The organism is Rahnella sp. PD12R, from assembly GCF_019200965.1.
Taxonomy (GTDB): Bacteria; Pseudomonadota; Gammaproteobacteria; order Enterobacterales; family Enterobacteriaceae; genus Rahnella; species Rahnella laticis.
Window position 1 is genome coordinate 113,188 of record NZ_JAHTMS010000003.1, and the last position, 115,343, is coordinate 228,530.

93 protein-coding genes and 1 pseudogene (2 of these 94 only partly in view) are annotated in these 115,343 nt (G+C 52.8%); 57 read left to right on the top strand and 37 right to left on the bottom strand.

The genetic code is table 11. The annotated features are described in order from the left end of the window. From metK to KWG64_RS07725, 3 genes are all read right to left on the bottom strand, one after another. Positions 1-1,092 carry the 5' portion of a methionine adenosyltransferase gene (gene metK / locus KWG64_RS07715; RefSeq protein WP_218521491.1) on the bottom strand. It extends 54 nt beyond the left edge of the window, so only the first 1,092 of its 1,146 coding nucleotides appear in the window; its start codon is at positions 1,090-1,092; its stop codon lies off the left edge, out of view. A gap of 141 nt (positions 1,093-1,233) precedes the next feature. Further along, positions 1,234-2,286: an AraC family transcriptional regulator gene (locus KWG64_RS07720; protein ID WP_218521492.1), complete on the bottom strand. Its 1,053-nt coding sequence runs from the start codon at positions 2,284-2,286 to the stop codon at positions 1,234-1,236. Between the two features lie 18 nt (positions 2,287-2,304). Beyond that, positions 2,305-3,534, bottom strand: coding sequence for a PocR ligand-binding domain-containing protein (locus KWG64_RS07725; RefSeq protein WP_218521493.1), 1,230 nt, complete (start codon positions 3,532-3,534; stop codon positions 2,305-2,307). 555 nt (positions 3,535-4,089) lie between these two features. Between KWG64_RS07725 and bamA the strand changes: the two genes are divergently transcribed. Next, positions 4,090-6,510, top strand: a complete 2,421-nt coding sequence (gene bamA, locus KWG64_RS07730; RefSeq protein WP_218521494.1) for an outer membrane protein assembly factor BamA — start codon at positions 4,090-4,092, stop codon at positions 6,508-6,510. A 284-nt stretch (positions 6,511-6,794) separates the two neighbouring features. On the opposite strand, the gene KWG64_RS07735 is transcribed toward bamA, so the two are convergent. The 12 genes from KWG64_RS07735 to KWG64_RS07790 form a co-directional block, all read right to left on the bottom strand. Beyond that, on the bottom strand, positions 6,795-8,165 hold the full coding sequence (locus tag KWG64_RS07735; protein ID WP_218521723.1) for an efflux transporter outer membrane subunit: 1,371 nt from the start codon (positions 8,163-8,165) through the stop codon (positions 6,795-6,797). 5 nt (positions 8,166-8,170) lie between these two features. Continuing rightward, complete coding sequence (locus KWG64_RS07740) at positions 8,171-11,281, bottom strand: efflux RND transporter permease subunit (protein WP_218521495.1); 3,111 nt, start codon at positions 11,279-11,281, stop codon at positions 8,171-8,173. Beyond that, positions 11,281-12,423: an efflux RND transporter periplasmic adaptor subunit gene (locus KWG64_RS07745; RefSeq protein WP_218521496.1), complete on the bottom strand. Its 1,143-nt coding sequence runs from the start codon at positions 12,421-12,423 to the stop codon at positions 11,281-11,283. The genes KWG64_RS07740 and KWG64_RS07745 overlap by 1 nt, the downstream gene beginning before the upstream one ends. A gap of 113 nt (positions 12,424-12,536) precedes the next feature. Then, positions 12,537-13,028 (bottom strand): PadR family transcriptional regulator, encoded by a 492-nt coding sequence (locus tag KWG64_RS07750; protein WP_218521497.1) that lies wholly within the window; start codon positions 13,026-13,028, stop codon positions 12,537-12,539. Between the two features lie 264 nt (positions 13,029-13,292). Continuing rightward, positions 13,293-13,874 carry a membrane integrity-associated transporter subunit PqiC gene (locus KWG64_RS07755; protein WP_218521498.1) on the bottom strand — a complete coding sequence of 194 codons (582 nt, stop codon included), beginning with the start codon at positions 13,872-13,874 and terminating at the stop codon, positions 13,293-13,295. Then, on the bottom strand, positions 13,871-15,469 hold the full coding sequence (locus tag KWG64_RS07760; RefSeq protein ID WP_218521499.1) for an intermembrane transport protein PqiB: 1,599 nt from the start codon (positions 15,467-15,469) through the stop codon (positions 13,871-13,873). The genes KWG64_RS07755 and KWG64_RS07760 overlap by 4 nt, the downstream gene beginning before the upstream one ends. Beyond that, complete coding sequence (locus KWG64_RS07765; RefSeq protein ID WP_370628612.1) at positions 15,462-16,115, bottom strand: paraquat-inducible protein A; 654 nt, start codon at positions 16,113-16,115, stop codon at positions 15,462-15,464. Before KWG64_RS07765 ends, KWG64_RS07760 begins: the two co-directional genes overlap by 8 nt. Then, complete coding sequence (locus KWG64_RS07770) at positions 16,079-16,696, bottom strand: paraquat-inducible protein A (protein WP_218521500.1); 618 nt, start codon at positions 16,694-16,696, stop codon at positions 16,079-16,081. The genes KWG64_RS07765 and KWG64_RS07770 overlap by 37 nt, the downstream gene beginning before the upstream one ends. A gap of 25 nt (positions 16,697-16,721) precedes the next feature. Continuing rightward, positions 16,722-17,384, bottom strand: coding sequence for a DUF3313 domain-containing protein (locus tag KWG64_RS07775; protein WP_218521501.1), 663 nt, complete (start codon positions 17,382-17,384; stop codon positions 16,722-16,724). A gap of 228 nt (positions 17,385-17,612) precedes the next feature. Next, complete coding sequence (gene dctP, locus KWG64_RS07780) at positions 17,613-18,650, bottom strand: TRAP transporter substrate-binding protein DctP (protein WP_218521502.1); 1,038 nt, start codon at positions 18,648-18,650, stop codon at positions 17,613-17,615. Between the two features lie 155 nt (positions 18,651-18,805). Continuing rightward, positions 18,806-19,183, bottom strand: a complete 378-nt coding sequence (locus tag KWG64_RS07785; RefSeq protein ID WP_218521503.1) for a hypothetical protein — start codon at positions 19,181-19,183, stop codon at positions 18,806-18,808. A gap of 178 nt (positions 19,184-19,361) precedes the next feature. Further along, positions 19,362-21,782 carry a TonB-dependent receptor domain-containing protein gene (locus tag KWG64_RS07790; RefSeq protein ID WP_218521504.1) on the bottom strand — a complete coding sequence of 807 codons (2,421 nt, stop codon included), beginning with the start codon at positions 21,780-21,782 and terminating at the stop codon, positions 19,362-19,364. A 377-nt stretch (positions 21,783-22,159) separates the two neighbouring features. Between KWG64_RS07790 and KWG64_RS07795 the strand changes: the two genes are divergently transcribed. The 5 genes from KWG64_RS07795 (at position 22,160) to KWG64_RS07815 (ending at position 27,132) form a co-directional block, all read left to right on the top strand. Beyond that, on the top strand, positions 22,160-22,771 hold the full coding sequence (locus KWG64_RS07795) for a TetR/AcrR family transcriptional regulator (protein ID WP_195824226.1): 612 nt from the start codon (positions 22,160-22,162) through the stop codon (positions 22,769-22,771). A gap of 143 nt (positions 22,772-22,914) precedes the next feature. Continuing rightward, positions 22,915-23,640 (top strand): SDR family oxidoreductase, encoded by a 726-nt coding sequence (locus tag KWG64_RS07800; RefSeq protein WP_218521505.1) that lies wholly within the window; start codon positions 22,915-22,917, stop codon positions 23,638-23,640. A gap of 57 nt (positions 23,641-23,697) precedes the next feature. Then, on the top strand, positions 23,698-24,510 hold the full coding sequence (locus tag KWG64_RS07805; protein ID WP_218521506.1) for a siderophore-interacting protein: 813 nt from the start codon (positions 23,698-23,700) through the stop codon (positions 24,508-24,510). Positions 24,511-24,748: 238 nt separating this feature from the next. Further along, positions 24,749-26,479 carry a tannase/feruloyl esterase family alpha/beta hydrolase gene (locus KWG64_RS07810; RefSeq protein ID WP_218521507.1) on the top strand — a complete coding sequence of 577 codons (1,731 nt, stop codon included), beginning with the start codon at positions 24,749-24,751 and terminating at the stop codon, positions 26,477-26,479. 107 nt (positions 26,480-26,586) lie between these two features. Then, the gene (locus KWG64_RS07815) at positions 26,587-27,132 is read left to right on the top strand and encodes a PadR family transcriptional regulator (RefSeq protein WP_218521508.1); all 546 of its coding nucleotides are present in this window, start codon (positions 26,587-26,589) and stop codon (positions 27,130-27,132) included. A 64-nt stretch (positions 27,133-27,196) separates the two neighbouring features. Here KWG64_RS07815 and KWG64_RS07820 read toward each other — a convergent pair whose 3' ends face one another. The 3 genes from KWG64_RS07820 to KWG64_RS07830 all read right to left on the bottom strand — a co-directional run bounded on the left by KWG64_RS07820 (position 27,197) and on the right by KWG64_RS07830 (position 29,701). Then, positions 27,197-28,549 carry a glycoside hydrolase family 10 protein gene (locus KWG64_RS07820; RefSeq protein ID WP_218521509.1) on the bottom strand — a complete coding sequence of 451 codons (1,353 nt, stop codon included), beginning with the start codon at positions 28,547-28,549 and terminating at the stop codon, positions 27,197-27,199. Between the two features lie 104 nt (positions 28,550-28,653). Beyond that, positions 28,654-29,454: a type I methionyl aminopeptidase gene (gene map / locus KWG64_RS07825; protein WP_218521510.1), complete on the bottom strand. Its 801-nt coding sequence runs from the start codon at positions 29,452-29,454 to the stop codon at positions 28,654-28,656. After that, on the bottom strand, positions 29,447-29,701 hold the full coding sequence (locus KWG64_RS07830) for a ParD-like family protein (protein WP_104925134.1): 255 nt from the start codon (positions 29,699-29,701) through the stop codon (positions 29,447-29,449). Before KWG64_RS07830 ends, map begins: the two co-directional genes overlap by 8 nt. Positions 29,702-29,860: 159 nt before the next feature. On the opposite strand from KWG64_RS07830, the gene KWG64_RS07835 reads away from it, so the two are divergent. From KWG64_RS07835 to KWG64_RS07925, 19 genes are all read left to right on the top strand, one after another. Then, positions 29,861-30,250, top strand: a complete 390-nt coding sequence (locus KWG64_RS07835; RefSeq protein WP_152326614.1) for a hypothetical protein — start codon at positions 29,861-29,863, stop codon at positions 30,248-30,250. Positions 30,251-30,751: 501 nt separating this feature from the next. Beyond that, the gene (locus tag KWG64_RS07840; protein WP_218521511.1) at positions 30,752-31,303 is read left to right on the top strand and encodes a tyrosine-type DNA invertase; all 552 of its coding nucleotides are present in this window, start codon (positions 30,752-30,754) and stop codon (positions 31,301-31,303) included. Positions 31,304-32,079: 776 nt separating this feature from the next. Next, complete coding sequence (locus KWG64_RS07845; RefSeq protein WP_255562119.1) at positions 32,080-34,536, top strand: filamentous hemagglutinin N-terminal domain-containing protein; 2,457 nt, start codon at positions 32,080-32,082, stop codon at positions 34,534-34,536. A gap of 55 nt (positions 34,537-34,591) precedes the next feature. Then, on the top strand, positions 34,592-36,250 hold the full coding sequence (locus KWG64_RS07850) for a ShlB/FhaC/HecB family hemolysin secretion/activation protein (protein ID WP_218521512.1): 1,659 nt from the start codon (positions 34,592-34,594) through the stop codon (positions 36,248-36,250). Between the two features lie 14 nt (positions 36,251-36,264). Beyond that, positions 36,265-36,645 (top strand): holo-ACP synthase, encoded by a 381-nt coding sequence (gene acpS, locus KWG64_RS07855; RefSeq protein WP_218521513.1) that lies wholly within the window; start codon positions 36,265-36,267, stop codon positions 36,643-36,645. Positions 36,646-36,654: 9 nt separating this feature from the next. After that, the gene (locus KWG64_RS07860) at positions 36,655-37,410 is read left to right on the top strand and encodes an SDR family NAD(P)-dependent oxidoreductase (protein ID WP_218521514.1); all 756 of its coding nucleotides are present in this window, start codon (positions 36,655-36,657) and stop codon (positions 37,408-37,410) included. Between the two features lie 3 nt (positions 37,411-37,413). Beyond that, on the top strand, positions 37,414-37,968 hold the full coding sequence (locus KWG64_RS07865) for a 3-hydroxyacyl-ACP dehydratase FabZ family protein (protein WP_195813515.1): 555 nt from the start codon (positions 37,414-37,416) through the stop codon (positions 37,966-37,968). Positions 37,969-37,983: 15 nt separating this feature from the next. After that, on the top strand, positions 37,984-38,268 hold the full coding sequence (locus KWG64_RS07870) for a phosphopantetheine-binding protein (protein WP_195813223.1): 285 nt from the start codon (positions 37,984-37,986) through the stop codon (positions 38,266-38,268). Between the two features lie 27 nt (positions 38,269-38,295). After that, on the top strand, positions 38,296-39,456 hold the full coding sequence (locus KWG64_RS07875) for an aminomethyltransferase family protein (RefSeq protein WP_218521515.1): 1,161 nt from the start codon (positions 38,296-38,298) through the stop codon (positions 39,454-39,456). A 71-nt stretch (positions 39,457-39,527) separates the two neighbouring features. Beyond that, on the top strand, positions 39,528-42,077 hold the full coding sequence (locus tag KWG64_RS07880) for a beta-ketoacyl-[acyl-carrier-protein] synthase family protein (RefSeq protein ID WP_218521516.1): 2,550 nt from the start codon (positions 39,528-39,530) through the stop codon (positions 42,075-42,077). Between the two features lie 4 nt (positions 42,078-42,081). Beyond that, the gene (locus KWG64_RS07885) at positions 42,082-43,299 is read left to right on the top strand and encodes a beta-ketoacyl synthase N-terminal-like domain-containing protein (RefSeq protein ID WP_218521726.1); all 1,218 of its coding nucleotides are present in this window, start codon (positions 42,082-42,084) and stop codon (positions 43,297-43,299) included. 18 nt (positions 43,300-43,317) lie between these two features. Further along, positions 43,318-44,304: an ATP-binding protein gene (locus KWG64_RS07890; protein ID WP_218521517.1), complete on the top strand. Its 987-nt coding sequence runs from the start codon at positions 43,318-43,320 to the stop codon at positions 44,302-44,304. 12 nt (positions 44,305-44,316) lie between these two features. Next, positions 44,317-45,024, top strand: a complete 708-nt coding sequence (locus KWG64_RS07895; protein WP_218521727.1) for an ABC transporter ATP-binding protein — start codon at positions 44,317-44,319, stop codon at positions 45,022-45,024. Beyond that, positions 45,008-45,661, top strand: a complete 654-nt coding sequence (locus KWG64_RS07900) for a hypothetical protein (protein WP_255562120.1) — start codon at positions 45,008-45,010, stop codon at positions 45,659-45,661. The genes KWG64_RS07895 and KWG64_RS07900 overlap by 17 nt, the downstream gene beginning before the upstream one ends. Further along, positions 45,662-46,975 carry an ABC transporter permease gene (locus tag KWG64_RS07905; protein ID WP_218521518.1) on the top strand — a complete coding sequence of 438 codons (1,314 nt, stop codon included), beginning with the start codon at positions 45,662-45,664 and terminating at the stop codon, positions 46,973-46,975. Between the two features lie 10 nt (positions 46,976-46,985). Further along, positions 46,986-47,765 (top strand): outer membrane lipoprotein-sorting protein, encoded by a 780-nt coding sequence (locus KWG64_RS07910; RefSeq protein ID WP_218521519.1) that lies wholly within the window; start codon positions 46,986-46,988, stop codon positions 47,763-47,765. Continuing rightward, positions 47,762-49,123, top strand: a complete 1,362-nt coding sequence (locus KWG64_RS07915) for a hypothetical protein (RefSeq protein WP_255562121.1) — start codon at positions 47,762-47,764, stop codon at positions 49,121-49,123. The genes KWG64_RS07910 and KWG64_RS07915 overlap by 4 nt, the downstream gene beginning before the upstream one ends. A 21-nt stretch (positions 49,124-49,144) precedes the next feature. Then, positions 49,145-50,086 carry an ACP S-malonyltransferase gene (locus KWG64_RS07920; RefSeq protein WP_218521520.1) on the top strand — a complete coding sequence of 314 codons (942 nt, stop codon included), beginning with the start codon at positions 49,145-49,147 and terminating at the stop codon, positions 50,084-50,086. After that, positions 50,083-51,087 carry a hypothetical protein gene (locus KWG64_RS07925; protein ID WP_218521521.1) on the top strand — a complete coding sequence of 335 codons (1,005 nt, stop codon included), beginning with the start codon at positions 50,083-50,085 and terminating at the stop codon, positions 51,085-51,087. The genes KWG64_RS07920 and KWG64_RS07925 overlap by 4 nt, the downstream gene beginning before the upstream one ends. 102 nt (positions 51,088-51,189) lie before the next feature. On the opposite strand, the gene ampC is transcribed toward KWG64_RS07925, so the two are convergent. Continuing rightward, entirely contained in the window at positions 51,190-52,275 is a 1,086-nt protein-coding gene (ampC, locus tag KWG64_RS07930; protein ID WP_218521522.1) for a class C beta-lactamase, read from the bottom strand. 164 nt (positions 52,276-52,439) lie between these two features. Here ampC and ampR point away from each other — a divergent pair, with 164 nt between their 5' ends. Then, a complete protein-coding gene (gene ampR, locus KWG64_RS07935) occupies positions 52,440-53,333 on the top strand; it encodes a LysR family transcriptional regulator AmpR (protein ID WP_218521523.1) in 894 nt (297 codons plus the stop codon). A 38-nt stretch (positions 53,334-53,371) separates the two neighbouring features. Beyond that, positions 53,372-53,749 (top strand): hypothetical protein, encoded by a 378-nt coding sequence (locus KWG64_RS07940; RefSeq protein ID WP_195813234.1) that lies wholly within the window; start codon positions 53,372-53,374, stop codon positions 53,747-53,749. A gap of 140 nt (positions 53,750-53,889) precedes the next feature. On the opposite strand, the gene KWG64_RS07945 is transcribed toward KWG64_RS07940, so the two are convergent. Then, positions 53,890-54,372: a glutathione peroxidase gene (locus KWG64_RS07945; protein WP_218521524.1), complete on the bottom strand. Its 483-nt coding sequence runs from the start codon at positions 54,370-54,372 to the stop codon at positions 53,890-53,892. Positions 54,373-54,567: 195 nt separating this feature from the next. Continuing rightward, a complete protein-coding gene (locus KWG64_RS07950) occupies positions 54,568-55,062 on the bottom strand; it encodes a DUF523 domain-containing protein (RefSeq protein ID WP_218521730.1) in 495 nt (164 codons plus the stop codon). 229 nt (positions 55,063-55,291) lie between these two features. Here KWG64_RS07950 and KWG64_RS07955 point away from each other — a divergent pair, with 229 nt between their 5' ends. Beyond that, positions 55,292-56,398, top strand: coding sequence for an ABC transporter substrate-binding protein (locus tag KWG64_RS07955; protein WP_218521525.1), 1,107 nt, complete (start codon positions 55,292-55,294; stop codon positions 56,396-56,398). A gap of 515 nt (positions 56,399-56,913) precedes the next feature. Then, positions 56,914-57,588 (top strand): hypothetical protein, encoded by a 675-nt coding sequence (locus tag KWG64_RS07960; protein WP_218521526.1) that lies wholly within the window; start codon positions 56,914-56,916, stop codon positions 57,586-57,588. 188 nt (positions 57,589-57,776) lie between these two features. Here the strand turns inward: KWG64_RS07960 and KWG64_RS07965 are convergent, their stop codons facing one another. After that, a complete protein-coding gene (locus KWG64_RS07965) occupies positions 57,777-58,430 on the bottom strand; it encodes a DUF421 domain-containing protein (RefSeq protein WP_195813239.1) in 654 nt (217 codons plus the stop codon). Between the two features lie 211 nt (positions 58,431-58,641). Between KWG64_RS07965 and KWG64_RS07970 the strand changes: the two genes are divergently transcribed. Then, positions 58,642-59,637, top strand: a complete 996-nt coding sequence (locus KWG64_RS07970) for a LacI family DNA-binding transcriptional regulator (protein WP_218521731.1) — start codon at positions 58,642-58,644, stop codon at positions 59,635-59,637. A 29-nt stretch (positions 59,638-59,666) separates the two neighbouring features. Here KWG64_RS07970 and KWG64_RS07975 read toward each other — a convergent pair whose 3' ends face one another. From KWG64_RS07975 to KWG64_RS07985, 3 genes are all read right to left on the bottom strand, one after another. Further along, positions 59,667-61,106 carry a glycoside hydrolase family 32 protein gene (locus KWG64_RS07975; protein WP_218521527.1) on the bottom strand — a complete coding sequence of 480 codons (1,440 nt, stop codon included), beginning with the start codon at positions 61,104-61,106 and terminating at the stop codon, positions 59,667-59,669. After that, positions 61,103-62,353, bottom strand: coding sequence for an MFS transporter (locus KWG64_RS07980; RefSeq protein ID WP_218521528.1), 1,251 nt, complete (start codon positions 62,351-62,353; stop codon positions 61,103-61,105). The genes KWG64_RS07975 and KWG64_RS07980 overlap by 4 nt, the downstream gene beginning before the upstream one ends. 229 nt (positions 62,354-62,582) lie before the next feature. Further along, positions 62,583-63,443 (bottom strand): hypothetical protein, encoded by an 861-nt coding sequence (locus tag KWG64_RS07985; protein ID WP_218521529.1) that lies wholly within the window; start codon positions 63,441-63,443, stop codon positions 62,583-62,585. Positions 63,444-63,941: 498 nt separating this feature from the next. Between KWG64_RS07985 and KWG64_RS07990 the strand changes: the two genes are divergently transcribed. The 4 genes from KWG64_RS07990 to KWG64_RS08005 all read left to right on the top strand — a co-directional run bounded on the left by KWG64_RS07990 (position 63,942) and on the right by KWG64_RS08005 (position 69,330). Then, positions 63,942-64,754 (top strand): fimbrial protein, encoded by an 813-nt coding sequence (locus KWG64_RS07990; RefSeq protein WP_218521530.1) that lies wholly within the window; start codon positions 63,942-63,944, stop codon positions 64,752-64,754. A gap of 88 nt (positions 64,755-64,842) precedes the next feature. Then, positions 64,843-65,343, top strand: coding sequence for a CS1 type fimbrial major subunit (locus KWG64_RS07995; protein ID WP_218521531.1), 501 nt, complete (start codon positions 64,843-64,845; stop codon positions 65,341-65,343). A 75-nt stretch (positions 65,344-65,418) separates the two neighbouring features. Then, positions 65,419-68,157: a TcfC E-set like domain-containing protein gene (locus KWG64_RS08000; protein ID WP_218521532.1), complete on the top strand. Its 2,739-nt coding sequence runs from the start codon at positions 65,419-65,421 to the stop codon at positions 68,155-68,157. 9 nt (positions 68,158-68,166) lie between these two features. Continuing rightward, complete coding sequence (locus tag KWG64_RS08005) at positions 68,167-69,330, top strand: CfaE/CblD family pilus tip adhesin (protein ID WP_218521533.1); 1,164 nt, start codon at positions 68,167-68,169, stop codon at positions 69,328-69,330. 44 nt (positions 69,331-69,374) lie between these two features. Here KWG64_RS08005 and KWG64_RS08010 read toward each other — a convergent pair whose 3' ends face one another. The 4 genes from KWG64_RS08010 to KWG64_RS08025 form a co-directional block, all read right to left on the bottom strand. After that, positions 69,375-69,998, bottom strand: coding sequence for a LuxR family transcriptional regulator (locus KWG64_RS08010; RefSeq protein ID WP_218521534.1), 624 nt, complete (start codon positions 69,996-69,998; stop codon positions 69,375-69,377). Positions 69,999-70,206: 208 nt separating this feature from the next. Then, on the bottom strand, positions 70,207-70,488 hold the full coding sequence (locus KWG64_RS08015) for a pentapeptide MXKDX repeat protein (protein WP_195824194.1): 282 nt from the start codon (positions 70,486-70,488) through the stop codon (positions 70,207-70,209). Positions 70,489-70,537: 49 nt separating this feature from the next. Further along, positions 70,538-71,341 (bottom strand): molybdopterin-dependent oxidoreductase, encoded by an 804-nt coding sequence (locus tag KWG64_RS08020; RefSeq protein ID WP_218521535.1) that lies wholly within the window; start codon positions 71,339-71,341, stop codon positions 70,538-70,540. Positions 71,342-71,350: 9 nt separating this feature from the next. Continuing rightward, positions 71,351-71,977 (bottom strand): cytochrome b/b6 domain-containing protein, encoded by a 627-nt coding sequence (locus KWG64_RS08025; RefSeq protein WP_218521536.1) that lies wholly within the window; start codon positions 71,975-71,977, stop codon positions 71,351-71,353. Between the two features lie 154 nt (positions 71,978-72,131). Between KWG64_RS08025 and KWG64_RS08030 the strand changes: the two genes are divergently transcribed. From KWG64_RS08030 to KWG64_RS08060, 7 genes are all read left to right on the top strand, one after another. Continuing rightward, a complete protein-coding gene (locus KWG64_RS08030) occupies positions 72,132-72,854 on the top strand; it encodes a response regulator transcription factor (RefSeq protein WP_218521537.1) in 723 nt (240 codons plus the stop codon). A gap of 3 nt (positions 72,855-72,857) precedes the next feature. Then, the gene (locus KWG64_RS08035) at positions 72,858-74,324 is read left to right on the top strand and encodes a HAMP domain-containing sensor histidine kinase (RefSeq protein ID WP_195824191.1); all 1,467 of its coding nucleotides are present in this window, start codon (positions 72,858-72,860) and stop codon (positions 74,322-74,324) included. A gap of 232 nt (positions 74,325-74,556) precedes the next feature. Next, positions 74,557-76,053 (top strand): UbiD family decarboxylase, encoded by a 1,497-nt coding sequence (locus KWG64_RS08040; protein WP_218521538.1) that lies wholly within the window; start codon positions 74,557-74,559, stop codon positions 76,051-76,053. Positions 76,054-76,085: 32 nt separating this feature from the next. Next, a complete protein-coding gene (locus KWG64_RS08045; protein WP_152326589.1) occupies positions 76,086-76,652 on the top strand; it encodes a UbiX family flavin prenyltransferase in 567 nt (188 codons plus the stop codon). Positions 76,653-76,708: 56 nt separating this feature from the next. Next, a complete protein-coding gene (locus KWG64_RS08050) occupies positions 76,709-77,422 on the top strand; it encodes a DUF554 domain-containing protein (RefSeq protein ID WP_218521539.1) in 714 nt (237 codons plus the stop codon). 80 nt (positions 77,423-77,502) lie between these two features. After that, a complete protein-coding gene (locus KWG64_RS08055) occupies positions 77,503-78,360 on the top strand; it encodes a LysR family transcriptional regulator (protein ID WP_235937403.1) in 858 nt (285 codons plus the stop codon). Positions 78,361-78,477: 117 nt separating this feature from the next. Beyond that, positions 78,478-78,798, top strand: coding sequence for a multidrug efflux SMR transporter (locus tag KWG64_RS08060; protein WP_218521540.1), 321 nt, complete (start codon positions 78,478-78,480; stop codon positions 78,796-78,798). Positions 78,799-78,849: 51 nt separating this feature from the next. Here KWG64_RS08060 and KWG64_RS08065 read toward each other — a convergent pair whose 3' ends face one another. From KWG64_RS08065 to KWG64_RS08075, 3 genes are all read right to left on the bottom strand, one after another. After that, complete coding sequence (locus KWG64_RS08065) at positions 78,850-79,314, bottom strand: helix-turn-helix transcriptional regulator (RefSeq protein ID WP_218521541.1); 465 nt, start codon at positions 79,312-79,314, stop codon at positions 78,850-78,852. Continuing rightward, on the bottom strand, positions 79,311-80,660 hold the full coding sequence (locus KWG64_RS08070; RefSeq protein WP_218521542.1) for a type II toxin-antitoxin system HipA family toxin: 1,350 nt from the start codon (positions 80,658-80,660) through the stop codon (positions 79,311-79,313). The genes KWG64_RS08065 and KWG64_RS08070 overlap by 4 nt, the downstream gene beginning before the upstream one ends. A gap of 253 nt (positions 80,661-80,913) precedes the next feature. Beyond that, positions 80,914-81,135 carry a YdgH/BhsA/McbA-like domain containing protein gene (locus KWG64_RS08075; RefSeq protein ID WP_218521543.1) on the bottom strand — a complete coding sequence of 74 codons (222 nt, stop codon included), beginning with the start codon at positions 81,133-81,135 and terminating at the stop codon, positions 80,914-80,916. A gap of 383 nt (positions 81,136-81,518) precedes the next feature. Here KWG64_RS08075 and KWG64_RS08080 point away from each other — a divergent pair, with 383 nt between their 5' ends. Beyond that, positions 81,519-82,157, top strand: a complete 639-nt coding sequence (locus KWG64_RS08080) for a hypothetical protein (RefSeq protein ID WP_218521544.1) — start codon at positions 81,519-81,521, stop codon at positions 82,155-82,157. A 399-nt stretch (positions 82,158-82,556) separates the two neighbouring features. Here the strand turns inward: KWG64_RS08080 and KWG64_RS08085 are convergent. Next, positions 82,557-82,782, bottom strand: a pseudogene (locus tag KWG64_RS08085) (RNA repair transcriptional activator RtcR family protein); the annotation flags it as partial. Between the two features lie 246 nt (positions 82,783-83,028). On the opposite strand from KWG64_RS08085, the gene KWG64_RS08090 reads away from it, so the two are divergent. Beyond that, positions 83,029-83,838, top strand: coding sequence for a nucleotidyltransferase domain-containing protein (locus KWG64_RS08090; RefSeq protein ID WP_218521545.1), 810 nt, complete (start codon positions 83,029-83,031; stop codon positions 83,836-83,838). A gap of 3 nt (positions 83,839-83,841) precedes the next feature. Further along, positions 83,842-85,053 (top strand): HEAT repeat domain-containing protein, encoded by a 1,212-nt coding sequence (locus KWG64_RS08095; protein ID WP_218521546.1) that lies wholly within the window; start codon positions 83,842-83,844, stop codon positions 85,051-85,053. Between the two features lie 31 nt (positions 85,054-85,084). Here the strand turns inward: KWG64_RS08095 and KWG64_RS08100 are convergent, their stop codons facing one another. The 3 genes from KWG64_RS08100 to hutW are packed head-to-tail and all read right to left on the bottom strand — an operon-like array spanning position 85,085 to position 87,529. Next, positions 85,085-85,708, bottom strand: a complete 624-nt coding sequence (locus tag KWG64_RS08100) for an NAD(P)-binding oxidoreductase (RefSeq protein WP_218521547.1) — start codon at positions 85,706-85,708, stop codon at positions 85,085-85,087. Beyond that, positions 85,705-86,226: a heme utilization cystosolic carrier protein HutX gene (gene hutX, locus KWG64_RS08105; RefSeq protein WP_370628614.1), complete on the bottom strand. Its 522-nt coding sequence runs from the start codon at positions 86,224-86,226 to the stop codon at positions 85,705-85,707. The genes KWG64_RS08100 and hutX overlap by 4 nt, the downstream gene beginning before the upstream one ends. Continuing rightward, the gene (hutW, locus tag KWG64_RS08110; RefSeq protein WP_218521549.1) at positions 86,204-87,529 is read right to left on the bottom strand and encodes a heme anaerobic degradation radical SAM methyltransferase ChuW/HutW; all 1,326 of its coding nucleotides are present in this window, start codon (positions 87,527-87,529) and stop codon (positions 86,204-86,206) included. The genes hutX and hutW overlap by 23 nt, the downstream gene beginning before the upstream one ends. 632 nt (positions 87,530-88,161) lie before the next feature. Between hutW and KWG64_RS08115 the strand changes: the two genes are divergently transcribed. Continuing rightward, positions 88,162-90,828 (top strand): autotransporter outer membrane beta-barrel domain-containing protein, encoded by a 2,667-nt coding sequence (locus KWG64_RS08115; protein WP_218521550.1) that lies wholly within the window; start codon positions 88,162-88,164, stop codon positions 90,826-90,828. 170 nt (positions 90,829-90,998) lie between these two features. Next, positions 90,999-91,571, top strand: a complete 573-nt coding sequence (locus tag KWG64_RS08120) for a helix-turn-helix domain-containing protein (RefSeq protein WP_218521551.1) — start codon at positions 90,999-91,001, stop codon at positions 91,569-91,571. A 131-nt stretch (positions 91,572-91,702) separates the two neighbouring features. On the opposite strand, the gene KWG64_RS08125 is transcribed toward KWG64_RS08120, so the two are convergent. Then, a complete protein-coding gene (locus tag KWG64_RS08125) occupies positions 91,703-92,407 on the bottom strand; it encodes an SDR family oxidoreductase (RefSeq protein ID WP_218521552.1) in 705 nt (234 codons plus the stop codon). 173 nt (positions 92,408-92,580) lie between these two features. Here KWG64_RS08125 and fecI point away from each other — a divergent pair, with 173 nt between their 5' ends. The 11 genes from fecI to KWG64_RS08180 all read left to right on the top strand — a co-directional run. Next, complete coding sequence (fecI, locus tag KWG64_RS08130; RefSeq protein WP_195824178.1) at positions 92,581-93,099, top strand: ferric citrate uptake sigma factor FecI; 519 nt, start codon at positions 92,581-92,583, stop codon at positions 93,097-93,099. Between the two features lie 5 nt (positions 93,100-93,104). After that, positions 93,105-94,076 (top strand): ferric citrate uptake sigma factor regulator FecR, encoded by a 972-nt coding sequence (fecR, locus tag KWG64_RS08135; protein WP_218521553.1) that lies wholly within the window; start codon positions 93,105-93,107, stop codon positions 94,074-94,076. A 146-nt stretch (positions 94,077-94,222) separates the two neighbouring features. Continuing rightward, entirely contained in the window at positions 94,223-96,583 is a 2,361-nt protein-coding gene (fecA, locus tag KWG64_RS08140) for a TonB-dependent Fe(3+) dicitrate receptor FecA (RefSeq protein ID WP_218521554.1), read from the top strand. A gap of 68 nt (positions 96,584-96,651) precedes the next feature. Further along, positions 96,652-97,557 carry a Fe(3+) dicitrate ABC transporter substrate-binding protein FecB gene (locus tag KWG64_RS08145; protein ID WP_218521555.1) on the top strand — a complete coding sequence of 302 codons (906 nt, stop codon included), beginning with the start codon at positions 96,652-96,654 and terminating at the stop codon, positions 97,555-97,557. Beyond that, positions 97,554-98,558 carry an iron-dicitrate ABC transporter permease FecC gene (fecC, locus tag KWG64_RS08150; RefSeq protein ID WP_218521556.1) on the top strand — a complete coding sequence of 335 codons (1,005 nt, stop codon included), beginning with the start codon at positions 97,554-97,556 and terminating at the stop codon, positions 98,556-98,558. The genes KWG64_RS08145 and fecC overlap by 4 nt, the downstream gene beginning before the upstream one ends. Further along, complete coding sequence (fecD, locus tag KWG64_RS08155; RefSeq protein WP_218521557.1) at positions 98,555-99,517, top strand: Fe(3+) dicitrate ABC transporter permease subunit FecD; 963 nt, start codon at positions 98,555-98,557, stop codon at positions 99,515-99,517. The genes fecC and fecD overlap by 4 nt, the downstream gene beginning before the upstream one ends. A 2-nt stretch (positions 99,518-99,519) precedes the next feature. Then, positions 99,520-100,287 (top strand): Fe(3+) dicitrate ABC transporter ATP-binding protein FecE, encoded by a 768-nt coding sequence (gene fecE, locus KWG64_RS08160; protein ID WP_218521558.1) that lies wholly within the window; start codon positions 99,520-99,522, stop codon positions 100,285-100,287. Between the two features lie 109 nt (positions 100,288-100,396). Beyond that, positions 100,397-101,545, top strand: a complete 1,149-nt coding sequence (gene lldD / locus KWG64_RS08165; RefSeq protein ID WP_218521559.1) for an FMN-dependent L-lactate dehydrogenase LldD — start codon at positions 100,397-100,399, stop codon at positions 101,543-101,545. A 223-nt stretch (positions 101,546-101,768) separates the two neighbouring features. Next, on the top strand, positions 101,769-102,608 hold the full coding sequence (locus tag KWG64_RS08170; protein WP_218521560.1) for a MetQ/NlpA family ABC transporter substrate-binding protein: 840 nt from the start codon (positions 101,769-101,771) through the stop codon (positions 102,606-102,608). A gap of 282 nt (positions 102,609-102,890) precedes the next feature. Beyond that, positions 102,891-104,591, top strand: coding sequence for a ShlB/FhaC/HecB family hemolysin secretion/activation protein (locus KWG64_RS08175; RefSeq protein ID WP_255562122.1), 1,701 nt, complete (start codon positions 102,891-102,893; stop codon positions 104,589-104,591). 20 nt (positions 104,592-104,611) lie between these two features. After that, positions 104,612-115,343: the 5' portion of a hemagglutinin repeat-containing protein gene (locus KWG64_RS08180; protein WP_218521561.1), read on the top strand. The gene runs 1,883 nt beyond the window's last position; only the first 10,732 of its 12,615 coding nucleotides appear in the window; its start codon is at positions 104,612-104,614; its stop codon lies off the right edge, out of view.

Sequence of the window (115,343 nt, forward strand, 5' to 3'; positions counted from 1 at the left end):
GTCCCGGCCAAAATGGCCATAGCAGGCGGTCTGGCGGTAGCGGGGAACGAGCAAATCCAGCATCGAAATGATCCCGGAAACGCTCAGATCGAAATGGCGTTCAACCCGCAGAGCCAGTTGATCTGCGGTCAGCGGGCTGCTGCCAAAAGTATGAATGCGGATGGCGACCGGGCGCGGCAGGCCGATTGCCCAGGCCAGCTGGACTTCGCAACGCTTTGCCAGCCCGGCGGCGACGATATTTTTCGCCACATATCGCGCGGCATAAGCGGCCGAACGATCGACTTTCGACGGATCTTTGCCGGAGAATGCGCCGCCTCCGTGGCGGGCTACGCCGCCGTATGTATCGACGATAATTTTTCTGCCGGTCAGGCCACAGTCGCCCACCGGGCCGCCGGTGACAAATTGCCCGGCGGGGTTGATCAGCAAACGGGTTTGCGGCGTGAACCAGCGCGCGGGGATCACGGGTTTTACGATTTCCTCAATCACCGCCTCGCGCAGTTCCGCCAGCGAAATCTCCGGATCGTGCTGCGTAGAAACCACGATGGTGTCGGCAGCTATGACCTGACGGCGGTGATAACGCAGCGTGACCTGGCTTTTGGCATCCGGACGCAAAAACGGCAGACGGCCAGACTGGCGTAGTGCCGCCTGACGCATCATCAGCTGGTGCGCCAACATCAGCGTGGCGGGCATGAGTTCCGGTGTTTCGTCGCAGGCATAACCGAAGGTAATCCCCTGATCGCCTGCGCCCGGGAATTCGGGCGCAGAACCGGTAATCCCCTGTGCAATATCCGCAGACTGTTTCCCCAGGATATTCAGCACGCCGCAGGTTTTGGCATCAAAACCCAGACGGGAGTGGTTGTACCCGATTTCGCTGATGGTGTGGCGGATAACGGATTCGATATCGACACTGGCCGTTGAGCTGATTTCGCCCGCGACAATGACAATACCGGTTTTGAGCATGCATTCGCAGGCCACGCGGGCCCGCGGATCTTGTAAGAGGAAGGCGTCCAGAATTGCATCAGCAATCTGGTCGGCCATTTTGTCCGGGTGCCCGGGGGCAACCGATTCAGAGGTGAAAAGGAAGTCGTCCAAAGTCGCGCCACGTTTTTCAGAAGGGACTCTATCGTAGGCGGCAAGCGGTAAAACGGCGTGAACTATCTTGCTGGCAGGGTGGACTTTTTTGCCCACGTGTCGGACACGCGCACAAAATCAGGCGTGCCCGACACGGGCAGGTTAAACAGGTTCCGGTGCGACAATTTTACGGAAATCGGACGGTGCCATTCCGGTCTCTTTTTTGAAAATCCGGCAGAAATAATTCGCATCCTGATACGACAGCTCCAGCGCAATGGTGTTGATTTTGAGATCACTGAACTGCAATAACGATTTGGCGACGCTGATTTTCCGGCTGGCGATGTAATTGGAAAAACCGGCACCGGTAATCTTCTTAAACGCGCGGCTGAGGTAGCAGGAGCTGACAAAAGAGCGGGCGGCGATCTCGTCAAGCGTCAGGTTATTCAGGATGTTTTTTTCGATGTGGAATTTTGCACGATCAATAAAATCCATCGCGCCGCTGGCGTGCTTAAGCGAATAATCAAATACCTCTTCGCTGGCGTTGAGCAGGGCAGACATCGCCCGGTAATATGCGCTGGCAGGTATACCATTCTGGTGAATTTCCTGAATCAGCGCTGCCACTTTTTTGGCGGCAGGCAGGCTTTTATCACCCTGCGTGGTGATTTGCTGATGCAGTATTTCGAGAACATCCGTCAGCAGTTTGCGCTGACTGACGCCGGATGGGGTACTCACACAGGCTTCATCGAGAGTCTCGAACAAAAAACCATGCCACCGGGCGTAATCACAGCTTTCTATCATCGCCACGACTTTCTGTTTCAGCGCCCGTGATGCAGCAATATCAACGTCATTCACTTCCAGCGTTTTTTTGATGGCATCGGTCAGCGTGCTTTTTTTAACCGGTTTTAACAGGTAATCGTCTACTTTTAAATTCAGCATGCTGCGTACAATTTCAAAATCATCATTGGCGGTGGTGACAATCACTTTTGTGTCGCTGTTCTTGGTGCGCAGATATTCGATTACCTGATTTCCGTTGGGCAGCGGAATATTAATATCGACAAACATCATGTCAATTTGCTCGAGATCGTCAATCAGCTGGATGGCTTTTTTTCCGGTCGAGGCTTCGTGAACTACGGCATTGTCGACATATTGCGAGACAATGCGTCGCATGGATTCAGATTCAATTAATTCGTCTTCAACAATCACAATATTGTACATGCTTATTTCTCCGGTCTGTCAGGCTTCCAGCATGGGAAACTTCAGTGTAATAGTGGTGCCCATTCTGGGCTTATGGGCGCTGGAAATTTCCAGCCCATAGCTTTCCCCGAATAACAACTGAAGCCGGTTTTTAATATTATTGATACCGATGCCGCCTTTCTGGCGGTTTTCATCGCCGGATAAAATATTGGCGATATCGGCCTGTGAAATGCCATCCCCGTTATCACTGACTTCCAGAATGACATCGTGCCCGTCGTCGCGGGCGCTGATCCGCAGCTGACTGCTGGTGTCGCGCGGTTCGACCACGTAGTTGAAAAAGTTTTCAACCAGGGGCTGTAAGATCAGGAACGGACAAACCACATCAGAATACTTTTCAGGGATGTCGCAGTGATAATCGAAGCGGTCATGCATTCTGACTTTCTGAATTGACATATAGCTGGTGACATAATTGATTTCGTGACTCAGCGTAATCAGCCCGTGATTATTTTTGCGCAGTAAATAGCGCATCATATCGGAAAAATCATGCACCATCGTTTCGGTTCTCTGGGCATCTTCCAGATAGGCCAGACGGCCAATGGTATTTAAGACATTAAATAAAAAGTGCGGGTTAATCTGATAAGACAACGCTTTAAATTCGGCCTCATGTAATGAACGTTCAATTTCAACGCGTTTGCGCAGTTCGTCAGTGAGTTCGAGATCTTTGCGGTGCAGCTCACGCTGAATATTATTGGTGTGCGCCTGCTCGACCAGATAAGAAGAAACGTGCAGCAATGTCGATGCGGTCGATTCAAAACGGTCGTACGGCATGCGTTTGGCGTCCTGATGCAGGTCGATCAACCAGGCGTTTTCTTTCCAGATTTCATGATTATCGAGAATGTAGGGAATGGTATTTTCTTTCTCTTCTTCGACCTTTACCTGACCGGAGATAAACGCGCCAAGGTAATGGTCGTTGATCATGATCGGCACAGCAAATTCAACGAATCCGCAGTAGCAGCGATAGACCACCGGTTTCCCTGCCTGCATGGCTGCGCGGCCTCCGGCGTTATCGCTTTCGTAGCAGTGTGTTGCAAGCGCTTCGTTGAGCCGTGAGCGGGCACAAAACTCTGAGAACCCGCTGGCCTGCGTCACCGGCACGCCGTCCTGATCGACCACCACAAGCGCGATCATCATGGATTTACTGAAATTGTCCTGGAGAGTCTGAAGTCTTTTTACATCAAGAAATTCATGCAGTTTATATTTGTTATTCATTAAGTTTACCTGCAGTACTAATAGTGAAATATTCACGACATAAATATACAGGAGAGGGCATTTCTGTATTTTGAAACGCGTCACAGGCAGGTCGATTCAGTGAGGAGAATAATGTTAATTTTCATGCAGGGATGTTAATTCTCTTGATAAATAAAAACGGGAGTAAAAACCCTGCGGGCATTGTTATTATTCCTGGTAAAAGGTTCCACTATTATTTTAAACAAAAACCATTAGCGGGGCTTAATAATGTTCCGGCGAGAATATAATTCAGAAGTATATTGTTTTCGGGAGAAATACCCGCCTTCATTCTCTGTATGCCCGCCCGTCATTCATGGCGACGAAACTCCAGAATTTTTACCGATAGCCACAACTGTACGTCTCGCGAAAATAACGTAAGTAATACGTAACAGAATCCCATGTTTTCCGAAAATCAAAACGTCCCCGATGAACCTCGGATATTTCCCACAGTCTGTTAGCGAGGTTATTTCTTCTGAAAGCAAAACTTTTTTGTTTTCAGGAAATTCGGTGAGTTGAAAAACGGCGTGCACGGATCACATGACAATGAAAAAATTACTCTTAGCGTCGCTGCTGTTGAGCAGCACGGCGGCTTTTGCCGCTGACGGTTTTGTCGTCAAAGACATTCACGTCGAAGGTTTGCAGCGCGTGACCGTCGGTGCTGCGTTGCTGAGCATCCCCGTGCGGGTGGGAGATACGGTATCGGATGACGATATCAGCCAGACGATCCGTTCGCTGTTTGCGACCGGAAATTTTGACGATGTGAAAGTACTGGAAGAGGGCAACACGCTGATTATTCAGGTAAAAGAAAGGCCGACGATCGCCAGCATCACCTTCTCCGGTAACAAAGCCATCAAAGACGATATGCTGAAACAAAACCTCGAGGCTTCCGGGGTTCGCGTCGGCGATGCGCTGGATCGCACCACCATTTCCTCGATTGAACACGGCCTGGAGGATTTCTATTACAGCGTCGGCAAATACAGCGCCAGCGTGAAAGCGGTGGTGACGCCGCTGCCGCGTAACCGCGTGGATGTGAAGCTGGTCTTCACCGAAGGGGTATCGGCAAGAATTCAGCAAATCAATATCGTGGGTAACAAAGCCTTCACCAATGATGACCTGATCGCGCACTTCCAGCTGCGTGATGAAGTCCCGTGGTGGAACGTAATCGGCGATAAAAAATACGAAAAACAGAAACTGTCCGGCGATCTCGAAACGTTGCGCAGTTTTTATCTTGACCGGGGTTATGCGCGTTTTAACGTGGATTCCACGCAGGTCAGCTTAACGCCGGATAAGAAAGGCATTTATATTACGGTCAATATTACCGAAGGTGCGCAATATAAAGTTTCCGGCGTCACGCTGACCGGTTCGATGGCCGGACATTCGGCTGAGGTTGAAGCGCTGACCGCTATTCCGGCGGGTGAATTATATAACGGCGCGAAAGTCACCAAAATCGAAGGCGATATTAAAAATATGCTGGGACGTTACGGATATGCTTATCCGCACGTCACCACGCAGAGCGAGATTAATGACGGCGATAAAACCGTCAGACTGCATATTAACGTGGATACCGGAAACCGTTATTCGGTGCGCCGGATCCGTTTTGAAGGGAACGACACGTCGAAAGACGAAGTGCTGCGCCGTGAAATGCGGCAGATGGAAGGCGCGTGGCTGGGTAACGATCTGGTGCAAAAAGGCAAAGACCGCCTGAACCGGACCGGCTATTTCGAGACAGTCGATGTCGATACGCAGCCGGTGCCGGGTTCCACCGATCAGGTTGACGTGGTGTACAAAGTCAAAGAGCGTAACACCGGCACGTTCAATGTCGGCGTGGGGTACGGCACGGACAGCGGCATCAGCTATCAGCTCGGCGTGACGCAGGATAACTGGCTCGGCAGCGGTAACACGGTCAGTTTTAGCGGCACGCGAAACTCCTACCAGACGTATGTCGAAATCTCAGCGACTAACCCGTATTACACGGTTGACGGAGTGAGTCTGGGCGGCAAAGTCTTCTACAACCACTACGACGCCGAAGATAACGATCTGGCGGCGTACAACCTGCAAAGCTACGGCACCGGCGTTAACCTTGGCCTGCCGGTCAGTGAAGACAATACGCTGAATCTCGGGCTGGATTATGTTCACAGCACACTCAGCGACATGGAACCGCAGGTGGCGGTGTGGCGCTATCTGAACGCCAGCGGCGTGCAGCCGGGCGTGGTGACCTCAGGTAACAGCACGGCGGAACTGCGCACCAACGACTTCTTCGCCAGCGTCGGCTGGGCCTATAACGATCTCAACCGTGGCTTCTTCCCGTCATCGGGCACGCGCGCCAGCTTAAGCGCAAAGGTCACGACACCGGGCTCGGACGACAGTTATTACAAAATTACGTTTGATGCCAACCACTACATCCCGCTGAGCGACAAATCCGACTGGGTGCTGATGGGCCGCGCGAAAGCCGGTTATGCCGCCGGACTGGGCGGTAACGACGTACCGTTCTACGATAACTTCTACGCGGGTGGCTCCAGTTCGGTGCGCGGGTTCTCGTCCAACACCATCGGCCCGAAAGCGGCGTATTACAAATGTGCGACCACGGATACCTCGTATTCCACCTGCCCGGTGGAAAAATCCAGCGACGCCGTGGGCGGAAATGCGATGGCGATCGCCAGCGCAGAACTGTATGTGCCGACGCCGTTTATCAGCGAGAAATACGCCAGTTCCGTGCGCACATCGTTCTTCGTGGATTCCGGTACGGTGTGGGATACGAAATGGCAAAATACGTCAGCGACGGAAGCTGCAGGTATTCCGGATTACAGTGACCCGACACATATTCGTGTTTCCAGCGGTATTTCACTGCAATGGCAATCGCCGTTAGGCCCATTGGTATTCTCCTATGCGCAACCGCTGGTGAAATATGAAGGTGACAGCGCGGAACAGTTCCAGTTTAATATCGGTAAAACCTGGTGATAATATTAGCGACTTACAAAGTTATTACTTTATACAGACGCAATGAGGATAGAAACTGAGACGGATTTAATTATAATGTGCGCATGATGTTTATTGAGCAACCATTTATGGTAAAACATCATGCCATTATAATACTGTTGGAGTTCTTCCTTCTTTGAGGCCGTCCCTGTACGGCCTCTTTTTTTAATTGAAATATCGGGTTTTTATATTTCGACTCTGTGCTTCAATCAAAAAAATACCGCATCCCTGCGGTATTCACTGCATATCTCTTTAAACCCTTCGCGTTATTTCACCCCACCACCGAGCGACTGCCACAGCGTGATGCGGTTTTCAAAATCGGTCTGCTGTAAGGCAATCAGATCTACCTGTGCAGACCACAGCGAGCGCTGGTCAGTCAGTACGGTCAGGTAATCACCAGCGCCGGTTTCATAGCTGCGGCGCGCCAGGTCATAACTGCGTTGCGACGCGGCGACGTATTGCTGCTGTGCATCCAGTTGTTCGCTGAGCGTTGCGCGACGGGCAAGGGCGTTAGCAACGTCCTTGAACGCGCTCTGAATGGATTTTTCATACGCAGCGATCAGGCCTTTTTTCTTGGCTTCGGCGTACCGTAGCTGCGCGGTATTGCTGCCGCCGGTGAATAGCGGCAATGTCAGGCTTGGGGCGAATGACCAGACGTTGGCGCCGTGGCTGAACAGGTTCGACAGCGAACTGCTGCCGACGCCTGCGCTGGCAGTGAGTGACAGCGTCGGGAAGAAGTTTGCCCGCGCTGCGCCGATATCCGCGTTGGCGCTTTTGAGGTTATGTTCGGCTTCCTGCACGTCCGGGCGACGCAGTAATACGGAGGACGACACACCGGCGGGCACCAGCGCGATGGCCTCCGGCGACAGGTCTTCCAGCGTGCCCGGCAGCAGGTTTTGCGGCACGGTTTCCCCCACCAGCAGGTTCAGGGCGTTGATGTCCTGCGCAACCAGCGTCTGATAGCTGGCGACGCTGGCGCGGGCAGACTGATACACCGCCATGGATTCGCTGACATCCGGCCCGGAAGCCACGCCTTCTTTCTGGCGCAACCGGGTGATACGCAGCGAATCAGCCGCGCTTTTTTGCGTGTCCTGCGCCAGTTTCAGGTTGCTGTTATCCGCCGCCAGCGTGACCCACGCGGTGCTGGTTTCGGCAATCAGCGTCAGCCGGGTGTTCTGCGCGGTGGATTCACTGGCCAGCCAGGTTTCTTTCGCCGCCGTGCTCAGGCTGCGGTTGCGGCCAAACAAATCAATCTCAAAACTGCTCACCGCACCGTCGGCGGTGGCAGAGCTTGAAACCCCCGCATCCTGCGTGCGGCTGCGGGTTTGCGTCAGTTCCGCATCCACCGTCGGGAACAGGCTCGCGCGCTGCTCCCCGTAAAGCGCTTTCGCCGCTTCGATATCGGCAATCGCTTCCTGCATATCGCGGTTGGTGGTCAGCGCCTTCGCGACCACCGCATTGAGGCGCGGATCGGTCATGATGTGTTGCCAGTCGGCGAGCACGGTTGTGGCGGCAGGCTGCGTTCCCTGCGCAGGCCAGACGGCAGGCACCGGCGCGGCAGGGCGCTGGTAGTGCGGATCCAGTGAAAGACAACCGGCCAGCAGGAACGACAATGAAATAATACTCAGACGAAAAATCATGCTTACTCCTGCGCGTCTTTGTGGCCGGTGAAGACTTTTTTCACCAGAACGAAGAACAGCGGAACAAAGAAAATAGCCAGTAATGTGGCGGTCACGGTGCCGCCGATAATGCCGGTACCGATGGCGATACGGCTGTTAGCCCCCGCACCGGTTGCAACCGCCAGCGGCATGACCCCGGCGATAAAGGCCAGTGACGTCATCAGAATCGGGCGCAGGCGGGTCCGCGCCGCAGAGAGCGCCGCCGCCGTTAACGTGCTGCCCTGTTTGAGCGCCGCCTCGGCGAATTCAACGATCAGAATGGCGTTTTTCGACGAGAGCCCGATGGTGGTCAGCAACGCGACCTGGAAATACACGTCGTTATTTAGGCCGCGAAGTTCGGCGGCAAGGGATGCCCCAAGCAGACCGAGCGGGATCACCAGAATGACGGAGAAGGGGACAGACCAGCTTTCGTACAGCGCGGCGAGGCACAGAAACACCACCAGAATCGAGATGCCGTAAAGGCTCAGCGCCTGCCCGCTGGCCAGCTTTTCCTGCAATGACAATCCGCTCCAGGCCCAGGTGGAACCGGCCGGGAGTTTATCTGCCAGCGCTTCCATTTTTGCCATGGCCGCGCCGGAGCTGTAGCCGTCAGTGTTTTCACCCTGAATCTCATAGGAGGTTGAACCGTTGTAGCGTGCAAGGCTTTCCGGGCCATAGGTCCAGTGCGTGGTGGCGAACGCGGAGAACGGCGTCATGCTGGTGCCGTCGCTGCTGCGGACAAACCATTTGTTTAGGTCTGCCGGTTTGGAACGGAACTGGCTGTCGCCCTGAATGTACACTTCTTTTACGCGGCCACGGTCAATGAAATCATTGACATAGGTTCCGCCCCACGCGCTGCTCAGCGTATCGGTGACGTCACTCAGCGTTAACCCGAGTGCCACGGCTTTGTTGTTGTCGATATCCACCTGAAGCTGTGGCATCTGCGGTAAATCGTTGGCGCGGACCGATTGCAGTTCCGGGCTCTTTGCCGCCATTGCCAGCAGTTCTGTCCGCAGTTTCATCAGCTCTGCGCGGCTGGTGCCGCCGGTTGACATCAGCTCGAAGGTGAAACCGTTGCTTTGCCCCAGACCGTCCACCGACGGCGGTGTCATGGCAATGACTTTTGCATCGCGGATCACTGCGAGATCTTTCATGGCGCGTCCGGCGATAGACTGCGCGGTGTTGGCCGTGCCGGGGCGGTCGTCCCAGTTTTTAAGGGAGACGAAGGCCATCCCGGCGTTCTGGCCGCTGCCGCTGAAGTTAAAGCCGGTGATGGTGAAAATGACGTTGGTGTTGTCTTTTTCTTTATCCATAAACCACTGGGTAACGCGGGAGTTCACCGCCTCGGTGCGGTTCGCCGTAGCGCCCGCCGGCAGGGTGTACTGCACCATAATCTCGCCCTGATCTTCGGACGGCAGGAAGCTGGTCGGCAGTTGCCACATCAGCAAGCCCATCAGCGCCGCCATCGCACCGTAAATCAGCACCATCGCGACCGGGCGACGCTGAACGTGCGTGACGCCATTCTCATAGCGATGCTCAGTGCGGGAATACAGGCGGTTGAAGCCGCCAAAGAAACCTGTGGTCGATTGCGGTTTATGGCGCAGGAAAGCGCCGCACAGCGCAGGAGTCAGGGTCAGCGCGACCACAACAGAAAGCGCCATCGCGGAGATAATCGTGACCGAGAACTGGCGGTAAATCACGCCGGTTGAGCCGCCGAAAAAGGCCATCGGCAGGAAGACGGCGGAGAGCACCAGTGCAATCGCCACCAGCGCGCCGGAGATTTCACCCATCGATTTCTCGGTGGCATCGCGGGCAGAAAGCCCTTCGTCGCGCATGATTCGCTCGACGTTTTCCACCACCACAATGGCGTCATCCACCAGCAAACCGATCGCGAGCACCATCGCAAACAGCGTCAGGGTATTGATCGAATAGCCGAATAACGCCAGAACGCCGAACGTCCCCAGCAACACCACCGGCACCGCCAGCGCAGGAATGAGCGTGGCGCGCAGATTCTGCATAAACAGATACATCACCACGATCACCAGCAGGATGGCTTCGACCAGCGTTTTAATCACGTCCTGCACCGACACTTTAATGAATTCGGTGCTGTCTTTCGGATACGCAATGTCATAGCCCTTCGGCATGCTGCGCTGGTATTCGCTGATGGTATTTTTCACCAGCGTGGCGGTGTCGAGCGCATTGGCACCCGGCGACAACATGACTGCCATACCCGCAGCCGGATGGCCGTTCAGCTGGGAGGTCGCGGTGTAATCTTCACTGCCCATTTCAACGCGCGCGACGTCGCTGATGCGGACAATCGCACCGCCGGTATTGCCTTTCACGATGATATTGCGGAACTGTTCCGGCGTTTGCAGGCGCGACTGCGCACGCACGGTGGCAGTCAGTTGCTGAGTACCTGAAGACGGCAAACCGCCAATTTTACCGGCAGAAATCTGTACGTTTTGCGCTTCAATCGCGGTCTGAACGTCAGACGGCATCAGGTCGTAAGCCGCGAGTTTGGTCGGGTCCATCCAGATGCGCATGGCATATTCCGCCCCGAACACCTGCAAACTGCCGACGCCGCTGACGCGCGCCAGCGGATCCTGCATGTTACTCACCAGCCAGTCGGCGATATCCGAGCTGGTGGCTTTGTCGGTTTTGTCATACACCGCCATGATCAGCAGGAAGTTGGACTGCGATTTTGTGACGGTCACGCCTGCGGTCTGCACTTCCGTCGGCAGGCGCGATTCGGCCTGCTGCACTTTGTTCTGCACCTGAACCTGCGCGGTATCCGCGTTGGTGCCTTGTTTGAACGTCACCGTGATATCCACGGAGCCGTCAGAACTGCTGCTGGAGCTGAAATAAAGCAGATTATCCAGGCCGGTCAGCTGCTGTTCGATGACCTGCGTGACGCTGTTTTCCAGCGTTTCTGCGGATGCGCCGGAATAGGTCGCCTGGATTTTAACGGAAGGCGGCGCGACGTCCGGGTACTGCGCGACCGGCAGCGTGCGGATCGCCATGACCCCGGCCATCATGATCAAAATGGAAATCACCCAGGCAAAAACCGGGCGACGCACAAAGAAGCGGGAAAACATCAGGCGGCTCCTTCTGTGCTTTGGGCTGCGGTGGCGTCGTTATTTACTTCCACCGGTTTGACGGTGTCGCCGGTTGAGACTTTGTCGCTGCCTTCCACCAGAACGCGATCGCCTGCCTGTAAGCCTTTGAGGATCAGCCAGTTTGTGCCGCTGGCGTCGCCGGTCACGACATCACGTTGCTCGACTTTGTTTTCTGCGGTGACGACCAGTGCGGTGGCATCGCCTTTTGCATCGCGGGTGATGCCCTGCTGCGGCGCGAGAATGGCGTTTTCGACCACGCCTTCATCGACATCAGCGCGGATAAACATCCCCGGCAGCAAAACGTGTTTCGGATTCGGGAACACGGCGCGCAGTGTCACGGAGCCGGTAGCTTCATCGACGGCCACTTCGGTCAGCTCCAGACGGCCTTTTTCGGGATATACCGAACCGTCTTCCAGCGTCAGCGTTACGCTTAAAGTGTCGCTGTTGGTCGCCAGCGCGCGTTTGCGCAGGCTGAGTAAATCCGCGCTGGAACGGGTGAGATCCACATACATGGAATCGAGATTACGGACGGTAGCCAGCGCGGTGTCCTGCGCGGCAGAGACCAGCGCGCCCGGCGTAACGGATGAAATGCCAATCCGGCCCGCAATCGGCGATGTCACGCGCGTCCAGTCGAGATTGATTTTTGCCGTTTCCAGCGCCGCCGCTTTTTCATCAACGCTGGCGCGATCTTCCGCACAGGCTGACTGCGCGTCTTCGGCGTCCTGCTGCGACACGCCCTGTTCCTTCACCAGCACGGCATAGCGTTTGGCTTTCTGGCAATCGGAAATCACCAGCGCTTTGGCACTTTTCAGCGCTGCGGCGGCCTGATCGTAGGTGGCTTTATAGGATGACGGGTCAATCTGGTATAACGCCTGACCGGCTTTGACCGTGTCGCCTTCGGTGAATAAGCGTTTCTGAATAATACCGCCGACCTGCGGGCGCACATCGGCGGTTAACGTAGCCGTGGTGCGCCCGGTTAATTCGCTGACCAGATTAAAAGATTGTGCTTTTAGCGTGACAACGCCGACGTCGACGGGCGGGGCAGATTGCTGAGCGGTCTGCGAATTATCACAGCCGCTCAGCCCCAGGATAATGAATAATGGCAAAAGTCTGGATGGCATTTTGGTGTCCGTAAATAATAACAAAATAAAAAAAGGCAACGGAAATCCTTCACTGCTTATTAAATAAAGCAGCGGGGATAACGTCGGATTTAATTAAATAAGGTCAGGAAAGTTTAAAGTTCGTTGATCTTTCGTGTCGCCTCATTGACGTATTCAATTATTTGAGCGTATTTCTCCGGTGTTACTTCTCCGTTATACGATTTAGCCCGTACTGTGATTTTTAAATTCTCTATGGCATAAATCAGTTCAGGCGCAGGCGGGGGATTGTTTTTAATCACCAGCGTTTTCATTTTTTCTTCAATGACGCGAATTTCTTTTCGTTTGAGCGCCAGAAATGCTGAACCGTCAGGCGTCATGGTGAACTGTTTTTTACCGCCTTCAATGTCGTTGGCGGTGGCGAAACCCTCTTCGACAATCAGCGTTAAAATGGGGTAAATCACGCCGGGGCTGGGGATGTACGCGCCCATTGAATAGCCTTCGATGGTTTTAATGATTTCATAACCGTGCGCCGGGTTGATCTGAATAAGATGCAGCACAAATAACGTCAGTTCCTGACGCGTAAACAGCTTACTTTTGCGGCGGGCGGTGGGCCCTGAGTTTGTCATCGGTTTTGCCTTCTGCCATGAACCGGATGGCCTCAAGATATATCTTATGCAGTTTTAGGGTCAAGACAGTTCTTGAGTGAAAGTCATGTGTAAGTTTTTAGTTAAGTTGCTATTTTTTAAGGTTTTTAAATTCATATTTTCGCTGAGGCCTTCACTGCACTGACAAAACTTAACGCTTTTAACTATCGCTAACGTATTGATTTAAAACATTTTGAAAAATGATGTGACACAGGCCGGTTTTACACTGTAAGCATTGCGAAAAAGTCAGCCACAACGGCGCTGAAGCACGGAAAAAGCGATGTCATCTGCGACGTCCTGCACCAGTTTCTGCCGGATCATCACCTGTTCCTGCGTGCCGCCGTTTACGGCGCGCTGATGTTGTGTCTGACAGGTGAGTTGCCCGCTTTCATTTGCGTGATCCAGCTGCCAGGTGGCGGCTATCGTCGCTTTCTCACCTTGCCAGACGTCAAACTGTTCCACCGACACGCGGATACCGATCACCGGTTTGTCCGCCGGTGGCGTCAGACTGCGGATGTCCGTCGTCTTCAGCGAACGTTCAAGCCGGGCGGTCAGCGCCGCCCGAATTTCCTCGGGCAACGGCGCGGCCCAGAGTGCATTATCCGACATCAGCAGTTCGCCGTTGCGCTGATGGACCACCAGCTGCGGCTGATTTAGCCGCTCCGCCACGTTCACCGGTTTCACGCGGATGACAAAAGGCGCGGCGCTGGCAGTTGCGGGAGCGGTTCCGGCGGCAGTGGTCAGCGTGTAATAGTGCGGAGCGGAAGACGCACAGCCGGTTAAAACCTGCAGGGTAAGCGCCGCGTAAGCGGTTCGGGCAAGTTTCATGGCTGTTCCTTTTTGTCATCCTGTCTGCCGGTCAGCAGCGCCTGCGGCTGACGCGTTAACAGGCCGGTCAGGGTGCGCAGCGAATACAGCGTGCGCTGGAATTCAGCCAGCGTTTGCAGCAGCGGCGAATCCTCTGCCAGCAATAACCGGGCGCGGGTCAGGGTCTGATTCATCGTGCTGAGCGTCTGCGTGGTTTGCGGCAGAACCTGGCTGTTCACCTGAATCAGCGTCTGGTTGAGATTGCCCAGCGTGGCGTTGAGATTATTGCCAATCGACTCAATGGGCATTTTCGATACCTTGCCGATGAGCGTGGCGAGCTGTTCCTGGAGATGATCAAATCCGCCATTCAGCGTCGGAATGCGCAGCGGCCGCGCATTGATATCGTAAGAAACCGGCGCGGCGTTCGGGATAAAATCGAGCGAAATATACAGCTGGCCAGTCAGTAAATTCCCGGTGCGCGCCTGTGCGCGAAGGCCGTGCCTGACCATATCCCGCAGGAAAACGGCGGCCTGTTTCTGGGCATCTTTTTCTGGCTTGGGCAGTTTCTCCAGCACCTGACCGAGCCGGTTCGGGTAAACCTCGATCGTCACCACCGAAATAAACCGTGAACCGGCAGGCTCGTAATCCAGATCGATGGCAGTCACTTTACCGAGTTTCACACTGGAGAATTCCACCGGCGCGCCGGTTTTCATTCCGCGTAACGATTGCTGGAAACGCAGCTGAAGGATTTGCGGCGTGCCGTCCTGCGGTGCCATGGCGGACGCCTGATCGTCGGCCAGCGTAAAAACGCTGTGATCGGGGGAAGGTGTGGCGGCGGGAGTGGCGTCCGGTGGATTGGCAAAGGCAATGCCGCCGGCAATAACCGACGCCATGGTCTGCGTTTTCAGCTGTAATCCTTCGGAATCGAGCGATAAATCCAGCCCGCTGGCATTCCAGAACCGCGTGCCAGAGGTGACGAAACGGTCATAGGGGGCGTCGATAAAGACGTTAAGGCTGACGCCTTTGCCGTCCTGGCGCAGCGCGTAGGACGACACCCGGCCCACGGGCACGCGGCGGTAATACACGGCGGAACCGATATCCAGCGAACCGAGATCGCCCGCTACCACTTCAAACTGCCTGCCGGGCATGCCGTTGATGACCGCCGGTGGCGATTCCAGCCCCTGAAAAACCGAACCGGTTTTGCCGGATGTACCGGTATCCAGGCTGATATACGCGCCGGAAAGCAGCGTGTCGATGCCCGAAACGCCGCCCATACCGACGCGCGGGCGTACTACCCAGAAGCGGGTATCGGCTTTCGCCAGGTTTTCGGCATTTTTCATCAGTGACACTGTCACGAGTACGCGCTGACTGTCCGGGCTCAATGTAATGGATTTCACCAATCCGACGGTGACGTCTTTGTATTTCACTTCGGTTTTTCCGGCCTGTAATCCGCTGGCGGTCTGGAACGTGATCGAAATCTCCGGTCCGGCGGAGACCCACATCTGAAGAAACAAAAACAGCCCGATTACCGCAGCGGCGACAGGCACCAGCCAGACCAGCGACGGACGCCAGCGGCGCGGCGTGATTTCAGGTGCCGGAGAAACGTGTTCACTCATTCTTGTTATTTTCCCAAATCAAACGCGGGTCGAACTTCATGGCGGCCAGCAGGGTAAAAATCACCACCGCACCAAAAAAGACAATGCCGGTGCGCGGTTCGGCTGTGCTGAAACCGGGGAACTGCACCAGTGCGGCGACCAGTGCCACGACCATGACGTCGAGCATCGACCAGTAACCGATATATTCCGTCAGGCGGTACATCCGGGCGCGGCGAACGCGGATTTTGGCCTGGCCTTTTCCGGCGGCAAGCAACAGCCCGCCGAGGATCAGGAATTTGGCGCAGGGCACGACCACGCTGGCAATAAAAATGACGGTAGCGACGCCGTATGAACCGGACGCCCAGAATTCTGCGATGCCGCCCAGAATGGTATTTTCACCGCGGTGACCGGCAAATGAGCTGTACATCACCGGCAGTAAATTGGCGGGTAAATACAACAGCAGGGCGGTCAGCAAAAACGCCCATGACTGGCTGCGGCTGTCCGGCTGGCGCGGGTGCAGCGCCGCATGACAGCGCGGGCACGGCAAACGATGAACGCCGGAAACATGCTCGCAGACCAGCCCGCAAACGTGGCAGCGGACGAGCCCCTGCGGTAGCGCCTGAACGGGCATCACGGGCGGTAGCCGCGGAGGGTTTTGAGTGTCCATAACGGCTGGAAATCCTGATGATTGATCACCGGTAACAGCAGACATAATCCGAGCAATGCCCAGGTACCGGGGCCGGTGGTGATTTCAACCAGGCCGGAGAGTTTGATAGCGGCAATCAGGATACTCAGCAGCGCGACTTCCGCCATGCTCCACGGTGCCAGCCCGGCGAGCAAACGCATGGCGGAGGCAAAACCGGGCGCGGCTTTTTTCCTGCACGCGTGAAATAACACCCAGCCGAGCAGCAAAATTTGCAAACACGGGCAGACGATCATCAGCAACGCCAACGGGATCGCCAGCGGCGACGCATAGCTGTGTGCCAGCGCCATCGCGGTTTGCCATAGCGTGGCCGCCTGCGACTGGCCGTGGAAGCCGATTTCCAGCACCGGAAAAACATTGGCGATGATAAAAAACAGCGCCGCCGTGAGGGTGAGCGCGAACCATTGTTCCAGACTCAGCCAGCTTCCCCGATATAACACCGCCCGGCAGCGCGGGCAGTGTGCGGCCTCGCCGGGCCGCACGGATTTTCGGGTATACAGGCTGTCGCAGTGTTTGCAGATGATTTGCTGCGGATAGATTTTCATCACGAGCCCTTTCTGATTCAGCCGGTTATTTCAGCTGTTCCTGCAACTGATCCGCGCCTTTCTCCAGCCCGGTTTCTGCCGCACTCAGCGCGCCAAAAGTCGCCCCGATGTTCAATGAGTTCGGGTACTGGCGTGAGATATAGGATTTGAGCAGCTGATTGCTCGGCGCATCGTAGATTTCCACCGCATAACTCACCGAGCCGGTAAACGACCCTTGTTTGCCGCGGATGGACTGCACGATGTTGTACGGCCCGCCCATCAGGTCAAAGCGTGTGAACGTGCCGACAAACGGCGTACTGGTTTCCGCGCCGGTCAGCGTCAGACGAATGCGCAAGGTGCCCGGCGTGATGGCGTTGGTCAGCGGGAACCGCTCCGCCACGCTTTTGCCGAAGACCTGCTGCATATGCGCCGCCAGTTGTTGTTTTTGTTCAGGAGAAACGTCATCAAACTGGGCATCCAATCCCTGATAAATCACCACCGGATCCACAATGGCGCGGGAATATTTATTCCAGTCGACCGGCGTGTTGTAGCTGAAAGCGATATGCCCGGATTCATCCTGCGTGTCAGGTTTCATCTGGGAAGAAGAAGTGACCCCGGTGTAGGGCACAGGCTGGGTACTCGCGCACCCCGTTAATAAACCTAAAGAAATCAAAGCTGCCAGCGAATAGCTGTTTGTTAACGCAGACATACGTCTTACCTTCTTATGAAAAAATGCAGCGGGATGTCGGTTTACTTTTTCATTAAACCGTACAGTACGGTACATTTATGAAGTAAGACAATTCTCCTGTCAAGAAAATGTACAGGTGGGTTCAGTTATGAAAGTAAAAAAGAGAATGTGTGACAAATAGCGGTTTGCGGGGAAGGGCGAACAAACGGGTTCCGGCAAAGGCGGCCACCTCTGCCGGGTCGGCTTTATTTACCTCATCTCATCCGCCAAAATTGCGCGGACTTTTTCCAGCACCGGAGCCGCCTGTGTCACGCCTGCTGCGGTTTGCTCTTTTGCCCACGCGGCCTGAATCTCCGGATACCGGCTCACCGTTTGCCAGTGTTCCACTTCGCTGTGCTGAAGTTCACGGACGTTTGCGCCGTCTTTGCGCAGCGCATCCAGCTGGTTTATATAGCCGTTGTCCATCGCCTGACCGGCAGTTTTGTAGGCAGTTTCTGCGGCGCGGTGAATGGCATCCTGATCGGCTTTCGCCAGCCCGTTCCAGACTTTTTCATTCATCACCAGCAGATAAACGTGGCCGAGCCACAGCTCGCGCGAGACTAAAACCTCCGGAGCCATTTTCTGAATTTTCAGATCATAACCGCTGTCCACGTTGACCATAATGCCGTCCAGAGCGCCGATCTGAAACGCCTTCACCGTTTCCGGCCCCCACGGCATCGTGACCGGCTTCGCGCCCGCATTTCGCAGGAAATCCTGATGCCAGAAACTCGCCGAACGCCACGTCGTGCCCCGGATATCTTGCAGATTTTTCAGCGGATGTGTGCTGAAAAACGCCACCGGATAACCGGTACCGAAGAAAATGTTCACGACGTTTTCGTGATGTAATTCGGCGGGAAAAGCCGGAATTTCGGCGTAAACGCGGCGGAAGAATGCGATCTGTTTGTCACCGGTCGGCCCGGCGGGAAAGCTTTTAAAAATCTGATGCAGCGGCAAATCCCTGGCTGCGTATTCCGGCACAACGGTGCCCATATCCGCTGCTGAACCCTCACTGATTACGCTCAGCGCGTTATAACCGGTCGCCCGTTCACTGCCCCAGTGCGCGTTAATTTTCAGGCGACCCTGTGATTCTTTTTCAATCGCCGGGAAGAGAACGTCATTGATGAAGCGGGTGCGCGTACCGCCCAGCGGTTCATGATCGGTGTAGTTCAGCAGGGTGGTGGCGGTTACACAGACGGGTGACAGCAGCAGGGCGAGCACCAGCGCGAGCGGTTTTCTGATTAATTCCATGTAATCTCTCAATGAAATAATGATGAGGAAAACAGGAAGTCTATCGGTTTCAGGCGGATGCGGTTGTGCGCGGCAACCGTTTATTTGCTGATAATCAGATACAAAAACGCCTCTGCGAAAAGCGACAGAGGCGTGGAAAAACATCTCAGAAGCCATTACGGAACGGAACCGGCCACTGTAAAGGTGCAGCCTGTGTCGATACTTTGATTGAGACCGGCAATAACGGCGTTCAGTGCGCCTTGCTGATTTTGTGCATTACCTGTTTGTAATGATCCCGAAACAATCACATGCGCGACGGTGCTCTGTCCGTTAACTCCGTTGACCTGAACCTGAATATTATATTGCGTAACGGCACCCGGAATATGCCCCTGCATATCGACACGCATGACACCGTTGGTTCGGAGTTGCCCCGCAGCCCGCCAGAGATCGGCATATTGCAGCTGTGCAATCACATTGTAGGCGGACTGTTTCTGAGCATTATTTGGCAGATAAATATGGGGGATGGCAGCCCCCTGAGTACGGGTAATCGGCATTTTTTTATTTCCTTTCGCTACGGGACAGCATGGATGGAAATTAAAAACTAGCACCAGAGATACGATGAGAAAATCTGCCAGATGGCCGTGGGATATTGGCCTTAGCCTGACCTTGTGACATAAAAAAAGCGCCATGTTTTCACATAGCGCTCAGGTTTTTCGGGTGATGAATTATCGCTTAGAAATCGACATTCACGCCCAGCTGGAAGCTGCGGCCTGGCATCACGGCCAGCGCTTTATTGTATGCATCCTGATTGGTGGTTTCAGTCAGGCTGCGGCTGCTCAGGTAATCCCAGTACTTACGGTCGGTGATGTTATACACGCCGCCGCTGAGTTTTACGTTTTTCGCCACTTTCCAGTAGGCCGTTGCATCAAGCAAACCGTAGCCAGGAACATTCATGTATTCCGTGGTGGAATCGGTTATCGGTGTACCGGCGTTGGTGTAGCTCTGACGGTTGGTCGCTTCGGCTTTTTTGCCTTTCACGAAGGTTGCGGTCAGCGCCGTGCCGTAGATGCCTGACGGGTCATCCCATGCCACACCGGCTACAAATTTCATTGGCGGAACGCTGTCGATATCAACGTATTTGTCGCCCGCGTAGCTGGATTTGGATTCACCCTTGGCGTAACCCAGTGCGAAGCTGGTGCTCAGACCGTCAACGCTGCTGAACCACGTACCGTAGTTGATTTTGGTGCTCAGATCGCCACCGTAGATAAACGCTTCATCGCGGTTTTCGGCCTGATAAATCGTATAAATATTGGAAGGCACGTTGGTGAACATGCCCGGGTTAGCCGAGCGGGTGTAACGGGTGTTGGCGATGAAGTTTTTGTACGTGTTGTAGAACACGGCCGTTTTGAAGGTCACGCCTTCGGTCGCTTCACCTTTCATGCCCCATTCGAAGTTGTTGCTGGTTTCGGTTTTCAGATTGGTGTTACCGATCAGCGCATATTGCTGAGAAGCGGCATAAGAAGAACCGAGGTTCCAGGAACCGTAAAGCTGGCTGGCATCCGGGAACTGCGCGCCACGACGGTATTGCAGGTAAGTCATCAGCTTAGGCGTGATGTCATACGTGAATGCCAGTGATGGCAGAACTTGCGTATCGGAGTTGGCTTTACCGTACAAAGTAGAAACCTGGCTTTCAGACACGGTGCTGTTAGACAAATCGGAGAGGTCTGTCGCTTTCGTATTCTGGTAAGCCACACGCACCGCAGGCACGATGCCGAAGTTATGGCCGTCGAGGTCAAACTTCATGGTGTCTTGCAGGAAACCGCCGAGAACGTAAGAACGGCTGTTGGCTTCCGGCTGCATGATGGTGGTGTAAACACTCTGATCCGGGCTTTCGCGGAACGGACGTTCAGTGTTAGAGATGCGACCGTTAATCCCGGCACTCAGCTCGTGGCGACCCAGCGTTTTGAGCCAGCTGGTTTCCGCGCCATAGGTGCTGACGTCGTAGTTGGAATAGACGTTCATCATCTCTTTGCTGGCGTTCGGCATGTACGTGTTGTCGTGCGCCTGGGTGTACTGGTAATAGACTTTGGAGACCACGGCGTCAGCGAAATCGTTGAACGGTGTCCATTCGTCTTTCAGGCTTGCGCCCCAGCGGCGGGTGTTACTTTGCTGCTGCGCGGTACCCAGAATGGAGCTGCCAGCGCTGTTCCACGCGTCGTAATGGGTGTGATTGATTTTCTCGTAGTAATCGAGCGTGCCGGTGAATTTATGTTCGTCGTTTGGCTGCCAGATACCGGACGTCATGATGGCGTTAGAGTGCCAGTTCGCCGGATAAGCGTCGTGCGTCCCGCTGTTGTTGCTGGTTTCCTGACCGTCGCGGCGGCTGATCGCCACAAGTCCACGCAGGGTTTCGTCACCGGCAGCGGCAGTAATGCCGTTGTGCCATGAACGGTCTGAAGAATCATAATCAGACTGGTAACCGAAATAGGTTTCTTTGCCCGGACGCAGGTAATCGTCTGCGGTTTTTGGCAGGAAGGAAACGGCACCGCCGATGGAAGTGTTGGCGCGTTCGGCTGACGTTGCACCGGATTCGATATCCACCTGGCCGTAAATATACGGGTCGATGTAATCACGGCCGATGCCGGATGTGCCTAAACCCGCGCGGCTGGCGTAGCTGCGGCCGGTAGCACTTGGCTGTGGGATGCCGTCAACATCGATGCTGACGCGGTTGCTTTCCAGACCACGAATGTTATAGCCGGTGTAACCGCTGCGGTCGAAGCCGCTTTTGCCGTTGCCGGAACCGCCACTTGAGCCGGTCGCGGTGATCAGTGGCTCATAACGCATGATGGTACCGAAATCGTTACCGCCACGTTTTTGCATTTCTGCCGCAGTGATGGTGGTTTTTGAGCCCGGCGTTTTATCCGGCAGGGTCTCGGTGACGGTCATCACTTCTTCATTGTTCTGTGCCAGATCCTTCGCACTGCGCACCACCGGTTTCTTTTTGATGGTTTCTGTAGATTGCGCTTTGTTCTGTGCCAGATCGGTGTTGTCTTTAACGGCTTCCGCTGCGTTTACGTTAAAGGTGGTGGTGAGAATCGTCCCCATGAAAATGACGTTTTTCACCAAACCCTGCTGTGTAAAGGATTTGAACATTTGTTTTTAGTCCTGCACTAATTTTTTTAAGTTCTGCTCGCATTTACTGCCTTTCGACAAATTCAGACGCGCTTGTCATCTGCTTTAATCTTCCGTGAAAAAGCCGTTGTCCTTATAAAATATGGGTTTAATTACAGTCCTTACCCATTTCAGCTTTGTGCGAATGATAATGATACTGATAATTGTTATCAACAAATTGGTAAATAAAAATGCGCTTCTTAACGAAATCTTTGCACTTGGTTCTGAAAAATGGGCTACGCGGCTCGCTTTACAAGGCGCAAACCCGTCGTTAGAGTGGGGACATCAGGGAACTGTACTGTACAGTTTCGCCGCGACGGTTTTTGGCCGTGGCCGTAAAAGCAACGTCAGGAGGGAAGATGAAAGTCCGCACCGAAGCCCGCAGGGAGGCGATTATCGATGCCGCAGCGCAATTGTTTCAGGAAACTGGTTACGAACGCGCGTCAATGAATGAGCTCGCCCGGCGTCTCGGCGGCTCCAAAGCCACGCTCTACAGTTATTTCCCGTCGAAAGAAGCGTTGCTGGTGGCGGTGGTGAAAGCCTATGCCACCGGGCATCTTTCCGACGCCGTCAGCGATCTGACCCAAACGTGGGCGGAGGCCGGTCTCGAAACCATCCTCACCCGTTTTGGCGAAAGAATGTTGCTGGTGCTGACTAATGATGTCTCCGCGCTGGCGGTGTATCGCATGGTGATCGCCGAGTCCGGGCATTCTGAAATCGGCACGTTGTTTTATGACGCCGGCCCGCGGGAAAGCGTGGAAATCCTGGCAACATTCCTCGCCAGCGCGATGGAGCGAGGGCAACTGGCGCAGGCCGATGCGCATCTGCGCGCCTTACAGTTTCTGGCGCTGGTGACGGCGCAAACCAATACGCGCGTCTATCAGCGTAATCCGGCACCGCTGGAAATTGCAGAAATCCGCCAGATGGTGAGCAGCGCTGTCGACATGTTTTTGCGCGGCGCGGTGCGTTAATTCACGGGCTGCGTTCTGCTGTACAGACCTCCAACCGACCTTCTTCACGATGGCCGGTTTTTTTTTGAAGTCATTGCATAAAATATTACTAAGATATATCTTTCACTGAATTGAGAATGATTCCACTTCTGAAGGAAAGTGCGATGAACGAATTATCAGGGAAACGTATTCTGGTGATTGGCGGCAGCTCCGGTATCGGGCTGCGCGTGGCGGAACTGGCGGCAGAGCAGGGTGCAAAACTGACGCTGGCGGGCAGAAATGCAGAGCGTCTGGCGCAGGCCAAAACTGGGCTGACGGGCAGCGGCGCGGAAGTCGAAACCGTGATCCTCGATGCGCACGACCACGCTGCGCTGGAAGCTTTTTTTGCTGAAATGGCCGCTTTCGACCACGCTGTTTCAATGGTCGGTGACGTCATGGGTGGCGGTTTTCTGTCAGCCGATATGGCAACAATCCGGCGCGTGATGGAATCCAAATTCTTCACGAACGTCCTGATTGGCAAGCTGGCGGCCACGAAACTGAACGCCGGAGGCAGTCTGATTTTCACGTCGGGAACCGGTGGCCGTGCGCAGGATGCCTGCGCCAGTTATACCGGCAATCTGGGCATTCAGGCGCTAGTGGAAGGCCTGGCTGTGGAACTTGCGCCCGATGTGCGCGTGAATACGGTGGCACCGACCTGGACGCCCACGCCGTTCTGGCGCGATATGCCACCGGAGCAGTTTGAAACCATCAGGCAGCGTTTTGAAACCAGCATTCCGCTGCACCGGGTTGCGACCATCGATGAGCTGGCGTCGGCCTATATTTTCCTGATGAGCAATACGTTTATTACCGGTCAGAAACTGGCCGTTGACGGCGGTATTATGCTGGGCTGACGGGCTGGCACTGATAATAATTTCGAATACTAATTTCGGAACAATGAGAGAAAGAATATGGAACACAAACGCACTGAATCTTCCGCCGCCAACCTGCCGGTGCGCGTTAAGAACGAACTGGTTTTCCGCCACATCACGGTAAAAAGCGCTGAAACGGTTTCCGGCTGTTTTAAACGCATTGTACTGAACGGCGACGAGCTGAAAGGTTTTACGTCCCGCGGTTTTGATGACCACATCAAACTGTTCTTCCCGGCGAATCAGGGCGACGTGATTGTTCCGCCGACCGCCACAGAAGACGGCATTGCCTGGGGCGAAGGCCCGCGTCCGGTTAACCGTGAATACACGCCGCTGCATTTCGATGCGCAAACCCGCGAACTGACGCTGGATTTTTATATTCACGACGGCGGCGTGGCCAGCGAATGGGCCGACAATGCCAAACCGGGCGATAAGCTGATCATTGGCGGGCCACGCGGTTCCCTGATTATTCCGACGACCTACCGGTGGCAACTGTATCTTTGTGATGAAACCGGTCTTCCGGCAGTAAAACGCCGCCTGCGTGAACTGAAAGAGGCGGCTGTAAACGCAAAAATTACCGTACTGGTGAAAGTGAAAGATGTGAGCTGCATCAGTTATCTGGATGAAGAAAAAGATTTCAACGTCGAGTGGATCGTCAGCGATGAGCACAATGGTTATCGCGAAGACGATGCGGTGGTGCAGAAACTGAAAAGTCTGATGCTGCCGGAAAATGATTATTACGTCTGGGCCACCGGCGAAGGGAAATTCGTCAAAGGCCTGAGTGACTATTTCACCGAAACCCGCGGGCTGGACGCAAACTTTGTCCGCTGCGTGGCGTACTGGCACGCGAAATAATTATCCGCGCCGGAACTGATTTACCCCTGTAAAGCGTGACGGAATAATTCTCCCGCAGATAACAGAACGTATTTTCTCTGTTATCTGCGGTTTATTATCTCAGCCGCCACAAATTAATACTTTGTTGCAACTGCCGCGCAAATCATTACGGCAGCCGCCCTGAACGCCATTATTTATTATTTCTGCCATCATTATAATTCTTATGACAAATTCTGAATCTTTATTCAAAGGAATGGTTATGAAATTAAAAAGCCTCAACGGGCGCTGGCGGGCGCTTTGTCTGTTACCTCTGCTGTTAGCCGGATATTCCTCCCTCAGCGCCGCGGCTGATCCCACTGCACCTGCGCGGGAGGTGGTCAGGCCGGTGATGTCCTGCGCAAAACTTGCCGACGTTTCACTGACGGACATCGGCGGCGAAGGCAGCCGGATCACGACCGCCAAAGAAATCACCGTGAACGGTGCACCGGCCTGTGAAGTCGATGGCAATCTGCATCCTGAGATCGGTTTTCAGGTGATCCTGCCGGTTTCATCTTGGCAGCAACGCTATATGCAAATCGGCTGCGGCGGCCTTTGCGGGAATATTCAGCTGCAAATCGGCGCAGCAGCGGGTTGTACGCCCTTAAATACCACCGGTTTTGTTCTGGCCGCCACCGACATGGGCCATTCCATGAAGGAAGGTGACTTTGGTAAGGATCCTCAGAAACGCGTGGATTTCGCCTACCGCAGCCAGCATCTGACGGCGGAAGTGTCGAAAAAGCTGATCACGGCGTTCTATGGCCGCGCGCCTGCGTATTCCTATTTTAACGGCTGCTCGGACGGTGGCCGTGAAGCCCTGATGGAAGCGCAGCGTTTCCCGCATGATTTCAACGGGATTATTGCCGGTGCCGCCGCGATGAATTTCCAGTCGCAGAATGCGGTTTATCACGCCTGGCAGGCGCTTTCCAATACCGGGCCTGACGGCAAACCGGTGCTGCTGGCCGCGCGTTTGCCGCTGATCCACAACGCCGTGCTCAAACAATGCGACGCGCTGGATGGTCAGACCGATGGCCTGATTGCCGACCCGCAAAGTTGCCATTTCGACACCTCGGTTCTGGCGTGTAAAACCGATCCGGCCACGCCGCAGGGATCGTGTTTATCCACCGCCGAACTGACGGCGCTGAACCGGTTATACGCCGGGCCTGTAGATCCGAAAACCGGCAAGAAACTGATTGTCGGCGGCCCGATGCCGGGTTCAGAACTGGCGTGGGAAGGTGTGTTTGTGCCGGAAAAAGCCAGCGACCCGATTTTCAGCCAGATGATCGCGCTGTCGTCGCTTAAATACATGAATTACGAGAAAAACCCGCCAGCGGATTTTACGTTAAAAGACGTGAAGTTCACCGAAGCGGCGTTTGACGAACTGCGTAAAATGCATCCGCTTTATGACGCGACTAACCCGGATCTGACGGCGTTTAAAGCTGCCGGTGGCAAGCTGATTATCTGGCACGGCTGGGCGGATCAGCACATTTCACCGCTCAATTCCGTGGCTTATCATCAGGCCGTCGGCAACGTCATGGGGGCAGCGAGCCGCGATCAGTTTGAGCGTCTGTATCTGCTGCCGGGCGTGCATCACTGCTCCGGCGGTGAAGGGCCGAGCCTGGTGGATTTCCTCACACCTATGATGAACTGGGTGGAAAAGGGCACTGCGCCGGATAACATCACCACGTATCAGGCGGCAAAAGAGCAGAAAACGTCGTTCGGGCAACCGCTGCCGGAACGCGGTAAAAAGCCAGCAACTGAAATCCGTCTGGAGAAAATTCCGGCAGATGCCGCTTCGCGCCCGGTTTTCCCGTACCCGGATTACGCGGTGTACAGCGGCAAAGGCGATGTGAATTCAGCCGCCAGCTATGTGCGCAAACCGCTGGCGACGCAGCCTGCGGCTTATCGCTGGCTGGGCGAAGATTTCTATAAGCCTTTTACTTTCATGAACTAATGGCATCGTAAAAACGCTCCCCTTCGCACCTGAAGGGGAGATTGTGATCGGGGGCTTAACCCGTTATCTTTAGGGGATATCTTTACGCAATTTTAACCATGGTTCTGATGAAAAATAATCCTCTGGGCAACGACCGTCCTCCCGCCGGATCCGGCAACAAAGCAAACTGTATTGCTGCGAAAAAACACCGTCGTGAAAGAATGTTCGAAACCGGTGATATCCGCTTATTAATGCTGCATTTTCTGCAACAACGTTCCGCCCACGGTTATGAACTGATCAAAGCCATCGAAGAGTTATCCAAAGGGGAATACACCCCGAGCGCCAGTATTATTTATCCGAACCTGACTTTTCTGGAAGATCAGGGACTGGTTCTGGCGAATCAGGAAGAAGGCGGGAAGAAGCAATATACGATCACCGCAGAAGGGGTGGTATTGCTGAACCAGCAGGACGAATTACTGGCGACGGTGACTGAGCGGCTGCATTCGCTGGCGATCCTGTCGAATAACCGCAGCATTCCGGAAATGCAAAGGGCGATAAATAATATCCGTTCGGCGCTGAATTTAAGGCTTGCGAAAGGGCCCATCGAACAGGAAACGCTGTATAAAATCACCGATGCGTTAGATCGCGCAACCAAAGAAATTGAGCGCAGTTAAGGTTGAAAAATGAAAAGCCCCCGGCGTCATTGCAGGGGGCTTTTTTTGTTTTATCCGCTCTGACTTAATGGCCCCAGCGGCTTTTCAGGTAACGCACGGCTTCCTGTGTTTGCGGCTGGTTCAGGTAATTTTCCCGAAACAGAATGGTGCCGCTGATGCCCGGTAACGATTCATTCATATCGAGCTGTTTCTTCAGCTCCGGTACGCCACCGCGGGTGGTCCATTCAGGCTCATTCTTCGACGGCTCGCCCACTTTATACAGCGCAATGCCGATATACAGACGCGTGTTGTTCGGTTTCACGACATCCGCCCACCATTTCGCCAGCACGTCATACCGCGCCGCCTTGCGGGAGAACGGCCAGTAAAGCTGCGGCGCAATGTAATCGAGCAAACCTTGTTTCACCCACAGGCGCGTATCGGCATAGGCTTCGTCATATGCCGCCGCGCCGCGTGTGTCGGAACCGGCGGGATCGAACGACAGATTACGCCAGACACCGGCAGGGCTGACGCCGAATTCAACGCCCGGTTTCAGCTGGCGGACGGTGCGGGAAACCTGTTCGATCAGCATCTGCGTATTGTGGCGACGCCAGTCCGCTTTTGAGCTGAATCCCTGACCGTATTTTCTGAACGTCATGCTGTCATCGAGCGCCGAGCCAGGGGTTTCGGCATAGAAATAGTCATCAAATTGCACGCCGTCGACCGGGTAACGCGCCACGACTTCGGCCACGATGCTGGTGATCCAGTCACGCGCTTCAGGAATGCCGGGGTCAAGCACCAGACGATCGCCTGCGGTGCGGATCCAGTCGCGGTGCAGCACATAAACGCTCGCCGGACTAAGAGACAAGGTGCGATTCAGCTCGGCAATCGTTGAAGGTTTGGTATTCACCGAAACGCGGTACGGGTTGAACCACGCATGCACTTTCATGCCGCGCTTGTGCGCTTCATCGAGCATAAATTTCAGCGGGTCATAACCCGGGTCCTGGCCAATCGTGCCGGTCAGCATATCGGACCACGGCAAAATTTTGGATTGCCACAGCGCGGTGCCGTCCGGTTTAACCTGGAAGAATACGGTGTTGATGCCCAGCGATTGCAGGTTATCGAGCTTGTCGGTGAGGGACTTTTTCTGCTGACTTATACGCTGGGCGGGGCTGCTGACATTTACCGAAGACACCGGCGGCCAGTCGAGACGGGAAACCGTCGCCAGCCAGACGCCGCGCACCGGTTCTTTATTCTGCTCACCTTTTGGCGCAAGAGGTTGCTTTGCGACCGGCGGCAGCGGCGTGACCAGTGATTTCGGCGGTGTGGATGAACAACTCGCCAGTAACAGCGCCATGGCAATAAGAACGCCTGACTTTTTAGCCGGAGTTGCGAAGGGCAAAACAGGGGAAGAAGCGATGATAAACTCCGGGACTTTCATGTCGTTTTTCGAATGAAAACATTTTCGTAGTATTCGAATTAAAGTCAACCAGTCAGGCGTTTATCATCGCATCGGGCATGATCCGGATGCGGTAAAAATTCCGCTTATTCGTGCTCAGGCCATGGCGTCAAAATCTCAAAACCATCTTTGGTCACGGCGACCATATGTTCCCACTGCGCGGACAACGAGTGATCTTTGGTGACCACCGTCCAGCCGTCGGGCAGCACTTTATTCTGCTTTTTACCGGCGTTCAGCATCGGTTCGATGGTGAACAGCATGCCTTCCTGCAAAACCAGACCGCGGTTTTTTTCGCCATAATGCAGAACCTGCGGGTCTTCGTGATAGCCCATGCCGATGCCGTGGCCGCAATACTCTTCCACGATGGAAAACCCTTCGCGTTTCGCGACGGCGGCAATGGCATAACCGACGTCACCCAGCGTTGCGCCGGGGCGGACGACTTCAATGCCGGCCATCATGGCTTCATACGTGGTATCCGTCAGACGGCGGGCAAGAATGCTGGGCTCACCGGCGTAATACATGCGGCTGGTGTCGCCGTACCAGCCGTCTTTGATCAGCGCGACGTCGATGTTAACAATATCGCCTTTTTTCAGCGCTTTGTCGGACGGAATGCCGTGGCAAATCACATGATTGACGGAGGTACAGGTCGTTTTCTGATAACCGTGATAGCCGATATTGGCCGGGATCGCCTGCAATTCGTTGACGATATAATCGTGGCAGATGCGGTCCAGTTCATTGGTCGTGACGCCGGGCACAACGTAAGGCGTGATCATATGCAAAACCCGGGCGGCCAGTTTGCCTGCGATGCGGGCTTTGCTGATACCTTCCGGCGTTTTGATCATCCGGTTATTGTTAACAAAATACGCGCTGTCTAAACCACTATTCATTACTTGCCTTCCTGTGTGTGCCGCCCACGTTTAACAGCGTACGGAAACTGTCGGTGTTCTCATCGGATTCCATGCTGCAACGCACCAGCAGGCGTGAGATTTCGCTGTGAGTCATGTCCGGATGGGTTTCCATTAACATGCCAATTTTCATCCAGTGTTCAGCCTGAGCGTTGATCGAACGCGTATAAGCCAGGCTGGCGATGCGTAAGTTTTCATGCATCAGTTCTGAAATCTTGATGATGCCCATAAGTGTGCCTCAGTAGTATACGAAACATATATGTTTTATATACTAACCGGAAAAAAGCCGCAGCTCAACCTGTGCCGCTCATGACACCTTTCCGGCGTTGACGTATATTGTGGCCAGTTTTCAATTTCTTATCGTATAAAACACATCAAAAAGGTTCACATGAAATCTACAAGTAAGTTACTTATTGGGCTTGTCTGTGTCATGGCACTTTCCGGCTGCGCGCGTACCGAGCCGGTATTAACGCCACATACCACGCTGACGACGCATAATTCAGAAAATCAGATCCGCACGGCTATTATTGACGCCGGGCAGAAACGTGGCTGGATAATGACGGATGGCGCGCCGGGCGTGATTAACGGCCACCTGAATAACCGTGAGCACAAAGCGGATATCCGCATCACCTATAACACCACCGGTTACACCATTAATTATGTTGGCAGCACCAACCTGCTGGCAGAGAAAGGTGAAATTCACCGCAGCTACAACCATTGGGTGAACAACCTCGATAACGATATTCAGATCCGTCTGGCGTCCAGCGCAACGAAATAAAGTGTGCCCGGGTCACGTCGTTATTCATGACTGACCGTCAGAGAAAAGGCCTCCGTTGAGAAACGGAGGTTTTTTTTGCTCTTTTCCAGCGGATTTTCTTTTAAGAAAAATCCCGCATTGCCGGGGATTATTCTGAATGAGCATTCAAATATAAAAGTTATATTCTTCTCAATTAAGAGGTTTATGCATTCAGGCGTAGTAATCCCGGCATGCGCGGGAATGATCTCCATTCGCAGTGAGTTAATTCCACTGGAGTTCATTGATAAATGCACCACCACATAGCAGATATAAAGTGCCTAATAGTAGTGTATTCGGTTTTTGTAATATTTTGTGCTGTATTTTTATGATATTTCCTGCCGTTCTATAGCCTGAGCCTGTGATTGCCGTGAGCGGGAATTTACAAGTGGAAATAACGGTTTCATTACCGTATCCTCGCCAAAAAACTCAAACAGATTCGAAAGAATTCACAAGATTATGACATACCACAGGGAAAGAAAATGAATGCGTGAGAGAAAGTATTTAACGCGGACGGAGATGGAGAGACTCGTCGGCGCTGTATCGGCAGGGATTAACGAACATCGTGATAAGTGCATGTTGCTGATGTGTTTTATTCACGGACTTCGCGTGAGTGAACTGGCCGGATTACGGGTTCAAGACGTCGAATTTTCGACAAAGACAATCTACATCTCCCGCCTTAAAAATGGCTTCTCCGTTCAGCATCCGATACAAAACCGGGAAATGGTATTTATCAGGAAGTGGCTGGAAATAAGGCCACAATATCTTGATTCTGATTCCAGCTGGTTATTCCTTTCCCGCCACGGGGGCAAACTGTCCCGACAGCAATTGTACCGTTTGTTCCGTAAATACGGAGAAAATGCAGGAATTAACGTGGCTGTTCACCCGCACATGCTCAGACATGCCTGCGGTTATGCGCTGGCTGATAACGGCTGCGATACCCGGCTGATACAGGATTACCTGGGGCACCGGAGTATACAAAACACGGTGATTTATACGGCCAGCAACGCCGGGCGCTTCAGATCCATTACGTTGTAATACGACTTTCCCGTCTGGCCTTGCTGACGAGGATACGGGCATGCACAAAGACTCACTACCGGCATAATATCGCTTTGTTGCTGATGTCTCCGGCAGAATTTCAGGCACCTGCGGGTGCTTTTTTTATCCTTATTTCTTCGGGAGAACAGGTAATATTCGAGAATATACTGATAATGATATTTTTGAGTTATCAGGCGCAGCAGGGGAATAAATACACTTATGCAGGATATTTCTAATTATTTAATAAGAGTGTTTCCGGATCGAATAGGATTTCAGGGTATCTCTGAGTATGAAAAATCACTTGATTCTGTAAATTCAGAAACGTATATTCACGTTGTTCAAACAAGGCAGATATAAATATATAACACTCCGTAATACCCTGGATGTATAGAACTCCACTATTATAATAATGCTCCTGATTCTATACGCACAGACGAAATATCTGATTGCGATGGGAACAACATACCCATCGGGTGGATCTCACGGGCAAAAAATATACTTTTTGCTCTGCTTAAACAGAACCTGTTTCGAGTTGGCTCCTATTTATAATCGTGGCACAGGGTTATAACTAATGGTTTTTACCATTGATTTTACTTTGCCATTATTTTTGCGTTGTTAATTATCCTTGCAGCGCTGTTATGTCTATAACTTCAAAGATGAAGGAAAACAGAAAATTGGAAAACAAACAGATTAAAAATGGGTTAGCGAGATTCACTCCAATTGCGGCGTCAATTCTACTCTCCATGCCATTCATTGTGAATGCAGCAGATATCAGCATGTCCAACGGTTCAGTCGCATCGGCAAACGGTGTGCCTGTCATTAATATCAATGAAGCGAATGCGAACGGCATTTCGCATAATATTTACGACAAACTTAACGTCGGCAAAGAAGGGCTGATTTTCAATAACAGCCAGAATGCAGTCAACACCACTCTGGCCGGACAGATTGCGGGAAACAGCAATCTGGCTTCAGGCACGGCAAAAGTGATCCTCAACGAAGTCACGTCCACTAACAAAAGTGCCCTGAACGGCATGATGGAAGTGGCGGGTGATAAGGCGCATCTGATTATCGCGAACCCGAACGGTATTACCTGTTCAGGCTGCGGTTTTATCAATGCTGAAAAAGTGACCGTCACCACCGGCAAGCCGGATATGCAAAACGGTGAATTAAAAGGTTACAGCGTGAGTGGCGGTGTGATCACCACCGACGGGTTAACCAGCGACTCGCCAACCGCTCTGTTGGCCCGCTCCGTGACGGTTAATGGCGATATGAATGTCGCAGGCAACGGGATCACCGTGATTGCCGGTAATAATTATGTGGATGTGAATAATCAGGTCACGGGCACAGTGAAAGCAACAGGTTCAAGAAACACCTATGGCATTGACGTTGCCAAACTGGGTGGCATGTACGCTGATAAAATTAATCTGGTCAGCACCGAAAGCGGTGTCGGCGTTCGCAACCTCGGGGTTCTCTCCGCAGGCACGGGCGGCATTCAGATTGATACCAACGGCGCCCTGATCAACAGTAACGCGCAGATCAAGTCTTCCGGCGCGATCAACATGAAAACCAACGGCGCACTGACCAACGTCACCGGTAAGATTTTAAGCGATAAAAGCATCTCTATCGATACCAACAAGAATCAGATCGATAACAGCCGCGCCGGCAATATCATGTCTGGCGCTGACGTGTATATCGGTAGCGGAGCTATCAATAATACCAACGGTAAATTAGCCGCGACGGGCGTTCTGGGCATCGATACCAATAACGGGACGCTGACTAACTCCGGCAAAGGCAAGACTGTCGGTATTACCGCCGGTGTCGTCAGCCTCAAGACCGGCACGCTCAATAATAACAACGGGCAGATCACGGGTTATTACGTCGGCACGCAATCTACCAGCGTGAACAACAGCCAGGGTACGATTGACTCGTACGGTGATGTGGATATGGCGAGCACCGGCGCGGTGAATAACAACAACGGCCTGATCCGTTCAGCAAACGGCCACGTCAAAATCGATGCGTCTAAAAATACCGTCACGAACACATCAACCCGTTCAGCCGATACGTCCAGCAGCGACTCTCTGGGTATTATCGCCGGTGCAGGGGGTATCCAGATCGCCTCTTCCACGCTGAACAACAACGGCGGGCAGATTGCATCTTACGGTGATATCCAGTTCCAGAACTCTGCAAACGTCAGCAACGTGGGCGGCATGATCCTCACAGATAAAAGCGTGTCGATTCAGGCTGCTTCAATGAATAACAGCCAGTCAGGTTTAAGTGCCAAGACAGGCGTTAATATTGAACTGACGTCCGGTGCTCTGGATAACAATCTCGGCGTGATTGGTTCTGAAGACGGTGATGTCAACATCACGGCCTCCCGCGTCAATAACAAAGGCGGCGTGATTCAGGGGCAAAATGTCAATGTGACCTCCAGCGGAGATGTTGATAATAGCTATGCGCTGATGGTTGCGAAGAAAAAGTTAACCGTGAATGCGGCGGGTACGGTTTATAACCAGAACAGCAAAGGTTTTGGCACAAATTACGGTATCTACCTGGGCATGGCAAATCAGGAAGGCGGCATGATTGGTAAGAGTGGGGTGGATATCACCGCCCGCGCTCTGAACAACAACAGCAGCCGTATTGTTGCTGAAGGTGGCCCGTTAAACCTGACCGTCACCAACACGATTGATAATGACCGCAGTATGCTGGTGGCGGGTGCAGGCGCTTCTAAAATTAACGCCGGGACGCTTAACGCCAACTATTCAACGATCTACTCTGCCGGTGATTTGGCGATTGATGTTAAAAGCCTCAATCTGGCGAGCAGCGGCAACATGATCGACAATAATGCCACAGGGATTATTTCTGCCGACGGTGCGCTGGTTCTGAATGTATTTAACAGTTTCACCAACTATGGCTGGATTAACGGTGTAGACAGCGTCAATGTGTCGACTGAAGGCATTCTTTACAACCGTAATACCATCAACTCTGATAATGCTGTTTCCGTTCATGGCACCGTGGGAATTAACAACTACAACGATATCGTTGCAGGCAATACGTTAAATGTCACGTCTACAGGTGCAGTGAATAACACCGGAACACTTTATACCGACGGGAAAGCCAGCATTACGGCAAAAACGGTCTCCAGCCTGGGTTCTTCCACGGTATTAGGCGGGCGTCAGGGTTTAAATCTGAATGTGAATTCTATTACCTACAGCGGTAAAGTCTTTGGTTTATAATTAAACGGTAAAATGAAAGCAGCGTAATGGCTGCTTTCATTTCCGGACAGGCATCATGAAAATTAGAATTGCACTCATTATTACCCTGAGCCTCTTAAGTCAGACAGTGTCTTACGCTGAAACCGTGGATTTAAATAGCCTGGTTAAAACACAGCAGGATATTGACCGGAGTAACCGGCAGGAAAATAAAATAATCAAAAAGGATGTCTACTCCAGCCAGGTGAAGAAGCAGGTTGATTTCCTGGATTTTCCGGTTGAGAAAAACTGCCTGACGATTAATACACTGATCGTCGAAAATGATTTCCTGAACAACTCCACGATACGGAAAATTAAAAAAAGCGTGGCGGGAAAATGTCTGGGGGCGCGGGGAATTGAACAACTGGCCATCGGGCTGCAAGATTACTATATCAACTCGGGCTACGTCACCACGCGGGTCGATGTGCCGGGGCAGAATTTAACGACGCACCAGTTAAAGCTGGTTGTCATGCCGGGCAGAATTGAAAACATTATTATCAGCGATGACGCAATCAGGCCGGGAATATTGCCTTTTAAAGCTGAAGACATCCTGAATCTTCGGGATATCGAACAGGGGCTGGAAGTCCTGCAAAAAGCCCCTAACTTGAAAGTGAAGATCAACATCGAGCCCGGACACCAGAACGGGTACAGCAACGTCGTTATAAACGCGGGCCGGACAAAAAACTGGAACGGTAAAGTCTGGATGAACAACTGGGGCGATGACGCAACCGGCAAAGTGCTCGCAGGCGGCGCGGCGTATATTTACAACCTGGCGCATCTGAACGATACCTTTTATCTTTCGGGGACGACGAATACGGAGCGGAGCACTGGCGGGTACAAAAGCGTGAGCGCTTACTATTCCGTGCCCTGGGGATACTGGGATTATGAGCTGTTTTACAGCAGCAGCCGGTCGAAACAGAATATTGCTCTGGGAACCTGGAACTATAAATACACCGGTGACAGCGATTATCTCAGCCTGAAAGGCAACAGAACGGTTTATCGTGACAGTAATAAAAAGGTTGCGCTCAGTGCTGAATTAATAAAAAGAAAGGTTGATTACAAGTTAGAAGATATTGAGCTGGCATTACAAAAACGTGATATGACCAATGCACGCTTCGGTATTAACTATAAACAGAATTTTGACCGGGCCTTACTCGACAGCACATTGTCATATCAGCGGTTTGTTCCGTTTTTAGGCGGTGAGAAAACGCCGGATATGAAATCCGGCGATGTCAGTGCGCAGAGCAATCTCTATAACCTGAATGTGAATTACACGAAGCTATTCAACGTGAAAAATTTCGTTGCCTATTACGCGTTAAATTCAGGTGTTCAGTATTCGCCTGACAAGCTGACATTGCAGGATCAGTTCACGCTCGGTGACCGGTGGAATGTGCGTGGTTTTGAAAATACGCAGGGATTGTATGGCGATAAAGGCTTTTACGCCCAGAATACCTTTAATCTGATTACAGGCATTAAGAATATCGAATGGTATGCCGGCGTTGATTACGGCGAAATATGGGGCGAAGCCTATCCGCAGGGCGCTTATTCCGGGAAGAAACTCGTCGGCGCAACCAGCGGGTTCAAGGGCAATATTAATACGCTGTCTTACGATATTGCCTTGTCCACGCCGCTGCTTTATCCGGATGAATTAAATGCCGATAAGCTGAATGTGAATTTCACCGTGTCTTATCAGCTCTGATTGCAGGAAGCATCATGTTTGTTGGAACCGATATTGTTGAAGTAGAGCGCGTGAAGACGGCGATATTGCGGGGCGGCGATAATTTCCTGCAAAGAGTTTTCACTCAGCGCGAACTGATCAGCATAAACAGCCACGACCCTGATTATGAAAGGGCAGCAGGATTTTGGGCCGCCAAAGAGTCCGTTGTTAAATCGGTGGGATTAGGATTCCGGGAAGGGATCCGGTTTCACGATGCAGAAATCGAACATGATCAGTTCGGGTGCCCGCATTTTGTTCTCAGGGGGCATTTAAAAGACGTCATGGAAGATAAAAAAATCAATGCGATTTCGTTGAGCATTTCTCATTGCCGTACACATGCGATTGCAGTAACGGTTATTTCGTCCCGGAGGGATTAAGGGAACATTGTGTATAAATTTAATGATTTAGCAGATAAAAACATCCTGGTGACAGGGGCAAGCGGTGATATCGGGCTGGCGGTTTGTGCCGAGTACCTGAACCAGCAATGTCAGGTGTTTGCGCTGTATAACAGCAATGCCGGTTCTCTGGAGGCGCTGAAAAATCAGCATCCGGACGGGAGTAAACTGAACATCATTCAGTGTGATCTTTCGGATAAAAATGCAGTCAGCGGCATGTGTCAGAGGCTGGCGCAGGAAGCGAAACACATCGATGTGCTGGTCAATAACGCGGGTATCGTCAAAGACAATTTGTTTGCCGCCATGAGTTTCGAAGATTTCAGCACCGTTATTGATACCAATTTGCTGAGCGTGTTCAGGCTGACCAAAGAGCTGTTGTTGTTGCTCAGAGCCGCTGAAAACCCGGCGATCGTCAACGTGGCCTCGATTGCCGCGCTGATCCCAAGCGTGGGCCAGTGCAATTACAGTGCATCAAAAGGCGCGTTGCTCGCGTTCACCCGCACACTGGCCGCCGAACTGGCCCCCAGAGGCGTGAGGGTTAATGCCATTGCGCCGGGCATGATCGAATCCAAAATGGTGAAAAAGGTGTCGCGTACCGTCGTGCGGGAAATAACGTCATCCATTCCTCTGCGTCGTCTGGGGAAATGCGAAGAAGTGGCGAATACCGTGGTTTATTTAAGCTCCGCAGCGGCGAGCTATATTGTAGGGCAAACCATCGTTATAGATGGCGGCCTGGTGATGCGGTGAATGATGTCTAAATATGCGATTCCTTCCAGAGTATTCCTTGAAATGGGCGGCTGGCGTCAGCCTCTTATTATGGTCGACCGGATTGAAGATTTTAAATATGGCGAAAACGGGTACATCAAGGTGATTAAGCATGTTACCTATAATGACCCTTATTTGGCCGGGCATTTCCCTGACAATCCTATTATGCCGGGTGCGATTATTTCAGAAATATTTGGTCAGGCGAGTGAGTATTTCTCTTTTCTGACAGATATGAGTGACATCTATCAGGAAAACCACGGTGAAGCACTGCATTCACTTCGTGATATTTATTCGAAAATTCATGATGAAGACATGCGCAATATTATCCGGACACGTCGCGCGCAGGTGCAGGGCGTTCTGGCTTCACAAAATTTGAAATTCAAAGATGTCGCCTATCCGGGTGACACGATAGAAGTGACCAGTAAGCTGACGTTCTCCGACGCCAGCGGCTTCAGGCATTACAGTGTTTCGGCGCAGGTCGGCAAAAAGATGATCAGCCAGGGCGTGATCATCAATTTCAGAGAAGTGAAACAATTATAATATGGAGCAATACCCATGAGCTTAATTCAAGAAAATATCGAAGCACGCAAAGTCGTATTACATCAGATTAAAACCGAGCTGATTCAGCGTCTGCATATTCAGAAAACAGAATCGCAGATTGACGATGATACGGCACTGTTTGGTAATGGCCTGAAGCTTGATTCTGTCGATGCGACGGAAATTCTGGTGTTGCTGGATAAACTTTACGGCATTCAGGTCAGCGAAAGCGATGATCCCTCTTTTATGAGAACGGTAAATAACCTGGCGTCTTTTGTGATTAAAAACCGAAAGCCACAGTAAAACTCCTTTTTGAATAATGAGGTTCAGATGATTTCGCTTCGTGAATTACATGAAAAAAATAACGCCACGATGGGCACATTTAACGGCAGAACCGTGCCTGCTTTTTATCACTCACCGGAAGTGGAATATAAAGCGGTAAGGGAAAATATCCTGATGGTGGATTATTCCAGCATGTCCGTCGTCAGTGTCATGGGCGATGACGCGTGGGCGCTGGTCAACTATTTAGCCTCGGCGGATGTCTCGATAATCCGTGATGAGCAGGCGATGTACTCGCTGGTGCTCAATCAGGACGGTACCATTGCCGGGGATATTTCGGTGCTGTGTACCGATGAAGGGTATTACCTGCTGTCAGAAAACCTGTCCGCTTTTGAGCTGATCGACCGCCTGAAGCAGATTCTGGAGAATGCCGAAGATCTTGATATTGAAGAGTCGCCGGTGATTCAGGATATGGAACCGCACGGCTGGGGCGCCATTCAGCTGGAAGGGCCTTACGCCTGGGAAGTGCTCGCCGGTATTTACGGCTTCGACATTATCGGCCTGCCGTATCACGAATATATGAGCACTGACGATGGCCTGATGGTGTTGCGCTGCGGCAAACACGGTGAATTTGCTTACCAGCTGATTGGCGGGCAAGCGGCGCTGTGCCAGGTCTGGGAAAAACTGCTGGAAAGCGGTGAGCCATTCGACCTGAAGACCGGCGGCCTGAATTATCAAAATACGCTCCGCGTTGAAAACCCGTGCTGGGAACCCGCGTTGTTCAGCGGTTATTCCCGCAACCCGGTTGAGCTGCAAATGCAGTGGGCGATTCAGTATGACAAAGACGATTTTGTCGGCAAACTCGCTGCAGAATCCCTGTCCTGTGCGGGCGCAGAACGCAAGCTGGTCGGTATTGTTCCGCTCGCCGCGTGCGAAGGCATTGCCGCCGATGACAAAGTGCGCGCCGAAGGCCGCGACGTCGGGGTTATCGTCAAAAGTGTCTACTCGCCGGCATGTCAGTCTTTGATCGCACTGGCACTGATTGACAGCGAATACGCCTATTCCGACATTCCGGGGTTTGAGATTGCGACGCAGGGCGGAGCCGTGGCGGCCATGACCCGTAACGTTCCCTTCTTCTATAACTTCAGCATGCTGGTTAACCCGACTGAACACAGCTATATCGATGCCTCAAAGCCGAAAAGCGCCCTGTAATTTCTTTTAAACACACCGCACCGGAGACGTTGTCTGATCACCCGGGCTGATCAGAACTAAGGGACTTATTTATGAAAACGAGCAGGAAAAGAGTAGTCATTACAGGGATGGGGATTTTGTCTTCACTGGCGGATAACATTGCCGGGTTCAGACAGGCTCTGCTCAATAAAGAATGCGGTGTACAAGACAGCACACGCTTTTCGCACTGGTTTGAAAACGCGCGTGCGGCGGAGGTCTTACAAGATATCGATTACGCTCCGCTGGACGCTGAAACAGTCAGCGCAATGGATAACGCCGCGCTGTGGGCCTACAAAGTCAGCAAAGATGCGCTGAATGCCGCCGGGTTAACGGGGGATCTTGAAGAAACCGGGATGATCGTCGGCGTGTCCTCGGCGGGAACCGAAGCGTTCCTGCCGCTGTTTGAACAGCGTATTCAGGATTTCTCGCTGAAAAAAGCCATTTACTCCGGCGGGTTTGCGTCCTGTTGCTCCAGCGTATCGACATTACTGGGGCTGAAAGGGGGCACGGAACTGGTGGCGACGGCCTGTACCGCCAGCCCGAACGCCATCGGCATGGCTTTTGACTATATCCAGAATGGCAAAAGTAAAACCATGCTTGCCGTCGGAACCGAGCCGATCTATCTGCCGACCTTCGCCGGTTTCTACGCGCTCAACGTGATGCATGCCGAATCCTGTACGCCGTTCTCCGGCACGTCCGGGATGTCCATCGGTGAAGGTGCGGGCGCCATCGTGCTGGAAGAATACGAGCACGCCGTCGCCCGTGGTGCAACGATTTATGGCGAGCTTCTCTCTTACGCGACGTCGTGCGATGCCTACCATGAAACCGGCCCGGATCCGCGTGCCAACGGTGCGGTGCAGGTCATGCTCAAGGCGATGGAAAATGCCGGTGTCACGCCCGATCAGATTGATTACGTGAACGTGCATGGCACAGGCACCGAAGCCAATGACCGGATCGAAACGCTGGCGATGAAGAAAGTGTTTCCCGATGCGGTCGATCTTCCTGTCAGCTCGACCAAATCCTTCTTTGGCCACAACATCGGCGCGGCGGGAATTGTCGAACTCATCGCCTGTCTGGTGACACTGCCGGAAAAGAAACTTCTCCCTACGCTGAATTTCACGGTGCCACGTCCGAATTGCGACCTGGATTATGTGCCGAATGAATTCAGGGAGAAGGACATCAATATCTTCATGAAAAACAATTATGCTTTCGGCGGAAATAACTGCTGCATGATTGTGAGCACGCGTCCCGGCACGGTTCCGGTGACCGCCTACGAGGCGAAGCGCGTGGCGATAAGCGGTATCGGTGCCGTCTCGGCCATCGGGCATACCCTGAACGAAATACTTGAGCATATCTGGTCTGCTGAGAAATCTCCTGAACTGACGGGCGTAAAATTCAATGGAGATACCCTCACAGAAGCCGTTGAGCTTCTGGACGTGCTGACCAGAACGCACCAGTTTGATGATTTGCCGGGGGCGACGCGCCGTTTACAGCGAGCGGTTCTGCCGGAAAATAACGTCCATTTTAAAACCTTTCAGGTCACGGCGCTGGAACCGCGTAAGCATCTGCGGCGTTTTGACTCACGCAAAGCCACGCGTGGCGGAACCTTTGCCCTGATTGCCCTGGCGGAAGCGCTGAACAACGCGAAGCATAAAATCAAACGCGACGGCCACGAACTGGGGCTGGTGATGGGAATGTCGCGCGGGCCGCAGGAGACGACCTATAAATACCTGCAGAGCCTGAAACCCGATCCGCGCAAAGTGCGTACGTCCGAATTCCCCGGCTCGCTGATGAATTCGATTGCCACTTTCTGCGGTATTTCTGAAGGGATCAAAGGCTACACCACCACGCTGGCGACCGGGCAAAACGCGTCGCTGGGCGCGCTGACCTACGGCTATGAAATCATCCGCCAGCAGCTGCAACCGCAGGTACTGGTCGGTGGCGCCGACGAATGTTTCCCTTCCATGTCGCTGTATATGGATGCCGTCACCGAAAAAATCCAGATGACCTCTGATCCCCGCGAATATCAGGTGTACGGCAAGGAGGCGAAAGGTTTTGTGCCGGGCGAAGGTGCCTGCATGGTGTTGCTCGAAGATCTGGACGCCGCTCAGGCTCGCGGCGTGGAGATTTGCGCGGAAATCGCCGGTTACGGCAAATCCAACAGCATCAGCTATTTTGATGCCGATTGCGCGGATGAAAAATCGGCCGCCATGGCGCTGGCAATCCACCGGGCTTTAGCCGATGCGGGCCTCACGGCGCGGGATATCGATCTGGTGTGCGGCAGCAGTAACGGCACAAAAGAGAGTTCTGAGATTGAAATTGGCGCGATCTGTCTGGCCTTCGGCGAGCAAAATCCGCAGGTGCCGGTGGTGAACTACAACGCCAGCTTTGGATTTGTGGAGTCTTGCGCCGGGCTGCTCAATCTGGCGGTGCTGGCGGATTGCATCAGGAAACAGGCGGTGCCCGCCATTCCGCATACTCAGGTGTTCTGCGACGATCGCATCAACTTTGTTAAAGCTCCGCTGAAAATGGCCATCAGGCATGTCCTGCTGGTCGGAGCGAACGAAGGTGGAAACTACAATGCCTTCGTTATCAGAGGATAAACACGTGGATAACGCGGCAATCATCGCGGGTTACAGCGCACGTCTGGCCTTCGCGCAGAGCAGCGACGGGTTATCCGACGGGCTTAAAGCAGGCCGTTGTGTCAGTAAAGCGCGATGGTTCTCTTCTGACGAGGCGGCCAGACAATACGGGCTGAGTAATAACGGTTTCGTTGCCCGTTTACCGGCGCCGGTAAAGGACACCGGCGCGTGGGTGAGTGAGCTTATGGTCGGGGCACTCGCCCACGGCGGGCTGGATAAACACCACCTGACCGGCGAAAACGTCCGGGTTTACCTGACCGGTTTAGGTCCGCGCGTGGATGTGGCGGATTATCTGGCCTTTTATGATCACAACGATGTTGAAGACGTCACGCTCACCCGTTCGGTGCAGAATTTACATGTCGCCAATATGTCTCAGGACAAACTGGCGCATCACGTGGCGACGGCGTTTGACCTGAAACACCTGCCGCCCAATCTGCACTGCACCAGCAATTCCTCGCTGGCCGCTGTGCATCTGGGGATTCAGGCCATCGAAAGCGGGAATGTTGACGTGGTGATGGTGGTGAACTGCTCCCTGATTACCACGCAGGACATCAGTTTTCTGACCAGTCAGGGAATGCTCGGCGGCGACACCGTTCAGCCTTTTGGTGCGAACGGTCAGGGCGTGCTATTTGCCGAAGGCGGCTGCGTGATGCTGCTGGAAAGCGCCCGGCATCGTCATGCCCGGCAGATGGCGGACGGCGTCCGGCTCACGTCTGTCTATACGCAAACCAGCGCGGGGCGGAGCAACGACGGGGCGCAACTGAGTGCAAGCCTGCTGAAAGTGATGAACAAAGCGCTGGATCAGGCGGACATTTGCTGCGGGGATCTGGCCGCGATTATTCCGCACGGAAACGGTTCTGAAGCCAGCGATAAGGCCGAGGCACTGGCGCTGGCCTCTTTCCCCGGTGAAAGCACGGTGCCGGTTCTGGCCTATAAAGGGCAAATCGGCTACACCTCAACCGGTTCAGGGATCGTGGATTTGATCATCGGTCACCAGGCCTTGTGCCAGAAGACGCTGCTCTCTCCGGTGGGAACCGGCCCGATCCGGGAAAATGTCGCGTCGTATGTGTTGCTCAATCAGGGACAGATAACACACAACAAGCGCCATCTTTTGAAAGTCGGGCTGGGCGTTGATGGCTCGGTCATTGGTGTTGTGATGTCTGAGAACGCTGCCGCCTCTTAATTTTACAGGGAAAGTACTATGTATTTATCTTCCTTCTCCATGACCGAGCCGGAAGGGCGGGTGTATATGTATGCGCCTTGCTGGCTGAATGTGTGGGAATCTCACATGTATAACCGCTCGCTTAAATCCACCCGGTCAAACGGCTGGGGATTTAAACGCTTTGGAACAAGCAGTGATATTTACGCCAGTGAGATGATCAGAACGCCCCATTACACGAATTATATTGTTGCGATGGAAGAGGTCTCGGAAGCGGCATTACATAACCTCAGCGCGAAAGAGCGGATGTTATTGATGAAATCGCGAACGGCTTTTATTTATGCCGACAGCTGGGGCGAAAGTTCTTCGTTTGAAAATATCAGCAGCGCGCTGCATCAGGCCATGATCGACACATTACCGAAAAACCTGATCAAGAAATTTTCCGTCAAAGACTTTAGCTGCAAAATTCGCGGCGAAAAACAGTCGCTGGTTCAGGCCATGCGTCTGGCGCAGGATTATCTGGACTGGGATATTTTCGATTTTGTAGTGATCTGCGCCGCATACCGTGCGGTGCCGGTGCTGGTGTTCTCCGAAGAAGATCTGCCCGTGAATAAGAAAGAGAAAGCTCAGGAGCAGGACATAAAAATAAACCTGTCGGTTGAGCGCGTCGGGTGTTTTATTTTCAGTCAGCGGGAAAGCGCTCTGGAAATTAATACCGGGCAATATGTTTTGCACAATAAAGACAGGGAATCGGGGGGTATTTTATCCGGCGCGGATAACGATATTGATCTGATGTGTTTCTCAGGTTTGCGACGAAACCGTCTATGGCGCGAAGCGTTCAGCGAAAATAAGCGTAATACGCAAAAAATCAGCCTGCCCGAACGCTATGGCGGCAGCGGGTGCCTGACGCCTGCGCTGAGCTGGATTTATCTTCAGCAACACCGTGTTGCGGGCGGGAAAATGCGCACTGTCGTGCCGGATAACTTTGGCGGATATCACTACTTTGACACCCGGTATCAGGGAAATTAAGCGGACGGAATGATGGCGATGACGATCAGGGAACTGCCGGCAATATTGCTGATGGATGTGTGTAAAAGCTTCGGAACGGGCGAAGGCAGGGTCGATGCGCTGAAAAATATTAATCTGGAAATTGCCCGCGGCGAGTTTCTGGCGCTGTGCGGGCCTTCCGGCAGCGGGAAAAGTACGCTGCTGAATATTTTGTCTGGCATTGATAAGCCCACGTCGGGCTCGACGCTGTTTCTGGATAAATCGCTCAACGAGCTTGATGAAGGCCAGCTCTCAACCCTTCGTGGGCGACATCTGGGATTTATCTTCCAGTTTTTCAACCTGATCCCGGTGCTTTCGGCGTTTGATAACGTGTGTTATCCGCTGATCCTCAATGGCCGTTATGGCCGGAAAGAGGCGCGGGAACGGACGCAGCATACCCTTGATAACGTCGGCATTGGCGCATTGGGCAACCGCACGCCGGGGCAACTGTCCGGCGGTCAGCAGCAACGTGTGGCGATTGCCCGGGCGCTGGCTCATGACCCGCAGGTCGTGGTTGCGGACGAACCTACCGGCAATCTTGATCAGGCGACCGGCGAGGCGATTCTGGAGTTAATGATGAAAATTAATCAGGAAACCCGCACCACATTTATTGTCTCGACCCATTCTGCGCAGCTCAGGGACCGTGCGCGGCGGGTGATTGAAATCAAGGATGGAGAAATTGTTCATGATGTTTCGAAATAGCGCCGTTATTCTCGCGTTCTGCTTGTCCTTAGCCGCTCACGGAGCCGCCGCCGCCCGTTCCGGGACACCGGCTCTGGAGGCCGTGCTGCAACAGGGTTTTCCAGTTCAGCCGGAGGCTTTATCAGCCACCACGCAGGCTTTGCTGCATGAATATGAACAGCAAAAAGATATCGCGTCGCTGATTTTCTACTCTTACGGCACGCTGCGGATGGCCGATCATTATGCCGCAATGAATGATTATGTGCTGGCCTCGGAATATGGGAAAACGGGCTTTTTTTATCTGGATGAAGCAGCTGATTCGCATGAAAATACGCCGCAGGTGCGTTATTTACGCGCCCGTATTGATGCTTATTTACCGGCAAAACAAGGGCGCTGTGTCATAGCGCTGGCAGATACCGACTATCTGTTAAAAAACCGGGCTAATTTCGATAACGATATCCTGATTAATATCCTTTTTATGCGTTACCGGGCATTGCTCAGTTGCGGAGATACCGTCGGCGCAAATACGCTTTTAACACAACTAAAAAACCGCGGGCCGGTGGCGGTAAAATTATTATCCCTGAAGTCAGATGCCAGCCCCGCGTGGGATATCGGTGAAATAACTCAGATTGTTGTGCCTTTGATGAAAGGTGAATAAATGTTAACTGGAATGATTATAACCAACCTCGCCCTGCTGGCGATCGTCGGTTTTGTGCTGTATTGCCTGATCCGGCGGCCGCAGGATGCAAAATTTGCCTTCCTGAATTTATTCAGACACAAGAGACGCTCCTTCTCTACTCTGATCGCCATTATTTTGGGGGGATTAGCCATTTTCCTTTATGGCGGTTTTATTCAGTATTCTTTCTGGATATTGAAAGAACAAACTGTCAGAACCAACGTCGGTCATATTCAGATTTACGACAAAAACTATTTCGAAACCTCGAATAAAAGTAAAAGCATTATTGGCAATTATGACGAGCTGAAAAATGAAATCCAGAATGCCCCCGAACTGAAAGATTATATTTCCACGATTTCAGGCCAGCTCGAATTCACCGGTGTGATTTCGCACTACGAGAGTGAAACCTCGAGCTATTTTGCCGGTCTGGGGATCGAGCCTTTACCGGCGCTGAAGCTGGGCTCTTTCGACAAACTGGTGTCCGGCAGCGATCTGTCGCGCATTAAAACGGATGAGGTGATCCTGGGAAGCGGGCTGGCAAAAACCCTGAACGCGCAATATGCCGACTGGCTCGACGTTCTGGTGGCAAATGCACAGGGCGGGCAGGGAGCCTTGTCGCTGAGAGTCCGCGGTATTTTCACCTCCGGCATTAAAGATTATGACGACGTGGCGATGAAAATTCCCCTGCAAACCGCGCAGCACATCATGAACACCAATGGCGTCAGTAAGTTTGTCATTCTGCTGAAGAATGATGCGGATTTACCGGTGTTCAGCGCCCGACTCACGCAGTTTATTGCCGACCGGCATTTGCCGCTGATAGTCAAAAACTGGCAAGAACTCTCGATCTTTTATCAGCAGGTTGAAGGTTTACTGACCGGCATTTACTTCTTCATTAAAGCGATTGTCGCGCTGATTGTGATCTTCATGATCAGCAACTCGATGACCATGAATATCGTCGAAAGAACCCGCGAAATCACTACGCTGCGGGCGATCGGCCTGCGCCCTGCGCATGTAACCCGCCTGTTTTTACTTGAAGGGATTTATATCGGTGCACTTGGCGCTGCGGGCAGCCTGATTCTGGGGATGATGATTGCATCCCTGATCAACCTGAAAGGTATCGCGATGCCGCCGTCTCCGGGGCAGACGCTCGGCTACAACGCCTTTATCAAAACGGACAGCGCAGAACTCATCTGGATCACCCTGATTTTGCCGGTGATCACGTCGTCGCTGGCCTCGGTTTTACCGGCACTGCGGGCATCGCGGTTGAATATTTCGGACGCTTTTAAAGCGGTATAAGGACATCTTCATGAAATCAGGCCTTCTTCTTATCGCCGGTTGTCTCGCGTGGTTCCCGGTATTCACGCATGCGGCGGACGCCGTCACGGCTCTGAACATTATCCGGCAGGCAGACGATATCCGGTCACCCGACCAGCCCTTTCGTTATACGGTCACCGTGAATGAATTCAAATCCGGCGAAAATGCGCCGGTGAATCAGCAGGTTCTGGATATCTCCATGCGATTTCTGAAACCGAAAGACGGTGAACAGGCCGACGCACGTTCACTGGCGCGCTTTGTTTCTCCGCCACGGGATCGCGGAAAAATTATGTTATCCGACGGCTACGACTTATGGTTTTACACGCCGGAACTGCGCCGCCCTGTGCCGATCTCCCGCCAGCAAAGGCTGATCGGGCAGATTTCTAACGGCGACGTGATTGTGACCAACTTTGAGTTTGCGTATGACTCCACGTTGCAGGGGGAAGTCCCTTGCGGCGCGAACGTCTGCTATTCGCTGATGCTCACCCGCCGGTCAGCGGAAGTCACCTATCCGAAAGTGAATTATCTGGTGGAGAAAGGCAGCTACCGCCCTTATAAAGCCGCGTATTTTTCCCTCGATGACAAGCTGCTCAAGGAAGTGTGGTACCTCGGTTACAAACTGCTGCTGGGCAGGGAAAGACCGTCCAAAATTAAAGTCACGGATCCTCGCCGTGGCAGCGGTTATTCGGTCATGGAATACAGCGATGTCCGTTTTGAGTCGTTGCCGCTTTCCCGCTTCACGAAAGAGAGTATTCAGCGGGGCGGCAATTGAACCGGTCTGCCTTGCTGATACTGGCCAGCGGCGTGTGGCCGTCGTTACCGCTTTACGCCGCCTGCCTGACGAATTCCGACACGGCGATTTACGCGCAAGCGTCCTACGTCAGTAAAGAACCACCTGTCTGGCAGATTGACGGGAAAAACCCGTATGCCGCGAACAATGCGTTTAATGATATCGCGGTGAATTACCGTAACGATTGCACGCTGGCTGAAGACAAGCTGGACGTAGATTTCTCGCTGCTCGCCCTGGCCTATTATCCGTATAAAAGCCCCGGAGCCTTTGAGAAAGACGACCACCGCCTGCGGGCGCTGATCGATAAACTTCGTCTTTCTTATACACCGACAGAAAGCCTGCGGCTGGACGTCGGTAAGCTCCGGCCAAAAGGCGGCGCTTTCTACCTGAAATCCCCGGCCAGCCTGCTCAGTAATTACAACGCCGGGTTCAAGGCCACGCGCATTCATTCACCTGACATGAAACCGCTTTATACCGATGCGTTTTGGGGCGCGGTGCTGGCGCAGGATACGCTTGCTTACTCGCTGTCGTTAACCGCGGCGCCACGGCTCACGCAGCCCGACCCGCGCTATGAATCTTCGGGAAACTGGAATGCGCTGGCCCGTTCCAATGCCAGCGACCGCTATCTGCTGACGTACACGGATTACCGGTTTGGTGACAGCACGCCCTCGGTGAGCCTGATGACGGGCGATAAAAAATCGGTCGCCGTGGCGCAAACGCTGAACGTGACGCCGCAGTTCATTCTGAGCACCGAACTGGCCTACCATTTTCAGCAGCAATGGCGGCACCTTGACGAAAATAGTGCGCGCGAAGTGGAGCATTACCGTTTTCCGGATTCCCTTTACAGCGCAAAGGATGAAGATGGCGTCGAGCTGGCGCTCGGAATGCAATACACCACCGATCGCTTCAGTCAGTTTGGCCTCGAATATTACTATCAAAGTGAAGGCTATTCTTCCGCACAGTGGGACAAACAAACGGACCTCATTAAATTCCTGAACCAGAGGACGAATTACGCGCCGCTGGACCGGGCATTTGACGCCTACAAATATCTGATGGCGTCTGAAATCTACAACGCGTCCAGCCAGGGAAACCTGCTGGGAAAACATTACCTCAACGCTTACGGCAGTTACCTGATGGATGATCAGTCCTCGGTGCAGCCTTTTGCGGTGATGAATTTACAGGACAAGAGTGCGACGGTCGGCCTGAATATCAACAAACCGCTGAACCCGCGGCTTGAACTTTATGGCGGTCTTTACACCGCATTTGGAAAGAGTGATTCGGAGTTTGCTTTATTCGGCGAAACTCTTGGCACTTATCTGGGTTTTAAGTATCACCTCTAGGTGATTCACAGGGACAGAGAGATGGACATAAACGCAACAAAACCGGTTGTCTTATTATTTGCCGGGCAGGGGAATCCGGTCATCGGGATGGGATCTGACTTATGGGATACCAGCGCCGAAACCCGTCGTATCTGGGATTGCGCCAGTGATATTTCCGGGCTGGATATCCGCCGCCTGTGTGCAAAAGGGCCGATGACGCGGCTGGTTCAGACCCCCGTACAACAAATTGCCGTCACGGCCATTAACACCATGCTTTTTACCCTTTATCGCGAAAGTCACGGCGATGCGGTCTTCTCCGGTGCCTGCGGTCACAGCGTGGGGGAATATTCCGCGCTTTACGCCGCCGGAGCCCTCACGCTGGAGGATTTATTCCGGGTCATTCATTTCCGTTCCACGCTGATGCACGACCTGAGCCTCGCCAGTAAAGGGAGCATGCTGGTGGTGAAGGGCTGCGACCGGGCGGGTCTGACTGCACTGCTCGCGCAAAAAGGCATTGAGGCAGAAATAAGCTGCGATAACAGCCGTAAGCAGCAGGTGATCGGCGGTACGCTGACCGCGCTGCGCGACGCCGGTCAGGCGGTTGCCGGCGCCGGGCTTGAGAGCACCAAACCCGGCGTGAGCGGGGCGTGGCATACCCGCCTGATGAACAGCGGCGTTCAGCCTATGCGCGATTTTCTGGCAGGCGTGGATATCAGGCCGCCACAGTTTGACGTGCTGATGAATGTCACCGGTTTGCCCGAAACAAATCCTGAAATCATCAGGGAGAATCTGTCCCTGCATCTGACGCACTCCGTGCAATGGACCGCTTCAATGGATCACTTTCTGGATAAGCCGGCGCCGGTGCAATTTGCCGAGATCAGCAACAAAGCCTGGCTGATTCATTTACTCCATGATTTCGCAAAATTCACGCCTGAAAGGGCGGTACATTGCAAAACTGATGGCACAGTGAGTGGCGTGAAATGATCCCCGATTATGCAAAATTTGTCCGCTTTCAGGATAAAAGGTTCATCCCGTTTATCTACGTTATCCTGCTCGTTGTGCTGGGTTTCTACTGGAAAAATAACGCCTGTTCCTTTACTTCCCGGGATGCGGGGGTGATCAGTGTGATTCTGGCGATCACGCTCTTTACGCTGCTGCACGAACTGAAAGCGTACTGGGCCTACAGCTATGTGATTAACCGCATTAATCTGGATGCCCTGAAAGGCAGAAGCTGCTCAACAATCACGGCGTTTTTCGCCAGGCCTGCGGTCGTGAGCGTTTGTTCTGTTCTATTTTTCTGGCTGATGGCGCAGGCGTGTTTACGGTTGCCCGCCAGCCGGTTCAGCATGGTTTATCTGTACCTGATATCACCGGTTTTCATGTACCTGGTTTTCAGAACGGTGCGGCGGGTTTATATCCGCCAGGTGCTGACCGGCATGAGCAGCACGGTGAGTTTCAGGAATATCTATCAGTACACTGGTTATTACGTTGCAGTGAATACCGCGCTCAATGTGCTTTCGGTTAGCCCGTTGCAGGCGAATCCGGCGTTTTCCTTCAGCGAGGGGTATTTTTCCGCCAGACTGATGATTGCCATGCTGATCCTCTGCGGCGTCGTGCTGGCGATAAACCTGGCGTTTTCACGGCTCTCTAAACGCTACCTGTTTCTGGGGCGTATCTTTCTGAAAGAGATCACCATCTATTCTGCGCCGCCGTTGCCCTTCGGGCGGTTTATCAGCAAGCCCTTTTTCGTCCGGATAATACTGTTAGCGATGGTGCAGGCGGGGTGGATATTCATTCTGAGTTTCATTGCAGGTGGCCTTACTGTCAGCGTGCCATTCGTGGTGTATTTCCTGCTGTGCTATCTGCCTTGTCTGATGTATCACTTCCTGCATGTTTACGCGTACTGGCTTAAAGAGTTTCACTTGTCCTGCGATATGTATTTTCGCTACGAGAGTTTTATGCAGCGTAAAAACCTGAATATGTAGAAATAAAAAACCTCCGTTAAGCGCCGGAGGTTTTTTAATGTCAGACAGATGCCCGTTTGTTACGGGGTTTCATACGGGAGTGCCGCATCGTCTTATTACTGATTACTCTAATGCCTTTAAAATTTGCATCGCAGCTTTTACCCGCTCAGTGTTGGGATAATTTTTATTCGCCAGCATAACGATGCCTACCTGTTTTTCAGGAATAAAAGCCACGTAGGCACCAAATCCGCCGGTTGCTCCGGTTTTGTGAACCCATGATGCATTCACGCGCGGATGCGACTGCGCACTCCGTACCTGTTGCGGGCCCAGCGCGATCTGGTTATCTGCGCCGTTTACTGCCAGCTCAGCCTGCGCTGGCCAGTCAAGCATTTCCCAGCCCAGCCCCTGATAGAGTGCGTCGGTGCGATAAAAACGCGTTTGTGCCAGATCCAAAGCTTGGCGTAAGGTCTTATCTGCCACGTCCTGCGGATCCATATTCGCCTGCATCCAGCGCGACATATCTTTTATCGAAGATTTCACCCCATAGGCTTCTGCATCCAGCATACCCGGTGATACACGAACGGGCTTACCCTCACGGTAACCCCAGGCGTAAGCGTTTTTGGCGGAATCCGGCACCGTAATAAAGGTGTGGCTGAGCTTCAGCGGCGTAAACACGCGTTGTTGCATGGCCTGCTCAAAGGAAAGTCCGGTGGGTTTGACCGCTAAAAACCCGAAAAGACCGATACTGCTGTTCGCATACTGACGCGCGGTTCCGGGTGACCATTGGGGTTGCCACTGCTGATAGAAGTGTACCAACGCCTTCTCATCGGTGACTGCATCCGGAACCTGCAACGGCAGGCCACCTGCGGTGTAAGTCGCCAGCTGAAGCAGCGTAATGTCGTGCCACTGCGGCGTGTTAAGTGCGTGCCAGTATTTGCTGGCCGGATCCTTAAGCGCAATCTCGCCTTTCGTCACGGCGACGCCACCTAATACACCTGTGAAGGTTTTACTCACTGAGCCCAGTTCAAAGAGGGTGTCTTCTGTGACCGGACGCTTTTGTGCTTCATCAGCCATGCCCCAGGTAAAGTAGTAGGGCTTTCCTTTAACCACCACCGCGACCGCCATTCCGGGGATGCCTTGCTGCTGCATCAGAGGCTTTATTGCCTGACTCACGGTAGTTTCCACATCCGGGGCGGCAGCGTTACTCATTGAGCACACAGAGGCCAATACCGTCGCTATCAACGTTTTAGAAATTAACTTCACTGTTTTTAACCTTATGGTTTGTTGTCCCACCTGAATTCTGCCCAGTTTGACAGATTGCAACAAACTGTTAATTTTAGGGGCTGGTAAAAGAAAAACTTACAGGTGAAATCGTGGTTCGCCCTTACATCCCCTTAAATGCGCTGAGATCATTCGAAGCCGCCGCCCGCCATCTAAGCTTTACTAATGCGGCCTCAGAGCTGCATGTCACGCATGCGGCGGTCAGCCAGCAGGTGAAATCACTGGAACAGCAGCTGGGCTGCCAGTTGTTTGTGCGTGTTTCGCGCGGACTGATGCTGACCCCTGAAGGCGAAAGTCTGTTGCCGGTATTAAATGATTCTTTCGATCGTATTGCTGATACGTTGGATCGTTTCTGGGCAGGGCAGGTACGGGAAAAACTCAAAGTGGGTGTGGTAGGAAGCTTTGCTATCGGCTTATTGTTACCGCGTATCGACGATTTCAATCATCATCACCCGCACATTGAACTGCAACTTTCCACCCACAATAATCGCGTAGATCCTGCTGCGGAAGGGCATGATTACACCATCCGCTTTGGTAACGGTGCCTGGCACGGCACAGAGGCACAGTTTATTTGCGATGCACCCCTGTCGCCGCTGTGTATTCCCGCGATTGCCCGTCAGTTGCAGCATCTTGCCGACGTGCATAAATTTACTTTGCTACGCTCTTTTCGCCGTGATGAATGGAGCCACTGGTTGCAAAGCATTAATGAACATCCACCTTCTCCCGCCCAACCGGTGATGATATTTGACTCATCACTGACCATGATCGAAGCCGCGCTGATGGGGACAGGCATTGCGCTCGCCCCCTGTAAGATTTTCAATCATCTGCTGCAAACGGAGAAACTCATTCGCCCCTTTGCCGCTGAAATCAACCTCGGGGGTTACTGGCTGACACGGCTACAAACGCGCGCCGAAAGTCCCGCTATGAAGGCGTTCTCCAGCTGGTTATTGAGTTTTACTCCTCAGTCTGTTGATTGCAATATCTGACAATATCGCTCAAACGTATAAACCTAAAGGGTCGCCTGATGCACAGAACAAACCATAAAAAGATTTTTATCCTTATATTCTTCTTACTCTCCACTCAATTACTGAGCGGGTGCGTACTGACCCGGGTTTCTGAAAAATCGCATGCCAGAGAAGTCGATAGCCTGAATGTTATCGGAATGAGCCTGGATGCGGCGAAAGGAAAGTTAAGTAAAGAAGGATTTGATTGCAGCGACTATCCTGAGACCAACAGGGTGCAAACCAAATCCGGCCCACGCACTTTAATACAACTTGATTGTAGCAAACGAAGCTTAGAACTCATTTGTCCGCAAATACGCTATGCAGTACTCAATGTCGATCCCCAAAGCTTCAAAGTGGTATTGGTGGGAAAACGCATAACTGACCAGGCCTGTTTTTGATGATTAAATCCGGGTGTAATTAGCGGGTAAAAGACGGGGCTGCTTGCAAAAGGGAAAATATCTCACGTTAAGCCTTTTATAAGCAGACATCAGTTTGCCGGAAGATCTCTAAGTATGGACGGTTTGAATGACAGGAACACTTAGATTTCAAGTGCAGCAAGAATGAGGGGTTCCATTTTCTCCGGGGAGGTGAACGGTGCAAAACGTTTGAGCGGTTTGCCGTCGCGACCGATCAGGAACTTAGTAAAGTTCCACTTGATCCGTCCACCCAGCACGCCGGGCAATTCGTTTTTCAGGTAACGAAATACCGGGTGTGCAGCAGCACCGTTGACCTCCACTTTCTCAAATATCGGGAAGCTCACACCATAGTTGATGTGGCAGGTCTGCGCGATTTCGTCGGCACCACCGGGTTCCTGATGACCGAACTGGTTGCAGGGGAAGCCAAGCACCACCAGACCTGAGGCGGCGAACTTCTTGTAGAGTGTTTCAAGCCCTGCGTATTGTGGCGTGAAGCCGCAATGGCTGGCGGTATTCACCACCAGAACCAGTTTGCCAGCATAGTCGGCCATAGAAATGAGCTGGCCATCCAGGCGGGAGGCGGTAAGTTGATGAAAGGGGGTCATATCAGTATCCTCAGGGCAGATTTGCAAAATCGAACGAAAACAAACAACTAACCTTTGACCTCCTCAGGGGCCGTTCATTTGCCGGAAACACCTTACGATCTTTTATTGTGTTGTGGCACAAATTGGCGTGAGAAGGTGTGATGCTATTAATTAACCAAAAACTGATTTCTTTTCATGCCTCAATGAAAAATAGGTTCAGCGTTCTTTCTCATCAATCCAGGCAATGAGATCGGCGAGCCTCTTCTCAGAAAACACGGCTATCCCGTGTTCCGTGAGTAGCGAAGCTGCGACACCCATCCCTGACTTACGCTTGCCGCTAAATGAACCGTCATAGATGAACTGGCTGCCGCATGTAGGACTGCCGTCGGTTAACAGCGCAGCGGTACAACCTGACTCCTGAGCTGTACGCAGTGCCAGCCAGGCGGCAAGCTGATAGTGCTCAGTGACATCCTGCCCCGTAATTTCATGTATTCTGATCTGCGTCTGCATGACGTCTTGATCATCAGTAGAAACAATCTCCGCAGGAGGACGTGGTGTTGGCAATCCGGCGGCCAGTTCAGGGCAATGGATCACAAGACGCTGCTCTTGATGCCAGCGCTGCAACTGTTCGGTCATTTGTGCTTTCTCGCTTCCGTCATAGCGCACTTTGAACCCCATCAGGCAAGCACTTACCAGTATTTTATTCATCATCATTATCGTCTGTGAGGGCAAATGAATGCCTGGATTATAACACCTTCTCTTTTTACACTTTTCAATTTATTGAATTTCAGGAATGTTATGGGAATAATATGGTGGTAGTGACAGAGCGGAGTTTTCTATCTTTTGCGGCAACTTAAGTTAAATTAAAGTGTAGTAAATCTGTTTTATAAAAATAAATTTTGGCCTCAGATAATAATCACACAATACCTAAGGGAATTAAATGAAGTTACTTCAAGGCTTGCTTTTTATACTGTCCGTTGCAATAACCGGTCAGGCCAGTGCCGCCACCACCACGCTGACTGATGTGCTGGGAAATAAAATAACCTTAGATACGCCGGTGAAAAGGGCGGTATTGGGTTTCTATTTTGAAGATTATATGGCGGTGGGGGGAGAACAGGCGTTTGATCATATTGTCGGCATTTCGCGTGAAGCCTGGCATGGCAAAGTGCCGGCGAACTGGGATATGTATATTAAACACCGTCCTTCCATTGCCGACATTCCGGATATCGGCGAAATCGACCTGCACAATGTGTCGCTGGAAAAGTTAATCAGCCTGAAGCCGGATGTGGTCATTTTAGCCAGCTGGCAGTACGCGGCGTTGAAGTATGAAGTCACGCAGCTTCAGAGCTTGCATATTCCGGTTGTCGTGCTCGATTACAATGATCAGACGGTAGAAAACCATGTGAAATCCACGGAAATCATCGGGATATTAACCGGTCAGACTGACCGCGCCAATGAGCTGGCCCGGCTTTATAAAAATAACATCACACTGATTGAAGACAGGATAAAAGAGGCAAATCTGCCGAAGCCAAAAGTCTACATTGAGTTTGGTAATAAAGGTCCGGCGGAGTATTCCTTCACCTATGGTGAAAATATGTGGGGCGTGATGCTGCGTCTTGCAGGTGGCGAAAATATAGCTGCGCCTTTTGTTAAACAGTGGGGCGAAATTAATCCTGAGCAGTTGCTGGTCGCCAGACCGGATGTCATTTTTATTTCCGGCAGGGAAAACAATAAAGTCGATACGGCACTGGAAATGGGCATCGGCGTCAATGAAGCCACAGCAAGAGCTAAGCTCAACGGGTTCGCCCACCGTGACGGCTGGGGTTCATTACCGGCGATTCAGAATGGCAAACTCTACGGTGTATATCAGGGCGCATCTCGTACGCTGGTCGATTTCACAATGGTACAGTTTATCGCTAAATCTCTTTATCCTGATTTATTCAAGGATATTGATCCGGTGAAAAACTATCACGATTATTACCAAAAATACCTGCCAGTTATGCCGGTGGGCACCTTTGCGTTATCGGCCAGCGGCGATCAACATTGATTGTTGATTTTTGTCGTTAAATTAAGCCCGGATTATCTTCTATTGCTTATCCGTTAAGCTTTTGACGGAAGCCGTAACGCCGGGCGTTGCGGCTTCTTTTTTACAGTACTTGGGCAGTTTCTCACCCTGTGACCTGGCAGGGTAAAATTCTCTGCAATCTCAAGTATCTCTGGGATGCTCCCCATGTATATTTATACGGAACAATGTTAGTAACGTCTGCTGATGACACAGGGGCGGACATGCTGATGTGAATCGTCCGGTATGAGCGAGAAGCGGAAATTGCCAACAGCATTCTGTGTTAACAAACAGGGAGCGGGTCAGCAGGTTGTGCATCAATGGTTAGGGGTAGAGTAGCCCATTTAAAGGATAACTTCCAAAGCAGTGGCAACTAACACTATTTGGCTTTTCCACTTTTCATGCTCTCAGGGCATAAAAGTATCAACTATTTCTAATCCATGCCGATACTAAAAAAGATACCTACTTAAAATATAATTAAGAAAATGTTAAGGAACTACATGAAAAGCTATTTAAAAGGTGTTTGGGAATATTTCGCGAGTCACATGTTGTTTATGTATCTCGGCTCAGTCTCTTATGCATGGATTGATATCTGGTTTTTTAAAAAAATTGAACCATCAACAATTACTGCAACAGTTTCAACAATAACACTTGGGCTAGCGATTTATGCATTAACAAAGGTAAATGAATGGATAAAAAACAAAAAATCAGAAAAGGCTTTCGAGAGAACCACATTGTTCATCGACAGCATATTTCGATCAAAGGACTTAAATCATCAATGTTACCAAGCGCTTCTTCCTATACGACCAAGAATTAAAAGTGAGGATCCCATACTCTACAAGCATCTCACTACAAGTGGGAGGGAGTTGCTTTCTGAGTCAAAAGATTTACGATTTGAATTATCTGCAATTCGTGATAGTTTTGGCTTGTGGAAAATTAAACCTAATAATTCAGACCTTCTAAATAATCTAATTAATACCTACACTGCTCTTGTTGCACAATTTGATATCATTTATATTTTAATTGATGAATTAGAACGTGGTGAAAGGGTAGTTTCTGAGCCATCATGGGATAGTTATATCGGAATGATGGCAAGCGCTTATTCAAAATATCATGATCAGTTCGAAATATTAAAAGGTTGTAGCTACAATGAACTTTTTAAAATCATTACATAATAATTGCCATGTGTCGCGATCATATCACCAGCGATACCCATGATATTATGGTGACCTGCTCCCCATTGATTAACATATTGTGATGTCAGCAACGTCCGCTCCTGGCACTAAGCGGACCTTAAATCTCATCTGCCAACGTAAAAAATGCCGCCCTAAGCAGCATCCCTTAAAATTATCTCAGGCAGCCACTACCGGCACACTTTTCCGTCGGACATCACCAGTGTCATTTCTCCTTGCCAGAACTCGGCGAGGAAGATTTCGCTGATCTGAGTCACGCCCAGTGAGGTAATTTTTTCATGCAGCCATTCTTCATCTTTCTGAATAGCATCCAGCTCAGAGTAACGGATCCTGCCATCTTTAATCAGTATCACCGACGGCATGTCTGCACCTTCGCAGACCGCAGTGATCTGGCCGCCCGGTTCGATTTGGGCATATTTCAGGTTCTGAAAAGAGTGGATGCCCTGCGCATGTAACTGGGAAGCGACATTCAGGATATCAATCTTGTTTTTTCGTTTTAGTATGTTTTCCATAATAAACTTCCCATCCTTGATAATAGGGATGGGATTACCAATCGCAAATGAACGAAAGATAAAAAATCTCTTGCTGACGGCATTTAGCAAAGATATCAACATAACACCGATAATAAGCACGATAATATACTGGTACAGCGGGATAACATCGTTGTAAATGACGCCGCCGATAATTCCACCCAGAACAAAGTTGCCGATAAAATCGACGGGTGTCATCTGAGAGAGCTGTGTTTTTCCTGAGAAATTCAGGTGTGAAATGACGATCAAAAAACCAATGACGAATTTTGCCAGGACTAAAAGATAATATTCCATTAGGTTAACCCCCTCCACTTGTAATTCAGTAATATATCACAACGCATTAAGGTATTCAGTGGTTCAGCTGTTCTGGCTGATCGTCGAACAATATCCAGACATGCATTCAGTTAAATATGTTCCTACCTCTCAATAGAAGGGTTTTTTAAGTGCGCAGCGGCCCTGTTTTTGTGTAGGATCAGCACATAGAAATATTATGAGCTGGAGAATTATGGCTTCGCTGAAAGAAGTGGCCCAACGGGCCTCAGTTTCGCTGATGACGGTGTCACGCGCCATTAACGAGCCGCAACGACTCAAGCCGGAGACGCTGGCACGGGTGCGGGAAGCTATCGATGCACTTAATTACGTGCCCGATTTCTCAGCGCGAAAAATGCGCGGGAAAAGCAGCAAAGTATCCACGCTTGGCGTGCTGGCGATGGATACGGCAACCACGCCATTCTCCGTCGAACTGCTTCTGTCTGTTGAACTCACTGCGCGCGAATTTGGCTGGAGCAGTTTTCTTGTCAGCATTACCTCGCAGGCCGACAGCGAGCGGGCGGTGAGTCAGCTCCTTTCTCAACGCCCCGACGGCATCATTTACACCACCATGGGGCTGCGTGAAGTGAAAATTCCGCCGCGCCTTGTCGGTAAAAATCTTGTACTGGCCAACTGCATCAGCCCTGATCATGAACTTCCGGGTTACATTCCTGACGATTTTGGCGGGCAGTATCAGGCCATGAAACTGCTTTTGAAAAAAGGATACCGGCATCCTTTGTGCTTTTATTTACCGGGCTCCATTCCCGCCGGGATCCGCCGCCGCGCTGGCGCAGAGCAGGCCTGGCGCGAAGCCGGAATGCCAGCGGAGCAACTTCGCCAGTTTCATATGGAATTCGGTGATGAGCATTACCGGGACATTGTGCAGATTCTGGAAAGATTTACGCCCGACGGCAAACCTGATTTTGACGTGCTGATTTGCGGCAATGACCGCATTGCTTTTCTGGCTTATCAGGTCTTGCTGGCGAAAGGGATTCAGATCCCGCAGCAGGTTGCGGTACTGGGATACGACAACATGGTCGGTATCGGCGATTTATTTATCCCGCCGCTGACCACCGTTCAGCTGCCTCACCGCGAAATTGGCCGCGAGGCAGTGTTGCATCTGATCGAACAGCGCCCCAATCAGGGATTGATAAAAATCGATTCCCCTGTACTGGAGCGCGAGTCTTTATAACGTCTTTTCTTTATACACTTCCCGCACAATCAGCCAGCGCTCAGCGTCCAGAGGTCACCCTGAACTAAGGTTGCTTTTCCGTTTGTGGCAAAAACGGAGAGGGCGCGCTGGCCGGGTTGCGGATAAATTCTGCTGCTGAACGTCGCGTCTCCCTGATTGACGAAAACTTCCACCGACGAACGGTCGATGAAAATGCGTAAATCCAGAAGCTTACCCGGTGGCCGTGCGATGCTGCGGGCGTCTTTGATCCCGTGCATCGGGAAGTCCCTTTCCAGACAGAGTCTTTGCGCCTGGGTATCCACAAAAAGGGATACGCCGTCGCCGAGTTTTATCCCGAAGCTTTCCGCCTCTGACGCGGCCAGATCCCATTGCATGATGATCTCCGCGGCCTGTGCATCTTCCATCAGAGGCCGTATTTCGTTTCTAATCACGCACGGGGTGACCGGATAATGTTCACGGCGCAGCGTCCGTACCTCTTCCACCGGCATCATGCGCACTTTGCCATCACGCAGCGTCAGTTCACGGGGCAATGTCATACAGCCCGCCCAACCTTCTGCTTTTGACGGCATCACGGATTCCCACATGTCCATCCATGCGATAACAATCCGGCGTCCGTCAGCCGCCGTAAATGACTGCGGCGCGTAGAAATCATGGCCGTGATCCAGCTCGGTAAAGCCTTCCGTAATCGTGAAGTCCTGGCCCGGTTTCCACGATCCGCGCAGGCATCCGCTCTGAAATAAGTTCTGATAATCATAGCCTTGTGCTTTGATCCCTTGCGGAGAACACATCAGAATATGTTCATCGCCAAGCGGGAAGAAATCCGGGCATTCCCACATATAGCCGGTATGGCTGTCCGCTTTGGCCAGTACGCGATCCAGTTCCCACTGTTGCAGGCTCTTGCCTTTATAGAGCAGCACCTGCCCGCAGTCGCTGTCATCGCGCGCGCCGATCACCATCCACCAGCAGCCGTTCTCACGCCAGACTTTCGGGTCACGAAAATGCATGATGTTGTCCGGCGGGGTGAGCACCACACCCTGTTTGGTGAAATGAATGCCGTCCTCGCTGGTGGCCAGACATTGCACTTCGCGTATGGCACTGTCATTGCCTTCACCGTTCAGCCAGACATGGCCGGTATAAATCAGGCTGAGTATACCGTTGTCATCCACGGCGCTGCCGGAGAAGCAACCATCGCGGTCATCATCGTCGCCCGGCGCCAGTGCAACCGGGAGATGTTGCCAGTTCACCATGTCCTTGCTGACGGCGTGCCCCCAGTGCATTGGCCCCCAGTTTTCGCTGAACGGGTGGTGCTGATAAAAAGCGTGGTACATGCCCTGATGAAAAATCAGACCGTTCGGGTCGTTCATCCAGCCAGCCGGTGGGGCAAGGTGGAAGAGCGGGTAGAATGCATCGCCGCGTTTTTCTGCCGCATCCTGCAAAGCGTGCTCAGCACGTTCAAGTCGCTGTTTCATACGTTTTCGCCCTTATTAAAGTCCATTGAACAGGGTGTCCGGCTTTTATCACCGGTGAGAAGGAAAGCGGAAATCAGAGTGAGGGAAAGTACCAGCGCGCCCATAATCATGTAGGTGTCGGCAAAGCCGATCACGTCATAGCCTTTGCCCGCCAGTGGTGAAAATACGCTGGCGCAGACCTGCGTAATGAACTGAAAACCCACAAGATAAAGCGTGGCAGAAAGGCGCGGGTCAAAGCGCGTGGTGATGTACTTAAACATGGCGATCAGCAGAATCGGTAATTCCACGGCGTGCAGGAGTTTCATGCAGGAAATCGTGACCGCATCGGCTGCCAGCCCGGAGCCAAAGACGCGCAAAGCCATAATCAGACCGCTCAGCAACAGGCCGTTTTTAGCGCCAATCTTATTGACCACAAATGGTGCAAGGAACATCCCGCCCGCTTCCAGAAATACCTGGAAGGAATTCAGGAAACCGTACATCTCGTTGCCGTTTCTGACGTCCGGGAAAAGTGACGAGAAGTACACCGGGAACTGCTGGTCATACACGTTATAAACGCTGACGCCGGTGACAAACACGATCAGCGCCCAAAAGCGGGGCAGGCGAAACAGGTCGATGGCGTCGGACAGATGCAGATTTCCGGGTTTGCCGTACTCAAGCTGGTTCAGGGCATCGGTTTTGACTTCGCGTAATCCCCACAATAACAGCAGGAAAATCAGCGCGGAGCAGGAGCCCATCCAGAAATTTAGATTTGGATTGATGTTAAAGAGCATTCCTGAAAAGAACGTTGCAGCCGCCCAGCCCAGCGATCCCCACATTCTGGCTTTGCCAAATTCGAAGCCTAAAATGCGGCTGACGCGTTCGGTGTACGACTCCAGCGCTCCAATTCCGGCAAAAAAAGTGGCGCCGACATAAAGCCCGCCGGCCACCGCACCCGCTAAAATATTGGCCTGTAACAGCGGGGCAAAAATAAAGATGAAAAAGGGGCCACTGAGCAACAACAAAAAACCAATCGCCCAGAGCAGGTTTTTGCGTAACCCCAGCTTATCCTGAATAAAACCGTACAACGGCTGAGCGCACAGCGCCGTCAGGGCGATGGCAGAAAATAATAATCCGGTGTCAGCCCCCCGCAGGCCAATCTTCTGGCTTAACCAGAGTGAGATAAGCGAGAAGGCTGATGACCAGGTGTAGAAAAAACAAAAAAGTAATCCGCTAAGCAATGTGTATGGACTTCGGTTGCTGTTCTTCATGTGTGTGTCCGTTCATTATTAGAATGTGTAGACCACATTGTTAACGTTAACTTTTAGTTTTTCACAGATGTTGTAAGGCGAGTTTATGATGTTAATCACAAGTGTTAACGTTAACATAATTGAAGTGTGATCTGAACCACAATTTTAGGGAAGTGAGTTTCAAGCCCCCGGTCTTATCCCGAAGATAGGCCCGAAGAGAGGCCCGGAGAGGCCGCTTAAAGCAACGCAGTCAGCAGGGGCGTTGTGTCATATCTGGCAGACCGCTAAGCCCATACTCGACCATCGCCATGTAAACGGAAAAATAGTTGAGCACCATTTGCATGAAGGTCAGATGCAACACGATCGTGTTATTGGCGGAGTCGAGCCTCAGCAGGCCACCGGCCTCTGCGGCTTTCAGGCATCGCTTAATGTGTGAGCGGGAAACCCCGCATTTTAGCGAAGCTTTCAGATAGTTATACTCGATCACCGCATTCTGCTGGCGGATGCTTTCGATGTACAAATCCATCAGCATCATGTGCCCGGCGTCCCTGAAAATGAACTCCTTACAATCTGGCACCATATCGAATAAATAGATCTGATTGAGGATGATTTCCGAATACTTCCGAAAATATTCTGCGTTGAAATTTTCCATCTTCAGGCAGCGTGAAACATCGAAATCCGGGTACAACATGCCATAGGGGATCATCATGGTATTAATGAGCGCGCGGGTTTCATCCTGCGCTCTTGATGTCACCGTATAGTTCAGTTTTCGTTTATCCAGCGGATCCTTTTTAACTTCCATTCGCCCGCCCACACGAATAAAGAGCAGGAAAGAGTCAATGGTATTTTCACTGATTAACCCCGTTGTCTTACAGAAGTCTTTCACATGACGGAGTGTGGGGTTCTCTGTCGTGAAAAAATAGGTCATGACAGCGGTTCCAATAATAAACCGATTAGCTTTGAAAATAACCTTAAAATAGAGGGGTTTAGTCAGATAAAGTTTAAACATAAGTTTGTAATGTTTCTGCATGACTAACTCTATATCCTTATGCGATTTAATCTCCTCTGCACGATGAGAAATTAAATCCCTGAGTTCTTGTTTGCTCTTCATTTCGTTTCTTACTTTGCCTGGTGTCATATTACAAATTAAAAAATAACGCAATTATTACTTAGCGTTAATTTAAATCGTGTTGAAAAACAGTTTAGAATGCTATATGGCGACGGGAGTGTTGCGTGTTTTTTTAAAACGCTGAAAGGTCTGATTTGCCTCGCTAAGTATAATCCTAACACCGCATTAACGAATTTGCATAAGAGTTGATTTTATTTTGTCCGGTGATATTACTTTTTTAAGTAATGGCATTTTTATTATTTTTAAGATTTTAATTAATGGTTTCATCGGGTTATGTCGGTTTTCTAACGGGGTTTTTTTTGGGGTTATTCCCTCTAAAAAAATTAACCACAAAAATGGACAGTGACTTAACAAACGCCATGTGAGAATTTTCTTATCGCCAGGTTATTCCCGTGGGCTCAGAAGTCCGGGTAAACAGGCAGAACCCTCTGGAGAGGGAATTGCCGGCACGTTTTTTAATGGAATTTATAAGGATTTATCATGGATGAGTCACGTCATCAGGCCCTGCGCCACAACATTTCTCTTGGGCAATTTTGTAAAAAAAAGATTGCCGGGATACTGCGTTTCTCACTGATACCCTTGACTTTTTTAGGCATTCATTCTGCTTGCGCAAATATGAGCGTCTATCCGATGGAAGTGGCGCTAAATAATCAGGGCGCTGCGCAGATTCAGACCTTATCTCAAAGCGGTGAGGCGCAGTTTATTAAAGTCAGTATTAAGGAAATTGAGCGTCCGGCGACACCTTTTGAAAAAGAAATAGCGGTTAATGATGCGGTTTCACCGTCGCTGATTGCCACACCGGACAAATTCGCACTGGCTTCGGGTTCACAGCGAATTATTCGGCTGATCTCGTTACAACCGCCGGAGAAGGAAACCGCGTGGCGTGTTTATTTCGAGGCTGTCGGTGCGCCTGATGAGCTGAAAGATAAACCGGGGCAGGATAATAAAATAACCAATCAGGTCGGCATTAATTTAGTCTGGGGTGTGCTTGTTCATATTCCGCCAAAAAATCCGGTGTTATCTTTGCGTCAGTTAACGGGCAGTGAAGTAAAAAATAATGGCACAGTGCGCATTGTTATCCGTGAGGTGGGGATTTGTCCGCAGGGAAAAATGAGCGGCAGTTGTCAGTGGAAAAAAGAACATGCCACGGTATATCCGGATGAAACTCTGACATTTAAATCGTGGACGCCTGCGCAATTAAATTCAGCACATGAAATAAGAATTAAATATGTTGATCAGAATTCGAAAAGCCTGCATGAGTACGCTATCGAAAACACAGTCAGCATGTTCTAAGGGAATAACAACCTGTTTGTTATGAGACGGTTCATTACCGACGAGACGGTCATTAAAGACCATTACATGGATTTTCATGGAGCTACAAATGCAAAAATTAATTAAACCACTTTTCATCGCAACAGTATTAACGGCTGCATTTAATGCACAGGCTGTGCAGAAAGATATTACTGTGAATGCCAACGTCGATGCGACAGTGGATATGACGCAGGCGGACGGTACCGCATTACCTGGCACGATTGATATGCAATATATCCCGGGCCGTGGTCTGTCTACCTATTCACTGGACACCAAGATCTGGTCTAACTCTTCTACCGCAAGCATTAACGTTGCGCTGGTCAGTGCTGCGCAGTTAAACGAAGCGGTCAGCGGCACTGCGGTACCGTTGAAAGTGACGCTGGGTGCAGATCTTAAACCGATCACCACGAGCTCAACGACACTGACTTATGCCTCATTATTCCCGGCGGGTACAACGAACGGTTCTTCAGTTCTGCCTTTGAAAATCTCTCCGGCAACCGTTGCACCTCTGGCGACCGGCACTTATACCGGCGTGGTCAGCCTGCTGATCACCCAGGCGACATCAAGCTGATTTGCCTGAGTTGACTGATCGATTATTTCGGGGGGCAGTCTGCCCCCTTATTATTCTTTTCAGCAGGACGCTGTAATGAAGGTCAATATTCGCATTGTATTAATAGCCTCTTTCATTACCCTGATCCCCTCTCTTTCTGTCCGCGCAGCGACACAGGTCCCGCCGGGTTTTGAATCGCTGGTGACCGGACAGACTCTGTGGGTCAATCTTTCTGTCTACGGACAATCGCTCGGGCTTTTTGAAGCCACCGTTTCTCTGGACACCGTGACTTTCCTGAAACCCGATGATGTCGCCCGTGCGGTTATGCAGCACTATCAGAAGAACCCGCAGCAGGAAAAGCACTTAGACGGCCTGATCCGTCAGCCTCTGGCGCGCAACGGCAATCTGGCTTGCAGCAGTAACGGCGGGGTGGCCGGATGTGACTATCTGGATACAGATTCTGTCGCCGTTATCTATGACGAAAATAATGCCAAAGTTGCGCTGTTCCTCGGCCCGGAATTTATTCCGCTTTCCGCAGGCAATGCCTCACCCTATTACGAACAGACCGCCGAAACCGAAGCGGCATTTATTCATCAGCAAAATATCAATTTCGTGACCAACAGCGGAGACCAGACGTTTTCTCTGCAAGGTGCGGGCGCACTGGGTTTGACGCAAAACAGCTATGCCGGTGTCGACTGGGATTACCTCGCGCAGAAATACCGTCAGCAAAATCATCAGGAAGTTCGCTTCAATAACGCCTTTCTGCGTCGTGACCTGGGCAAACGCTACTACGTTCAGGCCGGGCGCATGGATTCGCGGGACATTTTCAGCAACGCTGGCGGAAACATCACACTAAGCCAGTTACCGCTCAGCACCATCGAAGGCGTGCGCGCAGGTTCCACGCTGGCCTGGGTGAACAGTACTCTGGCCGCACAGGGTACGCCGGTGACAGTATTCATTACCCGCCCGTCGCGCATTGATGCCTATCGTGATCAGCAATTGCTGGGCACTTTTTACCTGAATGCGGGCACGCAAAACCTCGATACCACGGCTTTCCCTAATGGCAGCTACACCGTGACGCTGCGTGTGTATGAAGACAATCAGTTGTCGCGTACTGAACAGGTACCTTTCAGCCGGACAGGCAGTTCCACCAGTCAAAACGTTGAGTGGTTTGTGCAGGGTGGCGCTATTCCCGCACGGGACGGTCAAAGTAACGGCGCGGAATCACAAAATGGTGCGGATCGCCGCGTAGTTCAGGCGGGGATCAAAGTCCCGCTGAGCCTGGAGACCGCGCTGACCGGCGGTGTCGCGATCACGAACCGCAACCATTTTGTCGAAAGCGCCCTCGACTGGAGCCATGGATTCGACAACGCACTTCTCGACGGCATTCTCGCCACCCGCTTCAGCTACCTGAAAGGCAGTGAAGGCTCGCGCGGCAATATTCAGCAGATTTCGTATAACGACGGCTTTTCTCTCAGTTTCTACCGCAGTGCGCTGTTTGCGCAGGATTGCTACAGCAACAACGGCGGGCAATATGGTTTCAGCGGTTGCTACCAGAGCAGCAGCCTGATGTTCAGCGTGCCTGTTAAAAGCTGGTATGTGAACGCCGGTTACAGTGCCAGTGAGAATGAAGGCCGCAATGTGATCCCGGCGTTTCGCGATGAAAGCGACGTCGTGCCGGTGTGGACCCGCCGTAATATTTACAGCAAAACAAAAACCACGACATGGCAGGCCGGGCTGGGGCGCGGATTCAGTTTCAACGGAATCAACATCAACACCAGCGGCAACCTTTTTACGCGAACCAACAGCACCGGTATGAAGCGTGATAACGGGGGATTTTTGTCCGTTTCGCTTTCGCGCGTCAGCACGCCGACGATTGATGCGCGCTCGAACTACAGCTCGCTGGGCATGACGTATCAGTCAGATCGCAGCAATAAAAATCAGCTCGGCTACAACGTGGCACAGAACTGGTATTTCGATGCGCAGAACCAGCAGGAAATCGGTGTGAATCTCAACGGCAATCAGGAGAACACCCTGAATGCATCGGTCTACGGTAAAACCGGCGGCGAATATGGCAACGGCAGCCTGGCGGTAAGTTCGGCGTCCTCCGGTTCGTCCGGTCAGCGTTTCAGCAGCAGTGGCAGCTATAACTCCTCACTGGCCGTGGCACGATCGGGCCTGTACTGGGGAAAATGGGGCAACGGTTTACCGGGGGCTGCGGTGGGGCTGAACGTCGAGAGCACGGATGACAGCCGTGATACCCGCGTGGATGTCTCGGTTGATGGCGCGGGTAGCGCCAGTCTGCACGGCACCGGCCGCACGTTATTTAGCGTTCCGGCTTACACGCAAAGTCATATCAGCATTAATGATTCCATCGAATCTACCGCCGGCATGCGCAGTGAAATTACTCAGGGTGCCGGACGCCGCGCGCTGTTTATCCCGCCGGGCCGGATGCTGGTTGGCAAGGTGAATATCGTTTCGCGTTACACCTATCTCGGCAGGCTGATGATCAATCAGCAAACGCCGCTTGAAGGCGCCATTCCGCTCAATGTGGTCAGCTGGTCCGGTTTAGGGCAGGGAGGATTTACTGCTGAAACCGATCACCGCATGAAGGATTTATATATGGCGCGCGGGATGCAGATGTATCGCTGTGAGATGAAGGTAAAAAGCACGCATGACGTCGTGCGCTACGTCGGAGATACCGGTTGCGAAACGATCAGCCTTGCAGCAGTCCCGCAGAACGTTCAGCAGCAGGCAAAAATGCTGATCGCCACGCGGCGTGCTGACAATGTCCCTCTGGCACGCGAGCAATCTTTCCGGCAGGAACAACAATAAGGATTTTGTATGCAACTCAGATTTATCGCGGGGCTGGCGCTGCTCGGGTGGATGACAGGCGTTCAGGTGCAGGCGGCAACGCTTACGCCATCGGGACGTAACACCAGCGTGGTGGTCACGTTCGACCGGATGTCCGTGCCAGCGCAGTTGCCGATCTGGACGAACGAAAACGGGGGATATGACACGAATGACGCGCCGAAATGGGGACGAAATACGCTGGTTTGTCAGTCACGCACCAGCAATCAGTATGGTGCCTGCCCGACGTTCCCCGTCTGGCTCGAAGCTACGCCTGCTCCCTATCCTGTGCCGGTAACTTTCACGGAAAGCACCACGAAACAAACGCTTGTGCTCAATGTTTACCTCACCAAACGCAGATCGCTGAATAACGTGGTGGTGGCCTCCAATCTGGTGCCGCTGAATGCGTTCGGTGGGGCAGTGACTCCGCGTGGTGACGGGACGGACTATTCTGCTTATCTGCCGTCGGCTGAATTAAGTAAATTTCCGTCGGCCGGAACCTGGAGTGCGACCCTGAAAATGTCGCTGATGCAGTGGCCAGCAACCTGCACCGGTAACTCCCAGAATGTCAGCGTCGGTTGTACCAATGCGACAAAGTTAGCCGACTGGATTGCTACCCTGGCGTTTAAAGTCACGGATTACGGCAACCAGCAGATCTACCTGCCTGAGTTTGGTAATGCGGCCGCCAATGTGGATTTGGGTCTAAAAATATTCCCCGGCGGGCGCGGCACAACGAATGTAACGGGCAGCCGCTCACTGGATATGTGTTTGTACGATGGCAATAATTCGGACAGCAACCGGGTGAGTTTAATCTTTCAGGATGAAGGCTCCGCCGCGCCCTCCCGCGCCACCGGGTTGTTCTCGGTATATCGCAAGGGCGGGGATAAAAATCTGGCGCAAGATCGTCTGGATTATTCCGTTGAAGTGGTTAACCCGCTGACCAAAGGGCGGCAGGTGGTACAAAACGGCAGTGAGATCGTCTGGAGCGGGACGAATAAAGGCATATTGCGACGCGTCGTTTTACCGGGCCAGAGAAATTCTGTGTTATGTGTTCCCGCGCCCATGGAATTAGTCACCCCGTCTTTCACCTTATCGTCGAAAACAGCGGGGCGCTATAGCGGAACGCTCAGAATTATTTATACCCCGACGACGCAATAATATATTTCAGACTAGATGAGCCACTCAGAAAAATGGGCGGCTTATCAGTTGAGAATAAAAGATTTATACAAATGAAGTGTATTTTTTAAATTGAGCTTCTTCACCAGATTTGCCTGATAGCTGTAGAGCGATTTAGGTTTTTTACGGGTCACTCTTGCCACACCCTCTATTGAACCTTTTGTAAATAAACAACGTAAGAAGATTATCTCATTTTCATTTAATTCATTTTGGGGGTGAATGGCAAAAGGCCTGGGGGTCTTTGTTTCATTTTTAATGATTCTGTTTATGAAGCTCAGGATGATTGCGGGAGGCAGTTTCTTATCTATATAAAAGTCGATATGAATGCGATTGTTATTGAAGTTAAAGGTTTTTTTGTTTTTGTCAGAAAAGAGAATTAACTTTACACCGAACTTTCTCTTCAGCTCCGCCAGGCGTTCTGCGCAGGCCAGTGCGGTAAGAAAGTGCGCGGGTAAATCGAAAATCACAAATAACGGAGGCTGCAAGATCATTTCAGTTTGGGAGAAAATGTTCTCAATGCCCTGCATATCACTGCAACAATGAATGTTTAATTCGTCTATCAGTGATGCTAATCCCTGCTGATGAAAAGCAGACTGGTCTATATAAATAACATTCATCTTTTTAATTCCTTTTATGATTTCATGTTCCATAATATCTCTGGAACGGATGAAGTTGAATGTCCATTTTTGGTGTTATTTGTGCATGCGTTTTCGATGTTTGCTATTTATTTGAAGATGAATGTATTTGGAGGTAATGGTATTTGAAATGGAGATTCAACGTTGCGTTGAAAACAAAAGCCGCCCTCAGACGGCTTTTACAAAGAATGCATGACCCTTTGAATTTAAAAATGCATTCGGATTACTGGCTCATCGCATCTTTTTTCATGGCATCTTTCGACATGCTGTCTTTCTTCATTGCGTCTTTGGACATGTGGTCTTTAGACATTTTGTCTTTCGACATACAGTCCTTGCCCATGCTGTCTTTCGCCATCGAGTCTTTGCTCATGCTGTCCTTTTTCATGCAGTCTTTGGACATATGGCCCATGGTGTCTTTTTTCATCATCGCATCTGCGGCGTAGGTGGTGCTCACTGCGCCCATCATCAGACAGGCAGACATCATCATTACGGTTAACTTTTTCATGGGGTATTCCTTTTCTCTGTTGGGTTTTATTAAGTCATCGTCGTGTGTTCTAACTTCCACCAAACCAGTTGTAGCCCTGATCTTCCCAGTAGCCACCGGTGAATTTATTTGTAATTTCAATCACTTCGATGTGTTTGGGGTTCTTGTAACCGAGCTTGGTCGGCATCCTGAGTTTCATCGGGAAACCGTATTTGCGCGGTAAAATCTGTCCGTCATAGGTCAGCGCCAGCAACGTTTGCGGATGCAGCGCTGTCGCCATATCAATGCTGGTGTAATACTCGTCGGCACATTTGAAACTGACGTATTCCGCCGTGAGGTCGGCACCAATCAGCCGCAAAAAATCACCAAACGGCACGCCGCCCCATTTGCTAATTGCGCTCCAGCCTTCCACGCAGATATGCCGCGTCACCTGGCTGACCTGCGCCATTTTGTAAAGCATCGGAAGTGACCATTCGCGTTTATCCAGCGCCAGTCCGGCGATTTTCAGGCGATAGGCCAGCCCGTCAACTTCCGGGGCATCGTCTTCGGCGTAAAACGCATTAAACGGAAACGGGCGGGTGATCATGGATTCGGCATACACCGGCGCGAGACGCGTTGAGCCAAACAGCCAGCCCTGAACGCGGTCGTTGAAGCCTGAAATTTTTCCCAGCGCGGTTTCCACACTGGCGTTATCGCTGATGTCACAGCCGGTCAGCATGGCAATGCCGCCGAGCGTCAGCCCGCGTTGCAAAAACAGGCGGCGCGAGGGCGCGTCCAGTTCGCGGATAATCTGTTTTTTAGCTTCCTGCACAATCGCTTCACTGTCCGACGTGCTGAAAATCTGAACGATGCTTTTTTTGATAATGTTCTTCATATTCAGCCCTTAACGTCCGCGGATCATGGCGATCAGCGTTTTTGGCACCAGCGCCACCATGATTAAATGCAGCACGACAAACCCGACCAGCGACGCCATCGCTAAAAAGTGGACGTAGCGCGCGGTGTCATAACCGCCCATCAGTTCGCGCAGTAACGGAAACTGTACCGATTTCCACACCACCAGCCCGGAAAGCACCAGCACGATGCCGTCGAACATCACGAACACATACGCCGCGCGCTGCACCATGTTGTAGTGGCGTAAATCGTTGTGTTGCAGCTTGCCGCGCAGGGCTGCACGCAAATCGTTGAAAATGCCGCGCGGGGTCAGCGGCCAGAATTTTCGTTTCATCCGGCCGGTCAGAATGTTCATCAGCAGATAGAACAACCCGTTAAAACCGAACAACCACATTCCGGCGAAATGCCACTGAATCGCGCCGCCCAGCCAGCCGCCAAGGGTGACGGTGGAAGGGAAGTCAAAATCAAACAGCGGCGACGCGTTATAAATCTGCCAGCCGCTGGTCACCATAATCAGCACCGCCAGCGCATTCAGCCAGTGCGCAAAACGCAGCCATAAAGGATGGACCGTGGCCGGTTTTTGCCCCGCGACCTGAGGCATTTCTGTGTGAATTGTCATGATGCGTTTCCGCCATCTGCCCTGTGATGTAGCGAGTATTGAGCGGATTTGTTCCCCGAGACCTCACGCAAAGTTAAATAAAATGTGATAACTCAAGGGTCATTGCTTGTGTAGACTCAAACGATATGAGGACGCCACGCGGTGGGATAACAAAATGGATAAAACGAAAAAAATCCTGATCGTTGAAGACGACGGGGATATTGCGGAACTGCTGAGCCTGCATCTGCGTGACGAAGGTTATGAAATTACGCATGCGGCGGACGGCAATCTGGGCGTCGCTCATCTGGAAAAAGGCGGCTGGGATGCGCTGATCCTGGATCTGATGTTGCCCGGCGTGGACGGGCTGGAAATCTGCCGCCGCGCCCGTAACATGACGCGCTACACGCCCATCATCATTATCAGCGCCCGTTCCAGCGAAGTGCATCGCGTGCTCGGGCTGGAACTGGGAGCCGATGATTATCTGGCAAAACCGTTCTCCATGCTGGAACTGGTGGCGCGGGTAAAAGCGTTGTTCCGCCGTCAGGAAGCGATGAGCCGCAACCTGAAAATGGATGCCGGGACGCTGAGTTTTGCCGGGCTGGTTATCGACCCGATTGCGCGCGAAGTGATGCTCAGTCATCAGCCGGTAGAACTGACGCCGCGTGAGTTTGATTTGCTGTACTTCTTTGCCAAAAACCCCGGCAAAGTGTTCTCACGCCTGAGCCTGTTAAATCAGGTCTGGGGCTACGAGCACGAAGGGTATGAACATACGGTGAACACCCATATCAACCGGCTGCGCATCAAGATAGAAGCCAATCCGGCAGAGCCGGAACGCATTCTGACCGTCTGGGGAAAAGGCTATAAATTCGTGTCTTCGGCTGAAGATGCGCAAGGGTAAATCATGAAAAATCTCACGCTGGCGCAAAGACTGACTCTGGTATTTACGGTGCTGCTGATCGCCTGCTGCGCGCTTTCCGGCTATATGCAGGTGCGCTCCAGCAATCAGTACAGCCAGTCGGTGATCCAGCGGCTGTCCGCGAATCTGGCGACGCAGATTGCGGCCAATAATCCGCTGCTCAGTCAGGGCGACTGGGATCCGAAAGCCGTGCATTCGCTGTTTGATCAGCTGATGGCGGTGAACCCGAGTGTGGAAGTGTATCTGCTGGATAAAGACGGCAAGATTGTGGGCAACGCGGCACCGGCGGGGCGTCTGAAAACCGATAAAGTCGATCTGACGCCGGTTAACGCGCTGCTCGAGGGCGCGAATATGCCGGTTTACGGCGACAATCCGCGTGATCCGCAAACCCGTCAGGTGTTCTCGGCGGCACCGCTCAAAGAGAACGGTGTGACCAAAGGTTACGTGTATATTGTGCTGCTCGGCGATGAATACACCGCGCTGACCAGCGATGCGCAATACCAGTCTTCCATTGCGCTGGCGCTGCGTTCCATGGGGCTGGTGGCGCTGTTCGGTTTACTGGCGGGGGCGCTGGCGTTTCGCTGGGTGACGCGTCCGGTGCGTAAACTGACGCAGCAGATTGCGCAACTCGACAGCGGCGGAATGGACGCCATTCAGGCACTGGCAAAAACTCCGACACCTGCCGGTGCGCCGCGCGATGAAGTGTCGCAACTGCAACAGGCGTTTGTCGCGCTGGCAAAACGCATCGACCAGCAGTGGCAAAGCCTGATGGTGCAGGATCAGCAGCGCCGTGAATTTATCGCCAATATTTCCCACGATTTGCGCACGCCGCTGACCTCACTGCACGGTTATCTCGAAACGCTGTCGGTGAAGTCCGATCATCTGAGCAACGAAGACCGGCAGCGTTATCTGAATATTGCCCTGACGCAAAGTAAAAAAGTCGGGCGTCTGGCGCAGGAATTATTTGAACTGGCGCGCCTGGAATATGGCGTGGTGAAACCGCAGAAAGAGCCGTTTTCCCTGAGCGAACTGGTGCAGGACGTCTTCCAGAAATTTGAGCTGGCGACCGAAACGCGCGGGCAGAAATTGCTGGCAGATATCACGCCGGGTATTCCGCTGGTGAATGCCGATCTGGGCATGATTGAACGCGTGCTGACGAACCTGCTCGATAACGCCATCCGCCACACGCCGGAAGGCGGCGTCATTGAGATTAAACTGTGGAAAAACGGCGAACAGGTCATGGTACAGCTCAAAGACACCGGGCCGGGCATTGCGCCGGAGCTGAAAGACAGCCTGTTTGTGCGGCCGTCAATTCTCAGCACCAATAAACACCGCGCGGGCGGGCTGGGGCTGATGATTGTGCGCCGTATTTTGCAGCTTCACGGCGGGGATATCCGGCTGGTTGAGCAACAAAAGCAGGGCGCGTGTTTTCAATTCTCCGTTCCGCTCTGAACTCCCTTCTTTTTAATTTGCGTTACGCTGTGACCGGCGTAACGCAAATATCCTGTTTTATTGTCACAAAGTTATTATTATGTATTCCTAAGTGTTAAATAATAATTTAATTTTATAACGTAAACCAAAAAGGTTTAGCCTGTATATTTAAACGGTACTTTTTGATTTATATTCAGGCCGATATATTGACCGCGACGAATAAATACTTTCTCATTATTGCGTGGAATATATTATGTCTAAGAAAGAAACCCACCCTCAAAATAATAAAGTGCACGATCTGCGCTCCGCTATTGAATTCCTTGAAAGCCTGCCAGGCGAAATGGTCAGCACCGATGTGGAAGTCGATCCGCATGCGGAATTGTCCGGCGTTTACCGTTATGTCGGTGCCGGTGGAACCTGCGAACGTCCGACCCGCAAAGGCCCGGCGATGATGTTTAACAACATCAAAGGTTTTCCGGGCGTCCGTGTGGTGACCGGCCTGATGTCGACCCGCGAACGCGTCGGCCATCTGCTGGACTGCGCGCCGGAAAAACTCGGTTTTCTGCTGAAAGACTCCGTGAAAAATGCCATCGCACCCGTCGTTATCGACCGCGGCACCGCGCAATGTCAGGAAGTCACGTATCTGGCCGATGACCCAAACTTTGACCTGCGTACCTTGCTGCCCGCGCCGACCAACACGGAAGAAGATGCCGGTCCGTATTTCACCATGGGCATGTGCTACGCGTCTGACCCGGAAACCAAAGAGTCCGATGTTACCATTCATCGCCTGTGCATCCAGAGCCGTGACGAACTGTCCATGTGGCTGACACCGGGCCGTCATATCGACGCGTTCCGTGAAAAAGCGGAACGTGCGGGCAAACCGCTGCCAATTTCTATCAGCATCGGCGTGGATCCGGCGATTGAAATTGCGGCCTGCTTCGAGCCACCGACTACGCCGCTCGGCTTCAACGAACTGAGCATTGCCGGTGCCTTGCGCGGTAAAGCGGTTGAACTGACACACTGCGTCTCCATCGACGAAAAAGCCATTGCCCACGCTGAAATCGTGATCGAAGGCGAACTGCTGCCAAACGTACGCGTCCGTGAAGATCAGAACACCAATACCGGCAAGGCGATGCCCGAATTCCCGGGTTACACCGGCGAAGCGAAAGCGGCGCTGCCCGTGATTAAGGTGAAAGCAGTCACTCACCGTAAGAACCCAATCCTGCAAACCACATTAGGCCCAAGCGGCGAACACGTCAGCATGGCCGGTATTCCGACCGAAGCCAGTATTCTGGACATGATTGACCGCGCCATGCCGGGCCGCGTGCTGAATGTGAATGCACACACCTCAGGCGGCGGTAAGTTGCTGGCGGTGCTGCAATTTAAGAAAGCTTCTCCGGTTGATGAAGGCCGTCAGAGACAAGCCGCGTTGCTGGCGTTCGCCGCTTTCTCCGAGCTGAAACACGTCATCCTGGTCGATGAAGATGTGGATATTTTCGACACCGACGACGTCCTGTGGGCGATGCAAACCCGCTTCCAGGGCGACGTGGATATCGCCACTATTCCCGGCGTGCGCTGCCATCCGCTTGATCCGTCGCAGAACCCGGCATACAGCCCGAGCATTTTGCAGGAAGGGATGTCATGCAAAACGATCTTCGACTGCACCGTTCCTTTCCATCTGAAAGCGCATTTCGAACGTTCTAAATTTAAAGAAGTCGATGTGAAGAAATTCTTACCTGACTTTAAATAATACGAACGTTAAGCATTAATTAAGGATTTGATATGAGTAAACGGCGCATAATTGTGGGGATCAGCGGTGCTTCAGGATTTCAATATGGCATGAAAGCGCTGGAAATATTGCGTGATATGGATATCGATGTGCATCTTATTATCAGTAAAGGTGCCGAAATGACGCGGAGCATGGAAACGGATATTGAAAGAGAAGATGTCACCTGTCTGGCCGACGAAGTTCACTCCATTAATAATCTGGGGGCTTCTGTTTCCAGTGGTTCCTATAAAACCATCGGAATGATTATTGCGCCGTGCTCAATGAATACTCTGGGATCTATCGCTCACGGTTTAACCAGTAATTTACTCACGCGCGCGGCGGATGTCGTGTTAAAAGAGCGGCGCAGGTTGGTGCTGATGGTCAGGGAAACACCGCTGAATCTTTCGCATCTGAAGAATATGCAATCGGTGACAGAAATGGGCGGAATTATCTTTCCGCCGGTTCCGGCTCTTTATCACAAACCTGAAAGCGTGGATGACATTATTCACCACAGCGTGGCTCGCGCCCTGGATTTATTTGATCTGGACGTGGCGAATATCAAGCGCTGGGGCGAAAACTGAGTGATAAATTCTTTGTGACAACGATAAAAAACAGCCTCTAAATTTGCGGAGTAGAAATGTTAATTGGACCTATTGTTAACAGCGGCGCCATTATCCTCGGCGGCCTGTTAGGGGGCTTTCTTGGCGTAAAAATGCCAGAGCGGTTAAGAACCTCGCTGCCCCAGACCTTTGGTTTATGCTCGATGGCGCTCGGCGTCGTGCTGCTGGTGAAAATGCACAGTATGCCGGTGGTAATCCTGTCGGTGATCCTCGGCGCGGCCATCGGGGAACTGTTTTATCTGGAACGTTACATTGCCCGTCTGGGCAATATGGCGCGCGGGATCGCCTCGCGTTTTGCCCCTGATACGGGCATGGATCAGAGCGTCTTTACCGAAAAATTCGTCGCGATTATTGTCCTGTTCTGCGCCAGCGGCACCGGTATTATCGGCGCAATGACCGAAGGCATGACGCATGACCCGAATATCCTGTTCGTTAAAGCGATTATGGATCTGTTCACGGCGGCTATTTTCGCCACAGTGCTGGGCTATGCGGTGGCGCTGATTTTCATTCCGCAGTGGATTGTGCAATTTCTTATCGCGTCGGCGGCGGTGTTTATTCTTCCGCTGACCAATGCGCAAATGATGGGGGATTTCACGGCAGCAGGGGGCTTTATTATGCTCGCCGCCGGTTTCCGCATCAGCGGAATCAAATCTATCGCAGTAGGAAATTTATTACCGGCGTTAATTCTGGTGTTGCCCATCTCGCATTACTGGAGCCTTTTTATTCACTGATGAATATCAGCCAAAGCCACTTCATTGCGAAGTGGCTTTTTGTATACTGAGCGTGCCACCGCCGCAATGAAAAGAAGGGAATGATGGATCTGAAAAGAATGCGTTACTTCTGCACCATCGCTGAACAGGGTTCAATCAGTAAAGCTGCGAAAGTGCTGAATATCGCACAGCCTCCGCTCGGAAAACGTCTGCACGAACTCGAAGAAGAAATCGGTTCGCCCCTGTTTATCCGCACCACCAAACAGATGGTTCTCACCGAAGCCGGACGTTTTCTTTACCGTAAATCCAGTGAAATCCTCAGCCAGGTCAACAGCGTCACGCGGCAGGCGGTGGATATCGCGTCGCAAAAAAAACGCACCGTGCGTATCGGCGTTTCCTATCTTTATCTGCGCTATTTCAATACGGTATTTCTCGAGCTTTATCGCAAAAACCCGGACTGGGATCCGAACCTTCTGGTGTCTGAATCCACCTATCTGGAAGAACTGGTGATGAACAAAGCGCTGGATATGGCGATGATTCAGACGCCCGCCGATATCCGTTCTTTCTATGTCCGTGAATTTGAGCCGATCAAACTGGTCGCGGTTGTCTCAACCGAACTGGCCGAAAACCTGCCCGACCGTACGCTGACTTTCGCTGATTTGTCCGGCTTCCCGCTGATTATGCTGCACCGCATGGGCGGCGAGGGCACCTATGAAGTGCTGCTCAACCGTTTGTATGAAGAAGTGAAAGATGTGAACGTGATTATGAAAGTGTCCGAGCCGCGGCTGGTGATCGAAATGTTCCGCGACGGCCTTGCGGGTGCTGCGCTGATGCCGGAATCGGAAGTCGGCGAGAGCAAACATTTCCGCGCGTTTAAAATCGAACAAAAAGAGAAGCTTTTCCGCCCGGCGATCATCACGCTGCATACTGAAAAAGACTCGTTTTTGCCGGGAGAGTGATTTTTGTCATGAGCAGGCGAGGTGAACTATAATCAGCCTTCTCATGCTGACTGGACGACCAGAGACTCAGCTTAATTTTTCGGGGACGACCCTGACTGTTATTCCTGAGGATGTTTTATGGCCTGGCTTTATCTGTTTTTAGCCGGAATTTTCGAAGTTGTCTGGTCGACCGCAATGAAAGAATCCCACGGATTCACCCGCCTCATTCCCAGCCTGATCACGGCATTTTTCATGCTGCTCAGCGTCGTATTACTGGCAATCGCCATGAAAACCTTGCCGCTCGGCACGTCGTACACCGTCTGGGTCGGCATCGGCGCTATCGGCGCATTCATTCTGGGTGTCACGATGTTCGGCGAAAGCCTTAATCCGCTACGTATGATCGCTGTTTTGCTGATTTTCGCAGGGGTCATTCTGCTGAAGGTGGCAACGAAAGAGTGACGGGGTAAAACTCCAGATACAACAAAGCCGCTCCGGAAAGGGAGCGGTTATTTATTCAGGATTTTTTTTAATCAGCGCCGCGAGCATATGGCGGGAAACCGGCACCAGGCCAACTTTCATACCGAATGGCCTGAAAAGCTTATTAATGATGTCAGACGTGTAATTCCCCTTATCGTTTTCCACTTCCGACAAAGTTTTTCGTGATACGGAAACCAGTTTCGCAAAAGCATCCTGTTTCAAACCCAGCACGCTAATTCTCAATGCTTTCAGGGCTTCCCCTTGCGTCATTTCCCCAAGCAATAATGCTTTCAGAATTTCGGCTCTGAACTCATTTCTGCTATTCGCACTGACTGCTTTGGTCTGTGCAGATACCCTGCGCCGGGCTGGTTTTTTATCCAGAGAAGGAACCTCAACCGTGGCGGAGGCTTCACCCGCCTTATCCAGAGAGTTTTGCTTTGCACGAATTTTATCAATCGTGTCTCTCACTGAACCTGCTGCGTTTTGCGGTTCTTTCATAGCAAACCCCATCTGCGTAATTTTTCAGGAATATAGTTAAAACTTATCGCCGGCATTTCCAGGATTTGCTGCGGAATACCCCGGCGGGCAAGACGTGCTTTCAGGCCTGCAAGTTGTTGCGCCGTGTCCTGCAGGGCAGATAACAGAGTTTCTGCGGGTACCAGGTCGGCCAGTGTTTCGCTAATGCCCGGGAAATCATATTCGCCCCCGACTTCAAGCGGCGCTTTCCATTTTGTTGTCCGGGCGATGCCTTCCGGATCCGCCTTCATCGGCGCGAAATCATAAATTGGTGAAAGCCGGATACTGTTTTCATCTTTGATAAAAGAAGTATTTCGGCCATGGTTATCACTGTTGCCAAAGATAATATTGAGTAAATCGCGGCGTACCCACTCAATAACAAAGGCTTGTTTATCAAAGTCAAAGCCTTGCTCTGTCACCGTATGGCTTTGATGAATTTTGTCGATCAGCGCCCGCAACGTTTCTTCGTGATACAAGGTCACGCCGGGAGATTTTCTCAGGACCGAATAGACAGACTCCATTCCAAAACGCTTCATACATCCTTCGTTTTCAAATGAAATGTCAAATCGTGGAAGCCAGAGGGAAGGGTATGTCAGCCCTTCTTCAAGACGCATATTTTTCGTAGAGATCGTCTCGAACCCCATGCTCTCCAGTTCATGGTAGAAATGAAATTCTGCGCGCAGAATATTGCAGTCAACTTCTGTTCTTGCGCCGCGGGGATACTTAACAAGATAGGGGATATCACGGTTCGCCGGATCGTTTTGATAGGTATCAATCCAAATCCTCTGATCCCGACTACAGCGAAGCAGTAATTTAGGTGCTTCACCGCCTGCACCCGTTGCACCACCCGCAGCGGCGCCGCGTTGCTGAGCGTAATCTAAAAAATCCCCCGCCCGGTTTTTCACATCGTCCATGGTGAAAAACAGTTTTTCCGAAAGCGGATTGTATTCTGGCAGCGATTCTTTGATACGAAGATTACTGACAGGGGACATAGTGCCGTGTTTGAGCAGTACGAATTTTTGCTGATCGGCAGTCAGTCCTTCAAGATCCAGATATCTTGCCCAGTAGCGTCGGCTGGCACCGCTGGGAATGATGTCATCAAGAAATCTCATCCAGCCTCGCTGTCCGTTATCGTCAAAAAATAATGACACCGGATGGTTAAGCGAAACCGCGTGGTTGTCGTCGTAATCCAGATTATCAATCGCATAATCAGACAGATAGTTCAGCTCAGTAATCCGGAAACCATTTTGTTCGCTATCCGGGAACGTAATGTTCGCGATATCTGCCCAGCCGTTCTTCAAAAAAGCCTGCAATGTGAGATATTCCATAAAAGGCGCTCCAGACGATTATGGGTGCTATATTACTCGTTATTTGTCACATCAACAATTAATGAAACCTTTAACACGCATTCTGGCACTGCATATCTCGTAATGTTACCTATATGACTCACTGCGATTTCTTCTTTATTACTGAAAAGGCGTTAAGTTGCAGATGTAAATTTGATTTTGCGGAAACCCAAAAACAACAAAGCCGCTCTGTAACAGGAGCGGCTTTTGTTCTTAAAGCGCAGACTTCAGCAAATCATTTGTACAATACAGCCGTGCCGTGAATGCGGTTCTGACCACCGGCTTCGATAATTTTATAAGAGGTTGCACCGGCGGCAGCGGCTTTAGCGGCGAAGGTGGACTCCAGACCATCCAGTGTGTTGTCGGAGGCGGTAACAGTACCGATTTGTGCGGCGAAGCTGCCAAAAGAAACGGTGGCGAGTGCTGCTGCGATAACGAAAGTTTTGATGATTTTCATGATGTCATTCCTTCTCAGTGTTTGTTGGGTGAAGGCGGCTGCCTTCGATGAGAAGAAGAATAGCGCCGCGGGATCCGGAAGAATAGCGGAGTGATTTGCTGATAATAGTCAAAATATTTGAAAGAACGTTGGGTTGGAAACGCTTCATATAAAAATACATCTATTTAAAAACACCGTTACTCAGTAGGGTTTCAACCACTGAAAAAATTTGTAATGTCAGTTTCTGCTAAATACTGATTTCGCCATTTATTATTAAGTTCGATTTTAATTGTTTTGAGATTTTCGAAGATGTATTCTTAATGAGTTTGACTTTACGTAAGAACTTAAAGCTTAAAATAAATTACAGATTTTTGGGAACATGTTAATAATAGGAGTGTATTTAAATGGAGATTGTTTTAAACGTATGGAATTATATTCTAGAACATATTGATCAACTTGGTAAGCTTACGGCGGGTGTAACTGTTGTAGCAATGGCATTAATAGCAGCAGTTAAGAGGTTCTACCTAAGTTATAAGTCTAAATCCCCAAAGAAGACAACGCGGCTCATTAAGTATTTAAAAAATTATAACAGCTATATGGATGATGAAGACAGGGCGTTCACGAAGACTTGTATTAATGATGAAATAATGCGAAATATATCAAGGGTTCCATCCCCAAATAATAGAAAGGATATGGTTTATATTTTCAATCGCATTGAAAAAAGACAGTATATAAAAGAAATATCTAAATTGCAAAATAATATAGAGAAAGTCAATGGGCATTATAAGGTGATAATTGGAAAGGTAAGTTTCTTGCCTTTGTTTTATAAATTCCTAGGCATGCTTTCAATTTTTATTTTTTTGATCTTTATTTTGCTAGGTATTATATCAATTTATGAAGAAAAAAGCATGCAGGTGATGTTGTCATTTCTTTTTATTGCGGTTATCTATGAGATTATAGGATTGTATTTTTTTAGTTTTTTTCCATCAAAGAGAACCATTGGTAGAATTAATGATGAACTGTCTATGTTCCCTGCACTTTAACTCAATCTTGAAGTAGGATTTATGAGAAATAGATACTCCTTAATGTCACCTAAACCACACGTTATGACTATTCATAAATTCTAATGCGGTTTATATCACTCACTATAATTAATCGCCAAGCAAAAAGGTCGCCTTAGGCGACCTCTGCAATGGTAGAAAGCGGCCTAAGTCTTCCTGCGCACACATTTAGTCCCTGCCTGAGCCAGTGGCCGGTGCGCACTTATCGTTACGGGGTAAAACTCCAAAAACAACGTAGCTGCTCCTGAAAGGGAGCGGCTACGTTGTTTTTAAATCTAAAAATTCACCAAATCATTTGTACAATACGGCGGTGCCGGGAATGCGGTTCTGACCACCGGCTTAAATAATTTTATAAGAGGTCGCGGCAGCGGCTTTGGCCGTGATGGAATACCCCCCTTGTGGTGCGGGGCGGTCGGCCCTTTCGGCGGGTGAGATTTGTAGGGTCTGAGCTGGCAGGTAATGCGCTTCGGTAAGCAGGAGCCTGCAAATCTGCGTCACATGAGTACCGGTGGTGATATGGACCAGATATATCAGTATCCAACGGATAACGGCGGACGAAATCGAGAAGGGCGGCATAAACGATTTTGAAATCCCAGGGTTCGCGCATTTTCCGCACTTATCCAGAGTCGAACCAGGAACACCTATCACAACGGCTTGTTTCATGTTTTGTCTCACAGGATAAGTTTATATCTTTAAATATAAGTCACTGGGTCTTTTATGAGAATACTTCGGCAATAATGTATTTTTTAAATTATATTTATCAATGAGTTAATAAATTGTTTTTCGCCTTGTAGGATCTGGCATACTTTTCGCAAATGTCATTGCATGTAAAACACGTATTAGGGATAAAAAAATGAAAACAGGATTAAACGGCGTTGATGCTGATATGCGTGGCCGGGTGCGGGAAATAATGCGTGATGTTGAAAACCGTTATGGCGTTCGTGTGGTCTATGCCTGCGAATCTGGCAGCCGTGGCTGGGGTTTTGCCTCGCCAGATAGCGACTATGATGTGCGATTTCTCTATGTTCATCCGCCTGAATGGTATTTGCGTGTTGAACCGGCAAGGGATGTGATCGAATTGCCCATAGACAATGAACTGGATGTGTGTGGCTGGGAATGGCGGAAAGCGCTGGGATTACTCAAACGTGCAAACCCGACACTACTTGAATGGCTGGATTCTCCCGTTGTTTACGAGGAGGACACAGAAACGATGAATCCTTTACTCGCCCTTGTTCCTGACTGGTTTTCGGCGCAAAAGGCGCGCTGGCACTATGTATCGATGGCGAAGAAAAACTTTCGTGGCTATCTGCAAGGAGAAGAAGTCCGGCTGAAGAAATACTTCTACGTTCTGCGCCCTTTGCTTGCCGCACAGTGGATTGAAGCCGGAAAAGGCTGCCCGCCGGTGCGTTTTGACAAACTTGTTGAAGGGACTGTGACGGATCGCCATCTGCTGGCAGAAATAAACCACTTGCTTGAGATCAAGCAGCGGGCAGGCGAGGCACAGTATGGGCCGCGCAGACCGCGTATCCACGAATTTATCGCTAGGGAACTGGCAGCAGACAGATCGACACCGCTCTCCGACAGCCGGATGCAAGGTTCTCAGTCGCTCGACAGCCTGTTATACAGCACGGTGATGGGAACCACAGTTCCCCAGGGGAGGTAATTCATGGCGACGGAATATTATCTGCTCAGGCAGCTCGAAATGATGATGGCTGATCCTGAAAACTGGGATTACAGCTATTCAAACGAAACGGATCCGCCAAAAAGGCTGGAATGCCTGACGCGTCATTACAACGGCCATATCCGCCAGCGTGCGGTCTTGTGTCTGGGGCTGATGAAAGAGGGCGAAGCGCTGCCTTCAATCATTAAGCGGGTGAATGACTGGGTCAGTCAGGTGCGCGATGCCGCCCGCCAAAGCATCCGGCAATTTATGACTCCCGAAAGTGCCGGTTGGCTTGTGGAATGTTTGCCGGATTTCTACGCCTTGCTCAACACCCGGCGCGATAACCACGCTCTGCTGGTTGATGAGATTGTCAGTTTTCTCGCCCGCCCGGAACATTGTGCGGCGTTGATGAACGGATTAGCCTCACCGAAAAAAGACGTGGCACGGCACGCGCTGGCGCTTTTACTGGAACATCATCTGCTGGCGGCGGATGTTATTTTTGAAAGTACGCGCAGGCATAAAAATGCCGCCGTCAGGCTGGCCGCTGCGCGTGCATTACTGGCACAGCCTGAACTGGTCACACAGGAAAGGCTGCTTACGTTGTTAAAGGATCGCTACGCGCCGGTCAAACAGGCGACGCTGGCTCACGTTACTGATGAGGCGAGAGACGTGCCGGTTTCGTTGTTGCTTGAGTTGCTGTGCGACAGAAATGAAGTGGTACGCAAACGTGCGGCGAAATTACTGATTGCGCGCGGGCAACCGGTACTTGCGCACTATCTTTCAATATTCGACGATGAAAACCAGAAATTATCCCGGCGGCGCATCGCGCTCTCAGGGCTGGACGAGCAGAAATACGAAAATGTCCTGGCGCTGGCGGCGGATTGCCTTAAAAGCAGCAATAAGGCGCTCTGTAAAACGGCGTTGCAAATCACGGTCCACCGTTTGCAGGAAAATGCCCGCGAAGTGTTGCTTGAGGCTATGGCGCATCCGGCATATCCGGTGGCGATATTTGCCTTCCGCAACTTTGTAAAACTGAAACTGTATATCCGGTTGAGCGATATTCAGAAGAATCAGGCGGTTGCGCCCTCAGTAAAACATCAGCGACTGTATTTCTCGCTGGCTGCCCGGCTTAACCGGTGGGACAGATTGCAGTTTTTGCTGATGAATGCGGATAACGCGGATGCGGCGTTACTGCGTCAGATACTGGCGCAATAAATAACAGATGCCCCGTTTCCGGGGCATTTTTTTAAAACCTTTCGCCCTCCAGCGAGGCATCACACAGCGCGTACACCTCGCCCCAGCCTGCGCCGGTGGCCAGTAGCTGGCGGATGTGCAGGGCAACATCGGCGCGGCGGACGCGGCCATGCGCTTCGGTTTCGATAAGGTGCGCTTTGCCGGTGGCTTCGCCGTTCATCAGGCCGCCCGGACGCAGAATACACCACGCCAGCGTGCTGGTTTGCAGCCAGCTTTCCGCCAGTGATTTCTCACGGACCGCCTGCCCGAACGCCTGTTTCGCACGGCCGGATAAGGTCGGCCAGCTGTTGCCGCAGCCAATCGACGTCACCAGCAACATCTGGCGGATCCCGGTTTTTTCAGCGGTATCCACAATCAGCCGGTTAGCGGTGTAATCGGAGAGTTTTCCGCCCAGCGTGGACACGATCTGCGCCTCCGCCCCGGCCATCTGGCAGGCCTGCAAGACATCTTCCGGGTTCAGCGCGTCGCCGGTAATCACGGTGACGCCTGCCGCGCGCAACGTTTCTGCCTGTTCAGGGTTACGGATAAGCGCCACAACCGGGCGCTCCTGTGCGGAAAGGGCGACCAGTTCAGCCCCGACGCCGCTGCCAGCGCCAAAAATCAGCAAAGTATTCAAGGGTGTTTCTCTCTCTCGGCCAGAAGGGCAGGAAGGGCGCGAAATGCATTCAGCTGATCACTCAGAAGCTGGCGATGGCTGTCACGCCCGACGAAAACCTTGAGCATCGCATAACCGGAAGCGTTTAAAAACCAGACACTTGCTGTGCTCATTCCCATAAATGGCCGTTCTACCAGCGCGATCTGCTGGCAGTTCGTCGCGCGGATATGCCCGCTCATTCCCTGTTTACCTCGCAGGTTGAAATACCCGTGGCGATGCGTGCCGGTGGGCAACGCGCCATGGAATTCGAGGATCAGATCTTCATTATTCACCAGCGTCGTGACGTCGCCCCATTCCGTGATGTTGTCCCACACCGCGTCGAACTGGCTGCCGGAAAACAGGTGGCTTTCGGGCAAATGCCGGATCACCGTCAGCGGCGTCACGCCATATTCGCGGGCAATATCTTCAACAGTGCCGTCAGGCTGAGTGGAGAGAAAGTCGGTCAGTTTTTGCAGGTTATCCGTGTGCATGGCTGTCATTCCTTAAGGTCAGTTGAGGAACCAGAATTTGCAGGGCCTGCAACATATTGCTGGCCCAGAAACGTCCGGCGGGAGTGAGGTTAAAACGCGGGCCGTCGCTGTGCATCAGGCCGCACTGTTGCCACTGTTGCAGCAACGGTTCTATCGGGTACGGATCTTCGACGATGCGGCTCAGATCATAACGTCCGGCTTCGATGCCTCCCTGTAAATCCAGCCGCCAGCGGTGTTCACCCGTGGTCGCGGCGGTCATCATCATGATCGGTTTTTGTCCGGCGTCGAGCAGCTGATAATAAGCGTCCAGGCTGCGCATCGTCATGTATGACTGGCCGCCAAGGTTGCCGCCCGCGCCGCTGCCGAAGGCCAGACAGTCCGCGCCTTTTTTGATCAGCAGGTTATAAAGGTTACGTTCGCGGGTGGTGCGCGCCCAGTGGCTGTTGCTGATCTGGTGCCAGCCGTCACGCGCCAGAAACGCTTCGCCTTCCAGATAGAAATCGCGGCGCATGCTGACATCGGGCAGGGTCACCCGGTTGTTCTCAACGGCTTTGCCCAAGGGCGTGGTTGGCAACAGATTCAGCGCGTAGAGATCGACACCGTCCAGCGGCAGGTCGCGGACAATCTGTAAATCTTCCAGCCACGACGCGCGGGTCTGTTCCGGCAGGCCAAACATCAGGTCACAAACCACCGCCGCGCGGTCACGTTCACCCAGCTTGCGCAGAAAATTAATGGCTTCGTCGCGGCTGGCGCGGCGGCCCATACGCTGACGGATACGCGTGTCGAACGTCTGAATGCCGACAGAAAAACGGTTAGCGCCCGCGTCCAGACAGGCATCAATGCGTTCGTCATCAAAATTCAGGATGCGGCCTTCCACCGTGATTTCGCAATCCGGTGCCAGCGGCAAACTGCGGCGCAGGGTCACAATAATCCGGTGTAACTGTCGGGCGCTGAGCGCGGTCGGTGTACCGCCACCAAAATAGACGGCGTGGATTGGCGCAGACTGATGCAGCGGTGAGCTGGCTTCCTGCTCGATTTCGCGGATCAGGTAATCGCAGTATTGTTCGGTGGCCTCCGCTTCCAGCTTGTTCTGGTAGAACCCGCAAAATTTGCAGTGCGTCGCGCAAAAAGGGATATGCAAATAGACCAGACGTTTATTCGCAGGCAGCGTTTTCTGACAAAGCGCCTGCCATTGTGCGGGAACCTCCTGCGGAGGAACGGGTTGCTGCGGCCGCCAGGGCATAACCGCCCAGCGATCCGGGAACGGCAGGCCCTGATCGGCTGCATAAAAGCGCGTGAGGTCTAAGCTCATAAGGGTCTTCTTCTCCTGAAGAAACAGTCATTATCGCCCATTAAACGATAATGATTATCATTCGATCAAACCCAACCCGCGCCTTTGATGATCTGTATCAAGTTAAAATTTGTGAGGATTTTGCTAAGAAAATCGGGTGGCCACCTGAGATTGTCCCTGTCCTGCGGGTGACGCCAACGTTACCAGGCGAGTCTGAGCCGTGTATTTTTCAGATAATTTAATAATGACCAGTTATGGAAATAGCTATTTTCACACTGTATCTATCATCCGGATGATCAGAGTTTTCAAAACGTATTAAAAAATAATCTTAAATTAAATTGGCAGCGGTTTTTATTTCGCGTGATGAAATGTATGATGAGTGATTAATGTTATGGGATTATTTTTCATGGCAAATGAAATAATCCTAAAAATAGATGGCTCATTCCTTTTATTTGAATTTATCGTGTTGTTTTTAATGAATTTTATTATTTAAAATAAATAAAGTCCGTATCCGTATACTTTGCCAGTCAAGATTGAACCTTTGTATTTTATTGTGAATAATTGATTTTGAAGTCGTGGTGGGGAATAAATCGTTAGCGCGTTTTTCATGTCGCTAAGGTTTCTACTCAATTATTCAAATTAAAGGATTACAAATGAATCATCATAAAAAGGGTTTGTCTGTTTCAAAGTTAGCCGCCGCATGCTCATTGGCATTAATGGCTCAGGCATCCGCTTCGGATATTTCTAACACAAGCTATGAAACATTCTATTTTAATACGACCGATAACACGCCGTATTATCAGGGCTACGTTGGGTTCAATAACGGGCAAGACCTCACGACGCAGGGGAATATCTCGCCGGGGATTAACAATGCTGTCGTTCGTGGTGTGATCTCGACTTATTATCTGAACGCCAATGCCAGCGAAAACGTACTGAACATCACCAACAGCACCGTTCGCGGCATGATCACTTCTCAGTGCATGACCACAAACTGCGCCGCAGATACCCTGACAAACGCGGGTGTACTGTCATTAACCGTTGATAATTCGACGATTGATGACACCTACGAGCATTACAATTATGTCAACAATGCCAACGAGGCAGGCAGCATTGATACCTACGATCTGGGCACGGCCATCACGCTGGATCAGCAAAGTAATATCGTTTTGCGTAATAACTCCCGTGTGGCGGGTATTACATTAACGCAGGGTTATGACTGGGCAGCGGATTCAGCAAATAACGGCACATCGTTTAATAATAACGTGACAATCAGTGATTCCGCGCTGACGTCAGGTGCCTGGTCTGAGCTGGATAACTCAGGTTTCTACGGTCAGTCCGGCAAACCTTCTGATTACCATAATGGTTCAGCGGGTTGGGATGATGTGGCGCTGGATGTCAGCGATTCTGCTGATGCCGTTCATTCGATGAAAACCAATGTGGTCTTAGACCATTCCACCCTGACCGGCGATGTCGCATTTGCCAGTACCTTCAATGCGAATTTCTATCCGGCAGGGCATGACTCAAATGCGGATGGCACGCTGGATACCAATGGCGGCTACGCGCAGGATTCCCTGAATCAGGATGAATTAAACCTGACGCTGCAAAACGGCAGCAAATGGGTCGGCGCGGCCATGTCTTCGGTTGAATCGACGGCCACTTTATATGATGTGGCACCGAACAGTATTCTTCCTGAATCTGTTTACGACACCAGCGGTCACGTGGCCGGCAATCAGGTTTTCCAGAGCGGCCTGTTTAATGTCGCACTCGATACCGGTTCCCAGTGGGATACGCGCGGTAATTCCAATATCGACACGCTGACCGTGAATAACGGTTCGCTGGTGAATATTACCAACGCTTCTTCCCTGCTGGCGGATTCTGTTTCGCTCAACAATCTGTCCGGGCTGAACATCGCCAATGACGGTTTTGTGGCGACCGATACGCTGTCCCTCGATAACCAGAGTCAGGTTTCGCTGTTAAATGAAGGCGCAGAACTTTACGCAAACCAGATCACCGTTGACCGTCAGTCTCAGCTGAATTTAGGTCTGGGTCAGGTGGAAAGCCGCAATATGACGCTGGCTAACGGCGGCACATTCAACGTGGGAAGCCGTGCTTATATCCTGAATTCGGATCTGAATTCGACCACAAGCCAGGTTCGTCAGGAGCAGGGTATCGTTGCCCTGAATTCTGATGGTCATCTGTCAGTGAATGGCGATGTGAACGGTAACTTCCGCGTTAATATCAACGACGCCACCGGCAAAGGCAGCGTTGCTGATTATAAAAACAAAGAAGTGATTCGTGTGTACGACAACAACACGGCCACTGCGGCAACGTTCACCGCCAACAATAAGGCCGATCTGGGTGCCTACCGTTATGAAGCGAAACAGGTTGGCGACACCGTTGTTCTCAAACAACGTGGCCTTACCGATGCCGCCAATATCGCCCTGAGCATTCCGTCTGCGAACACCAACATCTGGAATCTTGAGCAGGATACACTGGCAAACCGTCTGAGCGCAGGCCGTCATTCCGGTGATGCAGGCGGCGTGTGGGCGTCCTACACGGGCGGTAATTTCAGCGCCGATGGCAGCACAGTTTCCTACGATCAGGACGTCAACGGCATCATGATCGGTGTGGATAAAATGATTGAGGGCGATGCTAAGTGGATGCTGGGTATGGCCGCAGGCTTCGCGAAGGGGGATGTTTCTCATAAGAGCGGCAGCCTGGATCAGGATACTCAATCTGCACGTGTGTACGCCTCTGCCCAATTCGACAACCATGTCTTCTTAGACAGTTCACTGAGCTACAGCCGCTTTAGCAACGACCTGACCAGCGGCATGAGCGACGGGCAGCATGTTACGGCTGACAACTCTACAGACGGCTGGGGCTTTGGTCTGAAACTGGGTTACGACTGGGCGTTCAACGAAAGCGGTTATGTCACGCCGTATGCCGCCATCAGCGGTCTGTTCCAGAACAACGACAGCTATAAAGTGAGCAACGGATTGAACGTGGGTAGCCAGTCTTACAACAGCCTGCGCTACGAAGCCGGTGTTGATGCGGGTTACACCTTCAATTACGGCAGCGAACAGTCCCTGACGCCGTTCGTGAAACTGGCATACGTTTACGATGATGCGGGCGATAACGATGCCCGTATTAACGGTGACCGTATCGACAACAGCATGAACGGTTCTGCGGTTCGCGCAGGGGTGGGCGGTCAGTTCAACTTCAGCAAAAACTTCGCAACCTATGCCGATACGGCTCTGCTTAAAGGCGGGGATGTTGACCAGGACTGGTCTGCAAACGTCGGTGTGAAATACCGCTGGTAATATCGGTTAAACGTCAGAAGCGTTTAACCTGATTGCCTGAAATACGACTCCGGGCATACTTCACAAGGCTGTGAGTATGCCTGTTCGCCAATAATCTTACTCAATTTCGTCGGTTTTAAACTATGTCAGAAAAACCACTGGAAATACTTCAGCAGCTTCATGATTGTTTAATGGCAGAAGGCGTCTCTTTTACTTTTAATAAAGGAGAAAAAATTCAGATTGAGCAGGAAGAAAAGGAGAATATTGTCTATTTCCTTGAGTCGGGCTGTGTGTTTATTTATAACGAAAAGAAAGAATGGCTTCTGGATGTTGTCGATTCCGCTATGTTACTGGGCGCATCGGGCATCGTTTTCAAAGAATACGAAGGTTCCTGCGCCGTTGCCGTCAACGCCTGTCAGGGTTTCTGGCTTCCCGCCAGCCGGGCAAAGGCGCTGCTGAATCAGGGCAATCTCTGGTATGAACTGAGCATCTGGCTGAGTTATCTGACCTTCTATCTGAAACAACGTGAATGTGACCTGTTAGGTTCTAACAACTATTGTATTGTCCGTTCGATGTTAATCCGTATGCAACGGATCCGGCCTGAAGTTCGCCAAAAATTAGGCGTTCTGGAGTTTATCCAGCAGCGCTCAAAAATATCGCGCACCGTGATTGCAGAAATACTCTGTGAATTACGCAAGGGTAATTATATCGAGATGGATAAAGGGAAATTAATACAGATAAACCGTCTCCCGGCGAATTACTAATTTCTGACTGAATGTTATTTGCGTCAACACCGGTGAATTAAAATCAATCGCAGAACGGGTACCCAAACCCGATAATAAAAAAACTTTTTGCCCCGGAATTTTTGCGCATTCCGGGGCATTTTTTTACGGGTCTATCGCTTCGCTTTATCACGGCGCGGTCTCACCGCGATATCCGTAATTTGTGTATCGTCGCTGGCATTGACCACCAGACGCACCGCCGCAGCCACCGATTCCGGCGTACTGTATTCGCGTGGATCAATGGCGTCAAAGTTGCCGTGACTTTCACGGGTTTTGCGGTTCATCGGCGTATCCGTTGGCCCCGGCGCGACGGTGGAAACACGTACGCCATGCTCCGTTTCTTCCTGCCGTAAGGCATGGGCGAGGGCGCTCAGCGCGAACTTGGAGGCGCAGTAGACCGTATTTCCTCCTTCTGCCTTTGTTCCCGATCCCGAGCCGATAAATACCACCTGACCTTCCTGTTTTCTCAGCGCCGGTAATGTCAGACGGGTGAACTCCGCCGGTGCGAAAACGTTGATGGAAAACTGCTTTTGCCACTCCTCCGGCGTCGCCTGTTCAAGGCGCAGTGGTTTGGAAATCGCCGCCGAATGCACCAGCACATCAATCACCGATAACTCACGAACAAACTGCTCAACGGCACTGAAATCCAGCAGATCGATTTCAACCGCTTCCACGTTTTCGACCAGCCGCAGCGCAACCAGGCTGTCTTTATTACGCCCGAGCGCATAAACCTGATGATCGCGTGCCAGATTATGAACAATGGCCAGCCCGATACCGCTGGTTCCGCCGGTAACAACGGCGACAGGGAGTGAACTCATGATGTTTTCCTTGTGGTTTTTATTCAGGCTAACACCTGGCAGAGATGCGATCGACGCACTTAATTGGCTTAGCTTTTATGGCAGATGGGAAAGCGAATGATTCTCGATTGTAATGATAACTATTATCAATTATCATCCAATTGTGAATTTCTGGTCTGGTTATGTAACTTCCTATGTCCGCAAACGTTGCCGTTTCCCCGGTTCGTGCTTTTGAAGCACTTTACAGCTCGCATCACCGCTGGCTGAAAAACTGGCTCCAGTTCAAACTGGGGTCCGCCAGTGACGCAGACGATCTGGCGCAGGACACCTTTATGCGCGTTCTCACCGGCAATACCGCACAGGAAATTCGCGAGCCCAAATCCTTTTTATGTACCGTTGCCCGCCGCGTGATGGTGGATTTTTTCCGCCGCAACGCGCTGGAACGTGCGTATCTCGACATGCTGGCGCTGATGCCGGAAGAACAGATGCCCTCTCCTGAACAGCGGCAATGTCTGCTCGAAACCCTGCAACAAATCGATACGATGCTCGACGGGCTGGGTGAGAAAGTGCGTCAGGCATTTTTACTCTCACAGCTTGAAGGGCTGACGTATCCGGTGATCGCCGGACGTCTGAACGTGTCGGTCAGCTCGGTCAAAAAATACATGGCGAAAGCCACCGAGCATTGCCTGCTGTTCAGCCTGGAACACGGCTGACTCCGATGAATACGTCCCTGACCGACAACCAGCGCCTGTCGCTGAAAATGGCCGCGCAGTGGTTCGCCACATTGTGCTCGGGGGACGTCACGCCGCAGCAAAACCAGAAGTGGCAGCAGTGGCTGGCGCAGGATGAAGATCATCGCTGGGCGTGGCAGCGCGTGGAATCGTTGCAGGGGCAACTGCACAATATGCCGGGTAAATTCAGTTATCAGACGCTTAACCATGCGCGCCAGCAGTCGGACGTCACCCGCCGTCGTGTGCTGAAAAGCCTGCTGGTGTTGCTCGGTCTGGGCGGTACCTGGAAAGCCTGGCAGTCGCCCGCCGGGCAGGGTTTGCTAGCCGATGCGCGCACGTCTACCGGCGAAATCAAAACCCTGCGACTGCCGGATAACTCACAGCTTTCGCTCAACACCGCCAGCGCCGCCGATATCCGTTTTACCGACACACAGCGTCTTATCCGCCTGCATCAGGGCGAAATCAGCATTACCACCGCGCGTGATAATCAGCCGCTTCCGCGACCATTTCTGGTCGAAACGCAACAAGGCATGTTACGCGCGCTGGGCACGGAATTTATCGTGCGCCAGCAGGATGACGCCACAACGCTGACGGTGCTGAAACACGCCGTGGAAATCACGTTGCGCGACCGGCCTGAGGGCATTTTGCAAATCAGTGAAGGCCACGCGGTGCGCTTTACCGGCAGTGCTTTCGGCGATGTCACCGCGCTAACCGGCGGTGCAGGGAGCTGGACCCACGGCGTGCTGAGCGTCAGCGACTGGCGTCTGGCGGATGTGATTGCCGAGCTGGCCCGTTACCGCCACGGTCATCTGAGCTGCGACCCGTCAGTGGCTGATTTACGCATCAGCGGCACGTTTCCGCTGAAAGATACCGACAGCGTGCTGGAAATTCTTTCACGAACACTTCCCGTGAAAATTCAGACGGCTACGCGTTACTGGGTGAAAGTGGTGCCTGCGTAATGTCCCGGTAAAATTCTTTCCGCAAATAAAAATGATAAATAATCGCATTCGCGATTGTCCCTTTTCCATTCTCATCCGACTCCTGAGTAGCACCTAAAAAACTGCCTGAAAAATCACACAGCAAAAAACATAAAATCGGAGAAGGTATGTCCATTTCACGCTCACGCGTTATTCGTTCTTTTCGCAAAACAACACCACTGGCGATTGCCATTCACTGCGCCATTATTCCTGCCGCACTGCTCACTTCGCTGCCGGTAGCCGCCGCGGTGCAGCCTGCGTCTTATCAGATTGCGGTCGGGGATCTGGATACCGCGCTGAATCAGTTCGCGGCCAAAGCCGGGATTACGCTTTCTGTGGATGCCTCGCTGACGCGTGGAAAACACAGCAGCGGCTTGCAGGGGAGTTACACTGTCACCGATGGTCTGACGGCGTTGCTGGCAAACAGCGGGCTGGAAGCCAGACCGCTGGGCAATAATGCGTTCACGCTGGCGGTTATGCCTGCACCGGTGCAGGCACCGGAATCCCTGACGGTGGTCGGAGACTGGCTGGCGGACGCGCGTGAAAACGACGTTTTTGAGCACGGCGGGGCGCGTGATGTGATCCGCCGTGAAGATTTTGTGAAGACCGGCGCGACAACCGTTCGTGAAGTGATGAACCGCATTCCGGGCGTCAATGCGCCGGAAAACAACGGCACCGGCAGCCATGATATGGCGATGAACTTCGGCATCCGTGGCCTGAACCCACGTCTCGCCAGCCGTTCAACCGTGCTGATGGACGGCATTCCGGTGCCGTTTGCGCCTTACGGCCAGCCGCAACTTTCCCTCGCGCCGGTTTCACTTGGCAACATGGATGCGGTGGACGTGGTGCGTGGCGGCGGTGCGGTGCGTTACGGACCGCAAAGCGTCGGCGGCGTGGTGAACTTTGTCACCCGCGCCATCCCGAAAGATTTCGGTATCGAAGCCGGCATGGAAGGGCTGCTCAGCCCGACGTCCAGCCAGGATGATCCGAAAGGCACCGGCAATCTGATGGTCGGCGGCACGGCGGATAACGGTCTTGGCGGTGCGCTGCTTTACTCCGGCACGCGCGGCAGCGACTGGCGCGAACACAGCGCCACCAAAATTGACGATGTGATGCTCAAAACCCGTTACGCGCCGAACGACGTCCACACGTTCAACAGCCTGCTGCAATATTATGAAGGCCGCGCGGAAATGCCGGGCGGCTTATCCCGCGCCGCGTACAACGCCGACCGTTTTCAGTCCACGCGCCCTTATGATGAATTCTGGGGCCGCCGCCAGCTGGCGAGTTTTGGCTATCAGTATCAGCCCGACCAGCAGCATAAATTCAACGTGCAGACGTTTTACACCTACACGCTGCGCAGCGGTTATCTCGATCAGGGTAAAAACCTGACGCTTTCCCCGCGCCAGTATTGGGTGCGCGGCGTTGAACCGCGCTACAGCCAAAGCTTCAACCTCGGCCAGACCGCGCATGAAGTGGGCGTCGGTTACCGTTATGTCAGCGAATCCACTCACGAATTGCGCTATTACAGCCCGGCCAAATCCGGCGTTCTGCCGACCGGCGACAGCCCGTATGACCGCGATACGCAATCCGGCACGCAGGCGAATGCGTTTTATGTTGATGACCGCATTGACGTCGGCGACTGGACCATCACGCCGGGCATGCGCTACGAGCACATTCAGTCGTATCAGAACAACTACATCAAAGGCACTAAGCAGGAAATCAGCTACAACGCGCCGCTGCCTGCGCTGAACGTCGTTTATCACATGAACGAGGCGTGGAATATTTATGCCAATACCGAAGGTTCTTTCGGCACGGTGCAGTACAGCCAGATTGGTAAAGCGGTGGACAGCGGCAGCATCGAACCGGAAAAAGCCCGCACCTGGGAGCTGGGAACGCGCTTTGATAACAGCGTTGTGAAAGCGGAAGTCGGGCTGTTTCTGATCAACTTCAACAATCAGTACGACTCCAACCAGACCACGGACAGCGTCACCGCGCGCGGAAAAACCCGTCATACCGGTCTGGAAAGCCAGATTCGTTACGACCTCGCTGACTTGTCGCCAAAACTCGAAAACTTTTCCGCTTACGCCAGTTATGCGTATGTGAACGCCGTCATTCGTGAATCCGGCGATACGCAGGGCAATCAGGTGCCGTTTTCACCGAAAAATAAAGGCACGCTGGGGCTGGATTACACGCCGGGCAACTGGTTCTTCAACGTGAACAGCGAATACCAGTCCGGACAGTTTGCGGATAACGCCAACACCGTCGAAGAAAGTGCTGACGGCAGCACCGGCCGCATTCCCGGCTTTATGCTGTGGGGCGCCCGCGCCGGTTATCAGTTTGGCGCGGAGATGGCGAACCTGAATCTGGCCTTCGGCGTGAAGAATATCTTCGACCACGAATACTTCACACGTGCGTATGACGATAACAACAAAGGGATTTATGCCGGACAGCCACGCACGTTGTATATGCAGGGCTCCCTGAAATTCTGATGGTTTAAAAACGCCGGGCTTAGCGTGACGACGCCCGGTTTTTCCCTTTTCACCCGCACAGAGGTTTTATGTCTTTCTTCTCCCGCTTTGCGCTTTTTATCGGTTTATGTTTTTCGCTGGGCACCGCGCAGGCCGTGACGGTGACTGATCAGCAGGGCACTTTTACGCTCGATACGGCGCCTGAACGCGTCGTTGTTCTGGAGCTGTCTTTTGTGGATGCGCTGGCCGTGGTGGATGTCAGCCCTGTGGGCGTGGCTGATGATAACGATGCGGAACGTATTTTGCCGGAGGTGCGTCAGCGTATCAGTGCGTGGAAATCCGTCGGCACGCGCTCGCAGCCGAGCCTCGAGGCGATTGCCGCGCTGAAACCGGATCTGATTATTGCCGACAGCAGCCGTCATGGCGGCATTTACGCCGCGCTGAAAGGGATCGCGCCGACGCTGATGCTGAAATCCCGCAACGAAACCTACAGTGAGAATCTGGAATCGGCGGCGATCATCGGCAAAGTGTTGGGGAAAGACGCGCTGATGCAGCAGCGTCTGGCAGAACATCATCAGCGGATGCAGGCGTTTGCCAGCCAGTTGCCGAAAGGCACGCAGGTGGTGTTCGGCACCTCGCGCGAACAGCAATTTAACCTGCATACGCGCGATTCCTACACCGGCAGCGTGCTGACCTCGCTCGGGCTGATTGTGCCGGAACCGGTGAATCAGCAGGCGCTGGCCAACATCAGTTTCGAGCAGTTGCTGGCGATCAACCCGGACTGGCTGATTGTCGCGCACTACCGTCAGGAAAGTATTGTGCGTGCGTGGCAGAAGGATCCGCTCTGGCAAATGATGAAAGCCGCGCAAAAAAATCAGATTGCGGCAGTCGATGCTAACGTCTGGGCGAGAATGCGCGGGGTGTTTGCCGCTGAGCATATCAGCCATGACGTGGTGCAGATTCTGCATCATCAGGCGCCTGCCACCGCACCATGAAAGTGGTGAAAGCGATCGCGACGGGGTGGCGCTGGACGCTGCCTCTGCTCATATTGAGCGTCACCTTCTGGCTAACGCTTTTTTGCCGTTCTGCGGTGCCGATTGGTGCGCTGGAATCTCTGCGTGCGCTGCTTCCCGGCCCGCCCGCATCACTGGCGCAGGCGCTGGTGCTCAACCTGCGGTTACCGCGCAGCCTGGTGGCGATGTTGCTCGGTGCCAGCCTGGCGCTGGCGGGCAGCCTGCTGCAAACCTTGACCCGCAATCCGCTGGCGTCTCCCTCGCTGTTTGGCATTAACGCCGGTGCATCGCTGGCGATGGTGGTGGTCAGCGCACTCAGCCCGCAGCTGTTTTCCGGGTTCAGCATTGCGCTGGTGGCAGCCGCTGGCGGCGGTATCAGCTGGAGCATGGTGATGCTGACTGGCGGCGGATGGCAACAGGCGGGTGACCGCAGCCGGTTGATCCTCGCCGGAGTGGCCGTGTCGGCGCTGTGCGCTGCGCTGGCAAAAGCGACGCTGATCCTCTCAGAAGATCACGCATACGGCATTCTCAACTGGCTGGCCGGAGGCGTCGCGCACGCCCGCTGGCCGGAGTTCTGGCACCTGTTCCCTTTCACCCTCATTATCGCGCCCTGGGTTTTGCTGCTTGCCAGCCGCCTGAACCTGTTACAGGTGAGTGATGAAAGCGCGCAGACCCTCGGCGTAAACCTGCCGCGCCTGCGGCTGATTATCAATCTTATGGTGTTATTGCTGGTTGGTGCCTGCGTCAGCGTCGCCGGGCCTCTGGCGTTTATCGGGCTGCTGGTCCCGCACATTTCCCGCTACTGGATGGGTTATGATTTACGCCGCATGTTGCCGGTGAGCATGATTTTTGGCGCAACGCTGATGCTGCTGGCGGATCTGCTGGCGCGTTTTCTGGCGTGGCCGGGTGAATTACCGGCAGGCGTGGTGCTGGCGCTGATTGGCGCGCCGTTCTTTGTCTGGCTGGTGAGGACGCGCACATGACCCGGCAGTTCACGGTATTCACCGTTCTGACCAGCCTGTTGCTGCTGACCTTCGTGATTTCGCTGCGTTACGGCACGCACACGCTGACGTTTGAACAAATGCGTCTGGCGTTCGCACCTTCCGATGAAAACCATTTTCCGATGATCGAATATCGCCTGCCGCGCGCGCTGCTGGCGGTGCTGGTCGGCGCGGCGCTGGCGCTTTCCGGCGTACTGGTGCAGGGCATTATCCGCAATCCGCTGGCGTCGCCGGACATACTGGGCGTAAACCATGCCGCCGGGCTGATGTCGGTCGGCGCACTGATGCTGTTCCCCGCGCTTTCCGTGCTGTGGCTGCCGCCGCTGGCTTTTCTGGGTGGGATCGCCGCGTTTGTATTGCTGCGCCTGATGTCCGGCCGTTCCGCGCCTTTGAAGCTGGCGCTGACCGGCGTCGCGCTGACCGCTTTTTACGCCAGCCTGACGGATTACCTGATGCTCTCGCGCCCGATGGAAATCAACAGCGCATTGCTGTGGCTGACCGGAAGTCTGTGGGGGCGCGGCTGGAATTTCGTCGAAATCGTCGCGCCGTGGTTGCTGATATTGCTGCCGCTCAGCCTGTGGTTCTGCCGCGATCTGGACGTTCTGGCGCTCGGCGATGAAAGTGCCTCGACGCTGGGGATCCGCGTTTCCCGCGTACAGCGTCTGGTGTTATTGCTGGCCGTCGCGCTGGCTGCCATCAGCGTTGCCGCCTGCGGGCCGGTCGGGTTTATCGGGCTGGTCGCACCGCATCTGACCCGCAAACTGGTCGGCGGAAGGCACCGCGTTTTGATCCCCGCGTCAGTGCTGGTCGGGGCGCTGATTTTACTGCTGGCCGACGTGCTGGCGCGCACCCTGCATCCGCCGCTGGAGCTGCCTGCGGGCGTTTTAACGGCGGTGATTGGCGCACCGTATTTCTTCTGGCTTCTGATGAGAACCCGCTGACTATGCAACTGAGTGCAGAAAATCTGTACGCCGGATACGGCAATAAATCCATTCTGAACGGACTGTCGGTGACCCTTCCGGCCGGAAAAATCACCGCGCTGATCGGCCCGAATGGCTGCGGAAAATCGACGCTGCTGAAATGTTTTTCCCGCCTGCTGACGCCGGAGTCCGGCACGTTGCGGCTGGAAGGAGACGATATTTTCCGGCTGCATGGCCGCGCGCTTGCCCGCAAACTGGCGCTGTTGCCGCAGCAGCACGTCGCGCCGGAAGGGATCCGCGTGCGGGAACTGGTCGGCTATGGCCGGAGCCCGTGGCTGAATTTATGGGGCAGGCTGGGGGAGCAGGATCACGCGAGGGTCGCGCGCGCGATGCAGGAAACGAATATTGGTGATCTGGCCGAAAAATTAGTCAGCGAGCTTTCCGGCGGACAACGTCAGCGCGTGTTTCTGGCGATGGTGCTGGCGCAGGATACGCCGCTGGTTCTGCTCGACGAGCCGACAACGTATCTCGATATCAGCCATCAGGTTGAGCTGATGAATTTACTGCGCCGCCAGAATCAGCAGGGCAAAACCGTGGTCGCTGTGCTGCATGACCTCAATCAGGCCAGCCGTTATTGCGATTATCTGGTGATGATGGCGGCCGGAAAAATCGTTGCACAAGGCACGCCGGAAGCCGTAATGACGCCTGCGCTGCTGGCACAGGTCTTTGATATTGATGCGCAAATCTACCCCGAGCCGGTTTCCGGCATGCCGATGTGCATTGTGAAATAGTTTTTCATTTTTCGTTGTCATTGTTTTCTATCGACTTGTCTGTTTTGAACTACACTTTTTGCACCCCTACGCGCCAGAGAGCGCAAGACAACGATAACGAGAAAACCAGATGATTATTTCTGCATCAACGGACTACCGCGCGGCGGCAAAAAGTAAATTGCCGCCATTTCTGTTTCACTACATCGACGGCGGCGCGTACAACGAACACACCCTGCGCCGCAACACTTCTGATCTGGCCGATATCGCCCTGCGCCAGCGCATCCTGAAAAACATGTCCGATCTCAGCCTTGAGACGCAGCTGTTTGGCGAAAAACTGGCGATGCCGGTAGTGCTGGCACCCGTCGGCCTGACCGGTATGTACGCCCGTCGCGGTGAAGTTCAGGCGGCGCGCGCGGCAGCCAAAAAAGGCATTCCGTTCACGCTTTCCACCGTTTCCGTTTGTCCGATTGAAGAAGTCGCACCGGCCATCGACCGTCCGATGTGGTTCCAGCTTTACGTCTTAAAAGACCGCGGATTTATGCGCAATGCGCTGGAGCGCGCGCAGGCGGCAGGCGTGAAAACGCTGGTCTTTACCGTCGATATGCCGGTGCCCGGCGCACGATATCGCGACGCCCATTCCGGCATGAGCGGCCCGAACGCCGCCACGCGCCGCATGTTGCAGGCCGTTTTGCATCCGCAATGGGCGTGGGACGTCGGCGTAAACGGCAAACCGCATGACCTCGGCAACGTTTCTGCCTATCTCGGCAAACCGACCGGGCTGGAAGATTACATCGGCTGGCTGGGCACCAATTTTGACCCGTCGATATCGTGGAAAGATCTGGAGTGGATCCGTGAATTCTGGAAAGGCCCGATGATCATCAAAGGCATTCTTGACCCGGAAGACGCCAAAGACGCCGTGCGGTTTGGCGCAGACGGCATCGTGGTATCGAACCACGGCGGCCGCCAGCTCGACGGCGTGCTTTCCACTGCGCACGCGCTGCCCGCAATCGCCGACGCCGTAAAAGGCAACATCACCATACTTGCCGATTCCGGTATCCGCACTGGTCTGGACGTGGTCCGCATGATCGCGCTCGGCGCCGACAGCGTACTGCTCGGCCGCGCCTTCGTCTACGCACTGGCCGCGGCAGGCGAGGCGGGCGTCATCAACCTGCTGACTCTGATCGAAAAAGAAATGCGCGTCGCCATGACGCTGACCGGCGCGAAATCTATTTCAGAAATCAGCGCCGAATCGCTGGTCTACGGGCGAAGCGTGCGGTGATTTGATGCCGGAAAGGCAGCGATAATGTTTGCGAGGTGTCGCTGTCTTTATTATTTGTCTGCTTTTTGAATATCTCAATTTTCCAGATATCCATGGGAGAAATGCGTATAAGTAACGGCCTGTAAATATGTCAGCATAGATTTGTCCGGGTTAATCCGCAGGGCACTATCACCTCAATTAAAACCATCACCTCAATTAAAAAAGTTAATTTTAGGGAATGTCTATGCTGAAAAATATTGCTTTGCCGGTTTCTAAATCGTTTTCTATTGCCGGTCGTCTTACGGCTGTTGCAGCATTGCTTTCCTCCTTGTCCGCCTGGGCGGCAGAGCCGTTGCGCGTGCAGGCGGATCCGGTCCCTCATGCGGAAATTCTGGCGTACGTGCAGAAAATCGACCCGAGTCTGAATCTCAAAGTGATCGAAATTCCGAGCGGGGTGAATCCGAATGAATTGCTGGCGCACGGTGACGTGGATGCCAACTATTTCCAGCACGTACCGTATTTGCTGTCGCAGGAAAAGGCGCTGAAAGAGAAATTTGAAGTCGCCGCGACGGTGCATATCGAGCCGCTCGGCGTATATTCCAGCCGTCACAAAAGCTATGCGGAAGTACCCCAAAATGGCACCGTCGCCGTACCAAATAACGAGACCAATCTCAGCCGCGCGCTGTATTTACTGCAAAGTCAGGGGCTGATTACGCTGAAACCGGGCTTCACCGATCCGGCGAAAAATCAGGCCACGCCGCGTGATATCGCCACCAACCCGAAAAACTTGAAAATTCTGGAAGTCGAATCCCCGCAAATTCCGCGTTCTTTACCGGATGTCGATCTGGCGGTCATTAACGGCAACTTCGCGCTGGAAGCGGGGCTGAGCCCGGCAAAAGACGCGCTCGGGCTGGAGAAAGCGAAGGGAAATCCTTACGCGAATATTCTGGTGACGACCGAAAAACTTAAAAACGACCCGCGGATTAAGCAACTGGCGAAAGATCTCGAATCGCCGCAGGTCGCAGAGTTTATTAAAGAGAAGTTTAAAGGATCGGTGTTACCGGTGGCGGCTGCGAAAAGTTAGTAAACACAGATCCAGCCTCAGTACAGATCCTGAGGCTGGATTCTGAATCAGTCTGTTTGTTATTCTCTTCTAATAACCTTATTCACCATATTTATTAATATTTCCCTGTTAATTCTGAATATACATCCTGAAACATTTTCGCCCAAAAAAACCGTAAAGAAAAACGCCATGCATGCCGATAGGAGCTGAATGTTTGATCATAATTCAAAGCCATAGTCTTTTCTGACGCCGGATTTTTGAGGCGGGCAGGGAAGCTGTGATGTTCAGGAAACTTGCCCGGATATGGAAATCATAAGTCTTGTTACTCTTTTACGACATTTCGGACGCCGGAATGTCAGCCTTTTAACGGCGCTGGCGTTACTGATTCCTTTTGCGACAAACGCGGCATCACTCAGCCCCGCCGACCGCGACAGTATCGAACAGCAGCAACGGCAACTTCTTCAGCAGAACCAGCAGCAGCGTCAGGAACTGGAGCGCAGCACGCCAGTCACGCCCGCGCCGCCAGTATCACCGCAGCCCGGCGGCCCCTGTTTTGAAATCCATTCCATCACGCTTCCCGGCGCAGACCATCTGCCCGCCCGGGCGCAGCAAAAACTGATTCAACCTTATCTGCAAAAATGCCTCGGTATCGGCCAGATTAATGCGCTGGTGAAACAGGTTTCTGACTGGTACATCGGGCAAGGTTTTATTACCAGCCGTGCGTTTCTTACCGAACAAGATTTGTCGTCAGGCACACTCAGCCTGACGGTGATGGAGGGGAAACTCGAAGCTATCAAAATGGAGAATCAGCACGGTGCGATGCTGGCGATGGCGTTTCCGGGTCTTACCGGAAAAATTCTTAATCTGCGCGATATCGAGCAGGGGATGGAGCAGATAAACCGGCTGCGCAAAACGCCGGTGCAGATTGAAATCCAGCCGGGCAGCCAGCCGGGTTATTCCATCGTCAACCTGACGTCGACGCCGGAGTTTCCGCTTCAGGCCAGCATCGGTTTTGATAACTCAGGGCAAAAAAGTACCGGTACCGGGCAGCTTAACGGCTCGGTGACCGGCAATAATCTGCTCGGTCTGGCTGACCAGTGGTTTGTCAGCACCGCCCGCAGCTCGGACGGGGCGAGTGATCATGACGCCAAGAGCGTGCAGGCCGGTGTGAATCTGCCTTACGGATACTGGTTATTCGATTACAACTACAGCTACAGCGATTATCTCAGCACGATTGAATCACAGGGTTATCTCTGGCGATCTAGCGGCGACAGCCAGTCACACCGGTTTACGCTCTCACGTGTCCTGTTCCGAAATGGCAACATGAAAACCGCCGCAAGCTTAGGACTTACCCACCGCCTGAACCGTAATTACCTCAACGATGCGCCGCTTGAAAGCAGCACGCGCAGCCTGACCAGCTGGACCGCCGGCATCAATCACAGCCAGAAACTCTGGGGCGGATACGCGACGCTTAACCCTGCCTTCAGCCGCGGTGTGCCGTGGTTTGGGGGAGAAAGTGACGAGGCAAAATCGCCTGATGCGCCGCGTGCTGAATTTTCAAAATGGACGCTCTCTTCCAGTTACTACCGCCCGGTGACGCAACGTATCACCTGGCTGACCAGCGCCTACGGGCAGTGGGGCGACGACCGTCTCTATGGCAGCGAACGTCTGACGATTGGCGGCGAAAGCTCGGTTCGCGGTTTCAAAGAACAGTATCTCTCCGGCGATAACGGCGGCTACTGGCGAAATGAACTCGACGCTCAGCTGTTCACGTTACCGGGGCTGGGGCAAATCAGCAGTATCACTGCGCTCGACGGTGGATACCTGCAACACAGCAATCACGATTCGGACGCTGCCGGCACCTTATGGGGCGCAGCGGTCGGACTTGCCAGCACTAATGCACATTTCTCCAGCCAGTTTACCGTTGGCTGGCCGCTGAGCTATCCGGATTCATTGTCGCCGGACCGCGTCACGGTCTACTACCGTATCGGCTTTGCACTGTAAAGATGAGAAGGAATTCGGGGATGAAAGCGGTGAAAGAACAACCTGTTGCTTTATGGCGTAAGGCGCTGGCATATGGACTGATGGGCTGGCTGGTCTGGCAGCCGGTGGTCCCGGCATTCGCGGCGGGTATCACGGTGGCGGAAGGTAACACCCGCACCGATCAGGCCGGGAACGGCGTGCCAGTGGTGAACATTGCCACTCCCAATCAGGCCGGGATTTCGCACAATAAATACACCGAATTTAACGTCGGCCAGCAGGGCCTCATCCTCAACAATGCCACCGGTAAACTCACACAAACTCAGCTCGGCGGTCTGATCCAAAATAACCCCAATCTTGCCGCAGGTCAGGAAGCAAAGGGCATCATTAACGAAGTGGTGTCATCGAACCCTTCGCAGCTTAATGGCTACATGGAAGTCGCCGGTAAAGCCGCGAACGTTATGGTGGCTAACCCGTATGGGATCACCTGTAACGGCTGCGGATTCCTCAATACCCCCAACGCCACGTTAACCACGGGCAAACCGGTGCTGGGTGCAGACGGTTCGCTGCAATCCCTCGATGTCACGCAGGGTGCGATCACGGTCGAAGGTCAGGGGCTGGACGCCCGCCAGAGCGACTCGTTTTCGCTGATTTCCCGCGCCGCACAGATTAATGCCGGTTTGTATGCCAAAGACCTGAACGTCACTTTGGGGGCGAATCGTGTGGATGCGCAGGGTAACGCTGCGCCGCTCTCTGGCGCAGGCGTGCCGTCGGTGGCCATCGACACCGGTGCGCTGGGCGGGATGTATGCTAACCGTATCCATCTGGTCTCCAGCGACAAAGGCGTCGGGGTCAATCTGGGTAACCTGAACGCGTCCATCGGCGACATGCAGATTGATGCCAGCGGGAAACTGACGCTGAACAATGCGACAGCCACCGGCAAACTGACGGCGAATGCGCAGGAGATTGCGCTGAACGGCGCGCAGCAGTCGGGCGGCGATATGGCGCTCAACAGCCAGGGGCAGCTGGCGGTGCAGGGCAGTCAGGTGACCAGCGGCGGGAATATGACGCTGGCCGCAGGGCAACTGACGTCAGGCAGCGCGGCGAAGGTCTCCGCCGCCGGTAACGTCAGCGCAGCAGCAGGAAACGCAGGGCAATGGCAGGGCAGCCTGATGGCGGGTAAAGATCTCAGTCTCAGCGCCGGTGACCTGACCAATAACGGGCTGATTGCCGCCAGCGGTAACGCGAATCTGACAACACAGCACCTGATCAACAGCGGAACACTACAGGCACAAACGCAGTCGGTTCAGGCGACGACGCTGGACAACGGCGGTGTGATACAGGCGAAAGGGGTACAACAGATTCACGCCAGTTCCCTGAGTACGACTGGCGGTTCGACAATCTCCAGTGCTGGCAATTTATCGCTGGATGCTGACAGTGCAACGATCGGCGGGCTGGTTTCGAGTGACAACCAGCTCACCGGACGCTTTGGACAGTTAGCCACGCTGGCCGGTTCGCAAATCCAGTCGGGCACGGATGCGGACGTTCAGGCCAGCGGCGTGACCACGCTGGGCGGTAATCTGCGTGCCGGACGGGATCTGCTGCTGAGCAGCAGCAGCCTGAACTCCGTCAGCGGAGCGCAGGTTTATGCCGTGGGCAATGTTCAGGCTACAGCTGGCAACAACGGCGTGTGGGGCGGCAGCCTGACGGCGGGCGGTAATCTTGGTATGAATGCTGCCGACATGACCAATAACGGTACGCTGGCGGCGGGGGCTGACACGGCGATCACCACACAAAAACTGACCAACCGCGGGCTGATTCAGGCGCAGGGTAAACAAACCCTGATTGCGACCGCGCTCACCAATAACGGTAAATTGCAGTCCGGCGGGACACAGAAAATCGATGTCAGCATTCTCAATAATCAGGGAATGATTGGCTCACTGCAGGGGCTGAATTTCCAGATCGCCGGTCCGATGACCGTGGGTAAAACGGGAAGTTTACTGGCAGGTGACCAGCTGAATATTGACAGCGGACAGCTCACCGCTGACGGCATCCTGACCGGTACTCACGGGCTGACATTGACGACGGGCGCCTTAAAAACAGGCAGCGCAGCGGTGATCACCAGCCAGGGCGATATCGGTTTAACCAGCCATAGCGTTGAAAATGCCGGACTTATTAACGCGGGCGGCAATACAACGCTGACCACGCAAGATCTGAGCAATACCGGGACATTGCAGGCGCAGGGCGATCAGACTTTGCAAAGCGTTTCGCTTGATAACAACGGAACGATTCAGACGAAAGGCACGCATTACATCACGGCGGACCTGTTGAGCAACAACGGCGCTATCGGTGCGGGTAAGACATTACAACTGCAGGCTAAACAGATCCTGAGTCAGGGGGCTGACGGTACAATCGATGCCACCGGCGCACTGGCGATTAACGCTGCACAGGCGCAGATGGCGGGTCATGTCACCGGTCATGAGGACAGTCAGCTGGACTTTGGGTCACTGACGACCGCCGCCAATTCCACGATCTCAGGCCAGGGCAGTCTGTCCCTGAATGCGGGCAGCGCGCAACTCGGCGGCGTGATCTCAGGAGATAACCAGCTGACCGGACATTTTGGTCAGCTGACCACCGCCGCCGGTTCGCAAATTCAGTCCGGTTCTGACGCGGATATTCAGGCCAGCGATTACGCCATGCTGGGCGGTAATATTCGTGCCGGACAAAACCTGCAACTGGGCAGTGATTCACTGAACTCCGCCAGCGGTGCGCAGGTTTATGCCACCGGAAATGTACAGATCAGCGCTGGCGATAACGGAATATGGAACGGTGGCCTGACAGCCGGGGGCGATCTGGCACTGAATGCCGCCGGACTGACCAATAACGGGACGTTGGCGGCGTCAGGTAACACGGACTTCACCACGCAAAAACTCACCAATAACGGGCTGATGCAGGCACAGGGCAGCCAGACTCTTCACGCCACCGAACTGAACAATACGGGTAAAATTCAGTCCGGCGGTACGCAAAATATCACGGCTAATTCTCTCGACAGCCAGGGGCTCATCGGGTCGCAAAAAGCACTGGCATTGCAGGTTGCAGACCAGCTAACGGTCGGTGAACAGGGTTCTTTGTTTGCCGGTGACCAGCTCACCCTTAGCGGCGGTCAGATGACCGTGAACGGCGCGCTGACCGGTAAAAGCGGTCTTTCAGTCGGTGCAGATTCCCTGAGCGCCGGACAAAATGCGCTGATCACCAGCCTGGGTGATATTCAGCTCACCGCCGGGCAGCAGTCGCTTAACGGCCAGATTTCAACGGCAGGCAATGTAGATCTTAACGCCACGGATCTTTCCGTTGGCGCATCGGGCAGTATCCACAGCGACAAAGATGTATCCCTGACGGCAGGCCACGCTTCCACGATCGCCGGTGCGCTGGACGGGAACACGCTGGAGGCCAGCGGCGGCGCATTGCAGGTTACCGGCAGCGGTTCGCTGGTGTCGGTCAGTGATATGCAGTTATCCGCGCAGCAGCAACAGCTCGACGGCGTCACCAGTGCGGGCAGCAATCTCTCAATAACCGCTGACCAGCTCAACGCCGCGCAGGGCGGCAAAACGTCTGCGCAGAACGACATCATTTCGAACATTACCCGTGGCGGTCAGTGGTCGGGCAGCCTGATTGCCGGCCGTGACCTGAACTTCACCTCGGGGGATTTCAGCAACGCAGGCACGCTCGCCGCCAACCGTAACGGGCAGTTCAGCTTCGGCACGCTGACCAACAACGGCCTTTTACAGTCACTGGGCACGCAGCAGTTTAACGGCGACACCTTCAACAACAACGGCACGGCGCAGTCCGGCGGTGACCAGACCTTTACCCTGAATCAGCTCAATAATCAGGGGCTGACCGGGACAAATGGCGATCTGACGCTGAATGTCCGTGACGGTGTCGTGAACGGGGACTCCGGCACATTGCTGGCCGACGGCAAACTGACGCTGAAAACGGCGCAGGCGGATCTGGGTGGAACGCTCACGGGTACGCAGGGCGCAGATCTCACGGCGGATACACTGACCAGCCATACAGGTTCGGTGCAAACCAGTCAGGGCGACGTGAACCTCAGTGCAGGCAACGCCAGCCTGAACGGTTTCCTTTCTGCCGACGGCAGCATGGCGCTGAACACGCAACACCTGACCACGGGGAACGGCTCGCAAACGCAGGGCAAAAACGCACTGGGGATCAGTGCGTCTGAAAGCGCTGAGTTGGGCGGCAAACTGGTGACCCCGGGCGCGCTGACGATCCGGGCCGGAACCTTATCCAATACCGCCACGCTCGGCGCTGATAATGTCGATGTCAGCGCGACGACGCTGACGAACAGCGGCGCGATCTCAGCGGACGATGGCCTGCATCTTAATGCAGAAACCCTGCATCAGCAGGGCAGCGTGAGCGCGCAGAACCTGATGAACCTGGAAGGCGATACGCTGGACAATCAGGGCAGTATTTCCGCGGGCGATCTGGGTATTCATGCCAAAACCAGCCTGACCAACCAGAGCAACGGGGTGATCTCGGCGGGCAACGGCCTGACCGTAGATGCACCGACATTAATTAACAACGGCACGCTGGCGGCGAAAACCGTTGGCGTGAATGCCAGCGGTATCAGCAACACCGGTCTGGTGCAGGGAAACGGCGACACCACGCTGACGGCCAGCACGCTGACTAACGGCGCGCAGGGGCAGGTGATTTCAGGCGGTACGCTGAACGTCAATGCTGCCGGGACACAAAATCAGGGCCGGTTGCAGGGCAGCCAGCTGAACCTGACCGGTAACACACTGACCAACGGCGGGACGGCGCTGGGCACGAATGGCCTGAACGCGCAGATGCAGGGCGATCTGACCAACACCGGTAGCCTGCTTTCCTCCGGCGATGCCACGGTGAACGCCGCGACGCTGGAAAACAGCGGCCAGCTGCTCAGCGATAAAACCGCGACAGTTACCGCTTCTCATATCACCAATCAGGGACAAATTCAGGGCGATACGCTCGCCGTGAACGCCGGTTCGGCCGATAACGGCGGCAACCTGATTGGCCTGAAAAGCCTGACGGCACAACTTCAGCAAGATCTCACCAACGCCACGTCCGGCAAATTACTGACCCAGGGTGCGCTCACCGTCACTGCCGGACACGTCACTAACAACGGCAACTGGCAGGCCGATAGCGCGGATTTACACGCCAGCCAGTTAGATCTCAACGGGGCCATCCAGACCGCAACAAAAGCCAGTCTCATTCTGACCGGCGCGCTGAATACGCAGGCGCAGGGGAAAATTGTCTCCACCGGGCTCGCCGTCTTGCAGGCCGCCAGCCTCAACAATCAGGGGAACTGGTCGGCGGATAATCTCACCCTGACAGGCGGTTCGATCACCAGCAACGGTGGGATCAGCGGCGTCAGCGCACTGGCGGCAACGCTCAGCGGTCAGCTACAGATTCAGCAGGGCGGAACATTACTCAGCGGCGGCACCAGTACGCTGAACGCCGGAAATATCACTAACAGCGGCAATATTCAGGCCAATAACCTGACGCTGACGACTGGCAGCATTTCGAACGGCGGACAGTTACAGGGCCAGCAAAGCCTGCAGGGCACGGTACAAAACGGCATCACTAACCTCAGCGGCGGCACGCTGCGCAGCCAGGGGACGTTGGATTTAGGCGCGCAGTCGCTGCTCAATCAGGGGCAGTTGCAGGGCGATGGCGCCAGCCATCTCACGCTTTCCGATAACCTGAATAATCAGGGCACCTTGCTGACCGGTGGCCGCCTGACGGTGTCTGCCCCCACGCTGACGAATACGGGTCTTTTGCAGGCTCAGGGGCTGACGATGACCGGCGGAACGCTGAACAATAGCGGCACGCTGACCGGGCAGGGCGACAGTACGGTGAACGTGTCGCAGGTGACCAATCAGGGGCAGCTTCAGGGTGACCGTCTGCAACTGACCGGGAACGCCTTGCACAACACCGGCACCGTTCTGGGCAGCCAGACGCTGGGGCTAAACGTACAGAACGCTGACAATCAGGCGGGCGGTAAACTTTACAGCGCCGGCAATCTGACGCTGGTGACACCGTCACTTAACCAGTCCGGCAGCCTGCTGGCACTGGGTGATATGACGCTGCAACTCGGGTCGGGATTCACCCAGACCGGCACGCTGGCGGCGGGGCAAAACCTGAATCTGAGCACGCAGGGCGATCTGAGCGTACTCGGCACCTTGCAGGGCAACGGTATTCAGCTCAGCTCTGCGGGTAACTTCGTCAACAACGGCCAGCTGCGCGGAGGCAGCGGTACGGTGGGCGTGGATGCGAACAACATCACGCTCAATGGCAGCGGCAGCGTGCAGTCCGGCGGTGATATCCGCCTCGCCAGCCGCGGCGTGCTGAACAACAGCGGTTTTGTCGGTGGCGCAGGCAACGTCGTGATGTCCGCAGCGGGTCAGCTGGCCAACAGTGCGCTGCTGTATGCCGGTAACAACATGCAGTTGCTGGCCGACAGCATCCATAACAACTACGGCGATATTCTGGCGGGCAACAGCCTGTGGATGCAGCGGGATGCAGTGGGTAATGCCAACAGTGAAGTGGTCAATACCTCGGGGGATATCGAAACCACCAACGGCGATATCACCATCAATACCGGGCACCTGCTGAACCAGCGTGATGGGCTGAGTACGTCGAGTTCGTATCAGGCGGCAAATAGCCCGGCCTCGGGTGGTGCCAGTTCGATTAAGGTGCGTTTGGGGGATCTTAATAACGACGAACTGGGTATTTATAATTCAACATTCAACTATAACAATGGAGGAAGCGGAAGTAATGGTGAGCGCTGGAGTATAACGACAAGTTATCTGGCACCTAATGAAAAGGGATCCATAAAAAAATATCTGGTCGGAACGTCTTCAGTCACTGCGAGTGCAAGCGGCGGGGCCGGACGTATTGCCGCAAATAGCAATATGAATATTGCTGCCAACTCGCTGGATAATATTGCCAGTAATCTTCTGGCTGGCGGTAATATTTCATTAACAGGTGCAAGTCTGAATAACCAGTCATATGAAAATGGTATTCAAAATAAATACCTGACCTATATCTACTCGGACAAACTTGGATCTGATAATCCTAACAGTGTTGATTATAAAAAAACTTATGCTACAGAATCCGATTCTAATGAATGGACAGTAGGGCGTGGAAATAGTGTCAATTCAGCGGTGACGTATAATCTGTCGGATGCGCCAACCTTTGAAACCATCAGCACCGGAGAAGGCCTTCGCTCTGTCATTCAGGCCGGGGGGGCCGTCAACGCCAGTTTCAGCAACAACATCAGCAACACCACCACGACCGCCAATGCGGGTGGTTTATCACACGCCATCAGCGCACCGGGAATAAGCGGCACATCAGGCCTGCAACAGGTCGGTGGTGTGCAAAGTCAGCAACTGGCGGCGGGTAAAAACCTGACTGTCGGATCTGTGCAATGGACTGATTCCGTCAGCAATGCTTTGCAGCAAATCGGCAACCGGGGCGCGGCGCTGGCCGATTACCCGCTGCCGACCGGCAATAACGGCCTGTTTGTGGCGAGTCAGGATCCGTCCAGCCCGTATCTGATCACCACAAATCCGCAACTTGGCAGCATTGGCAAAACAGATCCCTCGCTGTTTAACGGCCTGAATGACTATCTTTCACGCCCGACATCCCCGGTTTCAGTGGTTAATCAGCAGAGCGTTCAAAGCAGCGGTGGGTTGAGTTTTGTTTCTGCGGGCTCACCAGGTTCACTGCCAGCCTTGTCTTCTTCATCCACACTGGGGTTCGCGCAGACCTCAGCGACCGGGGCCACATTTGTCACTGCCGCAGGTTCCGTCCCAGCGCAGGGCACGGTGGTGACTCGCGTCGTTCAGCCGGGCACGCCCTCCAGTCCGCGCATTGAAACCGCGCCGGTTTATACCGACGAAAGCAAATTCATCGGCTCGGCCTACTTTATGAATCGGCTGAACCTGACGCCGGATTACGACTACAAATTCCTCGGCGATGCGGCATTTGATACCCGCTACGTCAGCAATGCGGTTCTCAGCCAGACCGGTAACCGTTACGTCGGCGGTACCGGTTCTGACCTGGCGCAGATGCAGTATCTGATCGACAACGCGGCTGAGCAGCAGGCCGGGCTGGGCCTGCAACTGGGCGTCAGTTTGTCGCCGGAACAGGTCGCGGCGCTGACCAAAAGTATCGTCTGGTGGGAGAAAACCACCGTCAACGGCCAGACCGTTCTTGCCCCAAAACTGTATCTCTCAGCAAATGACACGAATGCCGTCACCGGCAGCGTGATTTCCGGGAATACCGTCAATCTCGACGCGGGTCATATCGTCAACGCCGGCAGTACGCTGCAGGCACAAACGCAGCTGGCGGCGAAAAGCAACAGCTCACTGGATAACCTGAACGCGGGGCTGATTGCATCCAACGGCAGCCTGCAGCTGAGCGCGCTGGGGGATATCAATAACATCGGTTCCTCGATTGCCGGACAAACTGTCGCACTGGCTTCGGTCAGCGGCGACATCAATAACGTCACGCAGGCACAGCAGTGGAATGCTGCGCCGACCGCCAGCAAAAGCAAAACGTCGCAGCTGACGTTCAGTGATACCCAGACCGGTGATGTCGCCGGCATTTCGGCCACCGGCGGGCTTGCGCTGACGGCCGGTAACAGCATCAACAACACCGGAGCCAAACTTAGCGCGGGCAGCGAGTTGCAGCTGGTCGCGCTCAACGATATCAACATCACCGGCAATGCGCTGAGCACCAGCAAATCGACGGCGAAAACGAGCGCGCAGACCACTGGCAGCCAGGCCAGTGAAGTCAGCGCGGGCGGTAATCTGCAGGCCAGCGCCGGTAACAACCTGACGGTTGCAGGCAGTGCCGTAACAGCCAAAGGCGACACCTCGCTGGCGGCGGTGAATGACATCAATCTCGACGCGATGGACAAAAGCAGCCATCAGACCAGTGGTAAAAACCGAAACGATGATAACAACGCCACACGCACGGTCGTGAGCAGCGGCGGTGACCTGACGCTCAGCGCAGGCCGGGATCTGAACTCGCAGGCGGCGCAACTGACCGCCGACCTTAACGCCTCACTCAGCGCGGGTCGCGACGTCAACCTGAACGCCCAGCAGACCAGCACCTACAGCGAAACCCACGGCAATAAAAGCGTGAGTATCCGTGAAAATGTCGGGCAGGAAGGGACGGCGGTTTCCAGCGGCGGGAGTACGACCATTTCCGCCGGACGTGACATTACGACACAAGCTGCGCAAGTCCAGGCCACCGGTGACCTGGCCCTGAACGCCGGGCGTGACGTCAATATCACCACCGCACAGGAAAGTGAATACAGCTACGACGAAAAGACCAAAACCAAGAAACATCTCTTCTCCAGCACCACCACGCACACCGTCAAAGAGGATTATTCCACCACGGAAAAAGCCTCGCAGCTCAGTGGCGACAAGGTATCCATTGTTGCCGGGCAGGACCTGACGGTTAAAGGCTCATCGGTGGTCGGTGACGGGGATGTGACGCTGAAGGCGGGGAACAATGTCGATATCGTTGCCGCCACTGACACCAGTTCCAGTTATCGCCTGAGTGAGACGCAAAAGAGCGGGCTGATGGGCACGGGAGGCTTTGGTGTCACCATCGGCAGCGCACAATCGCGACATCAGCTCAATGAAGATGGCACCACTCAGAGTCAGAGTGTAAGCACTATTGGTTCAACCGGCGGTAACGCAAATATTATCGCCGGTGAAAAAGCACATATCAGCGGTGCGGATGTGATCGCCGATAAAAATCTGAACGTTGTCGCGGGTGAAGTAGTGGTAGATCCCGGTAACGATTTGTTGAGGCGTAAAGAGAGTTACGAGCAGAAAAAGAGCGGTCTGACATTGTCAGTGTCCAGCCCGGTGACCGATGCCATTCTTGCAGCCAACAGCACATTGAAACGAAGTGGGGAAGTCAGCGATGAACGGCTGAAAACGCTTTATGCAGTGCAGGCGGCAGATAATGCATGGATTGCTGTCGCGGGTGCCTCTTCCATGGCGACGGATGTAGCCCAAGGCAATCTGAACGCCGTTAAGGTTGAAGTCAGCGTAGGTTCGAGTAAAAGCTCATCTGAATCCAGTTCCACACAAAATCAGGTACGCGGAAGCACCCTCAGCGCAGGCGGAAATACCACGTTGGTGGCAACAGGTAATAAAGGTACCAGCGGTGACCTTCATATCAGCGGCAGTGGTGTGACAGGCAATAATGTCACCCTTGTGGCGAAGAATGACCTGCTGCTGGATGCCGCATCTAACAATACCGAACAAACCAGTAAGAATAACAGCAGCGGCTGGAACGTCGGTGTGCATATATCGCTGGGTCAGGAGACAGGAATTGGTGTCTCAGCCAGTGGTTATCAATCAAAAGGAACGGCTGACGGTAAGAGTACTGAGTATGTCAATACCCGTGTTAACGCCAGCGACGCGCTTAGCCTGAGCAGCGGACGGGATACGGTGATCTCCGGTGCGCAGGCATTGGGCGAAAAAATCACAGCTGAGGTAGGACGCGGCCTTACGATTAGCAGCCTGCAGGATACTGACGAGTACCACAGCCAGCAGAAAAGTGTGAGTGGTGGCGCTAGTTTCACTTTCGGGTCAATGACCGGTTCGGCCTCACTAAGCATTAATAAAAGCAAAACCGACAGCGACTATGCCAGTGTCGGTGAGCAAAGCGGGCTTTTTGCCGGGGATAAAG

What these genes read in the sequence shown, in the direction of transcription:
- KWG64_RS07720 (WP_218521492.1), bottom strand. Translation starts at nt 2,286, where the DNA reads ATGTACAATATTGTGATTGTTGAAGACGAATTAATTGAATCTGAATCC.
- KWG64_RS07725 (WP_218521493.1), bottom strand. Translation starts at nt 3,534, where the DNA reads ATGAATAACAAATATAAACTGCATGAATTTCTTGATGTAAAAAGACTT.
- bamA (WP_218521494.1), top strand. Translation starts at nt 4,090, where the DNA reads ATGACAATGAAAAAATTACTCTTAGCGTCGCTGCTGTTGAGCAGCACG.
- KWG64_RS07740 (WP_218521495.1), bottom strand. Translation starts at nt 11,281, where the DNA reads ATGTTTTCCCGCTTCTTTGTGCGTCGCCCGGTTTTTGCCTGGGTGATT.
- KWG64_RS07745 (WP_218521496.1), bottom strand. Translation starts at nt 12,423, where the DNA reads ATGCCATCCAGACTTTTGCCATTATTCATTATCCTGGGGCTGAGCGGC.
- KWG64_RS07750 (WP_218521497.1), bottom strand. Translation starts at nt 13,028, where the DNA reads ATGACAAACTCAGGGCCCACCGCCCGCCGCAAAAGTAAGCTGTTTACG.
- KWG64_RS07755 (WP_218521498.1), bottom strand. Translation starts at nt 13,874, where the DNA reads ATGAAACTTGCCCGAACCGCTTACGCGGCGCTTACCCTGCAGGTTTTA.
- KWG64_RS07760 (WP_218521499.1), bottom strand. Translation starts at nt 15,469, where the DNA reads ATGAGTGAACACGTTTCTCCGGCACCTGAAATCACGCCGCGCCGCTGG.
- KWG64_RS07765 (WP_370628612.1), bottom strand. Translation starts at nt 16,115, where the DNA reads ATGGACACTCAAAACCCTCCGCGGCTACCGCCCGTGATGCCCGTTCAG.
- KWG64_RS07770 (WP_218521500.1), bottom strand. Translation starts at nt 16,696, where the DNA reads ATGAAAATCTATCCGCAGCAAATCATCTGCAAACACTGCGACAGCCTG.
- KWG64_RS07775 (WP_218521501.1), bottom strand. Translation starts at nt 17,384, where the DNA reads ATGTCTGCGTTAACAAACAGCTATTCGCTGGCAGCTTTGATTTCTTTA.
- dctP (WP_218521502.1), bottom strand. Translation starts at nt 18,650, where the DNA reads ATGGAATTAATCAGAAAACCGCTCGCGCTGGTGCTCGCCCTGCTGCTG.
- KWG64_RS07785 (WP_218521503.1), bottom strand. Translation starts at nt 19,183, where the DNA reads ATGCCGATTACCCGTACTCAGGGGGCTGCCATCCCCCATATTTATCTG.
- KWG64_RS07790 (WP_218521504.1), bottom strand. Translation starts at nt 21,782, where the DNA reads ATGTTCAAATCCTTTACACAGCAGGGTTTGGTGAAAAACGTCATTTTC.
- KWG64_RS07795 (WP_195824226.1), top strand. Translation starts at nt 22,160, where the DNA reads ATGAAAGTCCGCACCGAAGCCCGCAGGGAGGCGATTATCGATGCCGCA.
- KWG64_RS07800 (WP_218521505.1), top strand. Translation starts at nt 22,915, where the DNA reads ATGAACGAATTATCAGGGAAACGTATTCTGGTGATTGGCGGCAGCTCC.
- KWG64_RS07805 (WP_218521506.1), top strand. Translation starts at nt 23,698, where the DNA reads ATGGAACACAAACGCACTGAATCTTCCGCCGCCAACCTGCCGGTGCGC.
- KWG64_RS07810 (WP_218521507.1), top strand. Translation starts at nt 24,749, where the DNA reads ATGAAATTAAAAAGCCTCAACGGGCGCTGGCGGGCGCTTTGTCTGTTA.
- KWG64_RS07815 (WP_218521508.1), top strand. Translation starts at nt 26,587, where the DNA reads ATGAAAAATAATCCTCTGGGCAACGACCGTCCTCCCGCCGGATCCGGC.
- KWG64_RS07820 (WP_218521509.1), bottom strand. Translation starts at nt 28,549, where the DNA reads ATGAAAGTCCCGGAGTTTATCATCGCTTCTTCCCCTGTTTTGCCCTTC.
- map (WP_218521510.1), bottom strand. Translation starts at nt 29,454, where the DNA reads ATGAATAGTGGTTTAGACAGCGCGTATTTTGTTAACAATAACCGGATG.
- KWG64_RS07830 (WP_104925134.1), bottom strand. Translation starts at nt 29,701, where the DNA reads ATGGGCATCATCAAGATTTCAGAACTGATGCATGAAAACTTACGCATC.
- KWG64_RS07835 (WP_152326614.1), top strand. Translation starts at nt 29,861, where the DNA reads ATGAAATCTACAAGTAAGTTACTTATTGGGCTTGTCTGTGTCATGGCA.
- KWG64_RS07840 (WP_218521511.1), top strand. Translation starts at nt 30,752, where the DNA reads ATGCGTGAGAGAAAGTATTTAACGCGGACGGAGATGGAGAGACTCGTC.
- KWG64_RS07845 (WP_255562119.1), top strand. Translation starts at nt 32,080, where the DNA reads ATGTCCAACGGTTCAGTCGCATCGGCAAACGGTGTGCCTGTCATTAAT.
- KWG64_RS07850 (WP_218521512.1), top strand. Translation starts at nt 34,592, where the DNA reads ATGAAAATTAGAATTGCACTCATTATTACCCTGAGCCTCTTAAGTCAG.
- acpS (WP_218521513.1), top strand. Translation starts at nt 36,265, where the DNA reads ATGTTTGTTGGAACCGATATTGTTGAAGTAGAGCGCGTGAAGACGGCG.
- KWG64_RS07865 (WP_195813515.1), top strand. Translation starts at nt 37,414, where the DNA reads ATGTCTAAATATGCGATTCCTTCCAGAGTATTCCTTGAAATGGGCGGC.
- KWG64_RS07870 (WP_195813223.1), top strand. Translation starts at nt 37,984, where the DNA reads ATGAGCTTAATTCAAGAAAATATCGAAGCACGCAAAGTCGTATTACAT.
- KWG64_RS07875 (WP_218521515.1), top strand. Translation starts at nt 38,296, where the DNA reads ATGATTTCGCTTCGTGAATTACATGAAAAAAATAACGCCACGATGGGC.
- KWG64_RS07880 (WP_218521516.1), top strand. Translation starts at nt 39,528, where the DNA reads ATGAAAACGAGCAGGAAAAGAGTAGTCATTACAGGGATGGGGATTTTG.
- KWG64_RS07890 (WP_218521517.1), top strand. Translation starts at nt 43,318, where the DNA reads ATGTATTTATCTTCCTTCTCCATGACCGAGCCGGAAGGGCGGGTGTAT.
- KWG64_RS07895 (WP_218521727.1), top strand. Translation starts at nt 44,317, where the DNA reads ATGGCGATGACGATCAGGGAACTGCCGGCAATATTGCTGATGGATGTG.
- KWG64_RS07900 (WP_255562120.1), top strand. Translation starts at nt 45,008, where the DNA reads ATGATGTTTCGAAATAGCGCCGTTATTCTCGCGTTCTGCTTGTCCTTA.
- KWG64_RS07905 (WP_218521518.1), top strand. Translation starts at nt 45,662, where the DNA reads ATGTTAACTGGAATGATTATAACCAACCTCGCCCTGCTGGCGATCGTC.
- KWG64_RS07910 (WP_218521519.1), top strand. Translation starts at nt 46,986, where the DNA reads ATGAAATCAGGCCTTCTTCTTATCGCCGGTTGTCTCGCGTGGTTCCCG.
- KWG64_RS07920 (WP_218521520.1), top strand. Translation starts at nt 49,145, where the DNA reads ATGGACATAAACGCAACAAAACCGGTTGTCTTATTATTTGCCGGGCAG.
- KWG64_RS07925 (WP_218521521.1), top strand. Translation starts at nt 50,083, where the DNA reads ATGATCCCCGATTATGCAAAATTTGTCCGCTTTCAGGATAAAAGGTTC.
- ampC (WP_218521522.1), bottom strand. Translation starts at nt 52,275, where the DNA reads ATGAGTAACGCTGCCGCCCCGGATGTGGAAACTACCGTGAGTCAGGCA.
- KWG64_RS07940 (WP_195813234.1), top strand. Translation starts at nt 53,372, where the DNA reads ATGCACAGAACAAACCATAAAAAGATTTTTATCCTTATATTCTTCTTA.
- KWG64_RS07945 (WP_218521524.1), bottom strand. Translation starts at nt 54,372, where the DNA reads ATGACCCCCTTTCATCAACTTACCGCCTCCCGCCTGGATGGCCAGCTC.
- KWG64_RS07950 (WP_218521730.1), bottom strand. Translation starts at nt 55,062, where the DNA reads ATGATGAATAAAATACTGGTAAGTGCTTGCCTGATGGGGTTCAAAGTG.
- KWG64_RS07955 (WP_218521525.1), top strand. Translation starts at nt 55,292, where the DNA reads ATGAAGTTACTTCAAGGCTTGCTTTTTATACTGTCCGTTGCAATAACC.
- KWG64_RS07960 (WP_218521526.1), top strand. Translation starts at nt 56,914, where the DNA reads ATGAAAAGCTATTTAAAAGGTGTTTGGGAATATTTCGCGAGTCACATG.
- KWG64_RS07965 (WP_195813239.1), bottom strand. Translation starts at nt 58,430, where the DNA reads ATGGAATATTATCTTTTAGTCCTGGCAAAATTCGTCATTGGTTTTTTG.
- KWG64_RS07970 (WP_218521731.1), top strand. Translation starts at nt 58,642, where the DNA reads ATGGCTTCGCTGAAAGAAGTGGCCCAACGGGCCTCAGTTTCGCTGATG.
- KWG64_RS07975 (WP_218521527.1), bottom strand. Translation starts at nt 61,106, where the DNA reads ATGAAACAGCGACTTGAACGTGCTGAGCACGCTTTGCAGGATGCGGCA.
- KWG64_RS07980 (WP_218521528.1), bottom strand. Translation starts at nt 62,353, where the DNA reads ATGAAGAACAGCAACCGAAGTCCATACACATTGCTTAGCGGATTACTT.
- KWG64_RS07985 (WP_218521529.1), bottom strand. Translation starts at nt 63,443, where the DNA reads ATGAAGAGCAAACAAGAACTCAGGGATTTAATTTCTCATCGTGCAGAG.
- KWG64_RS07990 (WP_218521530.1), top strand. Translation starts at nt 63,942, where the DNA reads ATGGATGAGTCACGTCATCAGGCCCTGCGCCACAACATTTCTCTTGGG.
- KWG64_RS07995 (WP_218521531.1), top strand. Translation starts at nt 64,843, where the DNA reads ATGCAAAAATTAATTAAACCACTTTTCATCGCAACAGTATTAACGGCT.
- KWG64_RS08000 (WP_218521532.1), top strand. Translation starts at nt 65,419, where the DNA reads ATGAAGGTCAATATTCGCATTGTATTAATAGCCTCTTTCATTACCCTG.
- KWG64_RS08005 (WP_218521533.1), top strand. Translation starts at nt 68,167, where the DNA reads ATGCAACTCAGATTTATCGCGGGGCTGGCGCTGCTCGGGTGGATGACA.
- KWG64_RS08010 (WP_218521534.1), bottom strand. Translation starts at nt 69,998, where the DNA reads ATGGAACATGAAATCATAAAAGGAATTAAAAAGATGAATGTTATTTAT.
- KWG64_RS08015 (WP_195824194.1), bottom strand. Translation starts at nt 70,488, where the DNA reads ATGAAAAAGTTAACCGTAATGATGATGTCTGCCTGTCTGATGATGGGC.
- KWG64_RS08020 (WP_218521535.1), bottom strand. Translation starts at nt 71,341, where the DNA reads ATGAAGAACATTATCAAAAAAAGCATCGTTCAGATTTTCAGCACGTCG.
- KWG64_RS08025 (WP_218521536.1), bottom strand. Translation starts at nt 71,977, where the DNA reads ATGACAATTCACACAGAAATGCCTCAGGTCGCGGGGCAAAAACCGGCC.
- KWG64_RS08030 (WP_218521537.1), top strand. Translation starts at nt 72,132, where the DNA reads ATGGATAAAACGAAAAAAATCCTGATCGTTGAAGACGACGGGGATATT.
- KWG64_RS08035 (WP_195824191.1), top strand. Translation starts at nt 72,858, where the DNA reads ATGAAAAATCTCACGCTGGCGCAAAGACTGACTCTGGTATTTACGGTG.
- KWG64_RS08040 (WP_218521538.1), top strand. Translation starts at nt 74,557, where the DNA reads ATGTCTAAGAAAGAAACCCACCCTCAAAATAATAAAGTGCACGATCTG.
- KWG64_RS08045 (WP_152326589.1), top strand. Translation starts at nt 76,086, where the DNA reads ATGAGTAAACGGCGCATAATTGTGGGGATCAGCGGTGCTTCAGGATTT.
- KWG64_RS08050 (WP_218521539.1), top strand. Translation starts at nt 76,709, where the DNA reads ATGTTAATTGGACCTATTGTTAACAGCGGCGCCATTATCCTCGGCGGC.
- KWG64_RS08055 (WP_235937403.1), top strand. Translation starts at nt 77,503, where the DNA reads ATGATGGATCTGAAAAGAATGCGTTACTTCTGCACCATCGCTGAACAG.
- KWG64_RS08060 (WP_218521540.1), top strand. Translation starts at nt 78,478, where the DNA reads ATGGCCTGGCTTTATCTGTTTTTAGCCGGAATTTTCGAAGTTGTCTGG.
- KWG64_RS08065 (WP_218521541.1), bottom strand. Translation starts at nt 79,314, where the DNA reads ATGAAAGAACCGCAAAACGCAGCAGGTTCAGTGAGAGACACGATTGAT.
- KWG64_RS08070 (WP_218521542.1), bottom strand. Translation starts at nt 80,660, where the DNA reads ATGGAATATCTCACATTGCAGGCTTTTTTGAAGAACGGCTGGGCAGAT.
- KWG64_RS08075 (WP_218521543.1), bottom strand. Translation starts at nt 81,135, where the DNA reads ATGAAAATCATCAAAACTTTCGTTATCGCAGCAGCACTCGCCACCGTT.
- KWG64_RS08080 (WP_218521544.1), top strand. Translation starts at nt 81,519, where the DNA reads ATGGAGATTGTTTTAAACGTATGGAATTATATTCTAGAACATATTGAT.
- KWG64_RS08090 (WP_218521545.1), top strand. Translation starts at nt 83,029, where the DNA reads ATGAAAACAGGATTAAACGGCGTTGATGCTGATATGCGTGGCCGGGTG.
- KWG64_RS08095 (WP_218521546.1), top strand. Translation starts at nt 83,842, where the DNA reads ATGGCGACGGAATATTATCTGCTCAGGCAGCTCGAAATGATGATGGCT.
- hutX (WP_370628614.1), bottom strand. Translation starts at nt 86,226, where the DNA reads ATGACAGCCATGCACACGGATAACCTGCAAAAACTGACCGACTTTCTC.
- hutW (WP_218521549.1), bottom strand. Translation starts at nt 87,529, where the DNA reads ATGAGCTTAGACCTCACGCGCTTTTATGCAGCCGATCAGGGCCTGCCG.
- KWG64_RS08115 (WP_218521550.1), top strand. Translation starts at nt 88,162, where the DNA reads ATGAATCATCATAAAAAGGGTTTGTCTGTTTCAAAGTTAGCCGCCGCA.
- KWG64_RS08120 (WP_218521551.1), top strand. Translation starts at nt 90,999, where the DNA reads ATGGCAGAAGGCGTCTCTTTTACTTTTAATAAAGGAGAAAAAATTCAG.
- KWG64_RS08125 (WP_218521552.1), bottom strand. Translation starts at nt 92,407, where the DNA reads ATGAGTTCACTCCCTGTCGCCGTTGTTACCGGCGGAACCAGCGGTATC.
- fecI (WP_195824178.1), top strand. Translation starts at nt 92,581, where the DNA reads ATGTCCGCAAACGTTGCCGTTTCCCCGGTTCGTGCTTTTGAAGCACTT.
- fecR (WP_218521553.1), top strand. Translation starts at nt 93,105, where the DNA reads ATGAATACGTCCCTGACCGACAACCAGCGCCTGTCGCTGAAAATGGCC.
- fecA (WP_218521554.1), top strand. Translation starts at nt 94,223, where the DNA reads ATGTCCATTTCACGCTCACGCGTTATTCGTTCTTTTCGCAAAACAACA.
- KWG64_RS08145 (WP_218521555.1), top strand. Translation starts at nt 96,652, where the DNA reads ATGTCTTTCTTCTCCCGCTTTGCGCTTTTTATCGGTTTATGTTTTTCG.
- fecC (WP_218521556.1), top strand. Translation starts at nt 97,554, where the DNA reads ATGAAAGTGGTGAAAGCGATCGCGACGGGGTGGCGCTGGACGCTGCCT.
- fecD (WP_218521557.1), top strand. Translation starts at nt 98,555, where the DNA reads ATGACCCGGCAGTTCACGGTATTCACCGTTCTGACCAGCCTGTTGCTG.
- fecE (WP_218521558.1), top strand. Translation starts at nt 99,520, where the DNA reads ATGCAACTGAGTGCAGAAAATCTGTACGCCGGATACGGCAATAAATCC.
- lldD (WP_218521559.1), top strand. Translation starts at nt 100,397, where the DNA reads ATGATTATTTCTGCATCAACGGACTACCGCGCGGCGGCAAAAAGTAAA.
- KWG64_RS08170 (WP_218521560.1), top strand. Translation starts at nt 101,769, where the DNA reads ATGCTGAAAAATATTGCTTTGCCGGTTTCTAAATCGTTTTCTATTGCC.
- KWG64_RS08175 (WP_255562122.1), top strand. Translation starts at nt 102,891, where the DNA reads ATGGAAATCATAAGTCTTGTTACTCTTTTACGACATTTCGGACGCCGG.